A 109,373-nucleotide genomic window follows, 5' to 3' on the forward strand; every position below is an offset into this window, starting at 1 on the left:
AAGCGTTTGGATTTTGTGTTTGATAAGGCAAATGATGGCTTAGCATTGATCTATACAAATCCGATTCATGATTATTCGGATTATGTGTTGGAGGAACTAGGTTTGGAACTAGATCCTAATTTGAAGAAATAGTAGAGTGATTAAGAATATAAAACAAAAACAACTAGATTAAACTTTTATGAAAAACAAACTATTCTTAGCTATGAGCCTTGTGTTCGGAATGGCTATTTTACCAGCGAAAGCACAAGTTAAAATTGGATTTATCAATGCGGATTACATCTTAAGCCAAATGCCTGAAGCTAAGCAAGTGGAAGAAGATTTGAAGAATACGCAAAAGCAATATGAGACGCTTTATCAAGGAAAAGTGAAGGATTTTCAAGATAAATTAGCGGCGTTTGAAAAATTAAATGCAGATCCTAAGACAGCTGATATCATCAAGCAAGACAAGGAAAAAGAATTGCAAAATTTACAAACTTCGATTCAAGAGTTCCAACAAAATTCTCAATCTTCATTGCAAAAGAAACAAGCTCAATTGTTACAACCTTTGTTGAAGAAAGTAGAAGAAAATATGCACGCAGTAGCAGCTGAAAATGCTTATACGTATGTATTCAACTACGATGCAGGAATGGGAACAGCTCCAATCTTGTTGCACTACCCAGCAGATGCAAACATGTCTGATTTGGTATTAAAGAAAATGGGCATTACGCCTAAGCCAGCGGCTCCTGCTGCAGCACCAGCTGCTCCAGCAAAGAAATAAGTTAGCTGATTATTTTGAAGAAAGCCTCGATGAAAATCGGGGCTTTTTTTTGATGGTGCTTGGTTGCGTTAAAAAGGAATTTCGAGATTAATTACTAGCCCCAGACTTTAGTCTGGGGATCCCTAGGCTAAAGCCTAGGGTTAAGTTAGTTGTTGGGTTTTATTATCTAGCCTAATGTACTTGATACTCTTACCTCTTCACTCTTACCTCTTATTTCAAAAAAAAATACTTAACTGCCTGCAACAACGATGTCAACAGAATAACCCCCAATACAATATATTGAAAGGTCTTTTCAGGAATGTATTGTAATATTCTTTTGCCTAAGTAGGAACCTGCGATCGATATTACGATGAGAAAAGGAATCAAAACAATGTGTTCTTGATGGAAATATCCGCTGGCGATGTAAACACCTGCCCGACTCAAATCCACGCCCATATCAATAATCGCTGAGGTAGCAATGAAAGCATCTTTCTCCAAATTGAAAGCTGCCAAAGTAATTCCTCGAATTGCTCCTCCCGTGCCTATTAAACCTGCCAGAAATCCAGAAATTGTTCCCCCTAAATAAAGGTTGGTATTCGTTTCCTTCAGCCCTTTGTGATGCCCTGTCATGAGGTAGAGCGCTAAGATGAAAATGATTATATTCATCCCCATTTCAATTTCTTTCTGAGGAATATAATTTGTTAGCCATGCACCAAATGTGACAAATAAAACGGCTGGAATGCCCAATTTAAGGGCTATCTTTTTGTCGATGCCTGTTTGGAATAAATAAATCTTGGACAAATTGCTGAATACATGAAATACGGCTGTAATTCCAAGGACAATTTTGAAATCCAAGACAAGCGAAGCAAGTGGGACAAACAAAATAGATGAACCGAAACCGCTGATTGTACCAACGATTTCAGCGAGTAGGGCCAATAAGAAAAAGATGAAATATTGCCCCATCATATAGCTTTATTCGTTTTCTTCCTTAAATAAGTAATTCTGAAAGAACAAGATCGTCACAACGCCACAAAAAATAGCAGCATCTGCAAAATTAAATATGGGAGTTGAATAATAGCTCCCTCCCCAAACGGGAATCCAAGTGGGTAGAATTCCTTCCCAAAAATCAAAGAAAAACATATCGATCACTTGGCCGTGAAACCATTGCATCGGAGCTCCTTGTGGTGCATTATTCAAAAATACGCCATAAAAAACCGAGTCGATTAGATTTCCAATCGCTCCTCCTAGAATGAGGGACGTGCAAACTAATAACAAGGTTTTTGAATTTTTAACCGTCAAGGTATACAACAAGTATCCGATGCCGAACATCGCCAAAATACGAAAACTTGTTAAGATTAATTTGCCGTAATCAGAGCCTAATTGAATACCAAATGCCATCCCAGGGTTTAAGGTATAATGCAATTTGACGTATGGACTAATGACTTCAATTTGCCCATAATAACCGGGATCCATAAAATTGTGTACGGCCAATTTGATCCCTTGATCTAAGAGGATAATCAATAAACTAAGAAGGAAATAGCGATAATTGGATTTCATTAGGCGTTTTTTCTACGTTTAACTTCATTTTGCAATAACGTGTATTCTCGTGAAGTTTGTCCAGCAATAGAACTGTTTTCCTCTGCCCTACGGAATAAATAAGGCATTACGGATTCAACGGGACCATAAGGAACGTATTTGGCTACATTATATCCTGATGCCGCGAGATTGTAACTGATATTGTCCGACATGCCTAATAATTGCGCGAAGTAAATATTCGGGTGATTGTGTGGAATTTGCTGCTTCGCCATTTCTTCAGCAAGTAATTGGCAACTATATTCGTTATGTGTTCCGATACAAAAATGTACTCGGTCGATGTTATTCAGGCAGGCCAACATTCCTAAATTGAAATCTTGGTCAGTATGTGCCTTGTCTTTGTGAAGCGGTTCAGAATATTCATCTTCATGTGCTCGCTGGCGTTCTTTTTCCAAATACGCTCCACGAACCAATTTTACACCCAAGAAATAGTTTTTGTTTTTAGCTGCTGCAATGGCATTTGTCAAATTTTCTAACATATCCACGCGATACATTTGAAATGTATTGAAAATGATAGCTTGTGATTGGTTAAACCTTTCCATCATCTCATATGTCAATGTATCAATGGTTCCTTGCATCCAACTTTCTTCTGCATCGATAAAAAGGCGAACCTTTAAATCATATGCCTTTTGGCAAATCTCTATTAGTATTTCTTTGCTGTGTTGGAATGCAGCTTCGTTTTCTTCTGCTAAGCCTGATTCGGTTTGGAATTCTTCCAAAAGTTCTGCTTGGAAAATGCCCGTCATTTTAAAAACGGCAAATGGAATGGCTTGATTCTCATGTGCTTTTTGAATCGTTTTTAAGATTTCTTGCTTGGTTGTTTGAAAGGATTTTTCATTTTCTTCTCCCTCAACTGAGTAGTCAAGAATCGTTCCAATCTTTCCTAATTGTAATTGGTCAATCGTCTGTTTGCATTCTTGAATCGTTTCTCCACCACAAAATTGCTCGAAAATCGTAGATTTTATCAGTTTTTTAATGGGAAAATGGAGGAAAAGGAACAATTTGATGAAAAAAGTCCCTAACTTTACAAGCCAATTTTGGTTCATTAAGGCGAAAATCCAATAGGCCTTTTTGAGTTTAAAGTTGGATTTAGATGCAAAGGCAATTTGTGTGTCTTCGAACGATAAGTGAGGTATGGTTGAAGCGTTGATTTTGTTCATTGATTTTGAAATAGCTTGCAAATATAAGAGAATTAATAATCCGTTGAATCGGTGAAGTATAAAATAAAATAAACAAAACGTTTGGGGCGTTAGCCTTGTAAATCCGAAAATTATGAATGCCAATTTAGACATTGTACCTATGCAAGAGTGGATTCAGACTGGTGGAAAGCCGTTGATTATTGCGGGTCCATGTTCAGCTGAAACTGAGGAGCAAGTATTAGAAACTGCCCGTCGTATCAAGGCGGAAGGTTATGCACACATTATGCGTGCTGGAGTTTGGAAACCTCGTACACGTCCAGGAAGCTTTGAAGGTATGGGTGAACCTGCTTTGAAGTGGTTGGTTGAGGCGAAAAAAGAAACGGGATTGCCATTGGCTATCGAAGTTGCAACGCCTGAGCACATTGAATTGGCTTTGAAATATGGTGTTGATGTATTGTGGATTGGTGCGCGTACAACAGTTAATCCATTCAACGTACAAGATTTAGCTGACGCATTGAAAGGTGTTGATGTTCCTGTATTGGTTAAAAATCCGGTTAATCCTGATTTGGCTTTATGGGTAGGTGCATTTGAACGTTTACAAGGTTCAGGTATCAAGAAATTAGGTGCTATTCACCGTGGTTTCTCAAACGCACAAGAAACGAAATACCGTAACTCACCGATGTGGGCAATGGCGGTTGAGTTGAAGCGTTTGTTCCCTCAAATGCCGATTATCGGTGATCCATCGCACATGGCTGGAAAGCGTGCTTTATTGATGGAATTGTCTCAACGTATCTTGGATTTGAACTACGATGGTATGATCATCGAGACTCACCGCGATCCAGATGCAGCATGGTCAGATGCTTCTCAACAAGTTACTCCTGAGAAATTAGGTGAAATGTTGCGCGAATTAGAAGTTCGTAATGCAAATTACGGTTCTGACTTCTCTGACGAATTAGCAGGTCTTCGTGAGAAGATTGACAACATCGATCGTGAATTGATGGAAGTTTTAGCAGCTCGTATGGCAGTTGTTGAGAAATTAGGCGAGTACAAGCGTGATAACAACGTAGCTGTATTGCAATTGGATCGTTGGAAGCAATTACACAATGATCGTGCAAACCAAGCTAAAGGCTTAGGCTTGTATCCTGAATTCGTAGAGGAAATGTTCAAATTGGTTCACTTAGAATCTATTCGTAAGCAAACGGAAGTAATGAATTCTGCTACGGCATAATTTGAACTTTGTAATATATTGATTGCTGAGCCCTGAGAGAAATCTTGGGGCTCGCTTTTTTTAATGAGTTAAGAATTAAGAGTTAAGAGTTAAGAGTTGTTGTGATTGATGGATTGAAATACTTGTGCTTTCTCCACCTCTTACCTCTTAATTCTACACGCTTAATTCTTCACTCTTAGCTCTTAACTCTTCCCTCACTTCTTACTCACCCGATAACTCCCCCAAACCACCATCACCATCCCCAAGCAAATCAAAAAGGATGGAAAGCCATGACCCAATGCAATTTCAATGGCAATCGAAAACACCACGGCACTATTTCCCACAGCACCTACAATACTAGTTTTCTCATTCAATAAAGCCTGGGTCGTAAAGTATTGAACACCCAGGGCCAGTAAGCCCATAACTAATGCTTTTAGCCACTCAAAAGGTGTAGGCATCACCCAAACTCCCGTAAAAAAACTGTTGGGCATTTCTAAAAATGTACCCAAGCATAAGGAGATGGTCGATGCAATTAAGCCAGCACCCATAAAGGACACAACCACCCAGCGAGAGTCATAATATTTCTGTGCCTCTTTAATCGCTAGGTAACCGAGCGCCGTTCCCATTGCATAAATGATTCCTGTCGCATGATTGAACCATTGGCCTGTAGCTTCCGGTTGGAAGATTAGTAATATTCCGAAAAAGCCGACCAACAAAAACAAGACCTGCTTGCCTGTCAAACGCTCATTTGGGATAAGGAAAAAGCTAAAGATTGCAATGAACAATGGAAATGCTTGACCGTAAGTATTAGTTAACGAAAGTCCCAAATGTTCCAAGGTGTAGAACAAGCAATACAAAGTGAATGCTCCCAGTAAGCCACGAAGAATAATGAAATAAAGCTTACCTCCTTTTTGAACTGCCGGCCTGCGAATCAAACTTGTTAGGAGAAAGGGGAGACCCACAGCACTTCGAAAAAATACCAATTCCACAGATCCGAATCGGTCGCTCATGGATTTGGCAAGTGCCGACATCAATGCAAAACACAAAGAAGAAATAAGCATGTAGCCGATTCCTTTATTTTTGTACCAAACCTTGTGTATTTTTTTACGCATGAATTAATCGATTCCGCAGTTTCCTGATTCGAGATTCAGGCAAATTTTGTAACTTGCATCTCTTATTTCAAAGGTATGACAAAAAAAATAATTTTTTCTCCTGACGCACCCGCGGCAATTGGTCCTTACTCGCAAGCGGTCGAAGTGAATGGCATGGTTTTCGTATCCGGTCAAATCGCTTTAAGCGTGTTTGAGTCTGGCGCGAGCATTGAGGAAGAAACGGACCAAGTCATGAAAAACATGGGACACATTCTAAAAGCGGCAGGTTGCACGTATTCGGATGTGGTCAAATGTTCCATCTTTGTCAAAGACATGGATAATTTTGCCAAAATTAACCAAGTCTATGGGGCTTATTTCCCCGAGAATCCTCCCGCACGCGAAACGGTCGAAGTTGCAAGACTCCCGAAAGACGTGCGTGTTGAAATTGCTTGTATTGCCTATAAATCATAATATATGTCATCATCTGTTCGCGTTCGTTTTGCCCCAAGTCCTACGGGTCCATTGCACATCGGTGGGGTTAGAACCGCGTTATACAATTACCTTTTCGCGCGCAAAATGGGCGGTACATTCATTCTTCGAATTGAAGATACCGACCAAACTCGTTTCGTTCCCGGTGCGGAACAATACATTTTAGAAAGCTTAGCTTGGTTGGGCATAAGTCCCGATGAAGGTGTGGGTGCTGATGGACCGCATGCTCCTTACCGCCAAAGCGAGCGGAAAGAGCTTTACAAAGCCTATGCTGATCAATTGATCCGCGAAGAAAAAGCCTATTATGCATTTGATACATCCGAGGAATTGGATGCGATGCGGACGATGTTTGAAAGTAAAGGTTCTGCATTTCAATATAATGCGTTAACTCGCGTTAAATTGCGTAATTCTTTGGCTTTACCTGCTGCAGAAGTTCAAGCATTATTGGATGCGAATACACCGTATGTGATTCGTTTAAAGGTTCCTGCCAAAGGGGAAATTCGTTTCCAAGATTCTGTACGTGACTGGGTGCATGTCCATACGTCGAGTATCGATGATAAGGTTTTGATGAAATCCGATGGCATGCCTACTTATCATTTGGCGAATGTAGTGGATGATCACATCATGGAAATTACACATGTGATTCGAGGAGAAGAGTGGTTACCATCGGCTCCTTTACATATTTTATTATACCAAGCATTCGGTTGGACCGCGCCTCAATTTGCGCACCTACCACTTTTATTGAAGCCTGAAGGAAATGGTAAATTGTCCAAACGCGATGCGGATTTAGGCGGTTTCCCTGTATTCCCCATGGAATGGACGGATCCGCAAACGGGTGCCGTTTCCAAAGGATTTAAGCAAGAAGGCTATTTGCCTGAAGCGACTTTGAATTTTTTAGCCTTTTTAGGTTGGAATCCAGGTACGGAGCAAGAATTATTTAACTTGACGGAATTAGTTGATGCCTTTTCATTGGAACGTATCAACAAAGCAGGAGCCAAATTTGATGTGAATAAAGCCAAATGGTTTAATGAGCAATATTTGAAACAACAAGCACCTGAATTATTAGCGAAAGAATATTTGGGACATTTACCTGCCGAACAAGGTTTGGCATTTGTTTCTCTGTTTTTAGACCGAATTACTTTTCCTCAGGAATTGTCAACGTTGGTGGCTGCATTTATCGAAAAGCCTTCGAATTATGAAGAGGCTGTTATTCAAAATAAATGGAATGCAGAAGCTGAGAAAGGTTTACGCTTATTGGCAGATGCGTTGCCTAAGGTTGCTGTTTGGCAAGCCGACGAGATAAAACATGCGATTCACGAATGTTTAGAAGCGGCAGGAATCAAAATGGGTAAGGTGATGCAAATTTTACGTGTTGCCCTTAGTGGCAATGGAGCAGGGCCAGATTTGATGATTTCCATGCAATTATGGGGAAAAGATCAAGTGGTAGAACGATTAACAGCGGCATTAAAAGCATTCCCCAAAAATAGCTAATGAAAGCAAAACCGAAACCTAAGGCTCCCAAAGTGCATCCGGATTTAGCAGGATTTGAAATGAATATAGATTCATTGGGCCAAATCACGACAAATTTGGATCGTGATGCCTTGAACGCATTTTTGGATAAAGAAATGCCGGAGGATAAAAAATTAAGATCAAAGAAAGATGAAGGTAAGTAAAGAGGATGTTGTTAAAATTGCGCATCTAGCGCGTTTGGATTTGAAAGAATCCAAGGTGGGAGAAATGCAAGATTCCATCAACAAGGTTTTGGATTGGATGGAAGCTTTGAATGTGGTGGATACGCAGCATGTTGCCCCTTTGGCACACATGACTTCAGCTTTAAATCATTTCCGAGAAGATAAAGCGATTTCGAATTTAACGCGTGAAAAAGCACTCGCATTAGGGCCGGATACCAACGAGCAATATTTTAAAGTTCCGCAAGTAATCGAATAGTTACCCGATGTAATACTCCAAGGCTTTCTTCATCTCCGCCTTGGTCACGGGAATATCATAGCCACAATCACCAATCCCTGTAAGCAGCGAAAAGCGAATTTCGGATCCTTTGTTTTTCTTGTCCTGGGATGTTAATTGAATAATTGCTGGGATTTCATCTGCTTTAATTTGAACACGGCCGTAGGTAGCAAATAACATAGCTTCGATGGCCTCTAATTCTTCTGCCTCCAATAAGTTGCGTTCAAATGCCAAATAGGCCTCTGTAATCATACCGACAGCAATAGCTTCTCCATGCAAGACGGCACGTTTGCCTAATCCCAACAGGTAGGTTTCTACCGCATGACCTAAGGTGTGTCCAAAATTTAAAATTTTTCGCAAGCCTCTTTCTTTCGGATCTTCTTCTACAACTGCTTTTTTGATTTCGACAGAATGGGCGATTAAATCAGCAAGGTCAACTTGGTCAAAATCCAAAGCTGCGATTGTTTCCCATTTTGCAGCGTCTCTAATTAAGCAATGCTTGATGATTTCCGCAAAGCCCGATAGTTTTTGACGATTTGGAAGTGTCTGAATAAAAAATGGATCAATCAAAACTGTTTTAGGCAGTTGGAATACTCCAATGTGATTCTTTAAGCCATGAAAATCGATGCCTAATTTTCCACCTACGCTTGCATCCACTTGTGCCAATAGGGTAGTAGGGATTTGAATAAAATCAATGCCTCTTTTATAAGTAGATGCGCAAAAGCCGCCCATATCTCCAATCACACCACCACCAAGGTTTATGACCAATCCGTGACGATCCATGTTGGCACGAGTCATCGCCTGCCAAATTTTCTCACAGGTCGCAAGTGTTTTATTCTCTTCACCTGATTTGATAACGATTTTCGTATAATTTTTCGGGAGTAAGGATTGAATAAGAGGTAAACAATGTTTTTGTGTCTTTTCGTCCACAATAACTGCGATATGTGAATAATCGTGTTGGCTTAAAAAGCTCGATAAAGTTGCAGAAATTGCGCCGATTTGAACTGACATGGTTGATTTTATTCGATGGAAATTCAAAAATACGACGATTTTACTAAAATAGACGGATTGTAACCTGAATTTTGGTTTTGTGGTGTGCTTTTTCTTGCCTAATTTTGTCGCTGCTTGGGAATGCCCAAAACAAAGATATAATATGAGAGAAATTCAATTTAGAGAAGCCTTACGTGAGGCTATGCAAGAGGAAATGCGTCGCGACGATACTGTCTTCTTAATGGGAGAAGAAGTTGCGGAATACAATGGTGCTTACAAGGTGTCACAAGGTATGTTGGACGAATTCGGTCCTGAGCGCGTGATTGATACCCCAATCGCTGAATTAGGTTTCGGTGGTATCGGTGTAGGTGCTGCAGCGAATGGTTTACGTCCGATTGTTGAGTTCATGACTTTTAACTTCTCTTTAGTGGCTATTGACCAAATCATCAACTCAGCGTCTAAGTTGATGTCGATGTCGGGAGGTCAGTATTCTTGTCCTATTGTTTTCCGTGGACCTACGGGTAATGCTGGGCAATTATCTTCGCAACACTCGTCCAATTTTGAAAATTGGTTTGCTAATACTCCTGGTCTTAAAGTGGTTGTTCCTGCAACGCCTGCAGATGCGAAAGGCTTAATGAAGGCTTCGATTCGTGATAATGACCCTGTTATTTTCATGGAATCGGAATTGATGTATGGAGATAAGGGTTTAGTGCCAGATGGTGAATATTTAATTCCGATTGGTAAAGCGAATATCGTAAAACAAGGTACAGATGTGACGATTGTTACTTTTGGTAAAATGTTGTCACGTGTGGTTTTGCCAGCGGTAGAAGAATTAGCGAAACAAGGAATCAATGCTGAAGTAATCGATTTGCGTACTGTTCGTCCAATCGATTATTTGACAGTTGTTGAGTCGGTAAAGAAAACAAACCGTTGTGTTGTTGTTGAGGAAGCCAATCCATTATCTGCTATCTCATCTGAAATTGCATATCACTTACAACGTTGGGCTTTTGATTATTTAGATGCACCTGTAGTTCGTGTGAATTCACGTGACTTACCTTTGCCATATGCTCCAACATTAATCGAAGAGATTTTGCCAAACGTCGCTCGTACTATCGATGCGGTGAAGACGGTGATGTATCGGAAATAGTTGACAGTGGTCTGTGATCAGTGGTCAGTATAATTTAAGCCTCGCTTGGTTTTCCAGGTGGGGCTTTTTTAATAGTCGTCAGTCGCTAGTCACTAGTCATTAGTCGGATAAATTAGCCATCATATTAATTCCCACTAGGATTTATAAGTGAGGCTTTTATTTTTAGTATTGTCGCTAAAAGCTTATGACTGCCGACTAGCGACTAGTGACTGATGACTAGCGACTAGTGACTGACGACTAGCGACTGACAACTAGCCCCCATAAAAAAAGCCCCACCTGGATTCCCAAGCGAGGCTTTTTTGCTTTAGTAAAATCGCTGTCAGCTTATTACTGCCGACTAGCGACTAGCGATTGATGACTAGCAACTGCCGACTAGCGATTGATGAATAGTAACTGCCGACTAGCGACTAGTGACTAGCGACTGCCGACTGTTTACAACACATAAATAAACCTTGACCCATCCACATCAATGCCCTCCAGCTTCGTGCGGCCTTTGCGTGCTTCTAGTAATTCAGCAGCTTCTTTCGGGTTATTTACTGCTTTGTCATTTATCTTTGTGATGATGGATCCTTTGGATAAACCATACATTTCCAAACGTCCTTCAGGTAACACTTCAATTACTTTGACACCAGAACTTACATTGAATTTCTCCTTATCTGAGCTGCTCAATGCGCCAAATTTCGCACCTAGGAATTCAGATTTATATGATTCTCCTGTTTCTCCTTTCAAAATAGCAGTATTGCCATCTTTGTTTTTTAAGGTAACTGTGAAGTCTTTGTTTTGACCATCGCGATTAACAGTTACATTAAGCGTTTCACCTGGACGCTTGCGGCCCACAATTTCCATCAACTTCGCCGATGTCTTTGTTTCCATGCCGTCAATTTTAGTAATGACGTCATTGATTTTGATTCCCGCTGCTTTAGCCGCAGAATTCTCAGAGAATCCGCCTACATAAACACCTGTTGATACTTTTAGATCCTTTTCGTCAACCAATTTCGAATTGACTTCCATGATGCTAACGCCCAAGAATCCGCGTTGTACATTACCATATTTGATTAAATCAGCTGACACTTTCTTAACAATACTTACTGGTACCGCGAAAGAATAGCCAGCAAATTGGCCCGTGCGTGAATATATGGCGGTATTAATTCCAATTAGTTCACCTTTCAAGTTGACCAATGCGCCCCCCGAGTTGCCCGGATTAACTGCAGCATCTGTTTGAATGAAGGATTCTAAAGGATTTGCGGCTTTTTCATCATCGCGGTCGATGATGTTTTGGCGACCTTTGGCTGATACGATACCCGCTGTTACGGTCGACTCTAAATTAAATGGATTGCCCACAGCTAATACCCATTCGCCCACTTTTAATGCATCAGAATCACCAAATGTTAAGAAGGGTAAATCGTTTGCTTTGATTTGAATAACGGCTAAGTCTGAAGATGGGTCCGTTGAAATGACTTTCGCTTTAAATTCACGTTTGTCATTTAACATTACGGAGATTTCTGTTGCTTCAGCTACGACGTGATTGTTCGTAACGATATATCCGTCTGCACTAATAATAACACCCGATCCCGATGCCTCCGCCTGCTGAGGAGCTTGTCGGCGGCCACCTCCACCGAATGGATCACCAAATCCACCAAACAAGTCATCGAAAGGACTCGAAAACTGACGTTGTCTTTGTTCCATTTTGGTTTTGATGTGCACAACGGCTGGCGTTGTTTTTTCGGCTGCATAAGTGAATTCACCCGGGCTACCTGCTGCGGTAATATTGGATACATTGCTTGTGAAAGCGGATGGAGAATCACTGAAATTCGATTGATTCCCTAAATTAAGTAATTGATATGCCCCCAAGGTTACCCCGCTGGATAATAGGGCGATGACTACGTAGGATTTTAATTGATTTTTCATTTCCATCTTGCGATTTGTAAAAGGGTTAGTATTTGATTTACGAATTTAATCGAAAATTCGTTTTAACAGTTAAACATAAAATCGAATTAACAAGTTTTAAGAATTGTAATCAACTTTTATTTGCCAAGAGAAATGGCTATTTTTGTGGCTTCATTTTATCCCTTATATTCTGATGATTTTAAGTGAACAAGAACAGCTGCGTAGGCAAAAGAGACAAGAGTTAATGGCCATGGGGATCGACCCATATCCAGCGGCTGAATATCCGGTAAACGTACATTCGGCAGAAATTTTGGCCAATTACTCACCTGAAAAGGCAAATTATCAGGAAGTTGTTCTTGCGGGTCGCTTGATGGGTTTCCGTATTATGGGAAATGCTTCATTCGCTGAATTGCAGGATGCTGGAGGACGTATTCAATTGTATTTCCGTCGGGATGATTTATGCCCAGGAGAAGATAAAACTTTATATAATACCGTATTCAAAAAGTTGTTGGATATCGGAGACATCATCGGTGTCAAAGGATACGCATTTACAACACAGGTAGGTGAAATTTCGGTGCATGTTCGTGAATTTACCTTGTTGTCGAAGGCTTTGCGTCCACTGCCAGTTGTGAAAGAAGCTGAGGGCCAAACGTATGATGCATTTTCAGATCCTGAAATGCGTTATCGTCAGCGCTATGTGGATTTAATTGTTAACCCGCAAGTAAAAGATATTTTTATCAAACGTGCGAAGATTGTTTCGACCATGCGTTCGATGTTTGATGAACGCGGTTGGTTAGAGGTGGAAACACCTGTGTTGCAAGCCGTTCATGGGGGTGCTGCTGCCCGACCGTTTAATACACACCACAATACCTTAGACATGCCACTTTATTTGCGTATTGCAAATGAGTTGTATTTGAAGCGTTTGATCGTAGGCGGTTTTGATGGTGTCTATGAATTTGGTAAAATGTTCCGCAATGAAGGAATGGACCGGACACATAATCCGGAATTTACTTCCTTGGAATTTTATGTTGCCTATAAAGATTACCATTGGATGATGGATTTGACAGAAACCATCTTCCAAACAGTTGCTCAGACTTTACATGGTCAAACCAAATTGCGCGTAGGCGATAATGATATCGAATTTGCAGGACCTTATCCGCGATTAACTATATCAGGTGCTATCCAACAATATGCGGGTGTGGATGTTGATGCTATGTCGGAAGATGAATTGCGTAAACATTGCCTTAGTTTAGGAATGGAAGTGGATACCCAAATGGGAAAAGGTAAGTTGATCGATGAGTTATTCGGCGAAAAGGTGGAGGCCAACTTGATTCAGCCGACTTTCATTACGGACTATCCGGTAGAAATGTCGCCATTGACGAAAAAACACCGTTCGAAAGAAGGCTTAGTAGAGCGTTTTGAATTATTCGTGAACGGAAAAGAAATCGCCAATGCTTATTCCGAGTTAAATGATCCGATTGATCAAAAAGAGCGTTTTGAAGATCAATTGCGTTTAGCTGAAAAAGGAGATGATGAGGCGATGGCAATGGATTACGATTTCTTGCGTTCTTTGGAATATGCGATGCCACCAACCTCAGGAATTGGAATTGGTATTGACCGATTAACCATGTTAATGACGAATCAAGTATCGATTCAAGAAGTATTGTTCTTCCCGCAAATGCGTCCGGAAGTTATCAAAGAAGTTTCGTCAGATAGCGAATTTACCAATGCAGGTGTGCCTGAAATTTGGATTCCAGCCCTTCAAAAAATGGGTATATTGACATTGGATCAATTGAAGGAAGCAAATCCCAATAAAGTATTTAACGACTTAGGAGGAATGCGTAAGAAATTGAAGATTGATGCAGGCATGCCTACGAAAGATGAGGTAATCGCCTGGATTGGATAATTGCTGTTAAATAAAAAAGCCTTCCGAAGAAGGCTTTTTTATTTCTCTTTAACTAGAGATCAATGGGGCAATACTATATATTGAAATCTACTGATTTGCTCTAATCAAATTAAACGTGCGAAAATTAGATTTTCTTTACGTTGATTGCGTTTGCTCCGCGCTTTCCATCAGTTACCTCGTAAGATACTGAATCGTTTTCGCGAATTGTAACACCTGAAAGGCCAGTTACGTGTACGAAAATGTCTTCGCCTGTTTGATCATCAACGATGAATCCGAATCCTTTAGTCTCGTTGAAAAATTTTACTTTACCAGTTTGCATAAAAATAATGTTAAAAAATTAATACTCAAATCGATTGTTCTGCGCTAGAAGACGAAGCAAACTTTAGAATCAAAACTATAAATAGTGGGAGATACTAGAGAGGAGAAGTCTGAACTATGGCTGAATTAAATCTTTTAAGTGCTCAAATGTAGAAAAAATATAATTGTATGCAAGCATTTTGTAATTAATTATCAGTTAATTGAAAATATATTAATACTTTTCCTTTATTTTATTGTACTTTATCTATTCGCTATCATTTTTTCTTTAAATGCGGAAAAAAATCTAATTTTGCAGAACCTAAATAAATTGCGATGTACAGATTGAAATACTTTGTTGAAAATCAGGCCTTTGGGGTTTGTACGCGATTAGGTGAAAAGTTTAAAATATCAACAAGTAGTATTCGCTTGTATTTTATTTACACTTCTTTTCTGACCTTGGGTTCCCCCATTATTATCTATTTAATCTTAGCCTTTTGGATGAATATTCGTCGGTATTTGCGTCAGCGAAACAATCCGTCTGTTTGGGATATTTAAAATCGGAGTGCGGGGAATAGCTTGATTTTACGAACGAAGTGGTCCCATACAATGCTTCCTTGGTAACTTAACACTTCCTTTTTGGCTAATTCAGCTGCCAAATTTTCTTTGTTTTTCTTAAAAAATACATAGCCATAAAAGTCGCGATGTGCTCTTAAGATTGCTAAGATTTGCTTGAATTCTCCTTTTAATAGAAATTGTACTCCTGCCAAACCGTCAAGAAGCATTCGTGTAAATAATATCCCCAATCGCTTTTTCGTAGGAAGGTTCTTATACAATAAGATTAAGTTATTTCGAAAATTCAGGTAGGTCTTTTGCGGATTTCCTTGTGCTAATGTTCCTCCACCGACGTGAAGCACTTCGCTTGTTGAGACAGCGGCAATGTTGTAGCCTGCGCGCTGCATGCGCCAACAAAGGTCTATTTCTTCCATGTGGGCAAAGAAATAGGCATCAAGTCCTCCAACTTCCCAATATACGCTTGATCGAACCATTAGACAGGCTCCGGTAGCCCAATTGACGAGCGCACTTTCATATTGATTCGTTTGATTTTCTATCGTGTCAAAGATACGACCTCTGCAAAATGCATACCCATATCGATCCCAGTAGCCTCCTGCAGCGCCAGCATATTCGAATTTATGAGGCTCTTGATAAGATAAAATAAACGGTTGGGCCGCAGCCACCTGGGGATTTGCCTGAAAATAGGCCAACAAATTGCTGAGCCAATGTTCCTTCGGTTCAATGTCCGAGTTCATGAGCACATAATATTCGGCGTCAATTTGTTTAAGCGCAAAATTGTAGCCTCCGGCATAGCCTAAGTTTTGGCTTGAATGAATCAGGTTGACTTGCGGGAATTCCGATTGAACGAATGCGATAGAATCATCTGTGGAGCCGTTGTCTGCTACATAGATTACTCCTTCTGGACTTGTAGAGATTACTTTTGGAAGGAATTTCGAGAGAAATGCTTTTCCATTGTAGTTTAAAATGACGACGGCTACTGACATGCTTACAAAGGTAAGGCTTTTCGTTTAATTAGAATTTCTTTGAGAAAGATGTATTTTTGTTCTTCGTTACAATAATCAACAAGCTTATATGATGTGGTCTTCCTTTTTTCGTAAGAAGTCAATAGATAAAATTATTTCAGACCAACTGGAAATTGAAAAGTTAGAAGGGGGCCAAATGCATCGCAATTTAGGCGTTCGTGATTTGACTTTCATGGGTGTTGCGGCGATTATTGGTGCCAGTATTTTCTCAGCAATCGGTCAAGCATCGGCTAATGGTGGTCCTGCAGTTTCCATGTTATTTGTTTTTACGGCCTTAGCCTGCATGTTTACCGCATTCTGCTATGCCCGTTTCGCGGCTACCGTTCCTATTAGTGGTAGCGCTTATACTTATGCATATACAAGTTTAGGCGAAATTGTTGCTTGGATTTTGGGTTGGAATCTCTTGCTTGAATATGCCATTTCCAATGTAGCCGTAGCGATTTCTTGGTCAAAATATTTCGTTGATCTCATGGAGGGCCTCGGGATTCATGTGCCGGAATTTTTGACGATGGATTATTTGTCGGCCAAAAGGGCTTTCGTCGAAGCTGAGCCCATGTTACAAGCCGGTCAAACCTTACAATCCTTGCACGTAAACTTGCGAGAAGGCTATATGGCTTACCAGTCGGCGCCAACGATCTTCGGATGGCATTTTGTAGCTAATTTACCAGCCTTGTTGATCACAGTTGCCATTACTTATTTGGTCTATATTGGAATCAAAGAATCAAAAAACACCAACAATGTTCTCGTTATTTTGAAATTGTTGGTCATCGCTATTGTGATCGGTGTTGGGGCATTTTACGTACAAGTAGAAAATTGGACACCCTTCGCGCCCAATGGTATTTCAGGTGTTTTGAAAAGTGTAGCTGCTGTTTGTTTTGCATATATAGGTTTTGATTCCATTTCAACGACTGCAGAAGAGTGTAAAAATCCCCAACGGGATATCCCAAAGGCGATGATGTGGGCTTTGATTATTTGTACGACACTTTATGTGTTGGTGACATTGGTCCTAACGGGAATCGTTCCATCGCATCAATTGACCGGAATCGAAGATCCTTTGGCTTTTATGTTCATGAAAGTGAATTTGCCTGGAGTAGCTGGAGTTGTGGCGGCGAGTGCTGTTATAGCCTTAACAAGCGCATTATTGGTCTATCAATTAGGCCAGCCACGTATTTGGATGACCATGTCGCGTGACGGATTATTGCCAAAAGCTTTCGCGCGGATTCATCCGAAATATCGTACACCGTCGTTTTCGACGATTATGACTGGTGTTTTGGTGGGTGTGCCGGCATTATTTGCCAATTTGGAAGAAGTGATCAACTTGTCCAGTATTGGTACTTTGTTTGCTTTTGTTCTGGTATGTGCGGGTGTGTTGATTCTGGATTTGGATCCAGAGAATCAAAAGAAATCGAAGTTTAGGATACCTTATGTTAATGCCTCTATTTGGGTTGGCTTGGCATGGGTAGTAGCCTTGTATTTATCATTGCCTGATTCAGTTTCGTGGTCAACTTGGTTGGGAAGCTATTTTGAAGGAGAGGCAAAGGCAGATCATTGGATCATGTCGGGCTTTTTCATCATCTGGTTAGTGCTCGCTTTTTTCAGCTACACGCATCGCTTATCCTTAATTCCTATTTTGGGATTATTAGTGAATCTATATCTAATGACTCAAATGGGGGCGACCAATTGGGAGCGATTTGCCTATTGGTGTTTAGCTGGGGTTGTTATTTACTTTGGGTATAGTTATCGGAAGAGTAAGTTGAATTAGGTGAGAGTGAAGAGTTAAGAGTTAAGAGTGAAGAACTAAGAGGTAAGAGTTTAGAAATAAGAATTAAGAATTAAGAGGTTGATGTATTGGTATAAAAAGAAAAGCCTACGAATTTCGCAGGCTATCCTTAACTCTCAGTTCTTAACTCTTCACTCTTCACTCTTACCTCTTACCTCTTAATTCATTAGTCATCACTTCTCCTACCACCCATCAAATTCAGATAATAAAGCAATTGTGCCAACATGCCTAATGCTGCAACTACATAGGTCATCGCTGCCCACCAAAGTGCATCTTTAGATAGTTCATATTCGGCAGGAGTAACAATATTATTCGCCTTAATCCAGGCCAAAGCTCGGTCAGAAGCATCAAATTCGACAGGTAGAGTGACAAAGCTAAAGAGTGTCGCTAAAGCAAATAAAGCTACACCAATAGCCAAGACAGTAGAGTTTCCTGTAGAATATAAGAGCATCATTCCAGCCATCAATAAAAGAGGCATGAAACCATTCGCAATATTCAACATGGGAACCATCGCACTGCGAAATTGTAGAAAACTATATGCTTTAGCATGTTGGACTGCATGTCCGCATTCGTGCGACGAAACAGCCGCTGCGGCTGCATTTCGGCCATAATATACATCATGACTTAAGTTAACTGTCTTATCTGCCGGATTATAATGGTCGGTTAGTTGTCCTTCCACTGAAATCACGCGCACGTCGTGGATGCCGTGGTCGGCCAACATGCGTTCCGCAATTTCTTGGCCTGACAAATTACTTTGTAAGGCTGTTTCTGAATAAGTTTTGAATTTTGATTTTAAACGCCACGAAATAAGCATTCCGATGACACCAAAAATAATAGCAATAATCATGGTCTTAATTTTTTAGTTTTTGAATAATGTTAGTTGTTGAATATGTCGGTACCAGTGGAATCGTTGTTACTTTTCCGCCATGAGCGATGACCTCTTTGGCACCTACGATGGTTTCAATCGAATAGTCGTCTCCTTTTACCAAGATATCTGGTAGTAATTCATTAATCAGATTCAATGGTGTTTCTTCCTCAAAAATGATGACAAGGTCAACAAATTCAAGCGCCGCCAAAATTCGAGCACGGGCATATTCATTGTTGACTGGTCGCGATGGTCCTTTTAGTTTGCGAACAGAACTATCCGCATTAACGCCAACAATCATTTTAGTGCCTGTTTGTCGTGCTTTTTCAAGATAATCCACATGTCCTAAATGAAGAATGTCAAAACAGCCATTGGTAAAAACGACTTGTTGGCTTTCCTGTTTCCAAATGCTTCGCCTCGATTTTGCCTCAGCCAATGTGCAAATTTTATGACTCGATTCCTGCATTTTTTTGTGGTAAGAAAAAGGTGATAATAAAACTTAATCCGCCAAATAACAAGATCGTCGCCATTTGGGTTCCATGGAAAAATGTTGCCAATACGGTTGCGTCTTTTAAAGGGATTAAGTAAAAACTTAGCGTGGATGCGACTAAACTATGGTAAGCACCGATTCCGCCTTGCGTAGGAGTGGCCATACCAAAGGTGCCCATAACCAAAACCGTTAATCCAGCTGATAAACTTAAGCTTGCGCTAATCGGGAAAGCTAACAGCAGCGTGTAAGTGTTTGCGAAATAGGCAACCCAGATTAAAATCGTGTACAAGATGAATTTGGAGGGATTTTCAACTTCTTTGATACTCAAAATTCCAACGAACCAGCCTTGCAATAATTGGCCAACTTTGTTGGTCGCAGCAAAGTGCTCCCAACGAACGCGTAGTCGGTCGCGAAGAATCCAAATTAAACCTAAAAAAGCAATCCCGCCTGCGCCTAATCCCGCTAATAAGATTGTAGGGGGGAGGTGGAAGTTGGGGAAAAGGAATTGTTGGATCGGCTTCCATTCGACGATAAAGGTTAGGCCAACTAACGCGGCGAGGCCTAGAAGGTCAACGATTCTTTCGGTGATCACAGTGCCAAATGATTTTTCAAAAGGAATGTTCGCGGTTTTTTGTAAGGATCCACAGCGTGAAACTTCACCCATGCGGGGGACGATGAAGTTAGCGAAATAGCCAATCAATACTGCTGATAGGGTACGCGTGGTACCAGGTCTATATTGCATAGCTCCCAGTAGTTGCTCCCAGCGTAAAGCACGGAGCAGATGCGAAATCATGGCGATGATAATGGAAACAATAATCCATTGATAGTTTGCTGTTTGCGCAGTCTGATAAATATCCGCCCAATGTAAATCGCTTTTTGAAAAGGCCCAATACAATAGGCCCGCAGCTAGCAAAGTTGAAATGCTATATTTAATAAGGGCTTTGATCATCTAATCGTGGAATCAGTTTAATTCAATAGGCAAAATAAAGACCTTTAATTAATAAATGTGCGGAATTGTGCTTAATTTTTTATATTTTTGCATTTGTTTTTTGGGATAAATTCCCCTAACTAATTTTAGCATGTCTAAATTGCGTATTCTTTACGTTTCCAGCGAGGTTGATCCTTTCCTCAATACATCCAAAATAGCTGATTTTGTTCGCGCGTTACCGACAGCGATGCAAGAGCGTGGGATGGAAATTCGAATTTTGGTTCCCCGTTTTGGGTCGATTAATGAACGTAAAAACCGTTTGCATGAAGTGGTTCGTTTATCAGGAATTACGATTCCGATGGGCGATGAGGAAAAGCCTTTGACAATCAAAGTTGCGAGTATTCCAGCTGCGAAATTGCAAGTTTATTTCATTGATAATGAGGATTATTTCCAACGGAAATATGTGCTAACGGACAAGGAAGATGCATTTTATGCGGATAACCACGAGCGTGCTATATTCTTCTGTAAGGGTGCCTTAGAGACTGTAATTAAATTAGGATGGTCACCTGACGTCATTCATTGTAATGATTGGATGTCAAGTTTTGTTCCATTGTATATTTCTTCTTATTACCGGAATCACCCAATTTTTAAAGATTCCAAAACAATTTTTTCACCTCACAATACTAGCTTCGATTTTACGTTCTCAGTGGACGACTTGAAAGAAAAAGTGAAAATTGGCGACATGGATGATGCACATTTGTCTAGTTTAGATGGTGCAAACTATGGTGCCTTTATTAAATTGGGTGCTGAATTTGCCGACAAAATTGTTTCTTTAGAAAATGCGGATAATACCCGTATCCAACCGATTATTGATGAATTTCAAGATAAAACCTTCCAAAATATTGCCGATAATGACCTCGATTTCTTCGAAAAAACATACATTGAATTGGCCGGCAATTAAATGGTTGGGAATTGTTTCCCTTTTTCTTGCTTCTTGTGATACGCCAAAAGAAATCGGCGCTGATCTTTTTAGCGTTGAAGTTGGCCTTAATTTTACCGACTCCCTACGTGTGAATTCAAGCACTGTGTTAATGGATTCTATTCATACGGGAGGTAATAATACGTTTTTATTGGGGTCTTTTAATCATCCCGTGTTAGGAACATTTGAGTCAACGGTGTTCACTCAAATTGCTAATGCAGATTCATTGTTGGCAAAAAATGTATCTATCATAGATTCATTGAAAATGCATTTGGTTTACAAAAGCTTTCAAGGAGACACAAATCAATTACAAACGCTACAAGTGTATAAGTTGAAAGACAGTTTAAGTTTGTCAACGGATTATTTTGCCAATACGAACTCTGTCGCTGCTCAAACGACAGTTGTGGGATCACATTCGTTTCGCCCACGTCCTATTCGCTCTAAAGCATTTAATGGAGATTCATTGAAATTAGACACCTTGCATTTTAAGATGTCAAATACCTTGGGAAGTGAGTTGTTGGCTAAATATTCCGACAAAACCTTAGCGGGAGGTGGACCTACATTTCGGGCATCATTTCCGGGTTTGATGATGAAGTCCTCAACCACTGCAAAATCGGCATTAATTGGATTTTCGCCAGCATATTCTCGCATGACATTGCATTGGCATAACCCGAATGATACGACGAAATATTCCGTAAACTATTACTTCAGTTTGTCTAGTGCCATGATGACCGAAGTACATGCGCGCTTTAATCAATTTAAAGTAAGTCGTAACGGTGTTTTAGCTAATCTGACGAAGTCGGGTAATAGTATTCCTGCATCAACTACTGGCCAAGTGACCTATGTTCAATCAGGGTCAGGTTTGGTGACAAAATTGGATTTCCCAACGTTGATGAACCTGAAGGGTAATCGGAACATTGCGGTTAACAAAGCGGAATTGGTATTAGAAGCTGTTGATGGTGTAGACTTAAATCAGACATTAAGCCAATTAACTTTACTTTCGGTTGATGCCAATAACCGACCTATTCGAAATTCGTATGGTTTAGGTTATGTTCAATCGGAAGGTGGCGCAGGTATCCAAACAGCGAATTATAATTCAGCGCTAAACGCATTCACGTTTAATATTACGACTGAACTACAATCCATTTTAAATGGGCGGAAAAATAATTTGGGATTCCTAGTTACTCCATCTATTTCTGCGAGTTCAACTGGTTATACAAAGATGATGAGTGAGTCAGCTCGCTTCGTGCCTTTGAACGCGTTGAAGTCTAAAATTCGAATCTATTATTCTTATATTGCTAAATAAATAGTGATATTATCATGTCTACCCTGAATCAAGATTTACGGGTTAGTTATGTACAAGCCGATTTGGTTTGGGAAGATCCCATTGCCAATTGCGCGCAATTGGAAGAATCTATCCAAGATTTGCAGGGCCTTACGGATATCATTATTCTGCCTGAAATGTTCAGTACCGGCTTTAGTATGTCTGCTGTTGGTGCTGAAATGGCCTCAGGACCCACGGTACAGTGGATGAAATTGCAAGCCTCTCGTTTACAAGTATTGTTAATAGGCAGTCTTAAAATCAAGGAATCTGGTCAATATTATAACCGTTTATTGGCTGTTCATCCTTCGGGTCAAATCGATTCGTATGATAAAAGACATTTGTTTCGTATGGGCAATGAAGAAGCATTTTATACGGCTGGAAATGCATTATGTTTGATATCCTATAAGTCTTGGTTGATTGCTCCTTTTATCTGTTACGATTTACGTTTTCCTGTGTGGTCGCGAAATGTTCAGTTGAAATATGATTTGGCTATCTATGTAGCCAATTGGCCCGCGGCACGAACACATGCCTGGTCTAGTTTATTACGTGCGCGTGCTATTGAAAATCTCGCTTATGTCGTAGGAGTCAATCGGGTTGGGATTGATGGCAATCAATTGGAATATGAAGGAGCTTCGAGTATTGTCTCGTTCAAAGGTGAAGATTTATTGCCTTTGTCGTCGAATGTTTCAATTCAAACCCAAACGCTATCCTTTCAAGCATTGAAGGATTTTCGTGAAAAATTCCCTGCACATCTCGATGCAGATGATTTCTCTATTTCGATTTAGTCTTTTCTTGGAACAATTGGCTGATTCCACCGGGAAAGGCTTTGGCTTCTTCCATGCTACAATCTGCTTGCAACACCCCGTGGTTAATAATCAATAATCGGTCACAAATAGCTTCAACTTCACTTAATATATGGCTCGAAAATAAAATCGTTCGACCCGGTTTTAAGGACAGAATTAAAGCACGGATTTCTTCCATCTGATTGGGATCTAAACCACTCGTGGGTTCATCCAAAATTAAAATGGAAGGATTATGTAAAATTGCCTGAGCTATCCCAACGCGTTGTTGGTATCCTTTCGAAAGCGTATGTATTTTTTTGTTTTGTTCGAGCGTTAAACCTGTTAGTTGGATTACCTCTTGAATTCTGTCTTGTGGAATTTGATGAATAGACGCAATAAAAGAAAGGAACTCTTTGACATACATTTCCGAGTAGACAGGATTATCTTCTGCCAAATACCCAATTTGCTTTTTCAGTTCGATAGAATCTGTGTTAACTCGGTTGCCTGCGATGTAAGCTTCTCCGGAAGAAGGTTGTATGAGGCCAACGAGCATTTTGAGGCTTGTTGATTTTCCAGCACCATTGGGTCCTAGAAAGCCAACTATCTCACCCAATTGCGCGCTAAAGTTAAGTGAATTGACGGCGATTTGTGCACCATATTGCTTGCTCAGATTTTTAGCTTCAATCGACATGTGAGATTCTGTGATATTATCTTACAAAGGTAGCTAAAATGGGAACTATTTCTGCTTACCTTTGTGTTTTCGTTACAAAATACACATTAATTATGCAGGAGGAAAGTATACGTTTAGATCGTATTGAAGATGCCATTGAAGATATTCGCCAGGGAAAAATGATTATCGTAGCAGATGATGAGAATCGAGAAAATGAGGGCGATTTGATTTGCGCTTCAGAAGCAATCACTCCAGAGATTGTTAATTTCATGATTCGTGAGGCTAGAGGTTTGATGTGTGTGTCATTGACAAATGAGCGATGCATTGAATTGGGCCTTGAAATGATGGTTGATCAAAATACCACATCGCACGAAACTCCTTTTACCGTATCTGTAGATTTGTTAGGTCATGGTTGTACCACGGGTATTTCGGCACAGGATCGTTCAAAGACCATTCAGGCTTTGGTGGATTCGTCAACTCGTCCGAGTGATTTAGGTCGACCGGGTCATATTTTTCCATTGAAAAGTCGTACTGAGGGCGTTTTACGTCGTACCGGCCATACAGAGGCTTCGATGGATTTTGCCAAATTAGCAGGCTTCAAGCCTTCTGGGGTATTAATCGAAGTATTAAACGAGGACGGTAGCATGGCTCGCTTGGCGGATTTACGCCGAATTGCGGATAAATTTGATTTAAAATTAGTGACAATTAAGGATTTGATTGAATACCGTTTAGCAACGGAGTCCTTGATTCAGCGTGAAATTGGAGTAGATATGCCTACCGAATGGGGGCATTTTGATTTGATCGCTTACAAGCAAAAAAATACAGGGGATACACATATAGCCTTAATCAAAGGTACTTGGGATGCTGATGAGCCTGTGATGGTTCGGGTACATAGTTCTTGCGTGACAGGTGATATTTTTGGTTCTTGTAGGTGTGACTGCGGTGGCCAATTGCATAAAGCTATGGAGATGGTGGAGACGGCAGGAAAGGGCGTTGTTTTATACATGTTCCAGGAAGGTAGAGGTATTGGACTTTTGAATAAATTGAAGGCCTACAAATTGCAAGAGCAGGGACGCGATACGGTTGAGGCTAATCTTGAATTAGGTTTTGCCATGGATGAACGTGATTATGGCGTAGGAGCTCAAATTTTACGTGATTTAGGGATTCGTAAAATCAAGTTGATATCGAATAATCCTAAAAAACGTGCGGGATTACTTGGCTATGGATTAGAGATTGTTGAATCTTTGCCGATAGAAATTCAATCCAATCCACATAATGAAGCTTATTTGAAAACGAAGCGAGATAAAATGGGGCATACCATTTTGAAGAAATAAAAAAAAGCTCCGAATTAATCGGAGCATTTTTTATTAGTTATTGCCTAAAATGATGGGAGTTGATTTGTTTCCCATGATGATGACTTTGGTATTCGGCGATTTAGCAATTTCTTTTTGTGCTATGATGGATTCATATTGCAATTGTTTGTCGCTTAATCCGGTCGACAAGATTTTCTGGTAATCTGCGATTCCTTGAGCTTCTACGCGCTTACGTTCTGCTTCTTGCTTTTCTTTCAATAGAACGAATTGCATTTTCTGAGCGTCCTGCTCAGCATTGATTTTGGACTCGATGGTTTGCTTAACTGAATTGGGTAGATTGATATTTCGAATCAATAGTTGCTCCAATACTAAGCCTCGCTTTTTGAAATTGCTCTCAATGTCTTTGTAGATGCGTGTTTGGAATTCATTGCGTTTCAATGAATATAGTGCCACAGCATCGTAATAAACGGCATTGTCGCGAATCATGGTTCTTGTGATTGGACGCACAACTTTGTCTTTGTAATCTGGGCCAATTTCCTTTAAGATCGTTGGAGCTTGTGAAGGTAGGATTCGATACAATACTGTTAAATCTACAACCACCTCCAAACCATCTGCGGTTAATACGCGGATAGCGTCATCACCTTCGCGGTCGCCCTCGTCGTGTACAGCCGACATGGTATAATTTTGGGTTTTGGCATCAAAGACTGTTACACTTGCAAGTGGGTTTACGAAGTTTAATCCTGATGATAAGGTTCGCTCGGAAACTTTACCGAATACACTTTGAACCCCAACTTCCCCTGCATCAATTTGCTTGATTGTCGAGCTGCTAATTCCCAAAATGATTAAAACGATTGCAGCTTTTCGTAAAGGAGAAGCAAATTTGACAAAAACTAGATTTGGATTGTCGATGGCTTTGCTAGCCAAAAATAATAATGCACCGAGAATAATGAATAGCATACGTTTGTTATTTAGAAGCGACAAGGTACACATTTCTTTGCTTTTAAAATCAAAATTCACATGCCGTTTTTCCGTAAAATATAGCTAATTTTGAATATGATTCAGTTGAAACACATACACAAGGAATTTGACGGTCGAGTTGTTTTAGATGGCATTGATAGTAGTTTTCAGCCGGGGAAAATCAACATGGTGATTGGTGGAAGTGGAACCGGTAAGAGTGTGCTGTTAAAGTGTATGATTGGAATCTTAAAACCTGAAAAAGGGCAAGTTCTTTATGACGGTAGGGATTTTTTACAAGCCGATCAAGAAACTGTAAAAGCGATTCGTCGCGAAATGGGCGTTTTATTTCAAGGAGGTGCATTGTTTGATTCAAAAACGGTTTTGGAAAATGTACGATTCCCGTTGGACACGCTGACATCGCAATCCGTAGAAGAGAAAAATGCGCGGGCAATGATGTGCTTACAACGCGTAGGTTTAGAAGCTGCGGCTCACCAAATGCCTTCTGATATTTCCGGTGGAATGAAGAAGCGAGTAGGTATTGCTCGGGCGATTGTCATGAATCCCAAATACCTTTTTTGCGATGAGCCGAATTCCGGTTTGGATCCGTTAACGGCTGTAAAAATTGACTTATTGATTCAAGAAATTACCAAAGAGTTTAACATTACAACCATCGTAATTTCGCATGATATGAATTCTGTGATGCGGATGGGTGAATACATTATGTTTTTGAAGGATGGGAAAAAGGTTTGGGAAGGAAGTAATCAAAATCTTCTGAAGACTGACGTGCCATCGTTACAAGAATTTTTATCGACCAAACTTACTTAATATGCCCTTGGTTAAATCGGCTCCACGTGTGTTGGAAAACGTCTCCATGCTGCCTTATAATACATTTGGCATAGATGTTTCTGCACGTTTTTTTGTGGAAATCAATCATTTGCAGGAATACATCGAACTCGTTCAAGCTGGGAATTATGGTCATGTCAAGCACCTTTTTTTAGGTGGGGGCAGTAATTTGTTGTTGACACAAGACATCGATGCCTTGGTTGTTAAAATTCAAATGCTGGGAATTGAAGTGCTGGAAGAGGATGCAGATCACATTTGGGTGAAGGCCGGAGCTGGTGTTGTTTGGCATGATTTTGTCTGTTATGCGGTGGATCATCAATGGGCTGGCATCGAAAATATGTCATTGATCCCAGGAACGGTTGGTGCGGCACCTATGCAGAATATTGGTGCTTATGGAGTAGAAATCAAGGATACATTTGATCATTTGGATGCCTTGAATTTAACGACCATGCAAATGGAGCGATTTGATGCTGCACGTTGTGCTTTTGGGTATCGGGAGAGTTATTTTAAGCATGCAGGAAAAGGACAATATTTGATTACTGCCGTTTGCTTTCGTTTAAATAAGCAGGTTCAAGCACAAACGTCTTATGGTGCGATTCAGTCTGTTTTAGCTGAGAAAGGGATTTTAAATCCAGGAATAAGTGATGTCGCCAATGCGGTGATTGAAATTCGCCAAAGCAAATTACCTGACCCGAAAGAAATTGGGAATTCTGGTAGTTTTTTTAAAAATCCAACATTGCCTGCGGATGCTGCCGCTCGATTAATAGCTGAATACCCCAATATCCCACATTATCCAGTTGAAGGAAGTACGGATATTAAATTTCCAGCAGGTTGGTTGATTGAGCAAGCGGGATGGAAAGGCTATCGATCGGGTGATGCGGGTGTGCATGCCAAACAAGCCTTAGTGTTGGTCAATTATGGCCATGCCAAAGGTGCAGAAATACAAACGCTCTCAGAGCAAATTAAAAAATCGATTTTAGAAAAATTTGGTGTCGTATTAGAGACCGAAGTAAACATCTTATAATATGACTTTACCCACGTTAGAAAATTTAGGAAAAGGACCATTCTTTTTGATGGCAGGAAGTTGTGCGATTGAAAGTAGAGATTTGGCATTTGAGATTGCTGAACGCATTGATGGCATCACGAAATCCATGGGGATTCCGTACATATTCAAAGGTTCATATCGGAAAGCAAACCGAACTAAGATTGACTCATTTACAGGAATTGGGGATATCAAAGCCTTGGAGATTTTGAAAGAAGTAGGAACGCATTTTGATCTACCTACGGTTACTGATATTCACGAAAGTGCTGAAGCGGCGATGGCTGCAGCTTATGTAGATGTATTGCAAATTCCGGCTTTTTTATGTCGGCAGACCGATTTATTAGCTGCTGCTGCCCAAACTGGAAAGGCTGTTAATATCAAGAAGGGCCAATTTATGTCGGGAGCTTCGATGAAATTTGCTGTAGAAAAGGTGATGCACGAAAATCCGCAAGCTCAAGTTTATTTGACTGATCGTGGAAATTCATTTGGCTATGGGGATCTCGTAGTTGATTATCGCAATCTTCCAGAAATGTCGAATTTTGGTGTTCCTGTGATTATGGATTGTACGCACTCACTGCAACGCCCTAATCAGGGTAGTGGGGTTACCGGAGGCCAACCAGCCTTGATTGAAACCATTGCGAAAGCTGCTATTGCGGTAGGAGCGGATGGATTATTTATTGAAACACACCCGAATCCATCGATTGCGAAATCTGATGGAGCGAATATGCTTCCATTGGATCAGTTGGAAGGTTTATTGGAAAAATTATTAAAAGTTCGTCAAGCGATCGTTTAAGGAATATAAGCTACTTGTAGTCCAATATCTGTTTTATGCGATGCTGCGATGGCATCTAGTCCAGAACCGATTACCTCTTTTTGGAAGTAATCGGTTCTTGCTATTTTAAGGGCAACAGATATTTTGTTTTCACCTTTATATTCAATCAATAATAGGTTTCTTGTGCTAGGGTCATAATAGGCTGGTAGTAGGAATGAGAAGGGTAAACTTGGTTCATAGGCATATAAGCGGGTATCGTAACTTCCCGACCAAACCCAAGCTGTTCGCATTTGCATTTTGAATCGCTTGAGGTGGTATTCGAAATCATTTAGGTACAAATAACCCGATTCAATTTGTTCTTTCGATTCAATGTGTGACCACATGATACGCCCATGCCATTGAAATCGGAGTAATGGCCTGTTCCAATCGAGGCTCGCTTGAAATAGGTCATGTGGCGATTTTGAATCTGCGAGGTATTTATGCGTCCATTTGAGTTGAGCAAAATAATGCCCTAATTTTCTTCGGTCCCATTGGAAGCGACTTAATAATTCCCAACCTAATGGTCCGGCTGCCCATTGACTGGAGCTCGCATTCGGAAATCGAAATACATCCAAATAGCTGGAAAAACGTTTGTATTTCGTGTGCTGGTATTGGTGGCCGAGAAAGAGCCCCCATTCATTTTTATTGTTCGAACTTTCGCTAATGGCATTCGCCATAGGGCTAAAATAACCAGCATCATACATTCGAATAATTCCCGAGACATCTGTTTTTTTATTCACGGCCCAGGCGAATGCATGGATCGTAGACCAGGCAGATATCGCTGTATGCGCGATTTCTCCTGATATTCGAACATTTCCTTGTTGGCTAATATAACTAAGTGAAGTATTCAGTAAATTCCTCCCTCGCCAATCCAAAGGATTCGACGGCATAAATGGATAATTCCATTGTGTCCAAGTCTGGGCCAATGCCCATTCTACATTTTGACCTTGATAACGAAAATTAAGCCCAGCCGCGAATTCTTGCAAGCGGTTTTGTTGGCTTATTTCTGTCGGTGTTCGGTGTAAGCCGTCCAACTGGAAAGAACGAAAATATGTGCTATCCTTTGATAAAATGAGGTCTTTTTTACGGGATGATAAATAGATTTGACTCTGAAACCTACGCCACCTTGATTGAAAGTTAATTCCGCGGTAAAATTCTGATTCGCCCGAAGAGGTATAGGCCATCGCTCCCCCGTGAAATTTTTGGGTAGCGCGTATGCTTTCATAGCTTTTGCCTAAGGAAAAGGAACCGGATTGGACGAGTCCTTGGCCCCATTGGTTGATAAAGTCGCCTAGAATCAATTTAACGTGCTCTCTGGAGTCTTTTAATTCAACAAAGGCGCTTGCGAAATCGTTGTATTGTAATTCGCCTGCATCTTTTCCAATCAGTATTCCGGTCCGGATGTTGCTATTCCAGGTTCCACGGTAGCGGAATAGGGTACTTAATGGGCTTCCCACGTATCGAACTTTGCTTCGGGATGTAGGAGCGGAAAATCCTATTTTTTGTTCGAGTGTTCTTTCCAAGCGTAGGATGATTTGGTGCTTGGGGTTTTCGGTTTCGTACCAATGTGGAGGATTCGTCCGACAAACGAGAAGTGCTTGAATTGTTCGTAATGTGGTTAAGTCCCAATTGGGTATGGTTTGTAATTCAAAAAGGGAGACGAATCGGCCAATATGTTTGCGGTGACTTACAAAAGATTCGATTTGAACGGAATGTAAAATTCCCATGGCGAGTAACTCAGCTTCCGAAGCCTCGTTGATATCGATCGGATTTTGCTCGTAATAGTTGATTATGCCTTGTTTTTCCTCGGTCAGTTCCGTGGATTGTTGGGCCGAGAGCAAAAAGGGGAGGAGCCAATAAATAAAAATGAGCCGTTTCAAGTTTTTTTCTTGAAACTAGCTCATGGATGGTTATTCTTTCGCTAGAAAACTGATAATGAAAATCAGTTAACTGAATTTTCGCTCGATGAGTAACATAAGTTCTTGTGATGCAGAAGATTCTTCGAATTGATATCGTCCGGCAACTTCGTTTCTCCAGTTGGATACGCTTGCTTCAAAATCAATAAATTCAATGAATTGACTGAATTGCTCCGCATTCCCATCAAATAATTCTTGGATGAAATTCAATCGTTGGAATAAAGAAATGCTCTCCGCTAACGAAGAAGTCATTTGATTGGCAACCATATTCTTTAACGAATGATCGTCCACTTGTATCGTGTCTAATACTTTTTCGCCCGTTGAATCAGCCAACATCTCTTGAATGCTTTGCGGTTTGTTTTCTTCAGGGTTTAATTCGCTTAAATCGGGTAATTCATTCGATACCTCAAAATAGTCTGGCGTCGATTGTGTGGGGAATTCAATAGCTGTATCCTCCCAAGCAACCGCTTGAAGGTTATTTTCTTCGATTTCAATTTCTGGGCTTAGTTCCTCTTCCTCCTCAGGTAAATCTTCTAATGAATCCGATGGACGTTCAAAAAACACTTCAGCATTCAGTAGATCAGCAAAGCTTGGAACTTCGGGTTGAGTAGATTCGATTTGTCCACCCAATGCAGCAATCCAATCCATCCAAATCTGCTCGGGCAATTGCACTTGCATTAACAGTGTTTGCGCAATAGAATTCCATTTTTCTTGCATGCGGAGATTTGACCAATCAAAATTGGGTAGTTTTTCCACGAGTATTTCACTCGTTAACTGTTCCAATAATTCTGCTTGAATAGTCGCGAGAATCATGGGGTCACAGTCAAGCGAAAGAACTTCTTGAAAACTCAAGGTTTGGCCTTGATTGTTCCAGTAGTGTAAGAAAATATTAGGTTTCATACGCTTATTGATTGATTTTTAGCGCTTCGCAGGCTTTCATTGCGGCATTTTGTTCCGCTTTTTTCTTTGAATATCCTTTGCCTTCGGCAATTTTTTCGTTTTCGATAAGTACGAATGCCGTAAATTCTTTGTTGTGATGAACTCCTTCTTCATCCAGTGTAAACTGGACTTTTTTGCCTTCTTTCTGCGCCCATTCGATCAGGATTGACTTGAAGTTGGGGTTGTTTTGAACGACCGTATCCAAATCAAAATACTGAGTAAGTATTTTTTGTGTGATGAATTTTTGGGTAAAACTAAAGCCCTTATCTAAATAGACAGCACCAACAAAAGCTTCTAGTGCGTCTCCATACATGCTGGAGCGGGATAGCGATGTTTTACGTTGGTTTTCGTATTCAATAACTTCCTCGAGTCCTAATTTTCGGCCGAGGACATTTAATGATTCCCGACTCACCATTCGAGAGCGAATTTCGGTTAGGAAACCTTCGTCTTTGAATGGGAATTTTTTGAATAAGTAAGCTGCGGTAATCATGCCTAGCACGGAGTCTCCTAGAAATTCCAAACGCTCGTTGGACTCTTTGTAAGATTTTGACACAGATTCTTTTGAGGCCGAAGCATGTAAAAAGGCTAATCGGTATAATTCTAGATTAGACGGATTAGCCCCTATAAGGTGTTTGACTGATTTATAAAGGTGTTTCTCGCGTTCATCTTGGGAATGTAAGCCGAACCAGGTCAACGGAGAAAGTAACTTCATAAATTAAATTTTTCTAAAGATGACAGTTGCATTGTGGCCACCAAAACCGAAGCCATTGCTTAATGCAACATCAATTTTACGTGCTTTACCTACGTTTTCTGTTAAGTCAATGCGTTGATCAATTTCTGGATCACGGTTGAATACGTTAATGGTAGGAGGGACGAATTGATTTTTGATTGCTAGGACAGATGCAACGGCCTCAACAGCTCCTGCTCCTCCTAGTAAGTGACCTGTCATTGATTTCGTTGAAGAAATAGCCATGTTGTAAGCGTGTTCTCCAAAGCAATCAACGATGGCTTTAATTTCTTGTGGATCACCAATCGGTGTTGATGTTCCGTGTGTATTGATGTAATCAACCTCTTCAGGTTTGATTTGTGCATCTTCCAATGCGTCTTGCATCGACAATAAAGCACCATATCCATCCGGATGTGGGGCTGTAATGTGGTAAGCATCTGATGAGAAACCTCCACCAATTAATTCCGCGTAGATTTTTGCACCACGTGCTTTTGCGTGCTCGTATTCTTCTAAAACCAATGCACCTGCACCTTCACCTACGACAAAACCATCACGGTCTACGTCATAAGGACGAGAAGCAGTAGTTGGATCATCGTTGCGTGTTGACATTGCGTGCATCGCTGTAAATCCACCAACCGATGCGATTGTCACAGGAGCCTCAGAGCCACCCGTGATACAAACATGCACACGACCGGTACGGATGTAATTGAACGCGTCAATAATTGCATTGTTCGCAGAAGAACAAGCCGAAACAGTTACGTAGTTAGGTCCACGGAATCCATTGCGAATGGAAATTTGTCCTGAACTTGAATCTGCAATCATTTTTGGAATAAAGAATGGATTAATTTTTGGCGTTCCATCACCTTTTCCAAAATAGATCATTTCATCTTCGAATGTTTTCAATCCTCCGATACCAGATCCCCAAATAACGCCCACCTTATTTAGGTTTAATTTCTCCATATCAAAACCCGCATCTGCAATGGCTTCATCTGAAGCTACCACAGCATACTGGGTAAATGGGTCCATTTTACGGGCCTCTTTGGTATTAATATAATCTTCTACTTTGAAGTCTTTCAACTCACAAGCAAAGCGCGTTTTGAATTTTTCAGCATCAAATCGGGTAATGGGTGCACAACCACTTTTACCAGCGGCTAAACCTTCCCAAAAGGTATCAACTGTATTTCCAATCGGTGTAAGAGCACCTAGGCCCGTCACAACTACGCGTTTTAACTCCATGTGTTAATTAAATAGACTTTGTAAAAATAAAAAATGTCAATTAGTAATGGTTCAACTGAGGAAAAATCCTTAGGAATTACCAGGTACTAATTGACATCATTATGATCGTGTGATTCGATTACTTTGCGTTTTCTTCCAAGTAAGCTACTGCTTGGCCTACTGTTTGGATGTTTTCAGCTTGGTCATCTGGGATAGAAACATTGAATTCTTTTTCAAATTCCATGATCAATTCTACCGTGTCTAAGGAGTCAGCTCCCAAATCGTTTGTGAAAGACGCCTCAGTTGTAACTTCTGATGCTTCTACACCTAACTTCTCAACGATGATGCTTTTTACTTTTTCTGCAATATCTGACATTTTATAAATATTTTGGGGTTCAAAAACGATGCAAAGATTAGAATTAAAAGTTAGAATATCAAACAAATTTTATTCCATTTTGCACTTTAAAAGTATTTATTGTAATAATAATAATTCTTTTTGTAAAAAACTTGTGTGGTCTATACTGTTTTCAATTAAAAACAGAGTGATGCCGCACCTAAAAGCCCTGCATCATTGCCCAATAAAGCTTTCTTAATATTTAATTTTTCTAAGTAAGCAGGGGTCAACCAGTAGTTTAATTGGCGTTCCATGCTTGGTAAAATAAAGTCATAAGATGCGGATAGTCCACCTCCGATGAAGATATTTTTGATATCTAAAATACGAATCAAAGAAACGAGCATATCACCTAATAAACTTCCTACCTCATCCCAAATAGCCAATGCCAATGCATCGCCTTCTTCGGCCGCAACAACTAGGGCTGTCGTAGAGATCGTGCCATCATCCGCTAACACCGTTTGACCTTTATAGTTAGCACGCATTTCAGTCGCTAATTGCAATAATTCTTTTTTACCCACATTACGCTCTAGAACCTTACCGTTTTTCGAGGGAACGTGACCTGGTTCCATCGCATTACCATCTCCGCCTAAGAAAATCTTACGGTCGATGATTGCTGCTCCACCAACACCTGTTCCCAACGTAATGAAGATGAAATCTTCTGGCATGGTGTTTTTTTCTGGAGAGAAATAGAATTCTCCTAATGCCGCTGCATTGGCATCGTTTTCCATGAAAAATTCATGCTCAGGGAAACGTTTCTCCAACATATCGATCATGGGTGAACCGTCGATTTCTGGAATGGCTGTGATTTCAATCAAAGTACGGCGATTCTTCGTAAGAATACCTGGTAGGCCGATGCCTATCTTTTTGACATTTTTATGTTGGTATAATTGCAAGGCAATAGCATCCGCCAAACGATCTAAGAAGTGGTGAGATTCACGCCACGTTGCGGTATCATAACTCTGAAAGTTGCTGATTTGACCGGTATCTGAGTGAACAATTCCCATTTTAACGCCGGTACCACCTACGTCAATTCCTAAATATTCTGCTGCTGCCATAAACATGTATTGATTGAATTACGAATTTGTCGATTTTTGCCGTGAATTTCAAATCAAAAGGGGTTCAATTGTAAATTCGCTCCAATTTTTCCATGATTTGGGCAACGCCTGGGCAGATGACCGCATTCTTTTGGGTGAGATTCATGATGCCCAACATGTTTTTGCGGTCGGTATGTGGATATTCCCGACAAGCCTTTGGTCGGTGTTCGTAAATTTGGCAGGTATTATCTTCCAGTGTTAGAAAGGGGCAGGGAGCGGAAGGGTAGACCCAATCGCCATCTGAATCTTTGATTAAGTATTGATCCAGAAACTGGGCAACTTTCATCTTAAGGAGATGAGCCACACGCTGAATGTCGGTTTCATTCCACATCGGGCTTGTCGTCTTGCAACAATTTCCACAGGTCAAACAATCTAAATTTTCAAAGACTTGTTCATGTGCCTTTTCAAACTGCATATCCAAATCCCTGGGCTTTTTCGCCTTGATTCGTTGGAATACCTTTTTGAAATGCGGGTCTTTGGGCATGATTAGATCTCGGCATGAAAGCAAGCGCGGCAACGTGCTTGGTAGGATTCTGTTTCGCCTAGTAAAACCGTTTCTTCTTTGTCGACGATGCGGTAAGAATAATGTGCCACGGCACCGCATTGTACGCAAACAGCGTGTACTTTCGTGACATACTCGGCAATGGCCATCAATTTGGGCATGGGGCCAAAGGGATTCCCTTTAAAGTCCATATCAAGACCTGCGATAATTACACGTTTGCCTTGATTGGCCAGCGTGTCTACAACCTCTACGATCGAGTCGTCGAAGAACTGTACCTCATCCAGACCCACTACATCGCAATCTCCCGCTAATAACAAGATTTCACTCGCGCTTAAAACAGGGGTTGAGCGGATGGAATTTTGATTGTGGGAAACAATATCTTCATCGTGATAACGCGTATCGGATGCAGGTTTGAAAATCTCTACACGCAATTGGGCGATTTTGGCGCGTTTCAGTCGGCGAATTAATTCTTCTGTTTTACCAGAAAACATGGAGCCACAAACGACTTCGATCCAGCCGAGGGCAGGAGATTTTTGATTGGACTTGGAATGGGTGGGTTCTAAAAACAAGGGCGTAAAAAGCCCCTGAAATTGCATTCAGGGGCTATCAAATTAAGTTTTACTTCGAAGAAAAGGTAGCAGAGAAGAATTCGCGGTTCATACGAGCGATATTCTCTAACGAAATGCCTTTAGGACATTCAGCCTCGCAAGCACCTGTGTTAGAACAAGCACCAAAACCTTCTTCGTCCATTTGAGCGACCATCGCTTCTGCACGTTTCGCAGCTTCTACTTTACCTTGAGGTAATAAGGCTAATTGCGAAATTTTAGCGGATGTAAATAACATCGCAGATGCATTTTTACAAGCGGCAACACATGCACCACATCCGATACAAGCAGCTGCTGCGAAAGCATCATCTGCGTCTTCTTTTGGAATAGGCAAGTTGTTCGCATCTTGTGCATTTCCAGTATTGACAGAAACGAATCCACCTGCCGCGATGATGCGGTCAAAGGCAGAGCGATTCACGACTAAGTCTTTGATCACAGGGAAAGCGCTCGCTCTCCAAGGTTCTACCGTAATGGTTTCGCCATCTTGGAATGAACGCATGTGCAATTGACATGTCGTAACTCCACGGTTCGGTCCGTGTGGACGACCATTGATGTACATCGAGCACATACCGCAAATACCTTCACGGCAATCGTGGTCAAAAGCTACAGGATCATCTCCTTCTTCGATCAAACGGTTGTTTAACACGTCAATCATTTCCAAAAATGACATATCTGTGGAGATGCCACTCACTTGGTAAGTTTCGAATTTACCAGCTACGTTAGCATTTTTTTGTCTCCAAATTTTGAGTGTCAGGTTTAAATGTCCTTCCATTGTATCGAATTATTTATAAGATCTTTGTGCAATTTTGATGTTTTCGTATTTCAATTCTTCTTTATGAAGTTTGAAAGTCGATTGTTTTTCGTATTCCCAAGCCGCTACGTATGCATAGTTCTCGTCATCACGAAGGGCTTCCCCGTCTTCTGTTTGATATTCCGTACGGAAGTGACCACCACAACTTTCGTTGCGATCCAAGGCATCAATACACATTAATTCGCCTAGTTCTAAGAAGTCAGCCACGCGGCCAGCTTTCTCTAATTCAGGATTTAAATTATCAATCTCACCTGGAATCTTCACATCTGACCAGAATTCTTTCTGTAAAGCTTGAATCTCCTTAATAGATGCTTTCAAACCTTCGGCACTACGCGCCATCCCGCACTCATCCCACATGATCTTACCTAAACGCTTGTGGAAATAATCCACCGGTTTCGAGCCTTTGATGTTCATTAAGGTCTCTAAACGATCACGAACTTCTTTTTCTGCTGCAACGAATGCCTCAGAATCCGTAGACATGGCTGGCGTGCGGATTTCAGATGCTAGGTAATTACCAATTGTGTAAGGAATTACGAAATAACCATCCGCTAAACCTTGCATTAAGGCAGATGCTCCTAGTCGGTTAGCACCATGATCAGAGAAGTTGGCCTCACCCAATGCATACAATCCTGGAACGGTAGTCATCAAGTTGTAATCAACCCAAAGTCCGCCCATTGTGTAGTGAACCGCAGGATAAATACGCATAGGAACTTCATACGGATCTTCACCCGTGATTTGCTTATACATATCAAACAAGTTGCCGTATTTCTCTTTCACGACTGCTTTACCCATCGCTTGAATTTCTTCATCTGATGGATTGTGCATGTTGTTTTTATTGGCTTCTCCTTTTCCGTAGCGGATAATAGCTGCGGCATAGTCTAAGTAAACAGCCATTTTAGATGTACCTACACCATAACCTGCATCACAACGCTCTTTCGCAGCACGAGATGCAATATCACGTGGAACTAAGTTACCGAATGCAGGGTAACGACGCTCTAAGTAGTAATCTCTTTCGTCTTCAGGAATCTCGTTCGCTTTGCGATTATCGTTTTGTTTCTTTGGAACCCAAATACGACCATCGTTACGAAGTGACTCCGACATCAATGTTAATTTTGATTGATGATCCCCTGAAACAGGAATACACGTCGGGTGAATTTGTGTATAACAAGGATTGGCGAAGAAGGCACCTTTTTTGTGTGCTTTCCAAGCAGCAGTTACGTTCGATCCCATGGCGTTTGTCGACAAATAGAATACGTTTCCGTAACCACCAGTACATAACAAAACAGCATGTCCGAAGTGACGCTCTAACGCACCAGTCACTGAATCACGTGCAATAATACCACGCGCTTTTCCGTCGATGGTCACGACATCCAACATTTCGTGACGGGTATACATTTTCACATTACCCATACCCACTTGGCGTTGCAAGGCTGAGTAAGCGCCCAACAATAATTGTTGGCCTGTTTGTCCCGCCGCGTAGAATGTACGTTGAACTTGCGTTCCACCGAATGAACGGTTTGAAAGCAATCCGCCGTATTCACGAGCAAATGGAACACCTTGTGCCACACATTGGTCGATGATATTTCCTGACACTTCTGCTAAACGATGAACGTTTGCTTCACGTGCACGGTAATCACCGCCTTTGATTGTATCGTAAAATAAACGGTAAACGGAGTCACCGTCATTTTGGTAGTTTTTAGCTGCGTTGATACCTCCTTGTGCGGCAATTGAGTGCGCACGACGGGGAGAATCTTGGAAGCAAAATACTTTTACTTTATATCCTAACTCAGCTAACGAGGCTGCAGCGGAAGCTCCAGCCAAACCTGAACCTACAATCACAATTTCCAAAGAACGTTTGTTTGCAGGATTTACTAATGGTACGCTTGATTGGTACTTGGTCCATTTTTCAGCCAGCGAACCTTCTGGAATTTTAGCGTCTAATTTTGTCATAATCGTATCGGCTGAGGAATTATTGAATCAAATTAAAATAGAAGGCGATTGGCATTGCGGCAAAAGCAGCAGCAATGATAATCGAATAAATAGCACCAATAGCTTTGATGGTTGGTGTGTATTTTGGGTGGTTCCAACCAATTGTTTGGAAGGCACTTTGGAAACCATGTAATAAGTGGTAGCCTAAAGAAATACATCCTAATACATAAATTGCAACAACGATTGGGCTTTCAAATACCACTTGCATTTCGTTGTACAGGGTATGTGTTTCTGTCAAGTTGTTCGTTAAACGAGAGAAATACCAGAAATGCTTTAGGTGAATAATTAAGAACAATAACAATAATGTTCCTAAAAGGCCCATGGAACGTGAATACCATTTGCTGTTGGCCGCTCCGTCTACAACGGCATAAGCGACAGGGCGTTTCTTTTTGTTGTCTAACCAAAGGCGAAGACCGTCGAAGATGTGCAACAATAAACCACCAAACAAAACGATTTCCATCGTACGGATGATTGGATTGTGTGCCATGAATTCAGCACCTTCATTAAATGCAACACCGCCATCATTCAAGAAGATGGTTGCATTCAAACCGCAGTGAATTAATAGGAAGCTAATCAAAAATAGGCCTGTAATTGCCATGAGAAGCTTTTTTCCAAGGGATGAATTAAGAGATTTTGCTAGCCAAGCCATAAATTAGGTTATTAGATTTAGGTAAAAACATTCAGAGCGATTGAACAATGTTAACTGTGCTACTGAATTTTAGCCTTCAAAACTACAATCCAATCGCTTGTCAATCAAATTAATCGCGTAAAAAAATGGTTTTTTTTACGATTTTAATTTTGCCTTATTAACTTGCTAACTGACACAAATGTTTTATGCGGAAATATATTTTAATCATCTTCATGCTAGTTTTTTCGGTAAGTGCTGCTTGGGCTACGCACTTAAAGGGAGGTGAAATTACGGTAAGACGTATTTCGGATAAAACGTTGACTTATGAATTTACCTTAACGACCTATACCGAGAATAATCGGGCGAATCAGGATCAAGTCGAAGTGAACTTTTGTTTCGGAGATGGATCTGCCATTATCAAAGCCAAACGTTGCTGCGGAACGCCTGTAGATATTGGAAATGGTACACTCAAAAACTTATACAAAGTAGAATATACTTATCCCGCTCCAGCGCTATTTTATAAGGTTTCCGTTGCGATACCGAATCGGAATGATGGGGTTCGCAACATGACGCGTTCTGTCGAAGTGCCTTTTTATGTTGAAACAATATTCTCCATCAATTCCGGTTTAGGCCAAAACTCAACGCCTTTGTTGTTAAACCCAGCGGTCGATTTGACGGCGGTTGTGGGCCAACCGTTTATTCATAATCCGAATGCCGTGGATGCAGAAGGGGATAGTTTGGCATATCGATTGTCTGTTTCACGTACGGGTGATTCAGAGACATGTAATCCGACGAGTCGGGGGATAACCGCACCCAATTTCAGACAACCCAATGAGGTTTCTGCATTGCCTTCAAGTTTTACGATTAATCCGCTGACGGGTGATTTGATTTGGGATGCTCCACAAGAATTGGGTTTATACAATTGTGCCTTCATTATCGAAGAATGGCGAAATGGGGTGAAGATTTCTGAGACGGTGCGTGATATGCAAATCGAGGTAAAGGATGTGGATAATAAAGCGCCTAAACTAACTGTTCCGCCTGATGTTTGTGTGCAAGCTGGCGCTTTGATTAATGAGAGTATTACGGCGATTGATGTGCCATCGAAGACAGGGCGTGTGGATCCTTTGACAATTTATAGTTTTGGTAATGTGTATGCAATGGATACAGTTTATACGGTCAAACAACCTTATGCCACGTTTGCTTCGATTTCCAAGCAGAATTCTCCCGCAAAGGCGACATTTCGCTGGCAGACGGCATGCCAACATATTCGCAAGGAAACCTATGATGTCCTTTTTAAGGTAGAGGACAATCCGCCGATAACGGTCGGAAATGGGTTAAAATTAGTGGATTCAAAACTTTGGAAGATTCAAATCATTGCGCCTGCTCCTAAAGGATTAAAAGTCGTTTTACAAGGTACGAATGCATTGTTGACCTGGAATTCGTTTACCTGTGCTTTGCCGGGTGCTAAGACAATTATTTACCGACGGACAGGTGCATGTAGTCCAGTTGTAAATGCTAGCTGTGCCACGGGCATGACAGCCACTGGTTTTGTGAAAATTGGGGAAGTGGGGATTGATGTGGCGACATTTACGGATAAGAATGGGGGAGAGGGATTATTGAAAAATACCAATTATTCTTATGTGCTGGTTGTTGAATTTCAAAATTCGAAAGGGCTTGTGAATTACAGTCCGATGTCAGAATCGGTTTGTGCATTTATCCCTTCCACGGCACCTTTGATGACGCAAGCAAGTGTGCTGAAAACGGATGTTGGTCAAGGCGAAATTCAGGTTCGTTGGACGAAGCCCTTGAAATTAGATACGTCTGTTTACAAGGCGCCTTATCAATATCGATTGAAGCGGACTGAGGGTCAAACCGGCTCACAATTTGCGGAAGTGGGGATTACCTCGGATACCCTATTTGTAGATAAAGCATTGAATACAACAGATAAGGCTTATCGCTACCAGGTGGATTTTTATTACACCTCGAATGGGACATTAAAATTGTTGGATAGCCCAACGCCGGCGAGTTCTGTGCGTTTGCAAGCGCAGACGGCGGTTAAATCTGTGAAATTATCATGGACGGCCATCGTGCCTTGGTCAAATGATTTTCAGGTGCATCGCGTTTACCGAGAAACGTATAAAGGGTCTGGCAAGTTTAATCAGATTTCTGATGTGTCGGTTGCTGGGCCGAGTACCTATCAATTTACCGATATTGGAACCGATTTTATTCCAGCAGATGGGAAAATAGATGTGTCGCTATCTGCGGATTCTACGTATTGTTATTATGTGCAAACGGTTGGTCGATATGGGGAAGGACTTCCGGCTATGCGAATTGAAAATGCCTCTCAAAAGGTATGTGTAAAACCTTTGGCGGTTTTGAATCCACCTTGTGCGCCTGTATTAGAGGTGACTGTGCCAGATTGTGGCATTCAAACGTCGAACTGTGAATCCATTGCCGTATCGAATGCATTGACTTGGAAGCCCGTTGTTTCCGGGACTTGCGATCCCAATATTGAAAAGTATCGCGTATATGGAGCTAAGTCGGCAGCTGGGCCATTCGTTAAATTAGCAGAAACTGAAACCCTTTCGTATGTCGATAAGAACTTATTATCACACATCGCTTGTTATTATGTCGTGGCAGTAAATTCAGGGGGAATAGAAAGTCCAAAGAGTAACGTTGTGTGTGCGGACAATTGCCCATCGTTTGATTTACCTAATTTATTTAGCCCCAATGGGGATGGAAAGAATGATGTATTTCAAGCCATGTATTGTCCCCGTTTTGTCAAGCAGCTCGACGCCAAAATCGTGGATCGATATGGGGTTTTAGTTTATGAGTATGCTGGAGCATTGAGTGGGTTTGGCTGGAATGGTCGTTCGATGAGTGGACAGGCGCTTGCAGCAGGAACCTATTTCTACACGGTTGATGTTGAATTTGATGTGGTCGATGCAATGAAGGCTAAGAAACAATTAAAAGGCTGGCTTGAGCTGGTTAAATAAGGATGTTGGTAATCATCGATGGAGACTGTTCTTTTTGCCGTTGGGCTTCAAATCTCTTGCGTCGATTATGTAAGCCCGGTTTGGAAATCGTGCCTTTGGAAGGCATTTCGGAAGAAGTTTTAATGCGTTGGTCAACGAATCCTCTTTGGTCTATTGATAGCATCAAAGTTGTTTCAGCAGAAAGGTTATATATCAAATCACAGGCTGTCGCGGAGGTCTTGCGCACTGCACGATGGTATGCGCAGCCATTACGTCTAATCTTTTTATTGCCAGATGCTTTGTTGGACCGAGGTTATGATTGGGTGGCTCGGAATCGTAACAATGGCAATGAATGTAATTTACCCGAATAGATTGACCCATCCCAAAATTGGAATTTGGTATAATTGAAGCAAAAGGGTATATGTAGGTAAAAGTAGATTGCTTAGGCTAATTAGTGCGCAGAATAGACGTAAATTTTTCTTGTCGCTTTCTAATGATGCAGCTAATTGGTAAAAAGCGAGAATGAGTAAGAACCCAAACCCAAGACTTCTTGTCACATCTTCCACGGCCGTGGAAGTTAACAAAATCAAGATAAGTAAGGTAAGATAGGCAAGGTTGACTAATAATTCTTTTGACTTTGTCAGTGTATAGATTGTTACAAAGATCAATATGAAATTTAATTTAAACGCAGAGAATATAGCAAAGGGAACTTTGAATTTGTGAATAAAGGCAAGTCCCAAGGTTACGCCTGCATCATTTCCAACGGGTGTTGAAAGTCCGAAATTTTTGAAAAGTGCTATTCTAATAGCGACATAAATGAAGACAGCGATACAATAATGCCAAAATGAGGCATTGTTCAATATTAATCTAACTAATTGAGTTTTCCAGGTTGTTGTCTCATCTTGTTTTGATGAAAAATAGGATGAAATGAAAATTAGACTCGCTGGAATTATGCTTCGTTCGTCGACGAAAAAAGTAGCTATGAGTATAGGAATTGCAAACCATTTGTTGTTCCAATAAAGCGCCGCTAGAAGTCCTGTGTAAGCGTATGAATCAAAAAAAAATGTATCGTAGTTGAAGGAGTTTCCTACATAAGAAAATAAGAGGGCAAGCGTTCCCCAAAATGCTATAATTTCATCTTTAATAAATTTATTGATTGTTTTTAAAGATAAATAGATGAATAAAGGGAAAAGAATTAAAGCTTGAATGTAAAAAAGTTTTATGGCTTCCAAATGAAAAATTTTGCCAATTAGATACGGAGTAATACGTAAGTCTCGTTTGCTGAAGTGATCCCATTTTTCGGCATTTAGGTAAGGAGTGAATGGGGATTTGATTTTAAGATTTACAAAGTTTTGAACTAATTGGTCATTTATAGACCATTCTCCAGTGATTCGTTTTACTAGAATCTCAGGGAAATAGATAAATGAAAAGCAAATGAAAATAGCGAAAGTAATTTTGTAGATACCCCATTTTGACAGCCAAAGTTTCTGAATGTATTCGTTGAATTGAAGAAAGTAGAAATTTAAATTTGGGGTCATTATGTTACTTAAAGCGCTGTAAAGGTTTGGTTTGAACAAAATGAGCATCTAATAATGCTTCATTCCATTTGATAGCTGCATTTTCTACGCCAGCAAAATTAAAATGTGTTCCGTCGTGTCTATATGTGGGTGCTGTCAAAGATTGTAAATCTGCACCTGTTAGTACATTGGGGATTTCTTCTAAGATTCTTTTTTGGGCAGCGCGAACTTTGATTTCTTTGGGATCATTCGTGCCACGGTTGCATTTTGCCATCCAGAAAACCAAATCAGGTTTATTTAATAGATCGCGGGTTTTTTGAATATACAATTTTGTGCCTTCCACAATATCATTTTCGCTTAAATCGATATCATTTTCCCCATGCATAATGAATACTCCTCTAATACCTGTTTTGGGGAAATCATTTAGGATTCTGTTTTCAAAAAATTTATAAGGATACCGCTGTTTCCAATCAAAAATTGGACTTTCAAAAGGTAATCCCCAGGCAGAGTTACCCCAATGTAAGGAAGTCGTTCCTCCAATTCCCGTGTTGTACATCATGATTGGCACGTTCAAACGTTTCTTAAGTAATTCGGCCATTCGTCCCCAAAAAGCTACTTTACTACCATCGTCCCATTTTATAACTTCGCACCATTGTTTGTCAAAATCTTCCAAATTGTAAGGGTCTTGTCCTTCGGCAAGGGAATGCCCGACGACTGCAAAAACTTCACCCACTTTAAAGTTCCACAACATTAAAGTGTCCTCTGTCACTTGATTGTTGTTTTCGATGATAACTTGTGGATAATAGCCTCCACCTTTCAACGTAAAACTGCCACTGAACTTGTTTCCGCCATCGTTACTTAATGGAAGCCATCCGGTTTCTTGCCCGCCTAAATAATTTTTAAATTTTATTTTAGCTGAGGTAAATGGATTATTTGTGCTTCCTGTGATGAAAACCTCTCCCTCATTTGAGTTATTTCTTTGGACAAATTTTCTACAATTAGGTATATCAAAGGTGACTTTTGTCGAAAGGTCAATAGGTGTAGGGCTAACGCCATTTTGTTCGCATGAACTCAATAAAAACACGAGGCTTACGACTAGTAAAGTCAATCTATTCATTGGTTTCATTTTAATATGGGTTGGTCCAACGACCAACTAGTTGACACTTTGATTATATTTGTCATTCAAAATTTAGTCAAAAATATAAAAAAATAGATAAATGAAAGCATATGTTTTCCCAGGTCAAGGTTCTCAATTTCCAGGAATGGCGAAGGATCTTTATGAAAATTACGCTGCTGCTAAATCCATCGTAGATGAGGCGGACGCTATATTGGGCTTTTCGCTCTCTCAAATTATGTTTGCGGGTACGGAAGAGGAGTTAAAGCAAACACGCGTAACTCAGCCAGCTATTTATTTGCATTCGGTATTAGTCGCGAAATTGGGAAAAGATTTTGCTCCTGCTGTTGTGGCAGGTCATTCATTGGGAGAATTTTCGGCTTTGGTAGCGGCAGGAGGTTTAGCTTGGCAAGATGGTTTACAATTAGTGTATAAGCGTGCGTTGGCCATGCAGAAAGCATGTGAAATTCAGCCGAGTACAATGGCTGCAGTTTTAGGATTGCCGGATGCCACGATTGAAGAAATATGTGCGGCTTATGGACCATCCGTTGTGGCGGCAAATTATAATTGCCCAGGTCAGGTTGTTATCTCGGGTTCGGTAGAAGGTATTGAGGCGGTAGGGGTTCAATTGAAAGAGGCAGGAGCAAAGCGTGTGTTGACATTGCCTGTAGGTGGTGCATTTCATTCACCTTTCATGGAGCCTGCTCGTGTAGAATTAGCAGCGGCGATTGAGGCGACAGAGGTTTTGAAGCCTATTTGTCCTATTGTTCAAAATGTGAATGCCAAAGCTTCGCAAGATCCTGCGGAAATTAAGGCTAATTTAATTGCTCAGTTAACCGGCGCAGTTCGTTGGACGCAGTCGGTCAAAACTATGGTTGCCATGGGTGCGACAGAATTTATTGAATGCGGACCAGGAAAAGTATTGCAAGGATTGGTGAAGAAAATTCACGGAGAAGCTTTAGTAGCTTCAATGGAGCTTGTTTAATTCATTGATAATGAGGAGTTAGATTTTGCGGCCAATAAATATTTCGTTTTTTTTAAAGCGATGTTTGATTTTTTGGGAGCTAGGCCTTACTTTTGCATCACAATTGGTATTGACCTATGGTGTAATGGTAACACACCAGTTTTTGGTTCTGGTTTTCTAGGTTCGAATCCTGGTAGGTCAACAGAATAAAATTAAGAAGCCTTCGATCATTTTTCGAAGGCTTTTTTTATGCTTATTGAATCCATAGCAGCGAATAAATTTCATAGAGGACTGCTACCAATGTGGTTAATCCGATTATTTTCAAAATTAAAATGAGCAGTGCAATCCTTTTAGGAATTGGATTTTTGTTTTCGTTCATAATTGGCTAAATAAGGAGCCCAATTATATTGAAGAAAATAATTTCCTGCGAAGTTTATTGGGTTAATTGCATCGTTCACATATTTACATTTTTTCTCGTGTAAATTGTGACTGCTTCCTGGCTAATAACGTAATTGACAAAACGTTTATCATTTTCAGATTGATGTCTACTGATTGCTTCATGACACCCATAATTACGTTCGAAAAATAGATTGATGGAGGAAATGAATTTGGATCTTGATTGTCTTTGACTTTCTATCGTTTTCCCCTCACATTGCAGGATTTCATTCAGCTTTTCCGTTGTACAGGTATAATTGGATTGATTAGATAAATACGTTAAGAATATTTCCCCTTGTTCAGGTAATTGCTTCCAGGATTTAAGCTCACGTTTTCTCCTATGATTAATCAACAGGTAAATTCCTATGATTAAAATGGCAATAATGATCATTGTGCCATAAAATAAAACGAAGTTCCAATCAATTTCGTTGTACCAAATTTTAGGTGTATAAAAATTTCCAATGATTCTGCTGTTCTTTTTTAATTGATCAAGCGACATAGAATCTAATTTAAATTCGAAGTTGTTCTGATTGTATGTTCGTTGAAAAGAATAGATGTATTGGTCCTTAATGTATAATTGGATTGCCAAATTGAAGAATGAATTATTTTTACCCTGATAACGATAAATTATATTCTCCTTAGGATCAATAAATTCCCCTAAGGTAATTTCAGATGTAAAGAAATAGGGAGGTATCCATTGGCTTGAGAACTTATTGAAATTATGCATTTTGGGATCTGTAAAATCTACATAACCTAATTCAGTCCAATTGTTTCCTTTGAAGTTAAAGGCATAATATGGGTATTTAAGATTGTTGTTTTCTAAATAAAGGAGCGGAAATTCTAAACAATAAATTTGATCGTCAGTAGGCGAATATCCACCAAATTGAGATGAAATACCCTTGGGGCCTTTTTCATTAATACTACCATAAATGTCCCATTCGTTTAAAGGCTTGTGAAAATAAGTGGAGATATTGTGAATTCTCCAGAACCCATGGCCTCCCAAACTTATTAATGTATCTCGTCGAATAAATTGTATTGCACCAAAGTTGTATCCCCGATAATACGTTTTGTCAATTCTTGATAAAAGGCAGTTTTTTGTGTCAAATTCATAGGTTTGTCCCGTTCCTTGTATGGTTATAAGGAATTTATTTGCAGAAAATTGAAAGAATTTAGCGACGAAATCCGGAGGTAAGTCTTCTTTTTTGACATTATTAAACGTGATGGTTCGTGATTCCTGCTGGCCAACCGAAGGGAACTCAAAACATTGATTCGATTTTAAGTCTAATTTGAATAGTTTATTTTGTTTAGTGTCTACTAAATTGATTTGTTGATATCCATCCAGTGTCTGACCTTGACTGAAATTTAGTAGTAAACTAAAAAATACAAATTGTATGATGGACCGTTTAGTCATGGGGTTTAGAACAACTTAGAACACAAATTTATCAATTGACCGATGCTTGTAGGAAAATCGTAACCGAAAAATAAGTTAATTAAGTGAATCACCTAATTTTATTTGTGGTTTCGCAGGAATTCAATTGCCTCTTTAACTTGATTCTTCGATATGGCAGATTTGCGATTAATATCCCAATGCCAGATAGTTAAAGGAAGCAAGATGTTTTTGGGGATTTTATTTACATTCTCCGCGTTACGTAATGTACTAATTACAATCACTCCATTCGCCCCTCGCACCCCATACAGGGCAGTTTGTGATGGATCTTTTAGTACTTGGACACTTGCAATATCATTGGGATTGATTGAATTAATATTGCCTTGCAGTGCAACTCCGTCTACCACATATAATGGGCTATTGGCATTAATGGAGCCAATTCCTCGTATGCGTACCATGGCACCACCGCCAGGGGAATTATCATTACCAACAGTTACACCGGAAGCCTGACCTTGTAATTTTTGAGCGACGGAAGAAACGTTCGTTTGATTTAGTTTTTGGGCATCAATTGTTTGACTCAAAGCGTTCCGATCCTCATTGCGAGCTTCAAATGGATAAATTTGTAAGCCAATACCTCTTTGGCCTGCAGCATTTTTCCCTTTGATGATTTTTACCTCAGCGATTTGTCGTAAATCAATGGCACTTGTATCCCGAAATTCAAGCGGATTTTTTTCGTCCGCGGCCTCAAACCAATATACCCATAAGGTATCTCGCTTAATTTCAATTCGTTGATTCTGATTAGAAAAATAGCGTAAAAATAGGACGGAAGGGTCTTGTGTCTGGGCCCAACTGTGAAAAGAAATCAAGAGTAAAAGACCTAATTTTTTCATACGTTGAATTCGCCTAGTTTCTCATAAGAGAGAATCATCGAACGAACATTATGGTAGTTAATTTTCCAATTATGCGCCATGTGTCGCCAAATGGGTTCGCCCTCGCGGGTCATTAGCGGCCACCATTCGCCCGTATTGCGGTTGATCATCTTATCGAAGACAAAGCGATGCACCTGTTTATGGGCCTCCAGGAAGCGTTCATCTTTTGTTAATTTATAGGCATCTAGCATCCCAATCAATATTTCAGCTTGTTGCCAAAATTCTTTCTCAAGATCCGTCGCTTCACCCGTATGTGATCCCTCCACAAAGACACCCCCATGTTCCCAGTCGATGCCATGATCTAGCGCATGATAAAACGCTTTTTCTAAATTAGGGCGGTATTTTTCGAGGTCAAATCCGCCGATTTTGATGGCATGCATCAGGAGCCAACCGAATTCTGCATTGTGTCCGTAGGAGGTATTGTCGGTCGAAGAGGCTTTTTGGCCCCCATCTGCAAAACGATCCCAACCCCAGACCACGTCGAATTTGATTTGAGGGGCGACCGACCAATCTGCCCAAAACTGTGGGATACCCGTTCCTGTGACGGGGTGCATGATTTTATGGATGAGAATTTCGATGACTTCTTCCAACTTCCGACGATGTAATTCCTTTCCACTTGCTTCATAAAGCGTCGTGAAGGCTTCCATCAAATGCATGTGGACGTCGAGTGTCTTGCGATCTCCGCCGGGAGAACCTGGTCCCATCAGTGACCAATCTTCGGCGAAAAATTCCCAATATCCTCCGTGAAATGTATCAACGGCATGTTTTTGCAAGAGGTCGAAAACCTTTTCCGCATATGCAAGGCCGATGGGATCGCCCGAGGCGAGGGTATATTCGCTTAAACTGTAAATGGCAAAGGAATGTCCGTAGCCGATTTTTTGTTTGTTCAAGGGATTACCTGCACGGTCAACCATCCAATAAAATCCGCCATGTTCAACATCCCACATGTGGTCTAATAAGAATTTGACACCGTTTTTAGCCATTTCAAGCATGATGGGCCCTCCAAATCCGTGGCGATATGCCTGCGAATAAGTAAAGATGGAACGGGTTTGCGCGATGAGTGATTTCTCGTCATCTCCGGCATCGTTCCCGAATTCATCGAAATGCGTGATGAATCCTCCATGCTTTGGGTCTATCGTCCGTTTAATCCAAAAAGGTAATAGCTCGTTTTCGGTATAGTCTTTAATTTCTTGTTGCATGGTTTGTGTGGATTATTTCTTGTGGATTTGCACTGCCGGTTTCACCTATTTTGTGAATGGAAACATGGACAGCTAAACTGGCGAATTGGCAGGATTCTGGAATGCTAGCACCTGCTGCTCGGGCAGCACTGAATGCCGCGACGACCATGTCTCCGGCTCCTACCGTATCGATGGGGCCATGTTTGGGAATAGCTTTCTCCCAATGAAATTCTGTGGGGGATGCATAGATCATGCCTTGCTCACCTAATGTTACAAGTACGGGTTTTTGCCTTGTTGAAACCCATTGTTTGATTGCCTCTTCCCAATCGTTCGTCTTGCCAATAATCTTCGTTAATTCGGTTTCATTAACTTTTAAGAGTGTTTGTGTCGCATATTTTCCGAGACTTCGCAAGTCGGCAATGGAAGCATCTCCCACGAATTTTTGGAGGTATTCCAACGTCGCCTGATTCAGCAATGGAATTTGAAATTGCTCATTGATGACAATCCAGTCGTATTTACTAGCATGGATGGTCATTTCGTGTATGACATCAATCGAAAATTCCTGAAACCGATCATTGCGTGTGCCAAAATCTAGTCGGCCTTGTTCGATGCCCCCTTCCATAGGTTTGCTATAGGTAGGTGTCTCGATTCCGTTTTTTACACGGATTTGCTCGGTATTAATCTGGAGTTGATGTGCTAAATGTTCCATTTCTCTTCCAAAAACATCGTTCCCCCGTATGCCAAAGGCGTCCACTTGAACGCCCAAACAAGCCAGATTTTTGGCTACATTTCCTGCGCCGCCTAGATAAGTTTTGGTTTGCGAGGCATGTTGGACTGTTTTCCCCGTTTCTACAGATGTTTCATCGGATTGAGCGGCCAATTCAAAATAGAAATCCAACGCAAAGTCGCCAATGACCGCAATGCGGAGTGAGCTGATTTTAGCCAATAGGGCTTCTAATCGCTGGGAATTCATATTGATAGGTTTAATTGCTGAAATGTACAAAAAAAATGAGTTTAGGCAAATAGGATCTTTCCGCTCTGTTAGCTTTTGTCTCAGCTTTGGCAATCCTTTGAGGTTTGCCAAAGCTACGCCGTTCGAATAAAAATTGGACTTGAGAAACTGATAATTTCTCCTTAATTTTAATCTTCTATTTACCCTAAATTTATTCCGTTTTGGCATTAATTAAATCTATTTCTGGCATTCGTGGAACCATCGGTGGGAAACCTGGCGATGGATTAAGTCCCATTGATGTGGTGACTTTCGCTGCAGCCTATGGTGCTTGGTTGAAAAGCACGAATCCAACTTCCAATCAAATCGTTATCGGTCGAGATGCGCGAATTTCAGGATTGATGGTTTCATCTTTGGTTTCAAATACTTTAATCGGCCTGGGATGGAATGTGTTGGATATAGGTCTTTCAACTACCCCAACCGTAGAATTAGCGGTGCCCTGGACGAAATCTGCCGGTGGAATTATTATCACGGCAAGCCATAATCCAGCACAATGGAATGCGTTGAAACTGTTGAATTCGGAGGGGGAGTTTATCTCCGACGAAGATGGAAAGGCATTACTTCGTTTGGCAGAAAATCTCGATTTTAATTTTGTCGAGGTAACGGAATTAGGAAAGGTTACGGAAGATGTGAGTTTCCTTCAACAACACATCGATCACGTGTTGGGTTTACGTTGGGTAGACCAAAAGGCAATTCAAGCGAAAAATTTCAAAGTACTCGTTGATGCGGTTAATTCCACGGGAGGAACCGTTGTTCCACAATTGCTAAACGCTTTAGGTGTTCAGCATGTAGATGTGATTTTTGGTGAGCCTAATGGACATTTTGGTCACAATCCAGAACCATTGCCGGAAAATTTAACGGCGATGATCGCAGAAATGAAGACGGGAAAATATGATCTGGGCATTGTAGTGGATCCGGATGTGGACCGCTTATGCTTTATTTCGGAAGATGGTACGCCGTTTGGTGAAGAATATACCTTGGTAGCCATTGCGGATTATATTTTAGCCAAAGAAAAGGGTAATACCGTTTCTAATTTATCTTCTACGCGTGCGCTAGCCGATGTGACGAATCTACATGGCGGAACGTATTTTGCTGCCGCTGTAGGTGAAGTGAATGTGGTAACCAAAATGAAAGCTGAAAGAGCGATCATTGGTGGCGAAGGAAACGGAGGCGTTATTTTCCCTGAATCGCATTATGGTCGGGATGCCTTAGTGGGTATCGGATTGTTTTTGACGCATTTGGCCTGTAAAAATAAATCAGTAAGTGCCCTTCGTGCTGAATATCCGGCATACATTATGTCGAAAAATAAGATAGAATTATCTGCAGATTTAAATGTGGATTTAATTTTAGCGACGGTGGCGGAACAATTTAAAGATGAACGTGTCAATACCATTGACGGTGTGAAAATTGATTTCGCAGATCGTTGGGTACATTTGCGTAAATCCAATACGGAACCTATTATTCGAATTTACTCTGAAGCACCTACGGAAGCGGAGGCGAATGGATTAGCCCAACAAATCATGCAAGTAATCGAAACGATTGCAGGCAAATAAGTATAACATGACATCAACAACGAAAACACCTATTTACCTCGATAACGCGGCGACCACTCCGGTGGATCCGGCGGTTTGGCAGGAAATGCAACCCTTATTTGAGCATTTTACGGCGAATCCTTCGTCGATACATTCACATGGCCGACAAGCCAAAGTGATTGTAGAGAAAGCGCGGAAGGCTGTTGCTACTTTATTGAACGCTTCACCTGCAGAAATCTTCTTTACATCAGGAGGAACTGAGACAGATAATACGGTGATTCAGTCGGCGGTTTTATACGGCGGCGTGAAAAACATCATCACATCACCTTTGGAACATCATGCGGTTTTGCATACAGCGGAGGCATGGGAGAAATTGGGGATGGCGAAGGTTCATTTGGTTCAAATCAATTCCGAAGGTGATATTGATTTGGCGCATTTGGAAACTTTATTAGCTGAAAATCCGAATGCCCTTGTGTCCTTGATGCATGGGAATAATGAAATTGGAAATCTATTGGATTTGCAGGCGGTGGGGGCTTTGTGCCAACAGTACAACGCCACTTTCCATTCGGATACGGTGCAAACCATGGGTCATTTTACGCATGATGTTCAGGCTTTACCGGTGGATTTCTTGGTAGGAGCTGCTCATAAATTCCATGGTCCTAAAGGGATTGGGTTTTTATATGCGCGTGCTGGGGCGAAATTTCATCCTTTGATGCATGGCGGAGCGCAAGAGCGGAACCAGCGGGGAGGAACGGAAAATGTGTATGGGATGGTTGGTTTGGCCAAAGCGTTAAGCATGGCTTATGAGCACATGGATGAACATATGGCGCATATCAAATCCGTGAAGTCCTATTTTATCGAAGGTTTAGAAAAACGCTTTCCGGGCATTCAGTTTAACGGTCGGTCGGGTGAAGTGGACAACAGCCTCTACACAGTTTTAAACGTTCGCTTCCCGAGTGTTGCGGATGGTGATATGCTCTTGTTTCAATTGGATATTGAGAAAATTTCCGCTTCAGGTGGAAGTGCATGTTCAAGTGGTACTTCGGTTGGGTCCCATGTGCTTTCGGCCCTGAATCCGACGGCGACGGGTGCAGCAATTCGTTTTTCTTTTTCGAAGAATAATACGAAGGAGGAGATTGATCGGGTGCTAGAGGTGCTGGAACGTTTAGTGAAATAGTGTTTGAATATTCCCCAGACTGAAGTCTGGGGTTTCTAAAATCGTTCATTAACCCCAGACTTTAGTCTGGGGAGTAGTCTAGTAAGCTCTCGCAAACAACACCCGCTTGTTCGAAGGATTGCCAGTTAGAATACATTTGCCGGCCTCTTCTTTTGCATCCAAAGGAATGCAACGAATCGTGGCTTTGGTTAATTCTTTGATTTTCTCTTCTGTTTCAGAACTGCCATCCCAGTGTGCTGAGATGAAACCGCCTTCTTCCAATTTTGCATTGAATTCGTCCCAAGTATTCACCACATGGGTTTTCTCTGTGCGGAATGCTAACGCTTTGGCATAAATTTTGGATTGAATATCTTCCAAGGTATCTACAACTACTTGCTCAATTCCTTCGAATGCCATGCTCGTTTTTTCACGAGTATCACGGCGCGCTAATTCGATCGTGCCATTTTCCATGTCCCGATTTCCAATCGCCAAACGTACGGGAACTCCCTTCAATTCGTATTCCGCAAATTTAAAGCCAGGGCTTTGGTTTTCTGAAGTATCAAACTTCACTGAAACCCCACGTTTGCGCAATGCTTTCACCAAAGGATTTACTTTTTCGATGATAGCATTCAATTGCTCTTCGCCTTTGTAAATAGGCACAATAACCACTTGAATTGGGGCTAATTTAGGAGGTAATACCAACCCTTGGTCATCCGAATGAGCCATAATTAAGGCTCCCATCAAACGCGTTGAAACGCCCCAAGAAGTTCCCCAAACATAATCCAATTGATTTTCCTTGCTCAAGAATTTGACATCAAATGCTTTGGCAAAGTTTTGACCTAAAAAATGAGATGTTCCCGCTTGTAACGCCTTTCCATCTTGCATCAAAGCTTCGATACAATAGGTTTCATCTGCACCTGCAAAACGCTCATTGGCTGTTTTAATACCTTTCACAACTGGCATGGCCATGAAGTTCTCAGCGAAATCCGCATATACTTCTAGCATTTGTTCGGTCTCCTCGATTGCCTCCTTTTTCGTTGCGTGCGCCGTATGGCCCTCTTGCCACAGGAATTCTGCTGTACGTAGGAATAAACGAGTACGCATTTCCCAACGAACCACGTTTGCCCATTGATTGATCAATAAAGGTAAGTCGCGATAGGACTGAATCCAGTTTTTGTAGGTCGACCAAATCACCGTTTCAGAAGTTGGTCTTACGATTAATTCTTCTTCTAATTTTGCCTCAGGATCAACGATAACACCCCCACCATTCGGGTCGTTCTTTAAGCGATAATGCGTAACAACCGCACATTCTTTGGCAAATCCTTCTACGTGAGAAGCCTCTTTGGAAAGGAATGATTTTGGAATGAATAAGGGGAAATAGGCATTTGTGTGGCCTGTTTCCTTGAACATATCATCCAAAGCACGTTGCATTTTTTCCCAAATGGAATAGCCATAGGGTTTGATAATCATGCAGCCTCGAACAGCTGAATTCTCAGCTAAATCAGCTCTTTTGACTAATTCATTATACCATTCAGAATAGTTGTCGGCACGTGACGGTAAGGATTTACTCATATATTTTTTGGGAATCGTACTAGGTGGGTTTTTATTTCGTTAATTTGTAGGTAATTGATTTGAAACTTTTTGTAGGCTTCAAAGGTTAAATTTACGAATTAAACCATGAACTTAAAAATTGAAACGAATCACAGATCCTAATCCATTGAATTTATGAAAAATATAGGGATTGCCTCGGTATTGATTGCGATGATTGCACTATTAAATGCATGTTCGGTTTCACAAACAGCATTTGTTTCGGATGATCTTTATGATAGTTACCAAAGGCCTGCTGCGGTAGTAGCTAAGCAAAAGAAAGCTTCCTATTTGAATTTCGAAGATGATGCGCAGGTAATTCAAGAGGAAGAAGCTACGGTCATTCAAGAGGATGCGGATGTTAATTATTTGAATTCGAGAGCAGTATACCAGCAAGGCTTTAATTCAGGATTCAATCAAGGCTTATTTACGGCAAATCCATGGAATAATTGGTATTCCAATCCATACATCAATTTTGGTATAGGATTCTCAAATCGCTGGTATTCACCTTTACAAGCTTGGCGTTTAAATGACCCTTTTTATTCGGGATTCTCGATGGGGACTAATTTCGGATATTATGGGGGAATGGGCTACGGCTTTAATTCCTTTGGGTTTTCGAGTCCATATGGGTATTATGACCCATTTTACGGGTATGTGGGCCCTGGTATGATGTTTGGATATGGCCCTGCGTATAATTACTATCATGGTTTTGGCCAAAATTATTACGGTGGGAACAATTATCAACCGAATGTGGGAAATGCACAAGAACCTGCTCCTCGTTATATTCGTGGACCGCGGGATGGAGGTTCAAGCAACCGATATGGGGGAGAGAATTATTCCAATTCACCGCGAGGAGGAAATAATACATATAATTCTCAAGGAACAAACCAACCTCGTGTGAATTCAAATGCGGGTTATAACAATTCACCCGTTCAAGCGGCACCGCGGAGAAATTCAAATGTTGAATACAGACCGAGTGCACCGCAGCAAAATTATGGTCAAAATAGAACGGAATCTTACAGTTCTCCTTCATCGAATTACTCCGGTGGTGGATATAGCGGCGGGGGAGGTTCTTCCAATGGTGGTTCTTCACGTGGTCCAAGATAATTTCTATGAAGCATATACATAAAATCTTCACGCTTATTTTGATAAGCTACTTTGCTAACGCGCAAGTATACACCTATCCGATGTTGGCCAAACAGTTTTCAACTTCCTATGTGACGGGCTCAGCGCGGATGCAAGGAATGGGTGGAAGTCAAAGTGTTTTGGGGGCGGACCTAAGTTCAATTGCAGGTAATGCTGCCGGATTAGGATTCTATTCGCGATCTGAAATCGGCTTAAATTTTGCCGTGAATGCAGCTTCCACGAGTGCTGATTATTTGAGCCAGTCGACAAACAATACGAATAATCTATTTCATATGCCCAATTTTGGTATTGTGATTTCAGGGGATTATTTGTCCAGCTCATCTTGGAGAGGTGCATTTGGCATTGGTTATTCGCGCCAAGTAGTTTTGACGCAGCCTTTGACGATCGAAGGAACGAATAACCGCAGTTCTTATTTAGATAATTTAATTCAAAAAGCAGGGGATAAGGGTGCCACGGGTGCGACCTTGGATGATGAATATGATCCTTATTATAATACCGCAGATAGTCCTGAAGCGGCTGCTTATCAAGCCTATTTGATCAACCCCAATTCCACGACAGGTGGAGCACCTTTTGAACGCTATTTACCCCATTTACCCACAAAGCAATTTGGCTATGGGACGAATTCTGGCTCAGTTTCACAATGGGATATTAGTTATGGAGCTGCTTATCAGGATCGATTATACATTGGCTTAGGTGTACATTTTTCTAAATTGAACACGACCCATTCACAACGCTGGGATGAGAGTTTTCCAGGTAATAATTATGTGGCAGGTTTCAGTATGGAAGAGCAATTGATTACAACGGGTTCAGGAATTTCTGCATCCCTCGGTGTTATCTATAAGTTGAAGCCTAATCTGCGCGTTGCCTTGAATGTACAATCGCCTACCTATTATGATCAAATGAATGAGCAACTGACAGGTTTAATGACACCGCAGGTTTCAGCGATTCCTGTTTCAGGTGGGATTATTAAGAAAGTAAAGCCCGTGAAATTAACTCCGAATGAATTTACTTACCAAATGGTAACGCCATTTCGTATTTCGGGAGGAATGGCCTATTTCTTTGGGAAAAGAGGCTTGATTAGTGCCGATTTAGAATTGTTGAACTATTCCGGCATGTCGGTTTCTTCCGCGGAGTTAGGACCTTATGCCAACCAACAGTTCAAAGACAAGTACAACAGTCAGATTTCCAAAAACTATCAATCGGTCGTGAACATGAAAGTGGGAGCAGAATTCCGGGTTTCGAGTGCTTGGACATTACGTGGCGGCGCTGCGCTTTACGGTAGTGGTTTTTCTAGTACCTATGATTCGATTGATCGAAATCAATTTCAGGTTTCGGGAGGTTTAGGTTACCGAAGTGCAGCATACTATGTGGATTTTGCTGTTGTCCAACGAACAGGTAAGGATGCTTATACACCTTATGCATTAAAAAATGCGGCCGATTATGCATCAGCCGCATTGAAATTGACAAATACGCAATTCACCCTAGGGGGTGGAATATTCTTCTAAACGGGAAGGTATTGGTCTAATAACCAAAGTAATTGGCTGACCGTAATTTCGCCATCCACTTGGATGTCGGCCTTTTGGTAATAAGATAAACGCTCCTCAAAAGTCTTTTTGATCGAGGCAATCACTACTTCTTCGCTTTGGCTTTTATCTAGTAAAGGACGGTTATTTCCTTGTGCTTTGTATAAGCGTTTTGCCAAATCATTCACATCCACATTCAAGAAAATGCTGACACCGTTTTCTTTGATGAAATCCATGTTATCATTGAAGCATGGAATGCCACCACCTGTTGCAATCACCATCGACTGATTCGGTTGGAAGCTTCGCAATGTTTTCTTTTCTATTTCACGAAAATGTGCTTCTCCATAGTTTGAAAAAATCTCTGAAACGGTTTTTTGCTCACGCGTTTCAATCAATTTATCCATATCTGTAAAGCTATACCCTAAATTTCTTGCTAATTCTTTCCCTAATGTACTCTTTCCTGATGAGGGCATTCCAACTAAATAGATATTCTTCATTCTTGCACTTATTGTTTTAAACGTTGTTGAATTTCATCCGCGTCTGGGAGGCGATAGGCCGACCATTTTCCTTTGACGGTTCCTTGGCTAATAAGCCAAAGTCCAGGACTTGAGCGGATGATGGTTTTTAATACTTTGGTGTCCGCCGATAAGGCCGGAAATGCTAATTGGTATTCATGACGCAAAGCATTCACATCCTCATCGGAAGATGCACTGACTAACCACATGGGAACCTTAATTGTTTTCGCTAATTGACTGATGCTTTCAAATGCGGCTAAACGAGTGTGGTTAACATTGGGTACGATGACCAACAAATGATCCCCCTGGAATATTTTTTGCGTATAATCCGTCGTATCGCCGTCAATCCATAAACGGTAGTCGGTGATTAAAGGCCGTGCTTCTTTTTCGTTGATTGCCTGCATGGAAATGAACTCAGCCTTCGGATCTGTAGGCATCTCTGTTAATTCGACCTCTTTGCCATTGATTTTGTAGACATAACTGAATTTTAAATCCTCACGATTCTTCATATTCGAAGGAATATGTTGGCCTACGGCATAGGGCAATCCATCTTGAATTGGGAGGTAGAAATAGCAATAGATTCCCAGTCCAACACTAATTAGTGCGGATGCAATTACCCATTTTCCTGTTGGTCTACTTTGCTTGATTTTGTCTGTCAAGAATAAGCTCAAGGTCAAAACAAGTAAGAAAATGTCTTTTCCAAAAGATGTCCAAGGTGTCAATTTAATTGCCTCCCCGAAGCAGCCACAATCGGTAACTTTATTGAAATAGGCTGAATAAAACGTTAGAAAGCTAAAGAAAATGAGGATGCCTACGAAGAAGTAAAGTGTCCTTTTCGTTTTGTAGTTAAATGCCAATGCGATAGCTAAAACAATTTCAGCGCTACTTAATCCGATGGAAAATAGTAGGGCTTGCGGGATGAGTAATTTCCAGAAACCAGCCATCCAAGGAAAATCCACGGAGAAAACTTCGAAGTATTCTTCGAGTTTCAATTGTGTACCGATAGGATCGTTGAGTTTGATAAGTCCAGAGAATAAAAATATCCCGACCAATACAAACGTGGCTATGTTGCGATATTGCTTCATCCGATTTATTGCTGTTGAGCCATTTGCATTTGCTTTTCTTCTTTGAATTTAATCAAACAGAAGACAGCATAATTGAGCATATCTTGGTAGTTGGCCTCCACACCCTCCGAAACCAATGTTACTCCTTGGTTATTTTCGATTTGTTTGGTGCGGAAAATTTTCATGAGGATGAGATCCGTCATGCTGCTGATGCGCATATCACGCCAAGCTTCACCGTAATCGTGGTTTTTGTTGCGCAATAATTCAAGTGTCGTTTCAACTTGTTGGTCGTAAAAAGCACTTAATTCTTCGGGAGTAAACTCCATTTGATCGGATGATTCAAGTGATTTTTGAATCAAAGCGATGATGCAATAATTAATGATTCCGATGAATTCACCTTCGATACCATCTTCGATGCGTTGCGCTCCTTTGTCTTGAATACTGCGGATGCGTTGGGCTTTAATGAAGATTTGGTCAGTCAAACTAGGCAATCGTAAAATTCTCCAAGAGGTACCGTAATCTTTGTTTTTTTTATCAAACAAGGCTTTGCAGTATGAAATTACTTGGCGATATTCGATTTCAGTTTGTGAAGGCGCGGAGTCCTTGATCATACGGTTCAGTATTTTAATTATAGCCTACAAAAATATTTAAATTATCCTAAATTTCGTTGATTTGAACGCTCTTTTTCCATCAATTCAAACAATTCGCGTACAGGGTCGAATCTTAAGCCTCGATAAGCCACTTATCATGGGAATTTTGAATACAACACCTGATTCTTTTTATGCGGGTAGTCGGGCCTTGGATGTTTCTGTTTGCTTGGAACGAGTTGCGGGTATGGTCGCGTTGGGAGCCGAAATTATCGATATTGGTGGGCATTCTACACGTCCCGGAGCTGCCCCCGTTTCTGTAGAAGAAGAAATTGAACGCGTTGTCCCTGTGATCACATTGTTGCGTCAGCATTTTCCCTCGCTTGTGATTTCAATTGATACTTATCGTTTATCGGTGGCTCAGGCAGCGATAGCTGCGGGGGCTGATATATTCAATGACATTGGTGCGGGCCAAATGGATGCAGGAATCTTTGAATGGGTCGCCCAAAACCAAGTTCCTTACATTTTGTCGCATAGTCGGGGTACCTTTGATCAGGTTCACGAAATACCTAATTACCAAGATGTCGTTTCGGATGTTTGGTCTGATTTGGCTCAAAAATTACAGCAATTACGCGCTTTGGGCGCGAAAGATGTTATCGTTGATCCCGGTTTGGGCTTTTCGAAATCCATCGAGCATAATTATACTTTATTGGCTCATTTGTTAAGCTTCAAAACCTTAGGAGCTCCCATTTTAATTGGAGTTTCACGCAAGTCGATGATTTATAAAACATTGGGCATTACAGCCGCAGAATCCTTGAATGGGACTGCGGTGTTACATACGATTGCGCTCCAACAAGGAGCGAATATTTTACGCGTGCATGATGTGGCGGAGGCACGTGAGGTTATCACATTAGTAGCAAAATTACAAGCAAATGGATTACCCGATTTGGTTTAATGGGGCTTGGAAGCCTGCGAATGAAGTACATGTTTCCGTCAAGGATATTGGTTTCTTGCGAGGCTATGGCATCTTTGATTTTTTTCGCATCATAGATGGGAATCCCGTTTTTTTAGCGGATCATTTGGCGCGGTTTGAACGATCAGCAGCCAAAATGGGTTTGAATTTGCCCTATTCAGCTGAGGCTTTATCTGCTTGTATTCATGAATTAGCCGCAATGTCAAAGGATGCTTGTTTAGGTGTCAAAATGGTGTTGACCGGTGGTGAAAGTATGAATGGCTATGTTCCTGCAGAGCCAGCAAACCTATGGATTTTGCCAGGGCTATTTCAGTTTACCGATCCGGAAAAAGGCATGCGTTTATTGAGCAAGGAATTTGTTCGTGAAATGGCGGATATTAAGTCACTGAATTATGCGTTCGGAATCCGGCATATTCCTGAGATGAAGCAGGCTGGTGCGGATGATTTGCTTTATTTTACTTCCCAGCATGGAGTTTCGGAATCGACGCGAAGTAATTTGTTCTATGTTAAAAATGGGGTGATTTACACGCCAGATGCACATATTTTGGAAGGGATTACCCGGATGAAGGTGTTGGAAATCGCACGGACACATTATCCAGTTTTCGTGCAGCGATGTGACTTGGAGGATTTTATGCAGGCCGACGAAGTATTTACGACAGGAAGTACGAAACGGGTGGTGCCTATCTTAGCGATTGATGGGCAAATGATTGGTTCGGGGGAGAGAGGGCCGGTGGCGAAGCGATTGTATGATGAATTAGTTAAGAGTGAAAAGTGAAGAGTGAAGAGATTTTGATGAGTATGTTGAGACGCGATACTTCGCGTCTTTTTTATTTTATATGCCGTACTTCAGTCTGAGATTAGATGCGTCTGTATCGGAAAAGATATGGGATTTAATACAGAACCTCTTGACTCTTGCCTCTTAGTTCTTAACTCTTAACTCTTAACTCTTATCTCTTAACTCCCCTTCGGCCTAAACGCTTTCATATTCGCCTCATTGCATTCCAAGAATGGTCCACCGATTAAATCAATGCAATAGGGGATAGCAGGGAAAACAGCCTCCAAACATTGGCGAATGGCCTTTGGTTTTCCAGGTAAATTTAAGATCAAAGTTTGATTGCGGATGCCGGCGGTTTGTCGGCTTAAAATCGCCGTAGGAACATATTGCAAGCTCACAGATCGCATTAATTCACCGAATCCGGGCATCATCTTTTGGCATACCGCTTCTGTTGCTTCGGGTGTTACATCACGCAAAGCAGGTCCTGTGCCACCCGTGGTGACTAACAAGCAAACTTCTTCACTCATTTCAATCATTTTGGCCTCCAACAAAGCTTGCTCGTCGGGGATGACAGCATATACCACCTCGAAAGGTGAGGTCAAATATTCATGCAATAATTCCACGACTGCCTTGCCGGGAATATCTTCGTAGATACCTGCGCTGGCACGGTCCGACACATTGATGACGCCAATTTTGATCATTTCTTATAGGCTTTAAGACGTTTTTCCATGGGAATGGGTTCGTCCAATAAATCGCGAATCACGATGGACGCAACTGCCCCACCAAAAGCAGCAGGTAAATAGGAAATTGTCCCGTAGGCGGATTTTTTAAAGTTGGAACCATCCGTTAATATCAACGACTCATCCTTCACTTTCTCCAGCGAAAAAACCGCTTTAATTCCTTTGCCTACATCCATTTTACGAATGCGTTTGCGCACCAAGGATGCCAAATAACATTCCCGCGTGTCCATCAAATCCGCCGTACGAATCTTAGTTGGGTCTAATTTTCCTCCGGCACCCATCGAACTTGCAATCCGATAGCCTAAATCATAAGCTGTTTTTAACAAGGTAATCTTTGGTGTGACCGAATCAATACAGTCCATCACATAATCAAAGCGCGTTTGTTCCAATAATTCTTTGGCAGCCTCTGGGCTTAAAAAACTTTCAATGCTCGTCAGTTTCAAGGCAGGATTAATCGCCATTAGGCGTTCCGCCATAATTTGGGCTTTCGATACGCCATGGTTTGTGGCCAATGCGGGTAATTGTCGGTTTCGATTGGTTGGATCCACGACATCACCATCTACGATGGTCATGGTGCCTACGCCTGAACGGGCGATGAATTCTGCAGCGAATGAGCCGACGCCACCGAGGCCAACAATCAGTACGTGTGCGTTTTGTAATTTTTGGATTCCTTCTGCGCCGATGAGTAGTTCGGAGCGCGAAAGCCAACTAAGGTCATTTTCTTGTAACATTAGGCAATTTCTTCCTTGATTTGGTATTGTGTTGTTTTATCGGAATTCGTGATAAGTAATTCTCCTAGGAAGCCCGCGACGAATAATTGTACACCTAAAATAATGGCAACTAATGCCAAAAAGAACAAAGGATTGTCGGTGACATTCCTATACTTTAGGTTATTTGCGATGTTGTAAAGCTTCTCGCCGATTAACCATAGGGTGATCAGGGAGCCAGAAAAGAAAGACAAAATCCCTAAGCTACCGAAAAGGTGCATAGGTCTTTTGCCAAAAGTCTGCACAAACGTGATGGATAATAAATCCAAGAAACCATAAAGAAAGCGTTCCAAACCGAATTTGGTAACCCCATATTTACGTGCTTGGTGCTGAACTACCTTTTCGCCAATTTTGGTAAAACCATTCCATTTGGCCTGCACCGGAATGTAGCGGTGCATTTCGCCGTATAATTTGATGGTTTTGACAACCTCTAATTTATATGCTTTTAAGCCACAATTGAAATCGTGTAGGTAAACGCCCGACAAAGCGCGCGTCGCGGCATTATATAGTTTTGTTGGGATTGTCTTGGATATCGGATCGAAACGCTTTTGTTTCCAGCCCGAAACGAGGTCAAATCCTTCCTCAGTAATCATGTGATACAATCCTGGAATTTCATCAGGAGAATCCTGTAAATCCGCATCCATGGTAATGACAACTTGCCCGTTGGCTTTTTGGAATCCTTCATGCAATGCAGCTGATTTGCCGTAATTACGCGCAAAAGAAATGCCTTTGACAGTTGGATATTGTTTCGCCAAATCTTGTAAAACTTGCCAAGAATTATCCTTACTTCCGTCATTAATAAAAATCATTTCATAGGAGAATTGATTTTTCTGCATGACCTGATCAATCCATGAACATAATTCGGGAAGGGATTCAGCTTCGTTATACAAGGGTACTACAATGGATATCTGCAACATAGGTGGGCGTCAAACAAACAAAAATACAAATTTCAATGGATAAATTAGTCGAAAATCAGATAGTAAGGTCTTAATAAGTTAATGAACGCCGCGGAATAGGTATCATCGTTATTCTTTATGCAAAGAATTTCTTTCTCTATTTTGTCAGCATGAAAAGACCCTTGGGCCATCAAGCGCAATGTTTCATGCGTTGCTTGATGTTTGACCTCGCAGATTTGATTCAGGTAAAGTCCCCGTTTATTGGCCGCCTCTTCGAATTGCTTCATGCCTACTGGTGGGTAGAGCACGGTGAATTTTCCTTCGGGACTTAATGTACGCTGAATGCCTTCGGCCAATTCCTCCGGACTAAGCGTATCACTATGCATTGCTTGATTCTTGGATGCATCCGAGTTTTTCAAGTGATTGATGAAAAATGGGGGGTTGCAGATGATGAAATCATGTTGGCCTGTATATTCTGCAAGTCCTTTTGCTTGAATCTGGATATTACTTTTCGATAATGAAATCATGTTTTCTGTGACCAATTTGGCTACATCATCCTGGATTTCAATGCCGGTAAATTGTGCTTTGGGGTGGGCTTGCGCCAACATGCCTATGAGTAGTCCGCAGCCCGTTCCGATGTCAAGTGTGTTTTGTTGGGGAAATTGTGCCGACCACGCTCCGAATAAACAGGCTTCTGTTGTTATTTTCAAGCCTGGCTTTCCGTGCGCGAGTGCAAATTGTTTAAACTGAAAAATGGATCTATTTTCGGCCATAATCTGCCGGATTTTCACCCCAATCTTCTGTTTCCCACTTCAAGATTTTGGTTGTATAGCTATTTGTCTTCAACCATTCAATCGCTCGATCGACTAACTCAAACAAATCCTCCGTTTTCGCATTACGTTCCAAATTCGTTTTGATTGCTTTGTTTCGAACCCAAGCAATAGCCGTTCTTGAATCGGAATACAGGGGAAAAGGACAATCCAATTTTTTGAGGTAGGAGAGTCCGTGAACAATCGCAAGAAATTCACCTAAATTGACTGTCCCCACTGGAAAGGGTCCGCGTTTAAAAAGGACTTCTTTGGTGGCTGTGTTGACACCTTGGTATTCTAAGATGCCAGGATTTCCTGCACATGCCGCGTCGACGGATATACTAGGAACGATGTAATTTCCTGCAGCTCCCGAAGGTTTCAATGTTTTAGTCGCTTTGGTATTGATACTCGCCCAGTAGTTTTTCTTTGATGCCGCTTCCGCTTCTTGTCTTGATTCGAAAGATTTATATTGAGCATTGGGGAAGCCTTTGATGTTCTTTTCAGTTTCCGACCAAGAGTCGAAAATTCCCTTTTTGTGCCCCTCCCAGATTACATAGTATTTCTGTTTTTTGGCCATTATCCTAAACGCGTTTTGAAGATTTTAATCGCGATGGCAATCAAGATTACCCCAAATACCTTACGTAAAACCTGCGTTCCAGCATTCCCAAGTTTGTTTTCAATCCAGACGCTGGAGCGTAAAACGATGTAAATGAAGATGAGGTTAATCAAAATACTGATCATGATATTCTCTTCTTCAAATTGTGATTTCAAGGAAATTAAGGTTGTCATGGTACCTGCTCCAGCGATAATCGGAAACGCTAAAGGCACTATGCTATGTGCGGATCCTTCTTGCACTTCTTCCGATTTGAAAATGTTGCGCCCGAGCGTCATTTCCAAACCAATTAAAAAGATAATCAGCGCTCCCGCCATGGCAAATGAGTTCGTATCCACGCCAAAAAAGCGCAAGATCAGTTTCCCAGCAAAGAAAAAACCAATCATGATTAAGCCTGATACCATGGTTGCTTGTTCCGCATGGATATTGCCATTCTTTTTTCGCAAATCAATGATGATGGGAATTGATCCTAAAATATCAATGACCGAGAATAAAATCAGGGATGACGATAAGATTTCTTTGAAATTAAAGTTCATGTTTTAACAGCTTGATGAGTGTATGAATATCGTTTTCTGTATGGCTTGGGAAGTTGGCAATCCGCACCGTATTCGACTGCCAATCGCCGTATCCTTTACCTAATTCAATGTCTGCCGCTAAGCATGTTTGTAGGATTAATTGAATTTGTGTTGGATCTCCTTGTAAAGCTAAGACTGTCGGCAGGCGCAATTCCGGATTCTCGATCAAACATTGAAGGCCCCAGTTGGCATTTGTATGCCAGAATTCTTCCCAGATTTTCATCTTTTTTCTCGTTTGCGCATCAATTACACTTAAATTGGGTAGTAGATGTGTTAATCGGTTAAGTACGTAAATGCTTAATACATTGGGCGTATAATGGGTTTGAAACCGCTTGCGATTTTCTTCCATTAATAAGATGTCATTGTAATGCGACTTGCGTCCCAATTTCTCTGCACGAGCTAAAGCTTTGGGTGAACAAATCATGATCCCTAAGCCGGCTGGAATACCCATGCATTTTTGTACGGAGGCCAACCACACATCGGCTTCTTTCCAAGGCAATTCGATGCCACCCATGGATGACGTCGCATCAACGGCAATTAGGCTTTCGCCATAATGGGAGCGCGAAATTGTTTGGCCTGTGCCATTGGAAGTTTCACTTTGAACGAGGCAAATTGTATCGATTTCGGCTAATGATGGAAGTTCGACAGATGATAAACTGGCTTGAGCATCGAAGGAAATCGATTGTGCCTGTGGATAAATTTGTTGGGTATAATGCGCCCATTTTTTTCCAAAAGCGCCATTGTAAAGATGCAGGGATTGCTTTTCAATCAATGATTGAGCGACAATTTCCCAGGCTTCTGTGGCAGAAGAAACAAAATAGATGGTATAGTTAGCAGGTATATTCCATTTCGCATGTAATACCTCCAAGGTGTCTTTTAGTAGTGCTTCAAATCGCGCACTTCGGTGGTTAATGCTGACAATACCCTGGTCAAAGGCTTCCTGGATAAATTCCAAGGCCTCCGGATGAACCTTAGAAGGACCGGGGTAAAATGAAAGCATAGCCTATTGGAAAGAATTTAATGCTAATTCATAGCCTCGTAAGCCGAATCCAACAATGATTCCTTTGCAATTTGGACTCAAATAACTGTGTCCACGGAATGCTTCCCGTGCATGTACATTCGAAATATGAACTTCGATAACAGGTGTTTTGATTGCAGCAACCGCATCCCCTAAAGCGATGGAAGTGTGCGTATAGCCTCCTGCGTTCAAGATGATGCCATCGTAGCTGAAGCCAACTTCATGTAGTTTATTAATCAGGGCTCCTTCTTCGTTGGATTGAAAATAAGCGATGTCTAAACTGTCTTTGAATTTTTCAGTCAAAATTTCAAGAAACTGTTCAAAGGTCTGATGTCCATAAATTTCAGGCTCTCTTGTGCCTAGTAAATTCAGATTGGGACCATTCAGGATTAATATCTTTTTATGTACCATGGTTCAATGCCTGTGCTATATTTCAAATTTAGCCTAAATTTACAGGAATCTAGCAATATTGCATTCATGTGGTCGACGGAAATCCAAGCATTTGGTAATTATTTAAAGATTGAGCGGGGCCTCTCTGCACATTCTTTGGATGGTTACGTGCGCGATGTGCAGAAATTTGCAACTTTTATGGCAGATTCTCCACATCATGATTTGAGTCCGATAGAGCTTGAGGAAAATCACATTCTTGATTTTTTCAAGGTACTACATGATCTTGGGATTGAGGCGAGCAGTCAAGCGCGCTGTTTATCTGGACTTCGTAGTTTTTTCCAATATTTATGCCTCGAGAATCCTGATTTTCGGGATCCAAGTGTTCACATCAAATCCCCTCAGAAGGGGAGACATCTTCCTGATACGCTTTCTTTTGATGAAATTGAGCTCATATTGGAATCGAATGATATGTCGAATGCGCAAGGCATTCGCAATCGCGCGATGTTGGAATTTCTGTATGGTGCGGGATTGCGTGTTTCGGAATTAGTCAACTTGAAAATTAGCGATATCTATACGGATTTGGGTTTAATCAAGGTGCGCGGAAAAGGAGATAAAGAGCGTTTAGTTCCTGCTGGTCGGGATGCGTTTCATTATTTGAAACTGTATCAAGAGGAGGTTAGAGCTCACATGGATGTGAAGAAAGAAGCGCAAAATATCGTCTTTTTAAATCGGAGAGGGGCGGCGCTCAGTCGGGTGATGGTCTTTATTATCTGCAAGGATTTAGCAGCAAAAGCAGGAATCGAGAAAACGATTAGTCCGCATACCTTCCGACATTCCTTTGCCACACATCTCATCGAAGGTGGGGCAGATTTGCGGGCCGTTCAAGAGATGCTTGGGCATGAATCCATTTTGACCACGGAAATTTATACCCATTTAGATCGGGCATATTTAAGTCAAATGGTGCATGATTTTCATCCTTTGAATAAGAGCCAACTAAATAATAATCATAAATTTATTGACTAAATAGAAGGTAATGGGTCGTTTGACGAATATTTTAGGTTTTTTTATTTTATGCATGACTAATGGCTTATTTGTCTTTTTTGTCATGGATTTTAGTCTAAATATTCCTTTTTATGATGATTTCGATTCGATTGGTACGTTTATTCTAAGTGGAAATAATGCCTTTGGAAGTAGGTTGTTTCATGTGTTTGATCAATACGCTGAACACCGAATTGGATACACAAGAATGATTTCTTTACTGTATTTTAGTTTGTTCGGGAAGCTGAATTTTATGCATTTAATTTGGGTTGGATTATTGGGGCTTTTAGGGATTCAAGTGCTTATTTATTCTGTAGTCCAAAAGTTTCGGTATGCTTTTGTAGCGCTATCTATATGCAGTTTGTTTTTACTGAATTTTCAATATTGGGAAAATATGATGAGCGCCATGACGGCATTGCAAAATATTTCATCCCCATTTTTTAGTTTAGCAGCACTTTATTTTCTTTCTAAAGGGACCTTAAAATGGAACCGCTTAATTACCTATTTGGTCGTAGTGCTAACTGTTTTTACCTCTGGGAATGGGGTTTTACTATTGCCAATTGGTTTAATATTTATAATGTTTTCAAAAGAGGGAAATCGGCAACTATACTTGTGGTTGCTATTTGCATTTGGACTACTTTTAATTTATTTTTTGAATTACCAAAAACCACCTGTTGTCTTCGGTGGACGGTCGAATATAGGTGATATGTTAATGAATCCTGTTTCGCTTTTTGAAAACTTCACGCTTTTTCTAACCTCTGTTTTTCATGGAATCGGCTTCTCGTTTGCGAGTTGCTTTGTTATTGGTACACTTATTTTTGGTTACATGACTTGGTTCATATATCAGGGTGTTTTCGTTTTAAAAATGAAACATGCAGCAATGAATTGGTATTTTCTCGTGTTTATATTTTTACTAGGAACCGCATTTTTAGTGGCATTAAATCGTGGAGGAGGATTAGAGAATATGCTTTTTAGTCGGTATAAAATCTATTCTAGCTTAGTTTTAGTATTTGTATTTTTATCTGCGCTTGAATTTGGCAAACCTAAGGCGATTGCAAGCGTGTTTTTTATTTTGGCGATATATTTTTCATATCATTCTTTGCCATTTGTGTCAACGCTCTACAATCATTTTAATGAATTAAAATATGCTGCTAAAACCTATGAACTAAATAATCGAAGTTGGAAAGGTATTTATCCGCCGTTCACGACCAATTTTACCAATGCCGAAAACGCTAGTCGGGTCTGTCAAATACTTATTTCAAAAGGCTATTATCAGGGTGATTGGGGGTTGAGAAATTCTGAGAAGCAGATCTTGGGTAAGGATTCGATTCAAGCAGTTTGCGCTTCATTTACTCAGAAATCATTGACCTATCATACCGCTATTGACATAGCCGTAGCACCTATGCCTATTGATGAATTCAGCTGCGTTCAAATGCAGTCATCAAAAAATCTAGTTTTATTGCCTCTGAAAGTAAATCTTTCTCCCAAAGATTTACTGAAGCGTGTAATGGGAATGCCTATTTATGCAAGTTCATTTACTGTGATAGTTCCAAAATCAAATGTTGATCATGGGAATTATTCACTCTCCTTTATCCAAACAAAAAATGGCATTTTAACGAAATGTAAAATGATGGATTTACAAGTTCCTTACTTTGAAACTCCACAATTTCATAACTAAACCTCGTCCGGAAAAGGAATAAAGACGAAGTTGGTGAATTGCCCATCCACCACAAATAAACAGGCATACTCTTCGACATCCTTGAAATTTTGCACAAACAATTCTACGTTTTCTTCTGCGATTAATTTGCGTTGCACAAATTCTTCCATCATAGAAGCATGGTAATTCCATTTGTTGCCGTTCAATTCACCTACGCCGATTAGCATTTGGCCAATTTCAATAGGTCGCTGTGAACAAACAAAAACAGGGAATTCAGAAAATCCGCGTTTTTTAATTTGGTAGGCTGCCTCTTTGAGCGTATCAGCTACTAAGACAAAATCACTGGAAATGAGTCCTAAATATTTTCCATTCAATTCTGGAGAATTAGGGGCATTGGATAGGGCGGTGTAATCTTCAATCATCGAGCTAATAATAAGAGTTGGATGTCCTTTAAGGGTTTTTTATACAGTTTTGCGATGCTTGCTAAGGTAACGTGACCCTTATAGCAGAAAGTTCCTTTCATGAAGGATTTACCTTGCCATAGCATTTCTTCCACACCACCCGTTTTTCCTGCTTTCAATACAAAAGAGGTCAATAAATTACTGATGGCAATGCTGGCTGTATGAGAAACCAGGGATGGAATATTGGGTACACAATAATGGCTCACGCCAAATTTTTTAAATACAGGTTTGCCTAAATTTGTGATTTCGGATGTCTCGAAACAGCCTCCTTGATCAATGCAAACATCGATAATGAGTGTTCCTGGTTTTAATTTGCTCACCATTTCTTCCGTCACCACACAAGGTGTTACTCCCGAATCCGATCGCAAAGCCCCTACAATAACCGTTGCATCTTGTAAAGCGTGGGGTAAATTTTCTGAATCAATCACTTGGGTAACAAGTGGGAATCCCAAGGTGTGTTTTAAGCGTTGTAATTTGTAAATGTCTTTGTCGAATACTTGCATTTGTATTCCGGCATGCCACGCTGCTCGTGCTACTTGCTCCACCACATGTCCCGATCCTAATAAAACCAGTTTGCAAGGAGGAACTCCCGTGACATTGCCCATCAACAAGCCAGGTCCTTTGTGATTGCTCAGAATTCCACTCGCAATCGGAAGCACAAGCTGGCCCGCAATTTCAGCCATGATTTTAACAAAAGGATAGCCTCCTGCATTATCTTCTGCATATTCTAGCCCGATAGCGATCAATTGTTTCCGATTGATTTCATCGAGTAATTCCCCTGATAATTGATTTTTTGATGCACAAGAAACAAAAGATTGTCCCGGCATCATGCGCCCCACTTCTTCCAAAGTAGGTGCATTGATTTTCAAGATTAATCCTCCCTGCCAAACTTGTTGTAAATCTTCCGTCACACTCGCACCGGCTAATAGGTAGTCGGCATCTGAAAAACCGGCACGTTCACCCGCTCCTCGCTCAAGAATCACTTCATGCCCATTGGCAATAAGCAATTGAACGGCTTGTGGCGTTAATCCAATCCGATTTTCATAGGTTGACGTTTCTTTGGGTAGTGCGATTTGAATGCTTTTGGCATTTTGTTTGGTCCAACTCATCGCCTCCATCGGCATGATGCCTTGTTGGGATAATAACTCGTGAAAAGGATTTGTCATACGCATCTTACCAAGATAGGGTTAATTTTCGTTGGGTTTCATTGATTGCCTCAATTTCCACATTGACATGCGGAAAATCCCAGAGTTCCTCCGCCTGCTCTGGCCATTCGATTAAGCAATAATTCCCTGAATCTAAATATTCTTCTATTCCAATGGCTAATGCTTCTTGGATGTTTTTTAATCGGTATAAATCAAAGTGGTATACAGTCTCACCAGCGTTCGTTTGGTATTCATTGACCAAAGAGAAGGTCGGGCTTTGTACGTTTTGATCGATACCTAATTGCTTGAGTAATTCCTTAGAAAGTGTCGTTTTTCCAGCGCCCATTTGGCCACGAAATAGCCAAACACGCGGTGCGTCCTGCAAGGAGGCCAACATTTCTTTGGCAACGACTGGTAAATCAGCTAAAGTATAGGATTCCCAAATTCTCATAAATCAATATCTCCTAATTGTGGGCGAATTAAGATTTCTTCCAAAACCGTGGATGGGCTCATTTGATATGCCGACCAAATTGTCTGTGCCACATCATCCGCGGGAATGAAGCGCGATTCGGGTAGTTCAACACCATCCCAAGATGGGGTTAATGTTGCGCCTGGAAGAATCGCCGTTACTTTAATGCCTTGGGTTTTCAATTCCTCGCGTAATACTTTGGTAAAGCCTAATAGGGCAAATTTGCTGATGCAATACGATCCCCCAAGCGTATAGGCTGTGATTGAAGCGGTCGAACAAATACTGAAAATATGCCCAGCTTGTTTCGCTTGAATCGTTGGCAGAAGAGCGCGTGTCAAATGATAGGCGCTGTATAAATTTGTCTCTATGGTTTTCTCTAGGATGTCTTCTGCCTCGTTTTGGATTTGGCCGGGCATGAAAACGCCAGTATTGTTGACAAGCACATCGATTTGATTGGTTTGTGCTAAAATCCAGTTGGCAAAATCAAGTACTTGATTTTTTTGACTCAAATCCGCTGCAAAAGTATATAAACGATCTGTTCCTAATTCTGCTGAAAGGGCGTCTAATTTTGCTTGGTTGCGGGAGCAGGTGTATACAGTAAATTGTTCAGCTAAAAACTTTTTTACGAGTGCTTTACCAATTCCTTGGCTTCCTCCACTTATAACTACGGATTTGTTCATTATCTTTGAGACTTAGCGCGTTCTTAAATTCAAACGCATGTCAAAATTAGGTAAATATTTAATCTTCCTGAGTAAGCTTTTTACAAATCCTGAGAAATTTCGGGTGTATTGGGCATTAACGATGCAAGAATGCAAGGATATTGGGATTAATTCGATGTTGATCGTAACGATTGTATCTTCTTTCTTAGGTGCTGTGACATGTGTTCAAACGGCGGCGAACATGGAGAATCCCTTCGTTCCGAAGTATATCATTAGCTTAATTGTTCGTGATTCAACGATTTTGGAATTAGGTCCTACGATTACCTGTGTCGTTTTAGCGGGTAAAATTGGGTCAAATATTGCAGGCCAATTAGGGACCATGCGCATTACGGAACAAATTGATGCTTTAGAAGTCATGGGGATCAATTCTCCATCTTATTTAGTGCTACCCAAAATGATTGCGGCAATGCTTACATTTCCGATGCTTGTGACCATGGCTTGTTTTTTAGGAATTTACGGCGGCTATTTGGCAGGTTGGTTGACAGGTTCAGTGACCCAACAATCTTACATATACGGTTTGCAGTTCGACTTTAAACCTAATTACGTATTGTTTGCATTAATCAAATCGGTCGTATTTGGTTTTTTAGTTGCTTCGATTGCAGCATTTCAGGGATTTTATACCAAAGGAGGCGCCTATGAAGTTGGGAAGGCTAGTACGGCTGCTGTGACGAATGCTTGTATTGCAATTCTGATTGCTGATTATCTATTGGCTCAATTATTAGTTGGCTAGATTCTTTCAATAAATACTTCTGTCGTTAACGTTGAAATGGCTGCTCCTCGATAGGTGCCATAAACCGGCGTGATTTCTTCGGGTAAGCAAGATGCTGCCAAAGGAATGTGATTCCCAGATACGACTTCGTGTTGGGTCGGATCATAACCTCTCCAACCGCCTCCAGGTAGATAGATTTCAACCCAAGCATGCAGGTGATGCGTTTGGTTCGGCACATCGACAGGCGCTGCGCCCGTGTAATAACCCGAAACAAATCGCGTAGCCAGTCCCATCGTTCTGCATAGCGCAGAGAAAAGTACGGCATAATCCCGACAAGACCCTTTCCGGTTTAATAGTGTATATTCAGGAGTATTGGGTGCGCCTTCTTCACGAATTTCGTAGGCAAAGTTTTTATAAATGAATTCATTGATCTGCATCAAAAAAGCAGATGTTTCATATTGTACCTGCGAAGCGAGTTGGCGTGCTGTTTGTTCTACGACAGATGTAACTCCTTCCAGTCCTAAATAGGGGCTTAAGGTTTTTAAGTAGGAATTCGAATAACGCATCGGGAGTCGTTTGCTTTCGAAGGGAAAATAAACGAAATCGAAGGGGTTGAATTCAGTTGTTTCCACTTGGGCCTGCATCTGAATATGCAGGAAATCGGTAGGCTCCTTGAAGAATAAGATATTTTGTATATTTCCCTCGGGGTCTAAATTCTTTGAAATCTGTACCGGTTGTGGTTCAATCCGTAAGTCGAATGACTGAACACTCAATAATGAACTTTTTCTTGGATGTAAATACAAGACATGCGGGTCCAATGTGACGGGTTCACTGTATTGATATTGAAGGCTATGGTGTATTTTAGCGATCATCGGCTTGGAAAAGTTAGTAAGCTCTTCATCCAATGTTCGTCAATCGTTTCGAGTGAATTACGCAAGGCTAAATTCCATTCATCGGAAATCTTTTGCATGTCCTCTTTATATAAACGGATTTCTTTAGCTTTGAAACTATCCTTTTCGTAAACCACCACATCAATCGGGTAATCGACATCATTCGTGCTTACCTGAGTCGCATCAAAGGATAAGAAGCCCATTTTAAGCGCATCTTTTAAGGGAGTCTCAAAACTGAGGTTACGATTTAACAAGGGCTTTCCATAGTTGGAATTACCAATAATTTGGTACTTCAAGCCATCATTGATTTCAATCCAATTGCCTTCGGGGAAGATTAGAAACAATTTATGTTCGCTGTCTTTGGGCATTTGTCCACCTACAATGGCATGTAGATTAAAATTGTATCCCTCTTTTTCTAATGCCTCACGATCTTCTTGTGCGACCTTTTTAAGCATTTGGCCAAAAGCCGTTGCTGCTTGAAACATATAATCATAGCTCGATTCTTCTTCCTCAATTTTCTGATTGAAATAGGTGACTGCTTTGTCGCGAACTGAGCGTAAACCCGCCGTCATGATGAATAAGCTATGCTTATTAATTTCATGAATCGAAATTTTCTTATTGGAATACATTTCATTCCCCGCCGTGATTCGGGTATCTGCGATTGCAATAAGACCTTCTTTAACGGTGATTCCTAAACAGTATGTCATAAATGATGGGTGGCAAATGGGAGCGCAATATTACAAATTAAAATTGAGAAGCCGGGTTAGCTGACCGGCTTCAAATCGAAATAGGTGTTGAAAATGGTTTGGCCGATTTCGTTGTTTTTACTTTGGAAATTGTCCAAAAACTGATGTAATCCTGTATTCAGAATGTCGTCGATTTCCGTGAATTGCACTTCGGAAAGTAATTTTGACACTTTTTTCTCCGCAGGGTTAGAATATCCGCTATCGAAAGAAGTGCCTGATATTGCATACAAGGAAGCTTCTGCTTCTTGCAAGCAATGCACCACAGAACGCGGAAAGCTTTTGTCAAGGATTAAAAATTCCACGATATTCTTGGGATTGATGACCTTGTATTGCTGGCGGAACATGTTGTAGGCCGAGTTGGATTTAAGCACCGCAGACCACAATAATAGGTCCAAAGGAGAACCAATCGCGTCTATATCGGGGAGTAGTGTAAAATACTTCACATCTAAGAAGCGCGTGGTTTTGTCGGCGCGCTCCAGTAATTTTCCCAATTGGCCAAAATGCCAACCTTCTCCTCGTGTAATGGTGGAGTCCACAATGCCGTAGAACAATTGACTACCTGATTTGATTTCCTCCAAAAAGCCTTGATAGCGGGAAATTTCCCATTCTCTACTCCCTTCAACACGATCTTTGACTTTCCAATAGATTTGGTTGACGTATTCCCACATTTCCCTGGAGATACTCTCACGGATAGTCCGCGCATTTTCGCGGGCGCTGTATAAGCAAGATAAAATAGAGTTCGGATTGCTTTCATCGAATGTCATAAAGTAGAGGACATTTTCTCTATTGGCAACGGGATAGTGTTCGAAGAAATTGTAATGATCGGCCGTGGCGACAATAAGCGGTTCCCATTGTTCGGGGACATTGGGAGGTAGATCCAATGCAAGGTTGAAATTTACTGAAATGAATCGCGCGTAATTGTCGGCGCGTTCAATGTACCGATTCATCCAATAGATGGAATTTGCTACTCGACTTAACATAGGCTGTATAATTTTTAAATGCTTGATTACCCTTTAAGGTATTTTTAAAATTAGCCTTTTTTTTGAGTTGGCCGCACGCTTGTGTGTGTTATTTTAAAAAGTCTTTCGAAACTTCAGATTATCCTTGATTTATTCCCATAATCTTGAGGGCATTTTGTATTTTTGTTGCTTAGCTTTTTGAATCCCCTTTTATGTTTTATCAGTACCTTATCAAGCCTTTCTTTTTTCTGTTTGATCCTGAACGCGCGCATTATATGCTTGCGGATATCATCAAGTTTTCGATGAAGATTCCAGGTGTTCCTGCTTTGTTCCGACTCATTTATGGATATGAGCATCCGAGCTTGGCGCGAACGGTTTTTGGTATACGATTTCCTAATCCGGTTGGATTAGCAGCGGGTTTTGATAAGAATGCGCTCTTGGTGGATGAATTTTCACATTTGGGATTTGGCTTTATTGAGGTGGGTACCGTTACCCCAAAGGCGCAAGCGGGAAATGATAAGCCGCGTTTGTTTCGTTTACCTGCAGATGGAGGGATTATAAATCGGATGGGGTTCAACAATGAAGGCTTGGATGCGATGAAAAAGCGCTTGCAAGCGCGTAAGTCTCAAGTAATCATTGGAGGAAATTTGGGTAAAAATAAAGTTACGCCAAACGAGGAGGCAGATGAAGATTATTGCAAAGGTTTTGAGGCCTTGTATGATGTGGTTGACTATTTTGTGGTCAATGTTAGTTCTCCGAATACGCCTAATTTGCGCGCATTGCAGGAGAAGGAGCCACTTCAAAATTTGCTGATGCGCCTTCAAATCTTGAATGCTGCCAAGCCCAAGCAAAAGCCCATTTTGCTCAAAATAGCCCCCGATTTGACGAATGAGCAATTGGATGATGTGATTGAAATTGTTTTAGAAACTAAAATTGCTGGTTTGATTGCGACGAATACGACCTTGTCACGAGAAGGATTGCAATCAGAAGAATCATTGAAATCGCAATCCGGCGGCTTAAGTGGTAAGCCGGTTCGTGCACGTTCGACTGAGGTGATTGCTTACATCCATCAAAAATCGAACGGACAAATTCCAATTATTGGAGTGGGAGGGATACATTCTGCCTCAGATGCCATTGAGAAATTGCGTGCTGGAGCAAGTTTGGTTCAAATTTACACGGGATTCATCTATGAAGGTCCGGGTTTGATTAAGGAAATCAATCAAGGGATCGTTCAAGCGGGACTGTAAAATTGATTTTGTAAATCGAATCAAAAAGTCGAAATTTATATGTTAAATATGATTGTTTCTTAGATGGCCAAAAAGATAGTTAATCCTACGAGTACCCTTCAAATTAATTTTGATTCAGAAAACAGGAAGCCCAAAACTCCGGCAGAGATTGCATATCGCGTTCGATTGATTTTCGGATGCTTTTTGTTGCTTGTTGGCTTTTTATTACTGTTTGCTTTCGTGTCGAGTTTCTTCGTAGGAGTTGCGGATCAAAGTGAAGTTTCGGAAGGTGCTTTGGATGTGATTGCAGGTTCTGATATTCCCGTTAAAAACTGGGCAGGCTTATTGGGTGCCAAAATTGCACATTTCTTTTTGTTCAGAACTTTTGGGTGGTCGTCCCTATTGTTGATTCCTTTATTCTTTTTATCGGCCATTAAACTGATTTTCAAACGGGAAATTTATCCCTTGGATCGTTTAACATGGCAAGTGATTTTCTACATCATTTGGGGAAGTTTAATTGCTGGATTTTTTGTTTATCAATTGGATTTGCCGCATTCGATTGGCGGAGGCGTGGGTTATTTTGTGAGTGAGAAACTAATTCAATTGATTGGTTACTTGGCCATTTTTGCGCTTGGATTTGCGGGTTTGGTGTTTTTGATTTTATTCTACCAATGGAATCCTTCCAAGCCTAAAGTTCAAACTGCAGCTTCCGGGGGTGCTTTGCCTGTGGATGAGTTTGCCGAAGAAACGGCCTTGTTTGATGATGACGATGATTCTCCTGTTCATGTGGATAATGAGGATTTAGAGATTTACCGACCGCTTGTTCCGCCGGTTAAAATAGAGGATGAAGTATTGCCTGCGGATTTACCGATTGTAGAAGAGCAAATTGCGGAAGCAGCTTTGGAAGAAGTGGATGAAACGCCATTTACATTTAAGGTGGCTGATGAAGATGATGCGGCTGTTGAGGTAGAGGAGACGCCTCCTACAACGGCTGTTCAAGCCAATGATTTAGTTGCCCAATTTGGTTTGTATGATCCTACGGCGGATTTGCCTAAGTATGTCTATCCAACACTTGATTTGTTGAAGGAATACGATCAGAAGAACCAGACGACTCAAGTGACGATGGATGAGCTGAAGGAAAACAAGGAGAAGATTGTAGAGACCTTGTTGAACTATGGCATTGGAATTCAAAAGATTGAAGCGACGATTGGGCCAACGGTTACTTTGTATGAAATTGTGCCAAAGGCTGGTGTTCGGGTTAGTAAAATTACTTCTTTGGAAGACGATTTATCGCTTTCTTTAGCTGCCATGGGTGTTCGTATTATTGGGCAAATGCCGGGTAAAGGAACGATTGGTATCGAGGTTGCGAATAAGAACCGAGAAATGGTTCCGGTACGTGCCGTGATTGGTTCTGAGAAATTCCAAAAGTCAACGTATGATTTGCCAATTACCTTGGGTAAGACTATTTCGAACGAAATTTTTGTGGCCGATCTAGCCAAAATGCCTCACTTATTGATGGCCGGTGCTACGGGACAAGGTAAGTCGGTGGGATTGAATATGTTATTGACTTCCTTGATTTATAAGAAACACCCATCGACCTTAAAGTTTGTATTGGTGGATCCTAAGAAGGTTGAGCTGTCCTTATTTAACAAGTTGGAGCGCCATTTCTTAGCCTGTTTGCCAGATTCTGCGGAGGCGATTATTACGGATACCAAAAAGGTTGTTGCGACTTTGAATTCCCTTTGTAAGGAGATGGATATGCGTTACGATAAACTGAAAGAAGCGGGATGTCGTAACATTAAGGAATACAATACGAAATTCATCAATCGCCGATTGAATCCGAATGAGCATGACTTCATGCCGTATATCGTTTTGGTGATTGACGAATTAGCCGACTTGATGTTGACTGCTGGTAAAGAAGTTGAGCACCCGATTGCCCGTTTGGCGCAGTTGGCCCGTGCCATCGGTATTCACTTGGTTGTTGCGACACAACGTCCTTCCGTGAACGTTATTACGGGTACGATAAAGGCCAATTTCCCGGCACGTTTATCGTTCAAGGTCATGTCGAAAATTGACTCTCGTACGATTTTGGATGCGGGCGGTGCTGATCAATTGGTAGGTATGGGAGACATGCTATTATCGATGGGATCTGAGGTAATTCGTTTACAATGTGCTTTTGTGGATACACCGGAGGTTGAGGAGATTTGTGACTTTATTGGGAATCAACAAGGTTATTCGTCGGCCTATTTATTACCAGAACCAGATGCCGATGAAATGGGTGGTCAAGACCGAGGCGATGTAGATTTGGGCGATCGGGATTCGTTTTTTGATGAGGCGGCACGTTTGGTTGTGATGCATCAGCAGGGAAGTACATCCTTGATTCAACGTAAATTGAAATTAGGATATAACCGTGCAGGTCGATTGATCGATCAATTGGAGGCAGCGGGCATTGTAGGTTCGTTTGGCGGATCAAAAGCCCGTGAGGTATTAGTGAAATCCGAAGTAGAGTTAGAAGAAATTTTGAAAAATTTAAAGTAATGAAAAAGATATTAGCGTTTGTATTGTTATCGTTGCCTGTTTGGGGACAAGCGAATAAGGCCATCAGTTTAATTGATGGCATGCAAAAGAAATATAAAAGCATGGGGTCGTTTTCAGCAAATTTCAGCTATCAAACCGATGGTGGAAATGCGATGAATGGTTCGATTACCGTAAAGGGGACGAAGTTTCGTTTGAAGACGGCAGGGCAAGAGATTTTTAATAATGGGAAAGAAGTTGCGACGTATATCAAAGAAATTAATGAAGTGAATATTTCAGCCTTTGATCCGGCAGATGGAGACTTGAATCCTGCAAAGATTTATACGTTTGACAAAAAAGGCTATAAGTTTAGCTTGGTAGGTGAATCAGGTGGCATTGCTACGGTAGAGATGGTTCCAGGTGCTAAAGCTGCTCAGGTGAAGCATATCAGTCTTAAAATTAACACATCGGACTTTACGGTGAAGTCTTGGACAATTGTTAATAAGACGGGTAAGAAACAATTGTTTACGGTCACGAAATTGAATGCCAAAGCGGGTGCGGATGATGCGTTCTTTACGTTTAATAAGAAAGCGTTTCCGGGGGTGGAGGTGAATGATTTGAGATAACATTATTTATCCCTAGACTTCAGTCTGAGGTCCCTAGGCTGAAGCCCAGGGTTTTCAATTAGTACAAAAAAAAGCGCGAATTTCGCGCTTTTTGATTTTATGCCATTTGAAGAATTAATTGCTTCATGATTTCCAATCCATCAGTGTTATTCAAATCGGGATCTGCCGCACGTTCTGGGTGTGGCATCAATCCGAATACATTGCGTCCTTCATTGCAAATTCCAGCGATGTTCAATAAGCTTCCGTTTGGATTGGCTTCTTCTGTTACTTGTCCATTTGCATCGCAATAGTAAAACAAGATTTGATCATTTGCTTGTAGCGATGCCAATGTTGCTTGATCCGCAAAATAACGACCTTCGGCGTGCGCAATCGGTATTTTATAGGCTTTGTTACGATCTAACTCTTGCGTCAATAAAGCATTGTTTGTCGCAGCCTTCAAGTAGATATTTTTTGAAATGAATTTTTGGGAATTGTTACGTAATAAAACGCCTGGCAATAAATGTGCCTCAACCAATACCTGAAATCCGTTACAGATACCCATCAAATAGCCACCATTCTTAGCGAATTCAATGACATGTTCCATGATAGGTGAAAAGCGTGCGATTGCACCTGAACGCAAGTAATCTCCATAGGAGAAACCACCCGGAACGATAATGAAATCACAGCCTTGCAAATCGGTATCCTTGTGCCACAATTTCACGGCCTCGTGGCCTAAGCTTTGAATTACGCCAACGGTGTCATCATCACAATTGGAACCCGGGAATACGATTACGCCAAATTTCATTTCTTTTCTGTCTTAATTTTGTGCAAAAATACGGGATTTCAGCGATTTATTTTAGCAATTCTTTATCAAATAAATAGCTTTCTTCATCCAATTCCGGAGCGTGGTCTAATTGGATTTCTTGCCATACCGAATTTGGTTTGATTTTCTCGCCTGATTTAAGTGTAAGAGGAAAGCTGATGGCATCGCTCAGATTGCTCCAGCGATAGCGCATTGTCCAAGAATTGCCCGTTTGTAAGATGCTATATTGCAAATTGGGATTCTTCACTTGATACAAATAATTCAACATCAAATCCTTGATGGGCTTGTTCAAGTGCTTGCTCCAATATTCAACTACTTCTTGCGTATTCGTGTTCTTGTGGTAAAATGCTAAACAAAATTCGCGCATGGTTTTAAACCAAAGGGCATCATCTTGAATGATATTTCGCAAGGTATGGAACATCCAGGTTCCCTTAAAATACATGTCGGAATCCGGGTGCTGGTAGTTAACCTGATAAGGGCCTGCAATTGGAAAGGCATAGCGAATGTTTCTTTTTTGACCATTCAAGTATTCTTGTGCTTTCGCCTTGCCAAATTTCTCCTCCACATAAATGGCCTCGGCATAAGTTCCTAATGCTTCGTGAATCCACAAATCTGCATGATCGGAGCAAGAAATGGAATTGCCAAACCATTCATGTGCCGACTCATGAATGATGATAAAATCGAACCCAAATTTGTTATTTTTGTAGTGGTTACCGTAGGCAACTGCACTTTGGTGTTCCATGCCCCAGTAATCCGTTTCTACTAAAGCATATCCATCCCGGGGGAAAGGGTATGGTCCAAAATATTTCTCAAAAATGCGCAACATTTCTTCACTTTGCTCGAAGTGTTTTTTAGCGATTGACTCATTTTCTTTGAGAACATAATAGTCTAAATCTAAGTTCTTGCCATTCAATTGCTTCATCGTTTTGGACCAATGCGCATATTCGGCCATATTGATGCTAACATTGTATAGATTGATGGGGTAGCTGACTCTCCAGTGATATTCATCGGTGGATGCCTTGCTGATTTTTTCTACCAGATTTCCGTTGGAAACAGAAACCAGTCCTTTGGGGCCTTCGATGTGGATGTCCATCGATGCGGGTTCGTCGGAAGGGTGATCCTTGCATGGCCACCAAACAGATGCCCCTAATCCTTCACAGGATACGGTTACCCAAGGATTTCCTTTGGGATCTTTTGTCCAGGAAAATCCGCCATCCCAGGGTGGTTTTACGGCCGGTCGGGGATTTCCGTGGTACTTCACCCAAACCGTTTGAACTTGTTTGGCAGGAATCAATTTGGCTGCTTGGATGAAGATCGCGTTGCCATCCCGACGGTAGTTTACTTTTTTATTGGCCCAACGAATTTCGTCTACGATTAAGTTTGCAAATAGATCCAATTGAATCTCTTTGGTTTGTTGGGTCGTGATAAAACGAATGCTATTCGTTCCCGAAATGCTTTTTTCGGCCGGATTCACAGCCACATGTAGGTCATAATGCAATACGTCGAAACAGGCTCTTGCCGGGCTTAATGTTCCACGAAGACTATCCGCATGGCTGAATTTTTGAGCAAATAAACCGAAGGGGATAAGAAGAATGAAGAGTAATTTCTGGGTCATTGGAATCAAATGTGAATTTAAAGATATAAAAAAAGCTGCACCATGAAAGTGCAGCTTTTGATATACATTCAGAAAAATACTAGTAACGGTAATGCTCTGGCTTGAATGGACCCGCTTGAGGTACGCCGATGTATTCTGCTTGTTCTTTTTCTAATTTCTCCAACTTCGCACCGATGTGTGCTAAGTGCAAGAATGCTACTTTCTCATCCAAGTGTTTTGGTAAGATGTAAACTTTGTTCTCGTAATTTTTAGAATTAGCCCATAATTCCAATTGAGCTAATGTTTGGTTACAGAATGAGTTCGACATCACGAAAGAAGGGTGACCCATGGCACAACCTAAATTTACCAAACGACCTTCTGCCAAAACGATCACGTTTTTGCCGTCGATTGTGTACATGTCAACCTGTGGTTTGATTTGGTCTTTTGTAGAACCGTAGTTGTTGTTCAACCACTCCATGTCGATTTCATTGTCAAAGTGACCGATGTTACAAACGATTGCTTTGTCTTTCATCGCTTTGAAGTGACGATCACGGATAATTTTCACGTTACCTGTAGCAGTAACAAAGATGTTCGCGCGCGTTGCAGCTTCATCCATCGGAACAACTTCATAACCATCCATTGCCGCTTGAAGCGCACAAATTGGGTCGATTTCTGTTACCAAAACACGGCAACCAGCACCACGTAATGAATCAGCAGAACCTTTTCCTACGTCACCATAACCTGCTACCACAGCAACTTTACCTGCTAGCATCAAGTCAGTTGCACGACGAATCGCATCAACCAATGACTCTTTACAGCCGTATTTATTATCAAATTTAGACTTTGTTACCGAGTCGTTTACGTTGATCGCTGGCAAGAATAATGTGCCATTCTTCATACGCTCATATAAACGGTGAACACCTGTCGTTGTTTCTTCTGAAAGACCTTTGATGCCTTCGATTAACTCAGGATAATCATCAAAAACCATGTTTGTTAAATCACCACCATCATCCAAAATCATGTTCAAGGGTTGACGATCTTCTCCAAAGAATAAAGTTTGCTCGATACACCAGTTGAATTCCTCTTCGTTCATACCTTTCCAAGCATAAACAGGAATGCCTGCCGCCGCGATTGCTGCTGCTGCGTGATCTTGTGTAGAGAAAATGTTACAAGAAGACCAAGTTACATCCGCTCCTAAGGCTGTTAATGTTTCGATTAAAACTGCTGTTTGAATCGTCATGTGCAAGCAACCCGCGATGCGAGCACCTTTCAATGGTTGTGCTGCGCCAAATTCCGCGCGCAATGCCATTAAGCCCGGCATTTCAGCTTCTGCTAATTGAATCTCTTTGCGACCCCAGTCGGCCAATGCAATGTCTTTAACTTTGAAAGGTACGTAAGTCCCTGATTGTGATGCCATTGTGTATTGTATTTTATTTCGAATTCTTAAGAAAGTGCAAATTTAATCCTTTATTGCCGAGCAACAAAATTTTGTTTTAAGAAAGGCAAGCTTAGGATTCCAAGAAAGGCAATACGCTTTCGAGTTGGATCCCTCTAGAACCTTTTACTAACAAAAAGCTATTCGTAATGGGGTTATCTTGTAACCAATTGTGTAAGCCAAATTTGTCAGGGAAATAATAAGCTTGTGGTAAATGAATTAATGCATGTTGCATGTGTTCTCCTACAAGTAGTACTTTTGAAAATTGGAATTTAGCGATCATTTGACCAAGTGAGGCGTGTTCACTTGCCGACAAATCACCCAATTCAAACATGTCGCCTAGTATGACAATTTTAGGGTTATTTTCCGTATCTGCGAAATGACTGATGGCTGCCTCCATGGAAGATGGGTTGGCATTATATGCATCCATCAATACTTGGTTGGATCCAATTTTGAGGAATTGGGAACGGTGATTTGTAGGCATGTAGGAACTAATTCCTACCCGACAAGCTTCATCACTGAGTCCGAAGTTTTTCCCAACGGCGATGGCCATTTGGATGTTTTCAAAATTATAAATTCCGGGCAAATGTGATTTGATAACACTGCCATCTGCACAAGCAAAAGTAATCGTGGGTTTCGCTTCAATAAGTGTTGTAGGCATTTCGGCATTCGCCACAATGCAATTGGCGATGCCGCGCTCTTCGCTCATCTCGTGCACCACATTTTTGTCTTTTGGTAAATAGACCGTTCCGCCATGTTTGGCAACATAATCAAATAATTCCCCTTTTCCTTTGCGGACACCCGCCTCCCCGCCAAAGCCCTCTAAATGTGCTTTGCCAATGTTGGTAATTAAACTATGAGTCGGTTGAGCAATTTCAACCAATTCTTTGATGTCTCCTTGCTTATTCGCTCCCATCTCAATCACTGCAACTTCATGCGTGGATTTGATCTGTAAGATGGAAAGGGGCACGCCGATATGGTTATTTAAATTGCCTGCCGTCGCATAGCAATGAAATTTTTGGGATAGAACAGAGAATAATAATTCCTTCGTCGTTGTTTTTCCATTTGAACCCGTCAATCCAATGATAGGTATATTAAGTGTATTGCGATAATCCCGAGCTAAATCTTGGAGGGCTTTTAGGCCGTATTCCACGAGTAAGGTTTTATCGCCTGTTTCGAAGTTTACATCATCGATGACAGCAGCCAAAGCCCCTTTTTCCAAGGCTTCTTTGGCTAATGCATTTGCGTTGAAATTAGGACCTTTCAAAGCGAAAAAAAGATTTCCTGCTTGAATCTTACGAGTGTCCGTACAAACACCCGTGGATTTTAGAAAAAATGCTAAAAGAGCTGAATTTAAAATCTTCATGTTAAATTTAGTGCGCCTAATGTAAATGCTCTGCAAATATCGAATGAAAAATTGTTTAATCCTTTTAATGAGCTTGATAAGTATGCAAATCCCTGCGCAAAGCTTGCGATTTTCTATTTTTCAAGGCATTTCGGTGAAGCAAAATGGGCAGAATTTATCCTTTCCTTGGGCAGGCGGTATGAATTCCATGCAATATCAAAGCATGGATTTAAATGGGGATGGTGTGATGGATATGGTTTGTTTTGATCGAACAAGCAATCAAGTGAGTACTTTCTTGCAGGATTCACGAGGGGATTTCACTTTTGCCCCAGGATACGCAATGAAATTTCCAGTCATTGAAAATTGGTTTGCAATGGCAGATTATAATCAAGATGGCAGAAAGGATTTGTTTTGCTCCAGCGCTGCAGGTATTAAGGTATATCAAAATAAATCGGTTAATGGTCAGATTTACTTTGAAAAAGTCAAAGATCCTCTTTATACGAAAGGATTTACCGGTCTCATTAATTTATATGTCGCTTCACCTGACATTCCAGTCATTGCGGATGTAGATAGTGATGGCGATGTGGATGTGTTGGCATTCGAACCGGGAGGTCATTACATCGAATTTCATGAGAATGTGTCCTTGCAAAAATCAGGTAAAGCGGATCTTGATTTTGAGAAATCTCCACAATATTGGGGTAATTTTGTTCATCATGATTGTCGGGATGCCCAAATCCTGAACTCGGTAATTAGCCCTCAGTCTGTTGGGGCCGTTAATCGGGTCGACCATGTTGGGAATAGTTTAGGGAGGACGGCCAACAATGATTTGTTTTTTGGGCAGGTAGCTTGTACCAATTTGGGCATGTTGAAAAATGTAGGAACCCAGCAGCAAGTCAGCTATTCGAATATCGATTTTGATTATTTAGGAGGATTATCTGTAGGGGTAGGGGTATTCTATTCGGCAACACCCCTTCAGCTGAACGGGAAGACGGAGGAATTGTTCGTCTCGTTAAATACCCCGGACAATACAGGTTTTCGGCAGGATTTTCAGCATGCTTCATTTCGGATTGTCGGGGGTAAGTCAAAGCCCTTTTTACAAGATCAAATGATCGATGTAGGGGAGAAGGCGAGTCCTTGCTTTTTTGATGTAGATGAAGATGGGGATTTGGATTTATTGATCGGCCATGCCGGTTATCGGGTTGCAAATGATGTGAAATCCAGTATGTATCTATACGAAAATCAATCGGGTACCTTCCAATTTAAAACGGCAGATTACCTCGGTTTAGGTGTTAGCGAATCCCTGACGGATTTGGTCTTACAAGTTCAGGGAAATCAAATGCTGGTTGTAGGCCAAAGTGCCGAAGGTTCAAAAGTATTTTATTTGAGCAAACAGCAAATTGCTAGGGTTAGTCTTGTACTTAATCCGGGAGAAATACCTTTTATGAGTCCATGGGGAAATTTGGTCATTACACGAACGGGCCGAATTCAATCTGCTGCGAATGCCGACTGGGGTCAATTGAGTAAAGAATCATGGCAAGTGCGTTCTTGTCAGTTTGCTGATATGGATGGAGATGGGACTGCTGAATTTATCGGGATTGATCTTGAGGGCAATTGGCACATCGGGAATTATGATGTTTTAACAAATTTAATTTCTTGGCGTACAGCGGATTTTCAAGGATTTACGGTGGGAAGAAATGCACGCCTGAGCGTGGCTGATTTCAATGCGGATGGTCGGCAGGATTTGGTTGTTGGAACCGGCGCTGGAGGGATTTATTTACTGGAGAATAAGAGTAATTCTCCGGTTTGGGATGCGATGACGGAGCAAACGTTACAAGTTTGGCCTAATCCTAATTCAGGTCTAATTCACGTATTAACAAATCAACCAGGGGAATTGCAGCTATATAATACGTTGGGCCAAAAGGCTTCAACGCTTCACGTTGAACCCGGAAGAACCTATGATTTATATGTAAAGCAACTGGGTTTCATCCGTTTTGTGGATGATAAGGGACGAGTTAGTACGCAGAAACTCCAACAAGATTAAAAGAATTTACCGGCCCCTAAAACGATTTGGCGAAGACTGACAATGATGATCACGATGCCTACTAAAATCATCATGCTCTTCACCGGAAGTTTGTTGGCCAAACGCGCAGCAATCGGTGCAGCCACAACACCCCCTAAAATTAAGCCGGCAATGACTTGCCAATAACCTAAGCCAATCACCGTAAAGAAGGTAATCGAAGAGGCAAGGGATACAAAAAATTCGGTCAAATTAACGCTTCCAATCGTGTATTTAGGATGACGTCCCGATGCAATTAATGTAGAAGATACGATGGGTCCCCAACCGCCACCACCGATGGAATCTAAGTAACCGCCGAATAAGGCCAACCAGCCCACTTTCTTTAATTGGCGTTTTTCTTGGCGTTTGATTAATGCCTTTCGAATAATGATGGCCCCTAAAAATAAGGTGTAAATAGAAACAATCGGTTTGATATAACCAGCATAATCTTCTAAGGAAGAAAGTACATAAGCCCCTAAAATGGCACCAATTACGCCTGGAATGACTAAGGTTTTGAATAATTTAGAATTTACATTTCCAAATTTCAAGTGCATGTACCCTGAAACGCCTGAGGTGAACACCTCAGATGCATGCACGCTGGCAGAAGCTGCGGCAGGGGTGATGCCTACCGACATTAAAAAAGTTGTCGCGGTAACACCATAGGCCATACCTAGTGCCCCATCAATCATTTGGGCAATAAACCCACCTAGTACATAATATAGAATTTCTGAATCAACCGTATTGAAGACTGCAATGACATTTTCTGCCGTGAGATATGAGAATAATAAATGCCCCACAATCATTAAGGCTAACGCATTACTGATGTGAATAATGACCTCGGTGATGCTCCTTTCCCGCTTCCAAATGATGTTAATCGCTTTTAATAAGCTAGGAAATTTAGGCTTGTTGGGCGTGGACTCAGGTTGTGTAGACATGGGTTAATTTTATAATCCTACAAAACTAATAGACTTTACTTAATCTACCAATAAAGTAGAGTAAATATTTTTTCATAAAATTCGTGTAAATTGCATGCCCTTTTGAAAAACAAACAATTATATGCGTTCAGAGTATCAATTTCGTGAGATCGAAAAAGCGTGGCAAGGATTTTGGGAGCAAAACCAAACATTCAAAGCACAGGTAAATCCTAATAAACCCAAGTATTATGTGTTGGACATGTTTCCTTATCCTTCGGGAGCGGGGCTACATGTAGGCCATCCGCTGGGTTACATTGCTTCGGACATCATGGCGCGTTATAAGCGTTTGCAGGGATATGAGGTGTTGCACCCCATGGGATTTGATTCCTTCGGTTTGCCTGCAGAGCAATATGCGATTCAAACGGGTCAGCATCCAGCGATTACGACGGAACAAAATATTACTCGTTACATAGAGCAATTGAAAAACATGGGTTTTTCGTTCGATTGGACGCGTGAAGTACGTACGTCGGATCCTGCTTATTACAAATGGACGCAGTGGATTTTCATGCAATTATTTAATTCTTGGTATAACCAGGAAGCAGATAAGGCTGAGTCTGTTGATACTTTGAAAAGTATTTTAGCTTCCAAAGGATCTATCGGCTTGAAAGCGGTTTGTGAAGACGATGTGGAGCGTATTTCAGCGGATGCTTGGAATGCAATGGGTGAGGAGGAGCAATATGCCTATTTGTTGAATTTTCGATTGGCTTATTTGGATGATTCGGTTGTCAACTGGTGTCCTCAATTAGGTACGGTATTAGCGAATGATGAAGTAAAAGATGGTTTATCCGAGCGTGGAGGCTATCCTGTTGAGCAGAAAAAAATGCGTCAATGGTCGATGCGCATCACGGCCTATGCAGATCGTTTATTACGTGGTTTAGAAGAGGTAGATTGGTCGGATTCGTTGAAAGAACAACAACGCAACTGGATTGGAAAATCAATCGGGACAGATGTTGAATTTGCCATTGAGGGTATTTCGGATAAGAAAATCAAGGTGTTTACGACTCGCGTAGATACAATTTATGGGGTATCTTTCATGGTGTTAGCACCTGAGCATGAATGGGTAGCGGAATTAACAAAGCCAGAACAACAGGCTGATGTGGATGCCTATATTACCTGGACGAAATCGCGTTCAGAATTAGATCGTGTTTCAGAAGTTAAAACCGTTTCAGGTGTATTCACAGGTTCTTATGTGATTAATCCCTTGAATAATGAGCGTGTTCCTTTGTTCTTGGCCGACTACGTTTTGGCTGGTTATGGAACGGGGGCTGTGATGGGTGTTCCTTCAGGAGACCAACGTGACTGGAATTTTGCCAAACATTTTGATTTGCCTATTCCTGCTATCTTAGATGCGCAAAAAGATATTGAAAAACAGGCAGATAATACCAAAGAAGGAAAATACATCAACTCGGGTATTATCAATGGCATGGGGTATAAAGAGGCTACGAATACCTTAATTCAGTGGTTAGAGGAACGCGAAATTGGAAAAGGAAAGGTACAGTACCGCATGCGAAACGCCGTATTCTCGCGTCAGCGTTATTGGGGTGAGCCGGTTCCGGTTTATTTTAAGCCTACGGCCTCAGGCCAATTATTGCCTTATTTAATTCAGGAGTCTGAATTGCCTTTGGAATTGCCTAAAATCGATAAGTATTTACCAACGGAAACGGGTGAGCCGCCATTAGGACGCGCTGCGGATTCATGGAAATACCAAGGTCAATATGATTACGAATGGTCGACCATGCCGGGCTGGGCCGGATCGTCTTGGTACTGGTATCGTTACATGGACGCACAAAATGATGCTGCTTTTGCTTCGGCGGAGGCAGTAAATTATTGGAAGGCAGTTGACCTGTACATCGGTGGTTCTGAGCATGCAACGGGACACTTGTTGTACTCGCGTTTTTGGAATAAGTTCTTGAAAGATTTAGGATATGTAGCGGAGGAAGAATTTGCTAAGAAATTGATCAACCAAGGGATGATTCAAGGTCGGTCAAATTTTGTCTATCGTGTCAAAAATTCCGATCAGGTGACTTTTGTGTCTCATGGTTTGAAAGATCAATACGATGTGGCTGCGCTGCATGTGGATGTGAATATTGTGGAAAATGACTTTTTGGACGTAGAAGAATTCAAGCGTTCACGTAACGATGTACCTGCGGATGCACAATTCATCTTGGAAGATGGGAAATATGTATGCGGTTGGGAAGTGGAGAAAATGTCCAAATCGAAGTTCAACGTCGTGAATCCGGATGATTTAATTGCTAAATATGGTGCGGATACATTGCGTGTGTACGAGATGTTCTTAGGACCTTTGGAGCAATTCAAGCCTTGGAATACGAATTCCATTTCGGGATCTCATAATTTCTTGCGCAAGGTATGGCGTTTGTTCTTTGATGAGCAAGCACAAAAATCGGTTTTAGTGGATGCTCCAGCTACACCGGAAGAATTAAAGGTATTACATACAGCCATTCGCAAAGTTCAGGATGATTTGGATCGTTATTCGTTCAATACGGTTGTGTCGACTTTGATGATTTGCGTAAATGATTTAGGCCAATTGAAATGCCACAAGAAATCGGTGCTTCGTGAATTGGTTTTATTGCTATCTCCATATGCACCTCACATGGCTGAAGAATTATGGTTGGCCTTAGGAGAGGAGGCAGGAAGTATTTCCCATGCCAAATTCCCGGTATTCAATCCTGAATTTTTGGTGGAGAATGAATTCAATTATCCGATTTCTTTCAATGGAAAGGTGAAATTAACCCTAGCCTTTTCTGCAACGGCGAGTCCGGCAGAAGTAGAGGCAGCTGTGCTGGCTAATGAACAAGTGCAGAAACACTTGGATGGCAAAGCACCTTCTAAGGTGATTGTGGTTCCGAAACGGATTGTCAATATTGTGTTAGGAAAGTAGAAAGAAAGGGCTGAGAAATCAGCCCTTTTTATTTTTGAACAATTAGTTCAACAATTTTGATTAATGTCAAGCTGAAGGTAATTAAGCCGAGTGTCCAACGGATATTTGTCCTAATTGCCTTTTCGATGCTTACTTGTAATCGGGCCTCCATTGTTTCGAAACGAGCTTCAAATGCTTCAAATCGAACTTCAAGTGCAAGTATTCTATCTTCAAGTTTATCTAATCTATTCTCTAGATTATCTATTCTGCTCCCTAACTGTTCGAATTTTCCCGCTAGATCAATAAAGTCTAATCGAAGCTGCGCTACATCTGCGGCAATCGCGTCTCTTCGATCATCTAAATGGTTGATTTGGACGAATGCCGACTTAATTAACAAGGTACTAACATCTTGTTCAGTAAGCGCTTCACCATTTGAAAACTTGTTTTCAATAAATTGAATTTTCGGCTGAATCATTTCCAATAATTGATTCTCAATTTTGATATTCTTTTTCATCCTTCGGGCTAGGTTTGATGACACAAATTTCGTCCGGATAAATACCTTTTCCTATTCAAAAAATGACTAATTGAATGATTATCAATGAATTGATTTAATCCATTCGCGGATCAACGCGACGCCTTCTTGATGGATGATTGTCCGACTCATTTCCGGCATCATGACACCAGGATCTTGCGAATTCATCCGATAGAGCAATATGCTTTCTGCCGGTTTACCCGCAACGATGTCATAGGATAAACCGCCTGAACCACGACCTGCCGCCACGGGTGATTTCATGATGCCATAGGCCGTCGTGCCATAATAGCGATAATCTAAAAATAAGCCTGAACTCTTGGCGGGTCCTTTGGGATTATGACAATGCGCACAATTGATGTCTAAATATGCCTTCACTCGTTCATTGAGCGGTGCACCTTCGTCAATATACGAGACGAATTTTGGCCTAGTTCCGGGTACATTCGTCAGCTGATTCGTCCGACTCCAATAATCCAATTGGTTTTCTTCTCCATGGGCATAGCGCATCGAGGCATTCATTTGTCGGGCGCTTGGACCTATCGGCGTCATCATACCATCGCGTTCGTGGCATCCTTTGCATTGATTCATATTCGGCACGACATAATTAACCTGCTGCTTCTTGCCCTGCATGTTTTTGAACTCTACCAAACTCGTCCCACCAGCTACTTCTAAATAGGCTTCTGTTTGCTCCTCATTCCAAATATAAGGCAATGCTACCCAGCCCGTAGCTTCGTGGCTTAGGATACGTGTTTCCATGATTCTCCTACCGGATTCGGGTTTGCGTTCATCAATCGGATAATAAAAGGTTTTAGCAATACGTGTTCCCACTGGAAATTGGAAAACGGAATCCGGATTGTAGGCGACTGATTGTCCCGCAGGTAATTGAACGAAACGTAATTTATGGGCGTAATCTGAAAAGAGGGGACTTATTAGCTCATAAGGTGTAACACCGATGACTGGAATTTGATCTTGCAGTTTTCCCTGAAACAAGCCATAATCAGATAGTTTCGTGGGGAATTTAGGCGCTGGTTGGTACGAAAATAAGCCAAGAAGCAAGAGGAATCCCAAGTAACGCATGCCTAAAATTGATTCGATTTGACATATTCCTGTACACAATCCAACTCTGCGGGATTACGTCGCACGTTTTTGAAATCGTGTTCCGCATCCATATTGGCCACCGACTGGTTTGCATTATGATGTACACAAATGCGATGTTGGGGTAAATATTGACCATCGCTTCCACAACGTGCCGAATCAAGAATACCATCATAAACGACATAGGGTACATTTCTGCCAAATCGCAATTTGAAGCGGTAAATCTGGGCAAATCGTCCTTCTAAGGGTACACGTCCTAAACGACGCTCAAAGGTATTATTGAACACCGAAATGGCGGTTGGGTAGGGGTCATATTCCTTATCTTTAATCGCGATTTCTGACATGAAATAAGAAATAATACCGACGCCTACCGTTTGATGATTTAAAATCTTATTGTCGTAAATGTCTACGTTGCTCGTCGCCAAAATCAACATCCCGGTTCCCTTGGGTACTTTACCTACGATATTGCCTTTAGGAGCGAAATTCGATTGGTTATTTGCTTCGATAAGGTTATTGTGAACCTTCACAAATCCACCCTTTTTTTGAATCAAATCCGGTAAGTCAAATACCAAAATCCCGCCTGTATTTCCATAGGCATGGTTATGGTGCACATCCGCATAAAGTGAGTTTTCAATTTCTATTCCCGCCACATTCTGATAGGCTGTGCAATTTTTTACTTCAATATGCTGCGATTGTCCTACATATATTCCCGCATCAGATGCCCCAATTGCAATGCAACTATCAATAAGAATATTCGTGCAAAGTACTGGATAAAGTGCATAGGAGCCATTTTGAGATTTAGGCCCTCCAGTCCATTCTGCTTTAATTCGACGGAATGTGATATCCTTCACATGCATCGTTTTGATTAGATCCCCTTTGGAATCTTGAACAGTCAAATCTTCTAAAACAATATTTTCACAGTTGGTGATTTTTATTCCCTCCGCACCCGTTTGTTGATCTTTAAAACTCAAAATGGTTTTGTCCATTCCCTTTCCGCGAATGGTGATCTTCTTTTTACCTTCTAGGGATAAACTACCTGAAATTTGAAAATTGCCGGACTCCAACTCAATTAAATCCCCATCTGATGCCAGGATTAATCGGGTCTGTAGTGCCTTTTCAAATTGGGCTTGCCCCATGACTGGAGAAAGCCCAATGAATAAAAGAAAGATGCTGAGGTACTTCATGCGAATTAGTTTCTTGGAGGCCCACCCGCACGCATTTGCGACTGCATAGTTTTGTATTTCTCTAATTGCTCAGGTGTCAAAATTGCCTTCAACGCTTCTTGTTGGCCTTCATTAATCTTCTTCATTTCCCCCATCATCTCTTCACGTTCCATACCTGCCTGACGGAATTCCATCATCTTTTCGATACGTGCAACAATTAAGGGTTCAATTTTGTCTTCTTGCTCTTTCGTCAATTTCAATTCTGAACTCATGCGGTTCAATTGATTCATAGCCATTTCCTGTGGACTTGGCATTTGTGCGTAAACTGCTTCGCCGGCTCCCATTAGGGTAATGACCATGGCGATTGTTGTTAAGATCTTTTTCATTATTATAAGTTTAGAATTTCAAGTTAACTAATTTATTCAAACACCGTATTCCAAATCAAAGAATAAACTTCCGTCGGCTCCATTTTATCAGTTGATTGATTATCAGCGATATACAAAGGATAATAAGCTTCGTCGCAAAATGGACTACCATGCGATCCTTTAACCAAACTCGCATCCAATGGAATCACATCCATGCGATATCGGAAACCAGTCAGTTTACGGGCCAATTTATAGGCTGCACGTAGTTTGATGAATGGGTTTTTAGGATCCATGAACATCTCGACAGGGTCATATCCAGGTTTCTTAAAGATGTCTACGCAACGGGCAAAATCGGGTGCTTTTTTGTCGTCCAACCAGTAATAATAGGTGAACCAGGCATCTGTATCAGCAATCAATACTAAGTCACCCGCACGCGGATGATCAATATGAAATGCCGCTAATTCATCACCGGAAAGCACTTTTTTGACGCCACGTGTTTGCATCAAGAGTAGTTTTACTTCGTCCAAAACAGAAGCATTAGGACAATATACATGCGCGATTTGATGATCAGAAACGGCAAATGCACATGATGCACCCGGATCTAATAATTCCAATCCTTGTTCTTCCCGCAAGGCGATATAACCTGCCTCACGTAAGATGCGATTCAAATGAACGGGTTTGGAAACATTGTTTATTCCATACTCTGAAAGGATAATTACTTTCGCCCCCTTGCCTTCAAAATGGCTTACTAAACGCTCAACTACCTGATCGATTTCCTGCAAATCGCCTTTGATCTTTTCAAAATCCACCCCGAATTTCTGCAAGCAATAATCCAAATGTGGCAAATAAATAAAGGTCAGCGTCGCGTCATATTTCTTATCCACATAAATGGAGGCATCCGCAATCCAGTTCGTCGATTTAATATTCGCATTGGGTCCCCAAAAATTAAACAAGGGAAATGTTCCAAAGGCCTCCTGCAATTCATCACGCAAATCTGCTGGATGGCTATAGCAATCGGGCATCTTCACTCCATCCGAGTGATATTGAGGTCTGGGTGTCACCGAATAATCCGCCGTTGAATACATGTTGTACCACCAAAATAAATTGGCACAGGTGAAATTCGGATCTTTTTTATGTCCTGCATCCCAGATTTTTTCGTCCCCCACGAGCTTATTGGACTGTTTCCAAAACTTCACTTCCGAATCGATGTTGTCATACCAACCATTCCCCACAATACCATGTGAACTCGGATATTTACCAGTCAGGTATACACTTTGAGAAGTCGTCGTCACGGCCGGAAAAGGGGGCTTGATTTTCGATTTCTTTTTGCCCGAAATATAACCATCTAAAAATGGCGTGTGTTGGCCTAAAATACTTTCGCTTAGGCCTACAATATCAATGACTACGGTTTTTTGCATAATAGGTCTTGTATGTACGTGACTTCACGCGCGATGGATGTCTCGATGGATTCTTGGTATTCGGAGGGTAAAACGCCCCAAGTATAGGTCTCAATTTCCATCATCCGAGTGACATGGTGTTGTTGATGATAAGCCAAAGTTTCCGCGATTTCCGCTTGCGTGGAATTCAATAAGCCATAGGAATCTAAGAAAAGTGGTACATGGAAATGCACGCGCCACTCGTCGTAAATACCATCTTGATAGTGCGCTAATGCTTCTCCCAAATCTTTGAATTGTTCGTAATTCCTATCTTTTTTCAAGGCCTTCACCTGATGTAAATAAGTGGGTTCCTCATATTGTTTCAAGGCTTCGATACGCGCATAAGCGTCCTTTCGTAAATCAACTCGCAGCGCAGAACTGATTTGTATCTTGCCGATGGAGATATTTTTCTCTGCTAATTCTTGTAAACAGGAGGAAGGTTTATCGAATGAAACCCCATAATGACAGACATCGAAACAGATGTGTATATGCCTGCGAACCCAATCTTCAGGGATGCCAGCTGTTATCGCATAAGGAATCAAAATGTCTGTGTACCAGTCTACGAATTCACGGTGATTTTCCAATAGTCCATCTGGTTCTGGTTCGATATCAATGTGAATCCATTTTCCCGTTGATTGTTCGGTTTGAGCCAAATAGGGAACGAGTTTTAGCAATTCCATCGTGGCCTGGCTAATAGCCGAACCGCGATTATCCCACCAAAATTTATAAGACAAGGGTGATGTTGAAATGCCTCCCTCATGTTGATCCGAAGGCAATAATTGAACTAATAAATCAATCAGCCGACGGGTATAATTCACGCGATCCTGTGTCGTCCAGTCGGGCGCATGCACCTGATCTTTGACAATCGTATTGTGAAATCCGCCGTAAGGGAATCCGTTCAACGTAAATATGTAAATGTCTTCTTGGGCGAGCCAGGTTTTTAGGGCTGCCAACTTGTTCGAATCTTCGATTAAATCGATACTTGCCTGATTCGCGATCCGTAAACCCAATCCCATCGCGTGGTCTGGACAAACTTCTTGCTTTACCTTCGGGACGGTTGCTTGTAAATTGGCAAAATGTTCTTCCCAAATCTCACCGGGATGAATGTTACTGCAATAGCTGAGGTGTCCGTAGGCCGTTTTCATCTTAAGCGTATTTAGCTAATAAGGCAACTGAAGCTTGGATCGTTGGGAAGTCCATTTCGTGAACTTCTTCTCCTTTTCCTAAAGCTTTCAACAAAGTGATGGTTAAATGCCCTCCCAAATGTTCTTGGAATTCTTGCAAACCTTTATGCAGGTTTTGGCATTCATTTTCGGCCAAAGCTTGATGATATAAATCAAATCCTAAGCCTTTAATAACGGCCAATATACGCTCGCAATCCACTAATGAAATCGCACCAATCAAATGCGAATACACGCAATCCAAGGCAATTCCGATCGCGACTGCTTCGCCATGACGTATCTTGAAATCGGATAAATATTCCAATTTATGAGCTGCCCAATGTCCAAAATCCAAGGGTCGTGCGGATCCCAATTCAAAAGGATCCCCGCCCGAAATATGCTTCATGTGCAAGTCGGCGCAACGATAAATTTGCTCAACCATCGCCGCTTCATCACGGGCATTCATGGCATCGACATGCGCCTCCAACCATTCAAAAAAGGCTAAATCTTTGATCAAAGCCACTTTGATGGCTTCTGCAATCCCAGAGCGCCAGTCGCGGTCTTCTAAGGTTGCTAAAAAGGCGATATCGTTAAATACGGCTACAGCAGGAGCGAAGGTGCCTAAGAAATTCTTCTTTCCTAAGTAATTGACCCCATTTTTAACGCCTACCCCTGAATCATTTTGGGATAAGACGGTTGTGGGTATACGAATTAATTTAACTCCACGATGGGAAATGGCAGCGGCATAGCCCGACATATCCAAGAACGCCCCACCACCAATGGCGGCGACAAAAGAATGTCGGTCAATGCGATGTTCATCAATCGCCCGAACGACTTCTTCATAAAATCGGGGATCATTTTTACACACTTCGCCCCCAGGTAAAACCAAGATTTCTGGTGCTAAATCAGCTACGGCATTCGATTCGAAATAAGAAACAATGTTACTCGTTAAGGATGGATGTGCATCTGCAACGCCTTTGTCGATGACAAATAAGATACGTTTGCGGAAATTGCTTTGGCCAAAATTGGATATAAAATCACACAAGGTTTTATTGCTCGCGTCAAACAAGTGTTTCGTAAAAATCACTTGATAGCTGAAGGGTACTTGAAATTGCTGTTGTAAAACTTGCATGAATAATAAATTAAGAAACGGCGAATTTTTTGCCCACCCACATGGAGAGTGGCAATAAGGCTAAAGTAACAAAAGCCATGTAATATTGTTCACTGACGCTGACCCAGGCGGCATTCATTAAAATCAGTGTCAAAACACCGGTTTTAACACTTTGGCCTATATTAGGTCCAATGGGGTTTTTAATGGCTTTCGTTAATTTTGAAAAGATCAAATAGGCATGTGCCACAACAAATGGAAGCATGTACATCAGTTTTCCAGCTTGATAGCCTACGGTCAATTGGCTTCCATGCACAATGACGAATAAGAAGGCCGCAAACCACAAGGGCGCCGACTGGCTTCCATGTACCTCACCACGGCTCACCAAGGTAATCGCAGCGATGTAAATCAAGGGAATTAAAATCAACGGGAAGTGCTCTAAAACGCCGAGCTCGTACACGCTCATACCCAGCATTAAATTATAGGCCCGGCATAATCCCATATTGATGGGGCCAAAAATACGCATGTGCTTTCCCTTGTAATCATAAAACAACGCAAGTAGGGTAATGATTACTGCGACGATCCCACTCAATCGGCTTTGCCAAAAGGCCAAGAAAATTCCCAATGATAGTAAAACGATTCCACCAAAAACAGCTTCGATTCGTTGGATTCTGCCACTAGGCAAAGCGCGTTCTGGGCGTTCAATGATGTCTAGTTCGTGGTCAAATATGTCATTGAATACGACGCCACCAGCATACAAACATATGGTCGAAATGCCTAGAAAAACAACAGGCCAAAATTGGTAGTCCAAGGTCCCAAAGGTAAATCCTACAATGGCCATGCCCGCCAATACATCCGTTAAGGCTGTAATGACATTCGCTGGACGCATGAGTTCAAGAAAGGCTCTGAGTTTGATGCGCATTAGCGAATGATTAGTGAATCTTTGTTGACACGCGGTGCTTGACCACCCCGTAAAACCGTATTTCCATTAAATTTTTGTGTTTGGTCAATGTCCAAGCCATTGATGAAATCCGATTCTTGAATCTGTCCACTTTGGGCAAATGCATCCAAAGCATTTTGATACGTGACCAATCGAATATGTTCATCCGGAATCTCCTTGATTTTCATTAAAGCTGCGGTTTTTGGAATCGCTAATGGATCCGAAATGCCCCAATCCGCGGCAGAATTGACCATGATGCGTTCGGGACCGTATTGTTTGACGATTTCCACCATACGCTCATTACCCATTTTGGTGAATGGATAAATCGTAAAAGCGGCATAAAAACCTTGGTCTAAAACCGATTTAACCGTTTCTTCATTATTATGGTCGATAATGACCATGTTTGGTGCGATGCCATGCTCCAAAGCAATGGCCATACTGCGCTCCGTTCCTTTTTTCTTATCCCGGTGTGGCGTGTGGACTTGAACGGGCAAATTCATTTCTTTGGCCAGTTCTAATTGCGCACGGTAATATTTTTCCTCAGCGGCCGTTTGGTCATCGAAACCGATTTCTCCTACACCCACAACGCCTTCTTTCTGCAAGAATAAAGGCAATATTTCCATCACCTGTTCTGCTAATGCCTCATGATTAGCCTCACGAGAATTCAGTCCAATCGTGCAATAATGTTTAATGCCAAATTGCGAAGAACGAAAACGTTCCCAGCCCACTAAACTCGCGAAATAGTCTTTAAATGAAGCTAATCCAGTACGCGGTTGGCCTAACCAGAATGCAGGTTCAATCAAGGCCACAACGCCAGCATCAGCTAAAGCCTGGTAATCATCTGTGGTCCGCGAAGTCATGTGCACATGCGGATCAAAGAATTTCATGCCTTGTGTGTATTGGGCAAAAGTTCCATCTACAGCATGCGCTGTCGTTTTCTCTTGCTCCGTTCCTTCAAAATGCGAAGGATTCCCTATGTTTTTATGTTCTTGGCACATATTAGGCGGTATAAATCGGTTCTGGTTTTTCGAGTTCATGCCAAAGTCCTTGCGTGCTGCCAGGAATTTGGGCTTCTTGTTTCACTAAGCTTGCCGCGAGGACATCCCTTGGATTTTCAGATTGTGTCAATTTTTCAATGTCGGCATGTAAAGATTCATTTATGAATTTAGGAACGAGCCGCCATACTTGCGATGGCACTCTACGTCCTGCCGACCATCTTTCATGGGCAAAATCGGAAAGTGTATTTGCTAAATCTTGATTAGCTCGATCATCCAATCCGATGATTTGATGAATGGCTTTATCATTGAAAATACATTTTAAGACTAATTGGTTCCAAGCTGCTTCGCTGAAATAATCTTTCGGATATGTATTCCCGAAGGCAATAGCGTCAAAAACGGGCCCCATGTTTGAACGTACCGCATCCGTCGCACGTAATAAAAAATTCTCAGGATTATTTAGGTAGGGAAGTGAACGCGTTAAAGCGACAGCTTCTTGCATTTCTGCAGTTTCATATAAAAGGTCTACATTCGCCTCGTCCAATTGAGTAAGTAAATCGACACGAACGACTTGGTCTAGAGTCCAGCCTTTGAAATCACTAGCTTCAATCAAATGCTTTGAGATAAAACGAGGAACTTTCACAAAGGCTAATGCCAAAGCTTTGCCACTTAAGGCTTTTTGTTCGGCGATCCAAGTGGATTCTTTTTCAGTCGCATAGGCTGCGATGGTTTCAGCGATTTGTGTATTCGTTTTCACGGCTAATTAGGTTCCTTTCAACGAAAATACTAAAAAAAAATGAGGATTTTTATGATTTATTGACTTGATCAATATTCTCTTCTGTTTTTATGCGGTAAGGGCCTTTTCTAAGAAATAAAATAGGAAAAAAATAGCGATAGAGAATGCCTAGTTTTTGGCTAAAAATTCGTTGGTTATTTGTGTCGTCCAAAATGCTTTTCCCTTTCAGTAAATTCAAGCAAATTTTCCAAGCCCAAAACACAGGAGCCAAAAATGTATAATTCGCATAGATAACCAAGAATGGTAAAATGCCATAACTTTTCCGAATCCACAACAAGTTCGAAACTTGTATTTGCATCGCAAAACGATTGACCCAGGAGTAGGTCGTTCTTCGGAAAGGATTATCTTGGATTAGGTGAATGAATTTTACCTCGTCAAAATAGGCCAGTTTCCCAATTTTGCTCAGTCGGTAACTCAATTCTGCATCTTCTGCATACATGAAAAAATCTTCGTCCCAACCATGTAGTTTGAGTAGAATTTCTTTCGATGCCATCAGAAATGCACCCACTAAATTATTCGTTTCTTCCGGTCGGCTGAATCTTTGCACAGGCAATAATCGATCGATCAGTTGATGAAAAAAAGGGCTATTCGGTACAATGTAAAAATCTCGTCTTATATCATTGAGTGTTCGATAATAGGGGAGAGCTTCTTGATTTAAATCAACTTGAATTCCACCAATAGCCGCAAGACTCGAATCGGTTTTTAATTTTTGAAAAGCCTTTGAGATGGTTGCATCGAAGACCAAGGTGTCGGCATTTAGAAAAAGCACGTATTCTCCAGATGCGGCATGTAAGCCGATATTATTGGCTTTGGAAAAACCAACATTCCCACCGGAATCTATCCATTTTGTTTGTGGATAAGTCGATAAAATAGCTTGATTTTGTCCTGGGACGTAATGATTGTCGACGATGATACATTCAAAATGCAAGTCGGTGGTATGTTCATAAATGCTTCGCAAGCAATCCAATAAGAGCGCTTCTGTTTTGTAATTGACAAATACGATTGATACATCCATGAACCTCAAAATTAGTTTGAATTTATTTTATTTAAACGGCTCGTGACGTTTTTCTTTTCGATTCCGTTCGACTTTCCCTATATTTCGTTTTATAAATTCAAACTATGCGTAAATTATTTTACTCCCTTGTTCTTATCTTCTTTCAATTGATCGCTTTTGGTCAAAAGTTCACCTTGGAAGCCGTTAAATCCTATGCTTTTCCAACTGAATTGATTCGCTCAACCCAGGGCGATAAAATAGCGTGGGCTATGGATGAGAAAGGAATTCGAAACATTTATGTAGCGGAAGCGCCTAATTTTACAGCTCGAAAATTAACTTCTTTCAAAGAAGACGACGGCCAGGAGCTAAGCTCTATTTCGATTTCGGATGATGGGAAATGGGTATTATTTGTTCGCGGTGGAGATCATGGAGCAAATTTTGATGATGAAAAGGCTGTTAATCCAGCTGGAAATACGGAACCACAAACGGTTCGCGTGATGCAAATTGCTTTTACAGGAGGTCCGATTCGTGTCATTTCAGAAGGAGACTTTCCGGTTATTTCACCGGATAATAAAGTGGTTGCTTATATTAAGGAAGGCCAACCGTGGATATGCAAATTGGATACCAATGAGAATGAGGATTTCTTGGAAGCCCCTGTTCGCTTGTTGAAAACGCGCGGTTCCGTGCATTCCTTGACTTGGGCTCCTGGAGGAAAGAAATTAGCATTTGTTGCGAATCGTGGGGACCATTCGTTTATTGGTTATTTGGAAATGGGTAAGAATGCAGTTAATTGGATTGATCCTGCATTCGCCAAAGATTTTAGTCCCAATTGGTCGCCGGATGGTAGTCAATTAGGCTTTATCCGTACACCTGCCGAGGGAGGTTCTGCGGATTCATTAACCCAACGGAAGCGTATTCCATGGTCGATTCGTAAGGCGGGTTTAGTTGCTGGAGAAAAATCTACCTTGGTTTGGGAAGCGCCCAATACCTACAGAGGTTCGATACCTACAACACATGGCGGCACGAACTTACATTGGGCTCGCCAAGATCGTTTAGTATTTACGTCTTATCATGATGGTTGGCCGCATGCTTATTCAGTTGCACCTACGGGTGGCGCGGCTTTGTTATTGAGCCCAGGTGAATTTATGGTGGAGCATCTGAGCGTTAGTGCTGATGGAAATTCGATTTATTTTGATGCAAATACAGGAGGCGAAGACACGGACAAAGATCGCCGACATATCTGCCAAGTTTCTGTGGATAAGGCTGACATGAAAGTCTTGACGCCAGGAAAGGGAATTGAGTGGACCGCTGTTTCAGTTGCCGGAGGATATGCCTATATCGGGGCAGGAGCTCAAAAGGCACCTCAATTGATGTTGTCTACCTCTTCTACAGCTCGTTCATTAACCGAAAGTTTAATTCCAGTAGAATTCCCAACGAGTGCATTGGTAGAACCAAAACAAGTGATTTTTAAATCATTGGATGGTTTAACGATTCACGGCCAAATTTTTGATAATTCGAACGGAGCGCAGAAAAAACCGGCCATCATTTTTGTGCACGGTGGACCTCCACGTCAAATGCTTTTGGGTTGGCACTATTCCGATTATTACTCAAATGCCTATGCATTGAACCAGTATTTGGCGAATCAAGGATTTGTGGTTTTGTCGGTTAATTACCGATTGGGCATTGGATATGGCTATGATTTCCATAATCCTAAATCAGCTGGCCAATGGGGTGCTTCGGAATACCTAGATATCAAAGCGGCAGGAGAGTGGTTGGCGCAACAATCCTATGTTGATCCTAAGAAAATCGCCTTATATGGCGGATCCTATGGCGGATATTTAACTGCATTAGCGTTGGCGCGTGATTCTAAATTATTCGTGGCTGGAGTAGATATTCATGGGGTGCATGATTGGGCACACCAACGAGAAATTCCGATGGAATTATTATCGGGACCTCACAAGGCACCAGATGCTGATTGGGCAACAAGTTTATCATATCGCTCTTCACCTATCTCGTCCATAGATACGTGGAAATCGCCCGTATTGTTCATTCATGCGGATGACGATCGCAATGTTCCATTTAGCCAAAGTATTGACTTAATCAATCGCTTGCAAAAGAAAAAAGTACCTATGGAAACGATGGTGATTGTAGATGATACGCATCATTGGATGAAGTTTTCGAATGCCATCAAGGTATTTCAAGCGACGGCAGATTACTTAAAAGCGCAATTAACGAAATAGGTTAAACCCGCGTTTTTAGCTAATTTTGCAGCATGCAAGAAAGACCGATTACCGACTGGCTTCCATTGACAAAGAAGGAAGTAGAAAAGCGTGGCTGGGATGAGCTAGACGTCATTCTGATATCAGGTGATGCCTATGTTGATCATCCGGCGTTTGGAACGGCGGTTATTGGTCGGATCATGGAAAGTGAGGGCTTGAAAGTGGGGATTGTGGCGCAGCCCAATTGGCAGGATGACTTGCGGGATTTTAAGAAATTAGGTAAACCCAAATACTTTTTTGGCGTAACGGCAGGTTGTATGGATTCCATGGTGAATCACTATACGGCGAATAAGCGATTACGTTCCAATGATTCCTATACACCGGGTGGTGAAGCAGGTTTCCGGCCTGATTATGCCACGACGGTTTATTCCAAAATATTAAAGGAGATTTATCCGGATGTCCCTGTGTTAATTGGGGGTATCGAGGCATCCTTGCGTCGTGTGACGCATTATGATTACTGGGCGGATAAATTATTCCCTTCGATTTTAGTGGATTCTCAAGCAGACATGTTGGTCTACGGCATGGGCGAACAACCCTTGCGAGAGATCATTCGTGGGGTGAAATCTGGTAAGGCTTTAGCTGAATTAACTGACATCAACCAAGTAGCCTTTGTTCAAAAGCAATCGGAGCCCTTACCTGTCGTGGGTGATTGGGAAACGGTTGAGTTGGCTAGTCATGAAGTTTGTTTGCAGGATAAAATTAAATATGCGTCCAACTTCAAGATTGTGGAAGTGGAGTCGAATAAGTGGCAGGCTAATCGGATTACCCAAGCCGTAGGAGAGGACCTTTTGGTAATTAATCCACCCTTTAAGACGATGGAAGAGGCGGAGATGGATAAATCCTTTGATTTGCCTTATACGCGCTTACCACATCCAAAATACAAGAAACGTGGGCCGATTCCGGCTTATGAGATGATCAAATTTTCGGTGAATATGCACCGCGGATGTTTTGGGGGATGTAGTTTTTGTACGATTTCCGCGCATCAAGGGAAGTTTATTGCGTCCCGAAGTGAGAAGTCAATCATGAAAGAAGTTGATCAAATCACGAAGCAGCCTGATTTCAAGGGATATTTGTCGGATTTGGGAGGACCCTCTGCCAACATGTATCGCATGAAGGGAAAGGATGAGTCGATTTGTGCCAAATGTGTAAGTCCATCGTGTATTCATCCGGTGATTTGTAATAATTTGGATACGAATCATAAACCATTGACGGACATTTACCGGAAGGTAGATGCGCATCCGGGAATTAAGAAAGCATTTGTGGGGTCAGGCGTACGGTATGATTTATTGGTCGATGACTTCAATAAGAATAACCAGGATGGCAACCACGACGAATACATGGAGCAATTGATTACGCGCCATGTTTCAGGCCGATTAAAGGTTGCGCCGGAGCATACATCGGATGCGACCTTACGCGTGATGCGGAAGCCATCGTTCAAGTATTTTCATGCGTTTAAGAAGAAATACGATGAGATTTCTGCCAAATTTGGTTTAAAGCAGCCTTTGATTCCCTATTTTATTTCATCGCATCCGGGATGTGAAGAAGAAGATATGGCGAATTTGGCAGCTGAGACCAAAGATTTAGGGTTCCAGTTGGAGCAAGTGCAGGATTTCACTCCTACACCCATGACCGTGGCCGAGGTAATCTATTATTCAGGCGTTCATCCTTACACTTTGCAACCTATTAAAACGGCGAAGACGAAAGAAGAGAAGCAGAATCAGAATAAGTATTTTTTCTGGTATAAGGCGGAGTATAAAGATTGGATTCGGAATCGTTTGACGTATTTGAAGCGACCGGATTTGGCTCAGCGCTTATTAGGATTTAGAAATAACAAAACCGGTTGGAAGAAATAATTCCGACCTTATTATTAACCAAAAAACAATCATACAATGGATGAGAATGAAGAATTAATCGTTCGCGATAGCAATGGAGCTGTTTTGAAAGATGGCGATTCAGTTACAGTAATCAAAGATTTGAAGGTGCGTGGTTCATCGAGTGTGATCAAGCGTGGTACGATGGTCAAGAACATTCGTTTGACAGATGATGCAGATGAGGTTGAGGGGAAAGTAGAAAAGTCGATGATGGTGTTGAGAACGGAGTTTTTGAAGAAAGCATAGGAGATAGTCGCTAGTCCGGAGGGATTTAGTCCGGAGTCCGGAGGTGGGAAGTCGCTAGTCTTCAGTCACTAGTCGTCAGTCAGGAGTAAACGTTACGTTTTTTAGCCCCAGACTATAGTCTGGGGTCCCTAGGCTAAAGCCTAGGGTTATATGTGAAGTCATCAGAAGTCAGTCCGGTGGAATTTAGTCCGGAGTCCGGAGGGGAATATCAGTTGCCTATTGCTAGTCGTCTGTCACGAAGGATTAACTCTTCATTCTTAACTTATTTAACGTCCGAAGTCCGAAGTTGTATGCTGGGGGCTTCGGATTTTTTTAGTCGCTAGTCCTCAGTCACTTGTTGTCAGTCCGGAGGGATTTAGTTCGTAGTCCGAAGGATTTTTTATCTCTTCGTTCTTAACTCTTAACTCTTAACTCTTACCTCCCTTCTATTCCTCCTCAATCTCTAGCTCCTCGTCTTGAATCAATCCTTGGTTTAATTTTTTGGTTGATTTGATGCCTAGTTTATGCAGTTTTTCGGCCCGACTGACAAGGTTACCTTTTCCGGTGCTGAGTTTGTTCAGGGCGCCAGCGTGGGCATCTTCAGCACGTTTCATGTGTTTGCCTACGTCTTCCATATCTTGAGTGAATGAGACGAATTTATCGTAAAGATCACCGGCTTGTCGAGCAATTTCGATGGCATTACGTGTTTGGTATTCAGTCTTCCAAACCGAAGCGATCGTGCGTAAAGTTGCCAATAGGGTAGAAGGGGATACCAAAACGATTTTACGTTCCCAGGCGTAATTAAACAAGGTCGTATCTTGGCTGATGGTTGCCACGAAACCTGATTCAATCGGAATGAATAGGAGGGTGAAGTCGGGGCTATTTAAGTCGAGACCTGTATGATAATCTTTGGCAGATAATAATTTGATGTGGGATTTAAGTGACTCGATGTGTTCTTTGAGTGCTTGTTCTTTTTCGACTGTGCCTTCTTCGGCGCTGGTATAGCGTTCGTAGGCGGTTAAAGATACTTTGGAGTCGATGATGAGGTTTTTGTTATCGGGTAGGAAGATAACCGCATCGGGTTTAATCGTTTCGTTTATTTGATTTTTAGTGACAAATTGTGTCTCGTATTCCATGCCTTTTTTGAGGCCTGAGCTTTCCAAAACGCGTTCTAAAATCATTTCACCCCAGTTTCCTTGGGATTTATTGGAGCCTTTCAGGGCGTTTGTGAGGTCTTCGGTTTTTTGGGTAACGGTTTGATTGAGGTTAGTTAGATTTTTGATTTGTTCCAAAAGCACCGTGTTTTGATGTAAGGAGTTTTTTTGGCCTTCATTGACCTGAGTCTCAAATGCCAAAAGTTTTTCCTTGAGCGGGTTTAAAACGTCGTTTAATTTAACTTGTTGCTGATCGCTTAGCATACGTCCTTGTCGAAGAATCGACTCATTGCTAATATCCGTAAGCATTTTCCGTAATTTATCTTCGTCGGCCTTCTGGCTTTCCACCGTAGTTTTCAGCGTTTCATTTTGTCCTTCGAGTTGGGATAATTTACCAAACATCGTTTTGTTCTCTTGTTCCAGCGCTTCGGTTTTTGCTTGTAAGCCGGTTAGTTGGCTTAATTGGCTGTTCAAAACGGTGATTTTACCTTGGAGTAGGAGATAGGCTGCTCCGGCTCCGACTAAAATTGCGAGAATGATGTAGATAATTGTCATGAAGTAAAAGTAGATTATTAGGGTGTAATTACAAAGTTGGGAATGGGTAAATGAGTGACAGAATTTAGTCGTTAGTCACTAGTCATATGTCAGGGGGGAGCGTAGGGAGTTAAGAGCTAAGAGTGAAGAACTAAGAGGTGAGAGGTAAGATTTTAGAACTAAGAGTTAAGATGTTGGATATTTAAATGTAGAGACGCGATACTTCGCGTCTTTTTTCATTACTACTAAAAGGAAGTTGAATTACTTAGAACGATAGATAGAAAGATAAGAACTAAGAGTGAAGAATTAAGAGTGAAGAACTAAGAGGTAAACTATCTGAAAAATTGCTAGCGACTGACGACTAGTGACTGGTTTAGAACTAAGAGTAAAGAATTAAGAGGTAAGAGTTTATCCTCTAGATTATCTTCTGCGACTAGCGACTAATCACTGACGACTAGTGACTGTTTTCCCTTCGGACTCCGGACTATTTCCCTCCGGACTGCCGACTGACTACCGACCACTGGCAACTGATAACTTTCGGTCAAAAAAAAACCGCTCTCTTACGAGGCGGTCTTTTGATAATAACTTGGAGCTTACTTACTTTCCCGGGTTTGATCCCAGTATCATCAGCGGTGCGGGGCTTAACTTCTCTGTTCGAGATGGGAA

At 41.3% G+C, this 109,373-nt stretch carries 104 protein-coding genes, 1 tRNA gene and 1 rRNA gene (1 of these 106 only partly in view); 39 read left to right on the forward strand and 67 right to left on the reverse strand.

Features of this window, described 5'->3' with window-relative positions:
* Both SKC38_RS11585 and SKC38_RS11590 read left to right on the forward strand, forming a co-directional pair.
* Positions 1-132 carry the end of an OmpH/Skp family outer membrane protein gene (locus tag SKC38_RS11585; RefSeq protein ID WP_377977309.1) on the forward strand. Its footprint begins 408 nt before the window's first position, so the window shows 132 of its 540 coding nt (coding positions 409-540); its start codon lies off the left edge, out of view; it ends in the stop codon at positions 130-132.
* Positions 133-178: 46 nt separating this feature from the next.
* Positions 179-757, forward strand: coding sequence for an OmpH/Skp family outer membrane protein (locus SKC38_RS11590; protein WP_377977310.1), 579 nt, complete (start codon positions 179-181; stop codon positions 755-757).
* 210 nt (positions 758-967) lie between these two features.
* Here SKC38_RS11590 and SKC38_RS11595 read toward each other — a convergent pair whose 3' ends face one another.
* The 3 genes from SKC38_RS11595 to SKC38_RS11605 are packed head-to-tail and all read right to left on the reverse strand — an operon-like array spanning position 968 to position 3,489.
* Positions 968-1,702 carry a sulfite exporter TauE/SafE family protein gene (locus SKC38_RS11595; RefSeq protein WP_377977311.1) on the reverse strand — a complete coding sequence of 245 codons (735 nt, stop codon included), beginning with the start codon at positions 1,700-1,702 and terminating at the stop codon, positions 968-970.
* A 6-nt stretch (positions 1,703-1,708) separates the two neighbouring features.
* Entirely contained in the window at positions 1,709-2,293 is a 585-nt protein-coding gene (locus SKC38_RS11600; protein ID WP_377977312.1) for a lipoprotein signal peptidase, read from the reverse strand.
* Entirely contained in the window at positions 2,293-3,489 is a 1,197-nt protein-coding gene (locus SKC38_RS11605) for a proline dehydrogenase family protein (RefSeq protein WP_377977313.1), read from the reverse strand. The genes SKC38_RS11600 and SKC38_RS11605 overlap by 1 nt, the downstream gene beginning before the upstream one ends.
* Before the next feature lie 112 nt (positions 3,490-3,601).
* Between SKC38_RS11605 and SKC38_RS11610 the strand changes: the two genes are divergently transcribed.
* Entirely contained in the window at positions 3,602-4,696 is a 1,095-nt protein-coding gene (locus tag SKC38_RS11610; protein ID WP_377977314.1) for a chorismate mutase, read from the forward strand.
* Positions 4,697-4,890: 194 nt separating this feature from the next.
* Here the strand turns inward: SKC38_RS11610 and SKC38_RS11615 are convergent, their stop codons facing one another.
* Positions 4,891-5,787 (reverse strand): DMT family transporter, encoded by an 897-nt coding sequence (locus SKC38_RS11615; protein ID WP_377977315.1) that lies wholly within the window; start codon positions 5,785-5,787, stop codon positions 4,891-4,893.
* Between the two features lie 75 nt (positions 5,788-5,862).
* Here SKC38_RS11615 and SKC38_RS11620 point away from each other — a divergent pair, with 75 nt between their 5' ends.
* From SKC38_RS11620 to gatC, 4 genes are read left to right on the forward strand one after another with little or no spacing between them, the layout of a single operon-like run.
* Complete coding sequence (locus SKC38_RS11620; protein WP_377977316.1) at positions 5,863-6,237, forward strand: RidA family protein; 375 nt, start codon at positions 5,863-5,865, stop codon at positions 6,235-6,237.
* 3 nt (positions 6,238-6,240) lie between these two features.
* Entirely contained in the window at positions 6,241-7,746 is a 1,506-nt protein-coding gene (gene gltX / locus SKC38_RS11625) for a glutamate--tRNA ligase (protein WP_377977317.1), read from the forward strand.
* On the forward strand, positions 7,746-7,928 hold the full coding sequence (locus SKC38_RS11630; RefSeq protein WP_377977318.1) for a hypothetical protein: 183 nt from the start codon (positions 7,746-7,748) through the stop codon (positions 7,926-7,928). Before gltX ends, SKC38_RS11630 begins: the two co-directional genes overlap by 1 nt.
* The gene (gene gatC / locus SKC38_RS11635) at positions 7,915-8,202 is read left to right on the forward strand and encodes an Asp-tRNA(Asn)/Glu-tRNA(Gln) amidotransferase subunit GatC (RefSeq protein WP_377977319.1); all 288 of its coding nucleotides are present in this window, start codon (positions 7,915-7,917) and stop codon (positions 8,200-8,202) included. Before SKC38_RS11630 ends, gatC begins: the two co-directional genes overlap by 14 nt.
* On the opposite strand, the gene aroB is transcribed toward gatC, so the two are convergent.
* Positions 8,203-9,231: a 3-dehydroquinate synthase gene (gene aroB / locus SKC38_RS11640; protein WP_377977320.1), complete on the reverse strand. Its 1,029-nt coding sequence runs from the start codon at positions 9,229-9,231 to the stop codon at positions 8,203-8,205. It abuts the gene before it with no gap.
* A 142-nt stretch (positions 9,232-9,373) separates the two neighbouring features.
* Between aroB and SKC38_RS11645 the strand changes: the two genes are divergently transcribed.
* The gene (locus SKC38_RS11645; RefSeq protein ID WP_377977321.1) at positions 9,374-10,357 is read left to right on the forward strand and encodes a pyruvate dehydrogenase complex E1 component subunit beta; all 984 of its coding nucleotides are present in this window, start codon (positions 9,374-9,376) and stop codon (positions 10,355-10,357) included.
* A 432-nt stretch (positions 10,358-10,789) separates the two neighbouring features.
* On the opposite strand, the gene SKC38_RS11650 is transcribed toward SKC38_RS11645, so the two are convergent.
* Positions 10,790-12,265, reverse strand: a complete 1,476-nt coding sequence (locus tag SKC38_RS11650; RefSeq protein WP_377977322.1) for a Do family serine endopeptidase — start codon at positions 12,263-12,265, stop codon at positions 10,790-10,792.
* A gap of 172 nt (positions 12,266-12,437) precedes the next feature.
* On the opposite strand from SKC38_RS11650, the gene lysS reads away from it, so the two are divergent.
* Positions 12,438-14,150, forward strand: coding sequence for a lysine--tRNA ligase (lysS, locus tag SKC38_RS11655; protein WP_377977323.1), 1,713 nt, complete (start codon positions 12,438-12,440; stop codon positions 14,148-14,150).
* A 124-nt stretch (positions 14,151-14,274) separates the two neighbouring features.
* Here the strand turns inward: lysS and SKC38_RS11660 are convergent, their stop codons facing one another.
* Positions 14,275-14,469 (reverse strand): cold-shock protein, encoded by a 195-nt coding sequence (locus SKC38_RS11660; protein ID WP_130895221.1) that lies wholly within the window; start codon positions 14,467-14,469, stop codon positions 14,275-14,277.
* 311 nt (positions 14,470-14,780) lie between these two features.
* Between SKC38_RS11660 and SKC38_RS11665 the strand changes: the two genes are divergently transcribed.
* Positions 14,781-15,002 (forward strand): PspC domain-containing protein, encoded by a 222-nt coding sequence (locus SKC38_RS11665; protein WP_377977324.1) that lies wholly within the window; start codon positions 14,781-14,783, stop codon positions 15,000-15,002.
* Here SKC38_RS11665 and SKC38_RS11670 read toward each other — a convergent pair.
* Entirely contained in the window at positions 14,999-16,003 is a 1,005-nt protein-coding gene (locus SKC38_RS11670) for a glycosyltransferase family 2 protein (RefSeq protein ID WP_377977325.1), read from the reverse strand. The two genes, SKC38_RS11665 and SKC38_RS11670, sit on opposite strands and share 4 nt — an antisense overlap.
* A gap of 91 nt (positions 16,004-16,094) precedes the next feature.
* Here SKC38_RS11670 and SKC38_RS11675 point away from each other — a divergent pair, with 91 nt between their 5' ends.
* Positions 16,095-17,804 carry an amino acid permease gene (locus tag SKC38_RS11675; protein WP_377977405.1) on the forward strand — a complete coding sequence of 570 codons (1,710 nt, stop codon included), beginning with the start codon at positions 16,095-16,097 and terminating at the stop codon, positions 17,802-17,804.
* Positions 17,805-17,988: 184 nt separating this feature from the next.
* Here the strand turns inward: SKC38_RS11675 and SKC38_RS11680 are convergent, their stop codons facing one another.
* The 3 genes from SKC38_RS11680 to SKC38_RS11690 are packed head-to-tail and all read right to left on the reverse strand — an operon-like array spanning position 17,989 to position 20,126.
* Positions 17,989-18,669: a zinc metallopeptidase gene (locus SKC38_RS11680; protein WP_377977326.1), complete on the reverse strand. Its 681-nt coding sequence runs from the start codon at positions 18,667-18,669 to the stop codon at positions 17,989-17,991.
* Between the two features lie 4 nt (positions 18,670-18,673).
* Positions 18,674-19,153 (reverse strand): D-glycero-beta-D-manno-heptose 1-phosphate adenylyltransferase, encoded by a 480-nt coding sequence (rfaE2, locus tag SKC38_RS11685; RefSeq protein ID WP_377977327.1) that lies wholly within the window; start codon positions 19,151-19,153, stop codon positions 18,674-18,676.
* The gene (locus SKC38_RS11690; protein WP_377977328.1) at positions 19,134-20,126 is read right to left on the reverse strand and encodes a lysylphosphatidylglycerol synthase transmembrane domain-containing protein; all 993 of its coding nucleotides are present in this window, start codon (positions 20,124-20,126) and stop codon (positions 19,134-19,136) included. The genes rfaE2 and SKC38_RS11690 overlap by 20 nt, the downstream gene beginning before the upstream one ends.
* 130 nt (positions 20,127-20,256) lie before the next feature.
* Between SKC38_RS11690 and SKC38_RS11695 the strand changes: the two genes are divergently transcribed.
* The 3 genes from SKC38_RS11695 to SKC38_RS11705 are packed head-to-tail and all read left to right on the forward strand — an operon-like array spanning position 20,257 to position 23,193.
* Positions 20,257-21,066, forward strand: coding sequence for a glycogen/starch synthase (locus tag SKC38_RS11695; protein WP_377977329.1), 810 nt, complete (start codon positions 20,257-20,259; stop codon positions 21,064-21,066).
* Complete coding sequence (locus SKC38_RS11700) at positions 21,017-22,390, forward strand: DUF4270 family protein (RefSeq protein ID WP_377977330.1); 1,374 nt, start codon at positions 21,017-21,019, stop codon at positions 22,388-22,390. The genes SKC38_RS11695 and SKC38_RS11700 overlap by 50 nt, the downstream gene beginning before the upstream one ends.
* 14 nt (positions 22,391-22,404) lie before the next feature.
* A complete protein-coding gene (locus tag SKC38_RS11705) occupies positions 22,405-23,193 on the forward strand; it encodes an amidohydrolase (protein ID WP_377977331.1) in 789 nt (262 codons plus the stop codon).
* On the opposite strand, the gene SKC38_RS11710 is transcribed toward SKC38_RS11705, so the two are convergent.
* The gene (locus tag SKC38_RS11710; RefSeq protein ID WP_377977332.1) at positions 23,180-23,881 is read right to left on the reverse strand and encodes an ABC transporter ATP-binding protein; all 702 of its coding nucleotides are present in this window, start codon (positions 23,879-23,881) and stop codon (positions 23,180-23,182) included. The two genes, SKC38_RS11705 and SKC38_RS11710, sit on opposite strands and share 14 nt — an antisense overlap.
* 92 nt (positions 23,882-23,973) lie before the next feature.
* Between SKC38_RS11710 and SKC38_RS11715 the strand changes: the two genes are divergently transcribed.
* Positions 23,974-25,194 (forward strand): bifunctional 3,4-dihydroxy-2-butanone-4-phosphate synthase/GTP cyclohydrolase II, encoded by a 1,221-nt coding sequence (locus SKC38_RS11715; protein WP_377977333.1) that lies wholly within the window; start codon positions 23,974-23,976, stop codon positions 25,192-25,194.
* A 33-nt stretch (positions 25,195-25,227) separates the two neighbouring features.
* Here SKC38_RS11715 and SKC38_RS11720 read toward each other — a convergent pair whose 3' ends face one another.
* On the reverse strand, positions 25,228-26,130 hold the full coding sequence (locus tag SKC38_RS11720) for a prohibitin family protein (RefSeq protein WP_377977334.1): 903 nt from the start codon (positions 26,128-26,130) through the stop codon (positions 25,228-25,230).
* Between the two features lie 96 nt (positions 26,131-26,226).
* Between SKC38_RS11720 and SKC38_RS11725 the strand changes: the two genes are divergently transcribed.
* From SKC38_RS11725 to kdsA, 3 genes are read left to right on the forward strand one after another with little or no spacing between them, the layout of a single operon-like run.
* Positions 26,227-26,955, forward strand: coding sequence for an ABC transporter ATP-binding protein (locus tag SKC38_RS11725; protein ID WP_377977335.1), 729 nt, complete (start codon positions 26,227-26,229; stop codon positions 26,953-26,955).
* A 1-nt stretch (position 26,956) separates the two neighbouring features.
* Complete coding sequence (gene murB, locus SKC38_RS11730; protein WP_377977336.1) at positions 26,957-27,997, forward strand: UDP-N-acetylmuramate dehydrogenase; 1,041 nt, start codon at positions 26,957-26,959, stop codon at positions 27,995-27,997.
* Between the two features lies 1 nt (position 27,998).
* Positions 27,999-28,808: a 3-deoxy-8-phosphooctulonate synthase gene (gene kdsA / locus SKC38_RS11735; protein WP_377977337.1), complete on the forward strand. Its 810-nt coding sequence runs from the start codon at positions 27,999-28,001 to the stop codon at positions 28,806-28,808.
* Here kdsA and SKC38_RS11740 read toward each other — a convergent pair.
* The 11 genes from SKC38_RS11740 to SKC38_RS11790 form a co-directional block, all read right to left on the reverse strand.
* Positions 28,805-30,706: a ComEA family DNA-binding protein gene (locus SKC38_RS11740; RefSeq protein ID WP_377977338.1), complete on the reverse strand. Its 1,902-nt coding sequence runs from the start codon at positions 30,704-30,706 to the stop codon at positions 28,805-28,807. The genes kdsA and SKC38_RS11740 overlap by 4 nt on opposite strands.
* Positions 30,707-30,772: 66 nt before the next feature.
* Positions 30,773-31,642 carry a hypothetical protein gene (locus SKC38_RS11745; protein WP_377977339.1) on the reverse strand — a complete coding sequence of 290 codons (870 nt, stop codon included), beginning with the start codon at positions 31,640-31,642 and terminating at the stop codon, positions 30,773-30,775.
* A 4-nt stretch (positions 31,643-31,646) separates the two neighbouring features.
* Positions 31,647-32,393, reverse strand: coding sequence for a ribonuclease III (gene rnc / locus SKC38_RS11750; RefSeq protein ID WP_377977340.1), 747 nt, complete (start codon positions 32,391-32,393; stop codon positions 31,647-31,649).
* A gap of 3 nt (positions 32,394-32,396) precedes the next feature.
* Positions 32,397-33,644: a beta-ketoacyl-ACP synthase II gene (gene fabF, locus SKC38_RS11755; protein WP_315577665.1), complete on the reverse strand. Its 1,248-nt coding sequence runs from the start codon at positions 33,642-33,644 to the stop codon at positions 32,397-32,399.
* A gap of 118 nt (positions 33,645-33,762) precedes the next feature.
* Complete coding sequence (locus tag SKC38_RS11760; RefSeq protein ID WP_315577664.1) at positions 33,763-33,999, reverse strand: acyl carrier protein; 237 nt, start codon at positions 33,997-33,999, stop codon at positions 33,763-33,765.
* A gap of 155 nt (positions 34,000-34,154) precedes the next feature.
* Entirely contained in the window at positions 34,155-35,072 is a 918-nt protein-coding gene (locus SKC38_RS11765; RefSeq protein WP_377977341.1) for an ROK family protein, read from the reverse strand.
* Positions 35,073-35,136: 64 nt separating this feature from the next.
* Positions 35,137-35,595 carry a YkgJ family cysteine cluster protein gene (locus tag SKC38_RS11770; RefSeq protein WP_377977342.1) on the reverse strand — a complete coding sequence of 153 codons (459 nt, stop codon included), beginning with the start codon at positions 35,593-35,595 and terminating at the stop codon, positions 35,137-35,139.
* Positions 35,596-35,597: 2 nt separating this feature from the next.
* Entirely contained in the window at positions 35,598-36,182 is a 585-nt protein-coding gene (locus SKC38_RS11775) for a thymidine kinase (protein WP_377977406.1), read from the reverse strand.
* A gap of 49 nt (positions 36,183-36,231) precedes the next feature.
* Positions 36,232-36,990 carry a succinate dehydrogenase/fumarate reductase iron-sulfur subunit gene (locus SKC38_RS11780; protein ID WP_315577661.1) on the reverse strand — a complete coding sequence of 253 codons (759 nt, stop codon included), beginning with the start codon at positions 36,988-36,990 and terminating at the stop codon, positions 36,232-36,234.
* 9 nt (positions 36,991-36,999) lie between these two features.
* Positions 37,000-38,979 carry a fumarate reductase/succinate dehydrogenase flavoprotein subunit gene (locus SKC38_RS11785; protein WP_377977343.1) on the reverse strand — a complete coding sequence of 660 codons (1,980 nt, stop codon included), beginning with the start codon at positions 38,977-38,979 and terminating at the stop codon, positions 37,000-37,002.
* Between the two features lie 19 nt (positions 38,980-38,998).
* Positions 38,999-39,667, reverse strand: a complete 669-nt coding sequence (locus SKC38_RS11790; RefSeq protein ID WP_377977344.1) for a succinate dehydrogenase cytochrome b subunit — start codon at positions 39,665-39,667, stop codon at positions 38,999-39,001.
* A 185-nt stretch (positions 39,668-39,852) separates the two neighbouring features.
* Here SKC38_RS11790 and SKC38_RS11795 point away from each other — a divergent pair, with 185 nt between their 5' ends.
* The gene (locus SKC38_RS11795) at positions 39,853-42,642 is read left to right on the forward strand and encodes a T9SS type B sorting domain-containing protein (protein WP_377977345.1); all 2,790 of its coding nucleotides are present in this window, start codon (positions 39,853-39,855) and stop codon (positions 42,640-42,642) included.
* 2 nt (positions 42,643-42,644) lie between these two features.
* Positions 42,645-42,992, forward strand: coding sequence for a thiol-disulfide oxidoreductase DCC family protein (locus tag SKC38_RS11800; RefSeq protein ID WP_377977346.1), 348 nt, complete (start codon positions 42,645-42,647; stop codon positions 42,990-42,992).
* Here SKC38_RS11800 and SKC38_RS11805 read toward each other — a convergent pair.
* Together SKC38_RS11805 and SKC38_RS11810 are read right to left on the reverse strand one after the other, a co-directional pair.
* Positions 42,981-44,159: a hypothetical protein gene (locus tag SKC38_RS11805; RefSeq protein ID WP_377977347.1), complete on the reverse strand. Its 1,179-nt coding sequence runs from the start codon at positions 44,157-44,159 to the stop codon at positions 42,981-42,983. The genes SKC38_RS11800 and SKC38_RS11805 overlap by 12 nt on opposite strands.
* Before the next feature lie 4 nt (positions 44,160-44,163).
* On the reverse strand, positions 44,164-45,255 hold the full coding sequence (locus SKC38_RS11810; RefSeq protein WP_377977348.1) for an SGNH/GDSL hydrolase family protein: 1,092 nt from the start codon (positions 45,253-45,255) through the stop codon (positions 44,164-44,166).
* Positions 45,256-45,355: 100 nt separating this feature from the next.
* Here SKC38_RS11810 and fabD point away from each other — a divergent pair, with 100 nt between their 5' ends.
* Complete coding sequence (gene fabD, locus SKC38_RS11815; protein ID WP_377977349.1) at positions 45,356-46,237, forward strand: ACP S-malonyltransferase; 882 nt, start codon at positions 45,356-45,358, stop codon at positions 46,235-46,237.
* Between the two features lie 110 nt (positions 46,238-46,347).
* A tRNA-Gln gene (locus SKC38_RS11820) sits at positions 46,348-46,418 on the forward strand.
* A gap of 252 nt (positions 46,419-46,670) precedes the next feature.
* Here SKC38_RS11820 and SKC38_RS11825 read toward each other — a convergent pair.
* The 4 genes from SKC38_RS11825 to SKC38_RS11840 form a co-directional block, all read right to left on the reverse strand.
* Positions 46,671-48,062: a hypothetical protein gene (locus SKC38_RS11825; protein WP_377977350.1), complete on the reverse strand. Its 1,392-nt coding sequence runs from the start codon at positions 48,060-48,062 to the stop codon at positions 46,671-46,673.
* Between the two features lie 98 nt (positions 48,063-48,160).
* The gene (locus SKC38_RS11830; protein WP_377977351.1) at positions 48,161-48,928 is read right to left on the reverse strand and encodes a TonB-dependent receptor plug domain-containing protein; all 768 of its coding nucleotides are present in this window, start codon (positions 48,926-48,928) and stop codon (positions 48,161-48,163) included.
* A complete protein-coding gene (locus SKC38_RS11835) occupies positions 48,925-50,166 on the reverse strand; it encodes an AGE family epimerase/isomerase (RefSeq protein WP_377977352.1) in 1,242 nt (413 codons plus the stop codon). Before SKC38_RS11835 ends, SKC38_RS11830 begins: the two co-directional genes overlap by 4 nt.
* Entirely contained in the window at positions 50,150-51,118 is a 969-nt protein-coding gene (locus SKC38_RS11840) for a bifunctional heptose 7-phosphate kinase/heptose 1-phosphate adenyltransferase (protein ID WP_377977353.1), read from the reverse strand. Before SKC38_RS11840 ends, SKC38_RS11835 begins: the two co-directional genes overlap by 17 nt.
* Positions 51,119-51,318: 200 nt before the next feature.
* Between SKC38_RS11840 and glmM the strand changes: the two genes are divergently transcribed.
* Entirely contained in the window at positions 51,319-52,707 is a 1,389-nt protein-coding gene (gene glmM / locus SKC38_RS11845) for a phosphoglucosamine mutase (protein WP_377977354.1), read from the forward strand.
* A 7-nt stretch (positions 52,708-52,714) separates the two neighbouring features.
* Positions 52,715-53,863, forward strand: a complete 1,149-nt coding sequence (locus tag SKC38_RS11850; protein ID WP_377977355.1) for a cysteine desulfurase family protein — start codon at positions 52,715-52,717, stop codon at positions 53,861-53,863.
* Between the two features lie 78 nt (positions 53,864-53,941).
* On the opposite strand, the gene proS is transcribed toward SKC38_RS11850, so the two are convergent.
* The gene (proS, locus tag SKC38_RS11855; protein ID WP_377977356.1) at positions 53,942-55,414 is read right to left on the reverse strand and encodes a proline--tRNA ligase; all 1,473 of its coding nucleotides are present in this window, start codon (positions 55,412-55,414) and stop codon (positions 53,942-53,944) included.
* Positions 55,415-55,567: 153 nt separating this feature from the next.
* Here proS and SKC38_RS11860 point away from each other — a divergent pair, with 153 nt between their 5' ends.
* Positions 55,568-56,536, forward strand: a complete 969-nt coding sequence (locus SKC38_RS11860) for a hypothetical protein (RefSeq protein ID WP_377977357.1) — start codon at positions 55,568-55,570, stop codon at positions 56,534-56,536.
* 5 nt (positions 56,537-56,541) lie between these two features.
* Positions 56,542-58,080 (forward strand): OmpP1/FadL family transporter, encoded by a 1,539-nt coding sequence (locus SKC38_RS11865; protein ID WP_377977358.1) that lies wholly within the window; start codon positions 56,542-56,544, stop codon positions 58,078-58,080.
* On the opposite strand, the gene SKC38_RS11870 is transcribed toward SKC38_RS11865, so the two are convergent.
* From SKC38_RS11870 to SKC38_RS11880, 3 genes are read right to left on the reverse strand one after another with little or no spacing between them, the layout of a single operon-like run.
* Positions 58,077-58,595 (reverse strand): shikimate kinase, encoded by a 519-nt coding sequence (locus SKC38_RS11870; protein ID WP_377977359.1) that lies wholly within the window; start codon positions 58,593-58,595, stop codon positions 58,077-58,079. The genes SKC38_RS11865 and SKC38_RS11870 overlap by 4 nt on opposite strands.
* An 8-nt stretch (positions 58,596-58,603) precedes the next feature.
* On the reverse strand, positions 58,604-59,698 hold the full coding sequence (locus SKC38_RS11875) for a BT_3928 family protein (protein ID WP_377977360.1): 1,095 nt from the start codon (positions 59,696-59,698) through the stop codon (positions 58,604-58,606).
* A gap of 5 nt (positions 59,699-59,703) precedes the next feature.
* Complete coding sequence (locus SKC38_RS11880; protein ID WP_377977361.1) at positions 59,704-60,288, reverse strand: DUF1599 domain-containing protein; 585 nt, start codon at positions 60,286-60,288, stop codon at positions 59,704-59,706.
* Between the two features lie 136 nt (positions 60,289-60,424).
* Between SKC38_RS11880 and folP the strand changes: the two genes are divergently transcribed.
* On the forward strand, positions 60,425-61,219 hold the full coding sequence (gene folP, locus SKC38_RS11885) for a dihydropteroate synthase (RefSeq protein WP_377977362.1): 795 nt from the start codon (positions 60,425-60,427) through the stop codon (positions 61,217-61,219).
* The gene (locus SKC38_RS11890; protein ID WP_377977363.1) at positions 61,197-62,012 is read left to right on the forward strand and encodes an aminotransferase class IV; all 816 of its coding nucleotides are present in this window, start codon (positions 61,197-61,199) and stop codon (positions 62,010-62,012) included. Before folP ends, SKC38_RS11890 begins: the two co-directional genes overlap by 23 nt.
* A gap of 179 nt (positions 62,013-62,191) precedes the next feature.
* On the opposite strand, the gene mog is transcribed toward SKC38_RS11890, so the two are convergent.
* The 8 genes from mog to aroQ are packed head-to-tail and all read right to left on the reverse strand — an operon-like array spanning position 62,192 to position 67,841.
* Entirely contained in the window at positions 62,192-62,713 is a 522-nt protein-coding gene (gene mog / locus SKC38_RS11895) for a molybdopterin adenylyltransferase (protein WP_377977364.1), read from the reverse strand.
* The gene (locus SKC38_RS11900) at positions 62,710-63,483 is read right to left on the reverse strand and encodes a tRNA threonylcarbamoyladenosine dehydratase (RefSeq protein ID WP_377977365.1); all 774 of its coding nucleotides are present in this window, start codon (positions 63,481-63,483) and stop codon (positions 62,710-62,712) included. The genes mog and SKC38_RS11900 overlap by 4 nt, the downstream gene beginning before the upstream one ends.
* The gene (locus tag SKC38_RS11905) at positions 63,483-64,436 is read right to left on the reverse strand and encodes a glycosyltransferase family 2 protein (RefSeq protein ID WP_377977366.1); all 954 of its coding nucleotides are present in this window, start codon (positions 64,434-64,436) and stop codon (positions 63,483-63,485) included. The genes SKC38_RS11900 and SKC38_RS11905 overlap by 1 nt, the downstream gene beginning before the upstream one ends.
* Before the next feature lie 44 nt (positions 64,437-64,480).
* On the reverse strand, positions 64,481-65,188 hold the full coding sequence (locus tag SKC38_RS11910; protein WP_377977367.1) for a tRNA1(Val) (adenine(37)-N6)-methyltransferase: 708 nt from the start codon (positions 65,186-65,188) through the stop codon (positions 64,481-64,483).
* A complete protein-coding gene (locus SKC38_RS11915) occupies positions 65,175-65,801 on the reverse strand; it encodes a ribonuclease H1 domain-containing protein (RefSeq protein WP_377977368.1) in 627 nt (208 codons plus the stop codon). The genes SKC38_RS11910 and SKC38_RS11915 overlap by 14 nt, the downstream gene beginning before the upstream one ends.
* Positions 65,801-66,373 (reverse strand): MarC family protein, encoded by a 573-nt coding sequence (locus SKC38_RS11920; RefSeq protein WP_377977369.1) that lies wholly within the window; start codon positions 66,371-66,373, stop codon positions 65,801-65,803. The genes SKC38_RS11915 and SKC38_RS11920 overlap by 1 nt, the downstream gene beginning before the upstream one ends.
* Positions 66,363-67,412 (reverse strand): aminotransferase class V-fold PLP-dependent enzyme, encoded by a 1,050-nt coding sequence (locus SKC38_RS11925; RefSeq protein ID WP_377977370.1) that lies wholly within the window; start codon positions 67,410-67,412, stop codon positions 66,363-66,365. The genes SKC38_RS11920 and SKC38_RS11925 overlap by 11 nt, the downstream gene beginning before the upstream one ends.
* Positions 67,413-67,415: 3 nt before the next feature.
* Entirely contained in the window at positions 67,416-67,841 is a 426-nt protein-coding gene (gene aroQ / locus SKC38_RS11930; RefSeq protein WP_377977371.1) for a type II 3-dehydroquinate dehydratase, read from the reverse strand.
* 66 nt (positions 67,842-67,907) lie between these two features.
* On the opposite strand from aroQ, the gene xerD reads away from it, so the two are divergent.
* Entirely contained in the window at positions 67,908-68,843 is a 936-nt protein-coding gene (xerD, locus tag SKC38_RS11935) for a site-specific tyrosine recombinase XerD (protein ID WP_377977407.1), read from the forward strand.
* A gap of 19 nt (positions 68,844-68,862) precedes the next feature.
* Positions 68,863-70,536 carry a hypothetical protein gene (locus SKC38_RS11940; RefSeq protein ID WP_377977372.1) on the forward strand — a complete coding sequence of 558 codons (1,674 nt, stop codon included), beginning with the start codon at positions 68,863-68,865 and terminating at the stop codon, positions 70,534-70,536.
* On the opposite strand, the gene SKC38_RS11945 is transcribed toward SKC38_RS11940, so the two are convergent.
* From SKC38_RS11945 to SKC38_RS11960, 4 genes are read right to left on the reverse strand one after another with little or no spacing between them, the layout of a single operon-like run.
* A complete protein-coding gene (locus SKC38_RS11945) occupies positions 70,533-70,937 on the reverse strand; it encodes a hypothetical protein (protein ID WP_377977373.1) in 405 nt (134 codons plus the stop codon). The two genes, SKC38_RS11940 and SKC38_RS11945, sit on opposite strands and share 4 nt — an antisense overlap.
* Complete coding sequence (locus SKC38_RS11950) at positions 70,934-72,148, reverse strand: alanine dehydrogenase (RefSeq protein WP_377977374.1); 1,215 nt, start codon at positions 72,146-72,148, stop codon at positions 70,934-70,936. The genes SKC38_RS11945 and SKC38_RS11950 overlap by 4 nt, the downstream gene beginning before the upstream one ends.
* Before the next feature lies 1 nt (position 72,149).
* Positions 72,150-72,572, reverse strand: a complete 423-nt coding sequence (gene tsaE / locus SKC38_RS11955; RefSeq protein WP_377977375.1) for a tRNA (adenosine(37)-N6)-threonylcarbamoyltransferase complex ATPase subunit type 1 TsaE — start codon at positions 72,570-72,572, stop codon at positions 72,150-72,152.
* On the reverse strand, positions 72,569-73,270 hold the full coding sequence (locus SKC38_RS11960; RefSeq protein ID WP_377977376.1) for an SDR family oxidoreductase: 702 nt from the start codon (positions 73,268-73,270) through the stop codon (positions 72,569-72,571). The genes tsaE and SKC38_RS11960 overlap by 4 nt, the downstream gene beginning before the upstream one ends.
* 37 nt (positions 73,271-73,307) lie before the next feature.
* On the opposite strand from SKC38_RS11960, the gene SKC38_RS11965 reads away from it, so the two are divergent.
* Positions 73,308-74,039, forward strand: a complete 732-nt coding sequence (locus tag SKC38_RS11965) for an MlaE family ABC transporter permease (RefSeq protein ID WP_377977377.1) — start codon at positions 73,308-73,310, stop codon at positions 74,037-74,039.
* Here SKC38_RS11965 and SKC38_RS11970 read toward each other — a convergent pair.
* The 3 genes from SKC38_RS11970 to SKC38_RS11980 are packed head-to-tail and all read right to left on the reverse strand — an operon-like array spanning position 74,036 to position 76,634.
* Positions 74,036-74,890, reverse strand: coding sequence for a transglutaminase family protein (locus tag SKC38_RS11970; protein WP_377977378.1), 855 nt, complete (start codon positions 74,888-74,890; stop codon positions 74,036-74,038). The genes SKC38_RS11965 and SKC38_RS11970 overlap by 4 nt on opposite strands.
* Complete coding sequence (locus SKC38_RS11975; protein WP_377977379.1) at positions 74,887-75,615, reverse strand: proteasome-type protease; 729 nt, start codon at positions 75,613-75,615, stop codon at positions 74,887-74,889. Before SKC38_RS11975 ends, SKC38_RS11970 begins: the two co-directional genes overlap by 4 nt.
* A gap of 56 nt (positions 75,616-75,671) precedes the next feature.
* On the reverse strand, positions 75,672-76,634 hold the full coding sequence (locus tag SKC38_RS11980; RefSeq protein ID WP_377977380.1) for an alpha-E domain-containing protein: 963 nt from the start codon (positions 76,632-76,634) through the stop codon (positions 75,672-75,674).
* Between the two features lie 191 nt (positions 76,635-76,825).
* Here SKC38_RS11980 and SKC38_RS11985 point away from each other — a divergent pair, with 191 nt between their 5' ends.
* The 3 genes from SKC38_RS11985 to lolA1 all read left to right on the forward strand — a co-directional run bounded on the left by SKC38_RS11985 (position 76,826) and on the right by lolA1 (position 80,979).
* The gene (locus SKC38_RS11985; RefSeq protein WP_377977381.1) at positions 76,826-77,860 is read left to right on the forward strand and encodes a quinone-dependent dihydroorotate dehydrogenase; all 1,035 of its coding nucleotides are present in this window, start codon (positions 76,826-76,828) and stop codon (positions 77,858-77,860) included.
* Between the two features lie 63 nt (positions 77,861-77,923).
* Positions 77,924-80,377 carry an FtsK/SpoIIIE family DNA translocase gene (locus tag SKC38_RS11990; protein WP_377977382.1) on the forward strand — a complete coding sequence of 818 codons (2,454 nt, stop codon included), beginning with the start codon at positions 77,924-77,926 and terminating at the stop codon, positions 80,375-80,377.
* A complete protein-coding gene (gene lolA1, locus SKC38_RS11995) occupies positions 80,377-80,979 on the forward strand; it encodes an outer membrane lipoprotein periplasmic chaperone LolA1 (RefSeq protein WP_377977383.1) in 603 nt (200 codons plus the stop codon). The genes SKC38_RS11990 and lolA1 overlap by 1 nt, the downstream gene beginning before the upstream one ends.
* A gap of 97 nt (positions 80,980-81,076) precedes the next feature.
* Here lolA1 and purQ read toward each other — a convergent pair whose 3' ends face one another.
* The 4 genes from purQ to SKC38_RS12015 all read right to left on the reverse strand — a co-directional run bounded on the left by purQ (position 81,077) and on the right by SKC38_RS12015 (position 86,176).
* Positions 81,077-81,763, reverse strand: a complete 687-nt coding sequence (gene purQ / locus SKC38_RS12000; protein ID WP_377977384.1) for a phosphoribosylformylglycinamidine synthase I — start codon at positions 81,761-81,763, stop codon at positions 81,077-81,079.
* A 46-nt stretch (positions 81,764-81,809) separates the two neighbouring features.
* Complete coding sequence (locus SKC38_RS12005) at positions 81,810-83,396, reverse strand: M1 family metallopeptidase (RefSeq protein ID WP_377977385.1); 1,587 nt, start codon at positions 83,394-83,396, stop codon at positions 81,810-81,812.
* Between the two features lie 79 nt (positions 83,397-83,475).
* Entirely contained in the window at positions 83,476-84,792 is a 1,317-nt protein-coding gene (ahcY, locus tag SKC38_RS12010; protein ID WP_377977386.1) for an adenosylhomocysteinase, read from the reverse strand.
* A 91-nt stretch (positions 84,793-84,883) separates the two neighbouring features.
* On the reverse strand, positions 84,884-86,176 hold the full coding sequence (locus SKC38_RS12015; RefSeq protein WP_377977387.1) for a UDP-N-acetylmuramoyl-tripeptide--D-alanyl-D-alanine ligase: 1,293 nt from the start codon (positions 86,174-86,176) through the stop codon (positions 84,884-84,886).
* 67 nt (positions 86,177-86,243) lie between these two features.
* Between SKC38_RS12015 and SKC38_RS12020 the strand changes: the two genes are divergently transcribed.
* Positions 86,244-88,196, forward strand: a complete 1,953-nt coding sequence (locus SKC38_RS12020) for an FG-GAP-like repeat-containing protein (RefSeq protein ID WP_377977388.1) — start codon at positions 86,244-86,246, stop codon at positions 88,194-88,196.
* On the opposite strand, the gene SKC38_RS12025 is transcribed toward SKC38_RS12020, so the two are convergent.
* Complete coding sequence (locus SKC38_RS12025) at positions 88,193-89,146, reverse strand: sulfite exporter TauE/SafE family protein (RefSeq protein WP_377977389.1); 954 nt, start codon at positions 89,144-89,146, stop codon at positions 88,193-88,195. The two genes, SKC38_RS12020 and SKC38_RS12025, sit on opposite strands and share 4 nt — an antisense overlap.
* A 121-nt stretch (positions 89,147-89,267) precedes the next feature.
* Here SKC38_RS12025 and leuS point away from each other — a divergent pair, with 121 nt between their 5' ends.
* Positions 89,268-92,084: a leucine--tRNA ligase gene (gene leuS / locus SKC38_RS12030; RefSeq protein ID WP_377977390.1), complete on the forward strand. Its 2,817-nt coding sequence runs from the start codon at positions 89,268-89,270 to the stop codon at positions 92,082-92,084.
* A 28-nt stretch (positions 92,085-92,112) separates the two neighbouring features.
* Here leuS and SKC38_RS12035 read toward each other — a convergent pair whose 3' ends face one another.
* The 11 genes from SKC38_RS12035 to SKC38_RS12085 form a co-directional block, all read right to left on the reverse strand.
* A complete protein-coding gene (locus SKC38_RS12035) occupies positions 92,113-92,577 on the reverse strand; it encodes a hypothetical protein (RefSeq protein ID WP_377977391.1) in 465 nt (154 codons plus the stop codon).
* Positions 92,578-92,658: 81 nt separating this feature from the next.
* Positions 92,659-93,669: an SO2930 family diheme c-type cytochrome gene (locus SKC38_RS12040; protein ID WP_377977392.1), complete on the reverse strand. Its 1,011-nt coding sequence runs from the start codon at positions 93,667-93,669 to the stop codon at positions 92,659-92,661.
* Between the two features lie 2 nt (positions 93,670-93,671).
* Positions 93,672-94,871 (reverse strand): parallel beta-helix domain-containing protein, encoded by a 1,200-nt coding sequence (locus SKC38_RS12045; protein ID WP_377977393.1) that lies wholly within the window; start codon positions 94,869-94,871, stop codon positions 93,672-93,674.
* Positions 94,872-94,876: 5 nt separating this feature from the next.
* Entirely contained in the window at positions 94,877-95,236 is a 360-nt protein-coding gene (locus SKC38_RS12050) for a hypothetical protein (RefSeq protein ID WP_377977394.1), read from the reverse strand.
* Between the two features lie 32 nt (positions 95,237-95,268).
* Complete coding sequence (locus SKC38_RS12055; RefSeq protein WP_377977395.1) at positions 95,269-96,633, reverse strand: alkaline phosphatase family protein; 1,365 nt, start codon at positions 96,631-96,633, stop codon at positions 95,269-95,271.
* Positions 96,618-97,796 (reverse strand): metabolite traffic protein EboE, encoded by a 1,179-nt coding sequence (eboE, locus tag SKC38_RS12060; protein WP_377977396.1) that lies wholly within the window; start codon positions 97,794-97,796, stop codon positions 96,618-96,620. Before eboE ends, SKC38_RS12055 begins: the two co-directional genes overlap by 16 nt.
* A 1-nt stretch (position 97,797) precedes the next feature.
* The gene (locus SKC38_RS12065; RefSeq protein ID WP_377977397.1) at positions 97,798-98,943 is read right to left on the reverse strand and encodes a 3-dehydroquinate synthase; all 1,146 of its coding nucleotides are present in this window, start codon (positions 98,941-98,943) and stop codon (positions 97,798-97,800) included.
* A 10-nt stretch (positions 98,944-98,953) separates the two neighbouring features.
* Positions 98,954-99,841, reverse strand: a complete 888-nt coding sequence (gene eboC, locus SKC38_RS12070; protein ID WP_377977398.1) for a UbiA-like protein EboC — start codon at positions 99,839-99,841, stop codon at positions 98,954-98,956.
* On the reverse strand, positions 99,841-100,746 hold the full coding sequence (locus SKC38_RS12075; protein WP_377977408.1) for a TatD family hydrolase: 906 nt from the start codon (positions 100,744-100,746) through the stop codon (positions 99,841-99,843). The genes eboC and SKC38_RS12075 overlap by 1 nt, the downstream gene beginning before the upstream one ends.
* Before the next feature lie 112 nt (positions 100,747-100,858).
* Entirely contained in the window at positions 100,859-101,611 is a 753-nt protein-coding gene (locus SKC38_RS12080; RefSeq protein WP_377977399.1) for an EboA domain-containing protein, read from the reverse strand.
* A gap of 49 nt (positions 101,612-101,660) precedes the next feature.
* Complete coding sequence (locus SKC38_RS12085) at positions 101,661-102,665, reverse strand: glycosyltransferase family 2 protein (protein WP_377977400.1); 1,005 nt, start codon at positions 102,663-102,665, stop codon at positions 101,661-101,663.
* Positions 102,666-102,769: 104 nt separating this feature from the next.
* Here SKC38_RS12085 and SKC38_RS12090 point away from each other — a divergent pair, with 104 nt between their 5' ends.
* Genes SKC38_RS12090 through SKC38_RS12100 form a run of 3 tightly spaced genes read left to right on the forward strand, consistent with a single transcriptional unit; the run spans position 102,770 to position 107,040 of the window.
* On the forward strand, positions 102,770-104,884 hold the full coding sequence (locus SKC38_RS12090) for a S9 family peptidase (RefSeq protein WP_377977401.1): 2,115 nt from the start codon (positions 102,770-102,772) through the stop codon (positions 104,882-104,884).
* 32 nt (positions 104,885-104,916) lie between these two features.
* Positions 104,917-106,776: a YgiQ family radical SAM protein gene (locus SKC38_RS12095; protein ID WP_377977402.1), complete on the forward strand. Its 1,860-nt coding sequence runs from the start codon at positions 104,917-104,919 to the stop codon at positions 106,774-106,776.
* 36 nt (positions 106,777-106,812) lie between these two features.
* Entirely contained in the window at positions 106,813-107,040 is a 228-nt protein-coding gene (locus tag SKC38_RS12100; RefSeq protein ID WP_130895301.1) for a zinc ribbon domain-containing protein YjdM, read from the forward strand.
* 425 nt (positions 107,041-107,465) lie between these two features.
* On the opposite strand, the gene rmuC is transcribed toward SKC38_RS12100, so the two are convergent.
* On the reverse strand, positions 107,466-108,728 hold the full coding sequence (gene rmuC, locus SKC38_RS12105) for a DNA recombination protein RmuC (protein ID WP_377977403.1): 1,263 nt from the start codon (positions 108,726-108,728) through the stop codon (positions 107,466-107,468).
* A gap of 563 nt (positions 108,729-109,291) precedes the next feature.
* A 5S ribosomal RNA gene (gene rrf / locus SKC38_RS12535) occupies positions 109,292-109,373 on the reverse strand; the annotation flags it as partial.

The sequence above is a fragment of the Aquirufa echingensis genome (assembly GCF_042714525.1).
GTDB classification, from domain to species: domain Bacteria; phylum Bacteroidota; class Bacteroidia; order Cytophagales; family Spirosomataceae; genus Aquirufa; species Aquirufa echingensis.

What these genes read in the sequence shown, in the direction of transcription:
- SKC38_RS11985 (WP_377977381.1), top strand. Translation starts at nt 76,826, where the DNA reads ATGTTTTATCAGTACCTTATCAAGCCTTTCTTTTTTCTGTTTGATCCT.
- aroB (WP_377977320.1), bottom strand. Translation starts at nt 9,231, where the DNA reads ATGTCAGTTCAAATCGGCGCAATTTCTGCAACTTTATCGAGCTTTTTA.
- mog (WP_377977364.1), bottom strand. Translation starts at nt 62,713, where the DNA reads ATGATCAAAATTGGCGTCATCAATGTGTCGGACCGTGCCAGCGCAGGT.
- SKC38_RS12090 (WP_377977401.1), top strand. Translation starts at nt 102,770, where the DNA reads ATGCGTAAATTATTTTACTCCCTTGTTCTTATCTTCTTTCAATTGATC.
- SKC38_RS11860 (WP_377977357.1), top strand. Translation starts at nt 55,568, where the DNA reads ATGAAAAATATAGGGATTGCCTCGGTATTGATTGCGATGATTGCACTA.
- SKC38_RS11890 (WP_377977363.1), top strand. Translation starts at nt 61,197, where the DNA reads ATGGATTACCCGATTTGGTTTAATGGGGCTTGGAAGCCTGCGAATGAA.
- SKC38_RS11675 (WP_377977405.1), top strand. Translation starts at nt 16,095, where the DNA reads ATGTGGTCTTCCTTTTTTCGTAAGAAGTCAATAGATAAAATTATTTCA.
- SKC38_RS11785 (WP_377977343.1), bottom strand. Translation starts at nt 38,979, where the DNA reads ATGACAAAATTAGACGCTAAAATTCCAGAAGGTTCGCTGGCTGAAAAA.
- SKC38_RS11810 (WP_377977348.1), bottom strand. Translation starts at nt 45,255, where the DNA reads ATGAATAGATTGACTTTACTAGTCGTAAGCCTCGTGTTTTTATTGAGT.
- SKC38_RS11760 (WP_315577664.1), bottom strand. Translation starts at nt 33,999, where the DNA reads ATGTCAGATATTGCAGAAAAAGTAAAAAGCATCATCGTTGAGAAGTTA.
- SKC38_RS11700 (WP_377977330.1), top strand. Translation starts at nt 21,017, where the DNA reads ATGACCTCGATTTCTTCGAAAAAACATACATTGAATTGGCCGGCAATT.
- SKC38_RS12055 (WP_377977395.1), bottom strand. Translation starts at nt 96,633, where the DNA reads ATGCAAAAAACCGTAGTCATTGATATTGTAGGCCTAAGCGAAAGTATT.
- SKC38_RS12075 (WP_377977408.1), bottom strand. Translation starts at nt 100,746, where the DNA reads ATGAAATTCTTTGATCCGCATGTGCACATGACTTCGCGGACCACAGAT.
- eboC (WP_377977398.1), bottom strand. Translation starts at nt 99,841, where the DNA reads ATGCGCATCAAACTCAGAGCCTTTCTTGAACTCATGCGTCCAGCGAAT.
- proS (WP_377977356.1), bottom strand. Translation starts at nt 55,414, where the DNA reads ATGAGTAAATCCTTACCGTCACGTGCCGACAACTATTCTGAATGGTAT.
- SKC38_RS11980 (WP_377977380.1), bottom strand. Translation starts at nt 76,634, where the DNA reads ATGTTAAGTCGAGTAGCAAATTCCATCTATTGGATGAATCGGTACATT.
- SKC38_RS11875 (WP_377977360.1), bottom strand. Translation starts at nt 59,698, where the DNA reads ATGAAGCAATATCGCAACATAGCCACGTTTGTATTGGTCGGGATATTT.
- SKC38_RS11880 (WP_377977361.1), bottom strand. Translation starts at nt 60,288, where the DNA reads ATGATCAAGGACTCCGCGCCTTCACAAACTGAAATCGAATATCGCCAA.
- SKC38_RS11925 (WP_377977370.1), bottom strand. Translation starts at nt 67,412, where the DNA reads ATGCTTTCATTTTACCCCGGTCCTTCTAAGGTTCATCCGGAGGCCTTG.
- SKC38_RS11600 (WP_377977312.1), bottom strand. Translation starts at nt 2,293, where the DNA reads ATGAAATCCAATTATCGCTATTTCCTTCTTAGTTTATTGATTATCCTC.
- SKC38_RS12015 (WP_377977387.1), bottom strand. Translation starts at nt 86,176, where the DNA reads ATGAAGATTTTAAATTCAGCTCTTTTAGCATTTTTTCTAAAATCCACG.
- SKC38_RS11905 (WP_377977366.1), bottom strand. Translation starts at nt 64,436, where the DNA reads ATGTTGCAGATATCCATTGTAGTACCCTTGTATAACGAAGCTGAATCC.
- SKC38_RS12045 (WP_377977393.1), bottom strand. Translation starts at nt 94,871, where the DNA reads ATGAAGTACCTCAGCATCTTTCTTTTATTCATTGGGCTTTCTCCAGTC.
- SKC38_RS11715 (WP_377977333.1), top strand. Translation starts at nt 23,974, where the DNA reads ATGCAGGAGGAAAGTATACGTTTAGATCGTATTGAAGATGCCATTGAA.
- rmuC (WP_377977403.1), bottom strand. Translation starts at nt 108,728, where the DNA reads ATGACAATTATCTACATCATTCTCGCAATTTTAGTCGGAGCCGGAGCA.
- SKC38_RS12005 (WP_377977385.1), bottom strand. Translation starts at nt 83,396, where the DNA reads ATGACCCAGAAATTACTCTTCATTCTTCTTATCCCCTTCGGTTTATTT.
- eboE (WP_377977396.1), bottom strand. Translation starts at nt 97,796, where the DNA reads ATGAAAACGGCCTACGGACACCTCAGCTATTGCAGTAACATTCATCCC.
- SKC38_RS11620 (WP_377977316.1), top strand. Translation starts at nt 5,863, where the DNA reads ATGACAAAAAAAATAATTTTTTCTCCTGACGCACCCGCGGCAATTGGT.
- SKC38_RS11645 (WP_377977321.1), top strand. Translation starts at nt 9,374, where the DNA reads ATGAGAGAAATTCAATTTAGAGAAGCCTTACGTGAGGCTATGCAAGAG.
- SKC38_RS11850 (WP_377977355.1), top strand. Translation starts at nt 52,715, where the DNA reads ATGACATCAACAACGAAAACACCTATTTACCTCGATAACGCGGCGACC.
- lolA1 (WP_377977383.1), top strand. Translation starts at nt 80,377, where the DNA reads ATGAAAAAGATATTAGCGTTTGTATTGTTATCGTTGCCTGTTTGGGGA.
- SKC38_RS11720 (WP_377977334.1), bottom strand. Translation starts at nt 26,130, where the DNA reads ATGCTATTCATTATTCTCGGTGCATTATTATTTTTGGCTAGCAAAGCC.
- leuS (WP_377977390.1), top strand. Translation starts at nt 89,268, where the DNA reads ATGCGTTCAGAGTATCAATTTCGTGAGATCGAAAAAGCGTGGCAAGGA.
- SKC38_RS11705 (WP_377977331.1), top strand. Translation starts at nt 22,405, where the DNA reads ATGTCTACCCTGAATCAAGATTTACGGGTTAGTTATGTACAAGCCGAT.
- SKC38_RS11960 (WP_377977376.1), bottom strand. Translation starts at nt 73,270, where the DNA reads ATGAACAAATCCGTAGTTATAAGTGGAGGAAGCCAAGGAATTGGTAAA.
- SKC38_RS11590 (WP_377977310.1), top strand. Translation starts at nt 179, where the DNA reads ATGAAAAACAAACTATTCTTAGCTATGAGCCTTGTGTTCGGAATGGCT.
- gltX (WP_377977317.1), top strand. Translation starts at nt 6,241, where the DNA reads ATGTCATCATCTGTTCGCGTTCGTTTTGCCCCAAGTCCTACGGGTCCA.
- SKC38_RS11595 (WP_377977311.1), bottom strand. Translation starts at nt 1,702, where the DNA reads ATGATGGGGCAATATTTCATCTTTTTCTTATTGGCCCTACTCGCTGAA.
- SKC38_RS11865 (WP_377977358.1), top strand. Translation starts at nt 56,542, where the DNA reads ATGAAGCATATACATAAAATCTTCACGCTTATTTTGATAAGCTACTTT.
- tsaE (WP_377977375.1), bottom strand. Translation starts at nt 72,572, where the DNA reads ATGAGAATTTGGGAATCCTATACTTTAGCTGATTTACCAGTCGTTGCC.
- SKC38_RS11770 (WP_377977342.1), bottom strand. Translation starts at nt 35,595, where the DNA reads ATGCCCAAAGACCCGCATTTCAAAAAGGTATTCCAACGAATCAAGGCG.
- SKC38_RS11710 (WP_377977332.1), bottom strand. Translation starts at nt 23,881, where the DNA reads ATGTCGATTGAAGCTAAAAATCTGAGCAAGCAATATGGTGCACAAATC.
- SKC38_RS11615 (WP_377977315.1), bottom strand. Translation starts at nt 5,787, where the DNA reads ATGCGTAAAAAAATACACAAGGTTTGGTACAAAAATAAAGGAATCGGC.
- SKC38_RS12065 (WP_377977397.1), bottom strand. Translation starts at nt 98,943, where the DNA reads ATGCAAGTTTTACAACAGCAATTTCAAGTACCCTTCAGCTATCAAGTG.
- SKC38_RS11795 (WP_377977345.1), top strand. Translation starts at nt 39,853, where the DNA reads ATGCGGAAATATATTTTAATCATCTTCATGCTAGTTTTTTCGGTAAGT.
- SKC38_RS11665 (WP_377977324.1), top strand. Translation starts at nt 14,781, where the DNA reads ATGTACAGATTGAAATACTTTGTTGAAAATCAGGCCTTTGGGGTTTGT.
- SKC38_RS11790 (WP_377977344.1), bottom strand. Translation starts at nt 39,667, where the DNA reads ATGGCTTGGCTAGCAAAATCTCTTAATTCATCCCTTGGAAAAAAGCTT.
- SKC38_RS11670 (WP_377977325.1), bottom strand. Translation starts at nt 16,003, where the DNA reads ATGTCAGTAGCCGTCGTCATTTTAAACTACAATGGAAAAGCATTTCTC.
- SKC38_RS11835 (WP_377977352.1), bottom strand. Translation starts at nt 50,166, where the DNA reads ATGCAACAAGAAATTAAAGACTATACCGAAAACGAGCTATTACCTTTT.
- SKC38_RS12085 (WP_377977400.1), bottom strand. Translation starts at nt 102,665, where the DNA reads ATGGATGTATCAATCGTATTTGTCAATTACAAAACAGAAGCGCTCTTA.
- SKC38_RS11990 (WP_377977382.1), top strand. Translation starts at nt 77,924, where the DNA reads ATGGCCAAAAAGATAGTTAATCCTACGAGTACCCTTCAAATTAATTTT.
- SKC38_RS11965 (WP_377977377.1), top strand. Translation starts at nt 73,308, where the DNA reads ATGTCAAAATTAGGTAAATATTTAATCTTCCTGAGTAAGCTTTTTACA.
- SKC38_RS12095 (WP_377977402.1), top strand. Translation starts at nt 104,917, where the DNA reads ATGCAAGAAAGACCGATTACCGACTGGCTTCCATTGACAAAGAAGGAA.
- SKC38_RS11970 (WP_377977378.1), bottom strand. Translation starts at nt 74,890, where the DNA reads ATGATCGCTAAAATACACCATAGCCTTCAATATCAATACAGTGAACCC.
- SKC38_RS11660 (WP_130895221.1), bottom strand. Translation starts at nt 14,469, where the DNA reads ATGCAAACTGGTAAAGTAAAATTTTTCAACGAGACTAAAGGATTCGGA.
- folP (WP_377977362.1), top strand. Translation starts at nt 60,425, where the DNA reads ATGGGAATTTTGAATACAACACCTGATTCTTTTTATGCGGGTAGTCGG.
- aroQ (WP_377977371.1), bottom strand. Translation starts at nt 67,841, where the DNA reads ATGGTACATAAAAAGATATTAATCCTGAATGGTCCCAATCTGAATTTA.
- SKC38_RS11725 (WP_377977335.1), top strand. Translation starts at nt 26,227, where the DNA reads ATGATTCAGTTGAAACACATACACAAGGAATTTGACGGTCGAGTTGTT.
- SKC38_RS11910 (WP_377977367.1), bottom strand. Translation starts at nt 65,188, where the DNA reads ATGGCCGAAAATAGATCCATTTTTCAGTTTAAACAATTTGCACTCGCG.
- SKC38_RS12040 (WP_377977392.1), bottom strand. Translation starts at nt 93,669, where the DNA reads ATGCGTTACTTGGGATTCCTCTTGCTTCTTGGCTTATTTTCGTACCAA.
- fabD (WP_377977349.1), top strand. Translation starts at nt 45,356, where the DNA reads ATGAAAGCATATGTTTTCCCAGGTCAAGGTTCTCAATTTCCAGGAATG.
- SKC38_RS11610 (WP_377977314.1), top strand. Translation starts at nt 3,602, where the DNA reads ATGAATGCCAATTTAGACATTGTACCTATGCAAGAGTGGATTCAGACT.
- lysS (WP_377977323.1), top strand. Translation starts at nt 12,438, where the DNA reads ATGATTTTAAGTGAACAAGAACAGCTGCGTAGGCAAAAGAGACAAGAG.
- SKC38_RS12100 (WP_130895301.1), top strand. Translation starts at nt 106,813, where the DNA reads ATGGATGAGAATGAAGAATTAATCGTTCGCGATAGCAATGGAGCTGTT.
- SKC38_RS11840 (WP_377977353.1), bottom strand. Translation starts at nt 51,118, where the DNA reads ATGAATTCCCAGCGATTAGAAGCCCTATTGGCTAAAATCAGCTCACTC.
- SKC38_RS11825 (WP_377977350.1), bottom strand. Translation starts at nt 48,062, where the DNA reads ATGACTAAACGGTCCATCATACAATTTGTATTTTTTAGTTTACTACTA.
- purQ (WP_377977384.1), bottom strand. Translation starts at nt 81,763, where the DNA reads ATGAAATTTGGCGTAATCGTATTCCCGGGTTCCAATTGTGATGATGAC.
- SKC38_RS11900 (WP_377977365.1), bottom strand. Translation starts at nt 63,483, where the DNA reads ATGTTACAAGAAAATGACCTTAGTTGGCTTTCGCGCTCCGAACTACTC.
- SKC38_RS12025 (WP_377977389.1), bottom strand. Translation starts at nt 89,146, where the DNA reads ATGTCTACACAACCTGAGTCCACGCCCAACAAGCCTAAATTTCCTAGC.
- SKC38_RS11950 (WP_377977374.1), bottom strand. Translation starts at nt 72,148, where the DNA reads ATGCGTATGACAAATCCTTTTCACGAGTTATTATCCCAACAAGGCATC.
- murB (WP_377977336.1), top strand. Translation starts at nt 26,957, where the DNA reads ATGCCCTTGGTTAAATCGGCTCCACGTGTGTTGGAAAACGTCTCCATG.
- fabF (WP_315577665.1), bottom strand. Translation starts at nt 33,644, where the DNA reads ATGGAGTTAAAACGCGTAGTTGTGACGGGCCTAGGTGCTCTTACACCG.
- SKC38_RS11780 (WP_315577661.1), bottom strand. Translation starts at nt 36,990, where the DNA reads ATGGAAGGACATTTAAACCTGACACTCAAAATTTGGAGACAAAAAAAT.
- SKC38_RS11605 (WP_377977313.1), bottom strand. Translation starts at nt 3,489, where the DNA reads ATGAACAAAATCAACGCTTCAACCATACCTCACTTATCGTTCGAAGAC.
- SKC38_RS11680 (WP_377977326.1), bottom strand. Translation starts at nt 18,669, where the DNA reads ATGATTATTGCTATTATTTTTGGTGTCATCGGAATGCTTATTTCGTGG.
- rnc (WP_377977340.1), bottom strand. Translation starts at nt 32,393, where the DNA reads ATGAAGTTACTTTCTCCGTTGACCTGGTTCGGCTTACATTCCCAAGAT.
- SKC38_RS11695 (WP_377977329.1), top strand. Translation starts at nt 20,257, where the DNA reads ATGTCTAAATTGCGTATTCTTTACGTTTCCAGCGAGGTTGATCCTTTC.
- SKC38_RS11920 (WP_377977369.1), bottom strand. Translation starts at nt 66,373, where the DNA reads ATGAACTTTAATTTCAAAGAAATCTTATCGTCATCCCTGATTTTATTC.
- SKC38_RS12020 (WP_377977388.1), top strand. Translation starts at nt 86,244, where the DNA reads ATGAGCTTGATAAGTATGCAAATCCCTGCGCAAAGCTTGCGATTTTCT.
- SKC38_RS11745 (WP_377977339.1), bottom strand. Translation starts at nt 31,642, where the DNA reads ATGAAACCTAATATTTTCTTACACTACTGGAACAATCAAGGCCAAACC.
- SKC38_RS11975 (WP_377977379.1), bottom strand. Translation starts at nt 75,615, where the DNA reads ATGACATACTGTTTAGGAATCACCGTTAAAGAAGGTCTTATTGCAATC.
- ahcY (WP_377977386.1), bottom strand. Translation starts at nt 84,792, where the DNA reads ATGGCATCACAATCAGGGACTTACGTACCTTTCAAAGTTAAAGACATT.
- kdsA (WP_377977337.1), top strand. Translation starts at nt 27,999, where the DNA reads ATGACTTTACCCACGTTAGAAAATTTAGGAAAAGGACCATTCTTTTTG.
- SKC38_RS11870 (WP_377977359.1), bottom strand. Translation starts at nt 58,595, where the DNA reads ATGAAGAATATCTATTTAGTTGGAATGCCCTCATCAGGAAAGAGTACA.
- SKC38_RS12035 (WP_377977391.1), bottom strand. Translation starts at nt 92,577, where the DNA reads ATGAAAAAGAATATCAAAATTGAGAATCAATTATTGGAAATGATTCAG.
- SKC38_RS11630 (WP_377977318.1), top strand. Translation starts at nt 7,746, where the DNA reads ATGAAAGCAAAACCGAAACCTAAGGCTCCCAAAGTGCATCCGGATTTA.
- SKC38_RS11690 (WP_377977328.1), bottom strand. Translation starts at nt 20,126, where the DNA reads ATGATCAAAGCCCTTATTAAATATAGCATTTCAACTTTGCTAGCTGCG.
- SKC38_RS11765 (WP_377977341.1), bottom strand. Translation starts at nt 35,072, where the DNA reads ATGGCAGCAGCAGAATATTTAGGAATTGACGTAGGTGGTACCGGCGTT.
- SKC38_RS11830 (WP_377977351.1), bottom strand. Translation starts at nt 48,928, where the DNA reads ATGAAAAAATTAGGTCTTTTACTCTTGATTTCTTTTCACAGTTGGGCC.
- SKC38_RS11945 (WP_377977373.1), bottom strand. Translation starts at nt 70,937, where the DNA reads ATGATTGAAGATTACACCGCCCTATCCAATGCCCCTAATTCTCCAGAA.
- SKC38_RS11915 (WP_377977368.1), bottom strand. Translation starts at nt 65,801, where the DNA reads ATGGCCAAAAAACAGAAATACTATGTAATCTGGGAGGGGCACAAAAAG.
- SKC38_RS12050 (WP_377977394.1), bottom strand. Translation starts at nt 95,236, where the DNA reads ATGAAAAAGATCTTAACAACAATCGCCATGGTCATTACCCTAATGGGA.
- xerD (WP_377977407.1), top strand. Translation starts at nt 67,908, where the DNA reads ATGTGGTCGACGGAAATCCAAGCATTTGGTAATTATTTAAAGATTGAG.
- SKC38_RS11650 (WP_377977322.1), bottom strand. Translation starts at nt 12,265, where the DNA reads ATGAAAAATCAATTAAAATCCTACGTAGTCATCGCCCTATTATCCAGC.
- rfaE2 (WP_377977327.1), bottom strand. Translation starts at nt 19,153, where the DNA reads ATGCAGGAATCGAGTCATAAAATTTGCACATTGGCTGAGGCAAAATCG.
- SKC38_RS11800 (WP_377977346.1), top strand. Translation starts at nt 42,645, where the DNA reads ATGTTGGTAATCATCGATGGAGACTGTTCTTTTTGCCGTTGGGCTTCA.
- gatC (WP_377977319.1), top strand. Translation starts at nt 7,915, where the DNA reads ATGAAGGTAAGTAAAGAGGATGTTGTTAAAATTGCGCATCTAGCGCGT.
- SKC38_RS11805 (WP_377977347.1), bottom strand. Translation starts at nt 44,159, where the DNA reads ATGACCCCAAATTTAAATTTCTACTTTCTTCAATTCAACGAATACATT.